The 115,343-nt window shown below is 64.1% G+C and carries 93 protein-coding genes, 1 tRNA gene and 4 pseudogenes; 52 read left to right on the plus strand and 46 right to left on the minus strand.

The genetic code is table 11. The features are described 5' to 3' along the window. Positions 1 to 3: 3 nt before the first annotated feature. Entirely contained in the window at positions 4 to 954 is a 951-nt protein-coding gene (locus tag CCR82_RS13190) for an IS1595 family transposase (RefSeq protein ID WP_201246267.1), read from the minus strand. Between the two features lie 784 nt (positions 955 to 1,738). Between CCR82_RS13190 and CCR82_RS13195 the strand changes: the two genes are divergently transcribed. The 3 genes from CCR82_RS13195 to CCR82_RS18775 form a co-directional block, all read left to right on the plus strand. Further along, a partial coding sequence (locus CCR82_RS13195; protein ID WP_242513480.1) for a group II intron reverse transcriptase/maturase occupies positions 1,739 to 2,289 on the plus strand: 551 nt, incomplete at its 3' end. Positions 2,290 to 2,843: 554 nt separating this feature from the next. After that, on the plus strand, positions 2,844 to 4,085 hold the full coding sequence (gene ltrA, locus CCR82_RS13200; protein ID WP_201246268.1) for a group II intron reverse transcriptase/maturase: 1,242 nt from the start codon (positions 2,844 to 2,846) through the stop codon (positions 4,083 to 4,085). A 117-nt stretch (positions 4,086 to 4,202) separates the two neighbouring features. Beyond that, positions 4,203 to 4,706 (plus strand): RNA-dependent RNA polymerase family protein, encoded by a 504-nt coding sequence (locus CCR82_RS18775; protein WP_338073168.1) that lies wholly within the window; start codon positions 4,203 to 4,205, stop codon positions 4,704 to 4,706. Between the two features lie 105 nt (positions 4,707 to 4,811). Here CCR82_RS18775 and CCR82_RS13210 read toward each other — a convergent pair whose 3' ends face one another. The 7 genes from CCR82_RS13210 to CCR82_RS13240 form a co-directional block, all read right to left on the minus strand. Further along, positions 4,812 to 6,161, minus strand: coding sequence for an IS701 family transposase (locus tag CCR82_RS13210; protein ID WP_201246269.1), 1,350 nt, complete (start codon positions 6,159 to 6,161; stop codon positions 4,812 to 4,814). A 228-nt stretch (positions 6,162 to 6,389) separates the two neighbouring features. Next, positions 6,390 to 8,795 carry an endopeptidase La gene (lon, locus tag CCR82_RS13215; protein WP_201246270.1) on the minus strand — a complete coding sequence of 802 codons (2,406 nt, stop codon included), beginning with the start codon at positions 8,793 to 8,795 and terminating at the stop codon, positions 6,390 to 6,392. Positions 8,796 to 8,862: 67 nt separating this feature from the next. Next, positions 8,863 to 9,666 (minus strand): 16S rRNA (adenine(1518)-N(6)/adenine(1519)-N(6))-dimethyltransferase RsmA, encoded by an 804-nt coding sequence (gene rsmA / locus CCR82_RS13220; RefSeq protein WP_201246271.1) that lies wholly within the window; start codon positions 9,664 to 9,666, stop codon positions 8,863 to 8,865. Between the two features lie 161 nt (positions 9,667 to 9,827). Continuing rightward, positions 9,828 to 11,246, minus strand: a complete 1,419-nt coding sequence (gene radA, locus CCR82_RS13225; RefSeq protein ID WP_201246272.1) for a DNA repair protein RadA — start codon at positions 11,244 to 11,246, stop codon at positions 9,828 to 9,830. Next, positions 11,243 to 12,400, minus strand: coding sequence for an alanine racemase (gene alr / locus CCR82_RS13230; RefSeq protein ID WP_207191002.1), 1,158 nt, complete (start codon positions 12,398 to 12,400; stop codon positions 11,243 to 11,245). Before alr ends, radA begins: the two co-directional genes overlap by 4 nt. After that, the gene (gene dnaB, locus CCR82_RS13235; protein ID WP_338073169.1) at positions 12,397 to 15,024 is read right to left on the minus strand and encodes a replicative DNA helicase; all 2,628 of its coding nucleotides are present in this window, start codon (positions 15,022 to 15,024) and stop codon (positions 12,397 to 12,399) included. Before dnaB ends, alr begins: the two co-directional genes overlap by 4 nt. 145 nt (positions 15,025 to 15,169) lie before the next feature. After that, on the minus strand, positions 15,170 to 15,670 hold the full coding sequence (locus CCR82_RS13240) for a glutathione peroxidase (RefSeq protein ID WP_242513471.1): 501 nt from the start codon (positions 15,668 to 15,670) through the stop codon (positions 15,170 to 15,172). A 227-nt stretch (positions 15,671 to 15,897) separates the two neighbouring features. Here CCR82_RS13240 and CCR82_RS13245 point away from each other — a divergent pair, with 227 nt between their 5' ends. The 3 genes from CCR82_RS13245 to CCR82_RS13255 all read left to right on the plus strand — a co-directional run bounded on the left by CCR82_RS13245 (position 15,898) and on the right by CCR82_RS13255 (position 18,212). Further along, the gene (locus tag CCR82_RS13245; protein WP_201246274.1) at positions 15,898 to 16,641 is read left to right on the plus strand and encodes a ferredoxin--NADP reductase; all 744 of its coding nucleotides are present in this window, start codon (positions 15,898 to 15,900) and stop codon (positions 16,639 to 16,641) included. Positions 16,642 to 16,965: 324 nt separating this feature from the next. Beyond that, positions 16,966 to 17,643, plus strand: coding sequence for a c-type cytochrome (locus tag CCR82_RS13250; protein WP_201246275.1), 678 nt, complete (start codon positions 16,966 to 16,968; stop codon positions 17,641 to 17,643). A 47-nt stretch (positions 17,644 to 17,690) separates the two neighbouring features. Continuing rightward, positions 17,691 to 18,212, plus strand: a complete 522-nt coding sequence (locus tag CCR82_RS13255) for a DUF302 domain-containing protein (protein ID WP_201246276.1) — start codon at positions 17,691 to 17,693, stop codon at positions 18,210 to 18,212. A 72-nt stretch (positions 18,213 to 18,284) separates the two neighbouring features. Here CCR82_RS13255 and CCR82_RS13260 read toward each other — a convergent pair whose 3' ends face one another. The 5 genes from CCR82_RS13260 to CCR82_RS13280 all read right to left on the minus strand — a co-directional run bounded on the left by CCR82_RS13260 (position 18,285) and on the right by CCR82_RS13280 (position 22,281). Then, positions 18,285 to 18,794 carry a GlcG/HbpS family heme-binding protein gene (locus CCR82_RS13260; protein WP_201246277.1) on the minus strand — a complete coding sequence of 170 codons (510 nt, stop codon included), beginning with the start codon at positions 18,792 to 18,794 and terminating at the stop codon, positions 18,285 to 18,287. Between the two features lie 103 nt (positions 18,795 to 18,897). Next, positions 18,898 to 20,127 (minus strand): flavodoxin-dependent (E)-4-hydroxy-3-methylbut-2-enyl-diphosphate synthase, encoded by a 1,230-nt coding sequence (gene ispG, locus CCR82_RS13265; protein WP_201246278.1) that lies wholly within the window; start codon positions 20,125 to 20,127, stop codon positions 18,898 to 18,900. A 66-nt stretch (positions 20,128 to 20,193) separates the two neighbouring features. Continuing rightward, positions 20,194 to 21,048, minus strand: a complete 855-nt coding sequence (locus CCR82_RS13270; RefSeq protein WP_201246279.1) for a DUF4743 domain-containing protein — start codon at positions 21,046 to 21,048, stop codon at positions 20,194 to 20,196. Positions 21,049 to 21,050: 2 nt separating this feature from the next. Beyond that, complete coding sequence (gene mazG, locus CCR82_RS13275) at positions 21,051 to 21,878, minus strand: nucleoside triphosphate pyrophosphohydrolase (protein ID WP_201246280.1); 828 nt, start codon at positions 21,876 to 21,878, stop codon at positions 21,051 to 21,053. Between the two features lie 46 nt (positions 21,879 to 21,924). After that, a complete protein-coding gene (locus tag CCR82_RS13280; RefSeq protein ID WP_201246281.1) occupies positions 21,925 to 22,281 on the minus strand; it encodes a hypothetical protein in 357 nt (118 codons plus the stop codon). Positions 22,282 to 22,483: 202 nt separating this feature from the next. On the opposite strand from CCR82_RS13280, the gene CCR82_RS13285 reads away from it, so the two are divergent. After that, positions 22,484 to 22,560 (plus strand) — tRNA-Arg (locus tag CCR82_RS13285). A gap of 94 nt (positions 22,561 to 22,654) precedes the next feature. Here the strand turns inward: CCR82_RS13285 and CCR82_RS13290 are convergent. Continuing rightward, positions 22,655 to 22,915 (minus strand): hypothetical protein, encoded by a 261-nt coding sequence (locus CCR82_RS13290; RefSeq protein ID WP_201246282.1) that lies wholly within the window; start codon positions 22,913 to 22,915, stop codon positions 22,655 to 22,657. Positions 22,916 to 23,115: 200 nt separating this feature from the next. Then, a complete protein-coding gene (locus tag CCR82_RS13295) occupies positions 23,116 to 24,477 on the minus strand; it encodes a glycosyltransferase family 39 protein (protein WP_201246283.1) in 1,362 nt (453 codons plus the stop codon). 483 nt (positions 24,478 to 24,960) lie between these two features. Here CCR82_RS13295 and CCR82_RS13300 point away from each other — a divergent pair, with 483 nt between their 5' ends. After that, positions 24,961 to 25,344: a cell wall hydrolase gene (locus tag CCR82_RS13300; RefSeq protein ID WP_242513472.1), complete on the plus strand. Its 384-nt coding sequence runs from the start codon at positions 24,961 to 24,963 to the stop codon at positions 25,342 to 25,344. 52 nt (positions 25,345 to 25,396) lie between these two features. On the opposite strand, the gene CCR82_RS13305 is transcribed toward CCR82_RS13300, so the two are convergent. Further along, on the minus strand, positions 25,397 to 27,196 hold the full coding sequence (locus CCR82_RS13305) for a FapA family protein (protein ID WP_201246284.1): 1,800 nt from the start codon (positions 27,194 to 27,196) through the stop codon (positions 25,397 to 25,399). 312 nt (positions 27,197 to 27,508) lie between these two features. Here CCR82_RS13305 and CCR82_RS13310 point away from each other — a divergent pair, with 312 nt between their 5' ends. The 6 genes from CCR82_RS13310 to CCR82_RS13335 all read left to right on the plus strand — a co-directional run bounded on the left by CCR82_RS13310 (position 27,509) and on the right by CCR82_RS13335 (position 34,518). Next, positions 27,509 to 28,381, plus strand: a complete 873-nt coding sequence (locus CCR82_RS13310) for an ABC transporter substrate-binding protein (protein WP_242513473.1) — start codon at positions 27,509 to 27,511, stop codon at positions 28,379 to 28,381. A gap of 93 nt (positions 28,382 to 28,474) precedes the next feature. Next, positions 28,475 to 29,449 carry a FecCD family ABC transporter permease gene (locus CCR82_RS13315; protein ID WP_338073170.1) on the plus strand — a complete coding sequence of 325 codons (975 nt, stop codon included), beginning with the start codon at positions 28,475 to 28,477 and terminating at the stop codon, positions 29,447 to 29,449. Next, positions 29,446 to 30,339, plus strand: coding sequence for an ATP-binding cassette domain-containing protein (locus CCR82_RS13320; RefSeq protein ID WP_201246286.1), 894 nt, complete (start codon positions 29,446 to 29,448; stop codon positions 30,337 to 30,339). Before CCR82_RS13315 ends, CCR82_RS13320 begins: the two co-directional genes overlap by 4 nt. A 276-nt stretch (positions 30,340 to 30,615) precedes the next feature. Beyond that, entirely contained in the window at positions 30,616 to 32,355 is a 1,740-nt protein-coding gene (gene bchE, locus CCR82_RS13325; protein WP_201246287.1) for a magnesium-protoporphyrin IX monomethyl ester anaerobic oxidative cyclase, read from the plus strand. Between the two features lie 76 nt (positions 32,356 to 32,431). Continuing rightward, the gene (locus CCR82_RS13330; RefSeq protein WP_201246288.1) at positions 32,432 to 32,899 is read left to right on the plus strand and encodes a DUF29 domain-containing protein; all 468 of its coding nucleotides are present in this window, start codon (positions 32,432 to 32,434) and stop codon (positions 32,897 to 32,899) included. Between the two features lie 23 nt (positions 32,900 to 32,922). Then, entirely contained in the window at positions 32,923 to 34,518 is a 1,596-nt protein-coding gene (locus CCR82_RS13335) for a cobyric acid synthase (RefSeq protein ID WP_201246289.1), read from the plus strand. 48 nt (positions 34,519 to 34,566) lie between these two features. Here the strand turns inward: CCR82_RS13335 and CCR82_RS13340 are convergent, their stop codons facing one another. The 6 genes from CCR82_RS13340 to CCR82_RS13365 all read right to left on the minus strand — a co-directional run bounded on the left by CCR82_RS13340 (position 34,567) and on the right by CCR82_RS13365 (position 43,910). Then, positions 34,567 to 35,514: a lysylphosphatidylglycerol synthase transmembrane domain-containing protein gene (locus tag CCR82_RS13340; RefSeq protein ID WP_201246290.1), complete on the minus strand. Its 948-nt coding sequence runs from the start codon at positions 35,512 to 35,514 to the stop codon at positions 34,567 to 34,569. After that, the gene (locus CCR82_RS13345; RefSeq protein WP_201246291.1) at positions 35,514 to 36,437 is read right to left on the minus strand and encodes an LpxL/LpxP family acyltransferase; all 924 of its coding nucleotides are present in this window, start codon (positions 36,435 to 36,437) and stop codon (positions 35,514 to 35,516) included. The genes CCR82_RS13340 and CCR82_RS13345 overlap by 1 nt, the downstream gene beginning before the upstream one ends. Before the next feature lie 14 nt (positions 36,438 to 36,451). After that, complete coding sequence (locus CCR82_RS19145) at positions 36,452 to 40,399, minus strand: translocation/assembly module TamB domain-containing protein (protein ID WP_201246292.1); 3,948 nt, start codon at positions 40,397 to 40,399, stop codon at positions 36,452 to 36,454. Next, on the minus strand, positions 40,396 to 42,165 hold the full coding sequence (locus tag CCR82_RS13355) for an autotransporter assembly complex protein TamA (protein WP_201246293.1): 1,770 nt from the start codon (positions 42,163 to 42,165) through the stop codon (positions 40,396 to 40,398). The genes CCR82_RS19145 and CCR82_RS13355 overlap by 4 nt, the downstream gene beginning before the upstream one ends. A gap of 9 nt (positions 42,166 to 42,174) precedes the next feature. Continuing rightward, a complete protein-coding gene (gene glk / locus CCR82_RS13360) occupies positions 42,175 to 43,158 on the minus strand; it encodes a glucokinase (protein ID WP_201246294.1) in 984 nt (327 codons plus the stop codon). A 203-nt stretch (positions 43,159 to 43,361) separates the two neighbouring features. Then, positions 43,362 to 43,910: a hypothetical protein gene (locus tag CCR82_RS13365; protein ID WP_201246295.1), complete on the minus strand. Its 549-nt coding sequence runs from the start codon at positions 43,908 to 43,910 to the stop codon at positions 43,362 to 43,364. 1,042 nt (positions 43,911 to 44,952) lie between these two features. Here CCR82_RS13365 and CCR82_RS13370 point away from each other — a divergent pair. Continuing rightward, positions 44,953 to 46,542, plus strand: a complete 1,590-nt coding sequence (locus CCR82_RS13370) for a sodium:solute symporter family transporter (RefSeq protein WP_201246296.1) — start codon at positions 44,953 to 44,955, stop codon at positions 46,540 to 46,542. On the opposite strand, the gene CCR82_RS13375 is transcribed toward CCR82_RS13370, so the two are convergent. From CCR82_RS13375 to CCR82_RS13390, 4 genes are all read right to left on the minus strand, one after another. Next, complete coding sequence (locus CCR82_RS13375) at positions 46,485 to 46,877, minus strand: efflux RND transporter permease subunit (RefSeq protein WP_338073171.1); 393 nt, start codon at positions 46,875 to 46,877, stop codon at positions 46,485 to 46,487. The two genes, CCR82_RS13370 and CCR82_RS13375, sit on opposite strands and share 58 nt — an antisense overlap. A gap of 137 nt (positions 46,878 to 47,014) precedes the next feature. Next, the gene (cfa, locus tag CCR82_RS13380) at positions 47,015 to 48,226 is read right to left on the minus strand and encodes a cyclopropane fatty acyl phospholipid synthase (protein WP_201246297.1); all 1,212 of its coding nucleotides are present in this window, start codon (positions 48,224 to 48,226) and stop codon (positions 47,015 to 47,017) included. Positions 48,227 to 48,577: 351 nt separating this feature from the next. Continuing rightward, the gene (locus CCR82_RS13385; protein ID WP_201246298.1) at positions 48,578 to 48,889 is read right to left on the minus strand and encodes a hypothetical protein; all 312 of its coding nucleotides are present in this window, start codon (positions 48,887 to 48,889) and stop codon (positions 48,578 to 48,580) included. A gap of 196 nt (positions 48,890 to 49,085) precedes the next feature. Next, entirely contained in the window at positions 49,086 to 49,763 is a 678-nt protein-coding gene (locus tag CCR82_RS13390) for a hypothetical protein (protein WP_201246299.1), read from the minus strand. 306 nt (positions 49,764 to 50,069) lie between these two features. Between CCR82_RS13390 and CCR82_RS13395 the strand changes: the two genes are divergently transcribed. Both CCR82_RS13395 and CCR82_RS13400 read left to right on the plus strand, forming a co-directional pair. Next, a complete protein-coding gene (locus CCR82_RS13395) occupies positions 50,070 to 51,584 on the plus strand; it encodes an NfeD family protein (protein WP_201246300.1) in 1,515 nt (504 codons plus the stop codon). A 47-nt stretch (positions 51,585 to 51,631) separates the two neighbouring features. Then, positions 51,632 to 52,438: a slipin family protein gene (locus CCR82_RS13400; RefSeq protein WP_201246301.1), complete on the plus strand. Its 807-nt coding sequence runs from the start codon at positions 51,632 to 51,634 to the stop codon at positions 52,436 to 52,438. 124 nt (positions 52,439 to 52,562) lie between these two features. Here the strand turns inward: CCR82_RS13400 and CCR82_RS13405 are convergent, their stop codons facing one another. Continuing rightward, positions 52,563 to 53,012 carry a TusE/DsrC/DsvC family sulfur relay protein gene (locus CCR82_RS13405; protein ID WP_201246302.1) on the minus strand — a complete coding sequence of 150 codons (450 nt, stop codon included), beginning with the start codon at positions 53,010 to 53,012 and terminating at the stop codon, positions 52,563 to 52,565. A 216-nt stretch (positions 53,013 to 53,228) separates the two neighbouring features. Here CCR82_RS13405 and CCR82_RS13410 point away from each other — a divergent pair, with 216 nt between their 5' ends. Both CCR82_RS13410 and CCR82_RS13415 read left to right on the plus strand, forming a co-directional pair. Further along, positions 53,229 to 53,537, plus strand: a complete 309-nt coding sequence (locus tag CCR82_RS13410) for a ferredoxin reductase domain-containing protein (RefSeq protein ID WP_201246303.1) — start codon at positions 53,229 to 53,231, stop codon at positions 53,535 to 53,537. A gap of 44 nt (positions 53,538 to 53,581) precedes the next feature. Then, the gene (locus CCR82_RS13415; protein ID WP_201246304.1) at positions 53,582 to 53,773 is read left to right on the plus strand and encodes a ferredoxin reductase domain-containing protein; all 192 of its coding nucleotides are present in this window, start codon (positions 53,582 to 53,584) and stop codon (positions 53,771 to 53,773) included. Between the two features lie 82 nt (positions 53,774 to 53,855). Here the strand turns inward: CCR82_RS13415 and CCR82_RS13420 are convergent, their stop codons facing one another. After that, positions 53,856 to 54,011 (minus strand): response regulator, encoded by a 156-nt coding sequence (locus tag CCR82_RS13420; RefSeq protein WP_201246305.1) that lies wholly within the window; start codon positions 54,009 to 54,011, stop codon positions 53,856 to 53,858. Between the two features lie 62 nt (positions 54,012 to 54,073). Further along, entirely contained in the window at positions 54,074 to 54,502 is a 429-nt protein-coding gene (locus tag CCR82_RS13425; protein ID WP_201246306.1) for a CBS domain-containing protein, read from the minus strand. A gap of 341 nt (positions 54,503 to 54,843) precedes the next feature. On the opposite strand from CCR82_RS13425, the gene CCR82_RS13430 reads away from it, so the two are divergent. From CCR82_RS13430 to CCR82_RS13445, 4 genes are all read left to right on the plus strand, one after another. Further along, positions 54,844 to 55,944: an efflux RND transporter periplasmic adaptor subunit gene (locus CCR82_RS13430; protein ID WP_201246307.1), complete on the plus strand. Its 1,101-nt coding sequence runs from the start codon at positions 54,844 to 54,846 to the stop codon at positions 55,942 to 55,944. Then, positions 55,941 to 59,072 carry an efflux RND transporter permease subunit gene (locus CCR82_RS13435; RefSeq protein WP_201246308.1) on the plus strand — a complete coding sequence of 1,044 codons (3,132 nt, stop codon included), beginning with the start codon at positions 55,941 to 55,943 and terminating at the stop codon, positions 59,070 to 59,072. Before CCR82_RS13430 ends, CCR82_RS13435 begins: the two co-directional genes overlap by 4 nt. A 331-nt stretch (positions 59,073 to 59,403) precedes the next feature. Continuing rightward, positions 59,404 to 59,505 (plus strand): EF-hand domain-containing protein, encoded by a 102-nt coding sequence (locus CCR82_RS18785; protein WP_242513475.1) that lies wholly within the window; start codon positions 59,404 to 59,406, stop codon positions 59,503 to 59,505. 15 nt (positions 59,506 to 59,520) lie between these two features. Continuing rightward, the gene (locus tag CCR82_RS13445; protein ID WP_201246310.1) at positions 59,521 to 62,238 is read left to right on the plus strand and encodes a glycoside hydrolase family 31 protein; all 2,718 of its coding nucleotides are present in this window, start codon (positions 59,521 to 59,523) and stop codon (positions 62,236 to 62,238) included. A 228-nt stretch (positions 62,239 to 62,466) separates the two neighbouring features. On the opposite strand, the gene treS is transcribed toward CCR82_RS13445, so the two are convergent. Then, a complete protein-coding gene (gene treS / locus CCR82_RS13450) occupies positions 62,467 to 66,060 on the minus strand; it encodes a maltose alpha-D-glucosyltransferase (RefSeq protein ID WP_201246311.1) in 3,594 nt (1,197 codons plus the stop codon). A gap of 592 nt (positions 66,061 to 66,652) precedes the next feature. Between treS and treZ the strand changes: the two genes are divergently transcribed. The 4 genes from treZ to CCR82_RS13470 all read left to right on the plus strand — a co-directional run bounded on the left by treZ (position 66,653) and on the right by CCR82_RS13470 (position 77,078). Then, entirely contained in the window at positions 66,653 to 68,617 is a 1,965-nt protein-coding gene (treZ, locus tag CCR82_RS13455; protein ID WP_201246312.1) for a malto-oligosyltrehalose trehalohydrolase, read from the plus strand. Then, entirely contained in the window at positions 68,614 to 74,313 is a 5,700-nt protein-coding gene (gene treY / locus CCR82_RS13460) for a malto-oligosyltrehalose synthase (RefSeq protein WP_201246313.1), read from the plus strand. The genes treZ and treY overlap by 4 nt, the downstream gene beginning before the upstream one ends. Before the next feature lie 30 nt (positions 74,314 to 74,343). Further along, positions 74,344 to 75,720, plus strand: a complete 1,377-nt coding sequence (locus CCR82_RS13465; RefSeq protein WP_201246314.1) for an alpha-amylase family glycosyl hydrolase — start codon at positions 74,344 to 74,346, stop codon at positions 75,718 to 75,720. 137 nt (positions 75,721 to 75,857) lie between these two features. Further along, entirely contained in the window at positions 75,858 to 77,078 is a 1,221-nt protein-coding gene (locus CCR82_RS13470) for a 2,3-bisphosphoglycerate-independent phosphoglycerate mutase (RefSeq protein ID WP_201246315.1), read from the plus strand. A gap of 59 nt (positions 77,079 to 77,137) precedes the next feature. Here the strand turns inward: CCR82_RS13470 and CCR82_RS13475 are convergent, their stop codons facing one another. Then, positions 77,138 to 79,900: a chemotaxis protein CheB gene (locus CCR82_RS13475; protein ID WP_201246316.1), complete on the minus strand. Its 2,763-nt coding sequence runs from the start codon at positions 79,898 to 79,900 to the stop codon at positions 77,138 to 77,140. Positions 79,901 to 80,283: 383 nt separating this feature from the next. Between CCR82_RS13475 and CCR82_RS13480 the strand changes: the two genes are divergently transcribed. Then, positions 80,284 to 80,565 carry a type II toxin-antitoxin system RelE/ParE family toxin gene (locus tag CCR82_RS13480; protein ID WP_201246360.1) on the plus strand — a complete coding sequence of 94 codons (282 nt, stop codon included), beginning with the start codon at positions 80,284 to 80,286 and terminating at the stop codon, positions 80,563 to 80,565. Beyond that, entirely contained in the window at positions 80,540 to 80,872 is a 333-nt protein-coding gene (locus CCR82_RS13485; protein WP_201246317.1) for a HigA family addiction module antitoxin, read from the plus strand. Before CCR82_RS13480 ends, CCR82_RS13485 begins: the two co-directional genes overlap by 26 nt. 234 nt (positions 80,873 to 81,106) lie before the next feature. Here CCR82_RS13485 and CCR82_RS13490 read toward each other — a convergent pair whose 3' ends face one another. From CCR82_RS13490 to CCR82_RS13500, 3 genes are all read right to left on the minus strand, one after another. Further along, the gene (locus tag CCR82_RS13490; protein ID WP_201246318.1) at positions 81,107 to 81,415 is read right to left on the minus strand and encodes an addiction module antidote protein; all 309 of its coding nucleotides are present in this window, start codon (positions 81,413 to 81,415) and stop codon (positions 81,107 to 81,109) included. A gap of 108 nt (positions 81,416 to 81,523) precedes the next feature. Then, positions 81,524 to 82,159 carry a response regulator transcription factor gene (locus CCR82_RS13495; RefSeq protein WP_201246319.1) on the minus strand — a complete coding sequence of 212 codons (636 nt, stop codon included), beginning with the start codon at positions 82,157 to 82,159 and terminating at the stop codon, positions 81,524 to 81,526. Beyond that, positions 82,159 to 84,036: a PAS domain-containing sensor histidine kinase gene (locus CCR82_RS13500; RefSeq protein ID WP_201246320.1), complete on the minus strand. Its 1,878-nt coding sequence runs from the start codon at positions 84,034 to 84,036 to the stop codon at positions 82,159 to 82,161. Before CCR82_RS13500 ends, CCR82_RS13495 begins: the two co-directional genes overlap by 1 nt. 320 nt (positions 84,037 to 84,356) lie before the next feature. Here CCR82_RS13500 and CCR82_RS13505 point away from each other — a divergent pair, with 320 nt between their 5' ends. Both CCR82_RS13505 and CCR82_RS13510 read left to right on the plus strand, forming a co-directional pair. Next, the gene (locus CCR82_RS13505; RefSeq protein WP_201246321.1) at positions 84,357 to 84,755 is read left to right on the plus strand and encodes a DUF2267 domain-containing protein; all 399 of its coding nucleotides are present in this window, start codon (positions 84,357 to 84,359) and stop codon (positions 84,753 to 84,755) included. 204 nt (positions 84,756 to 84,959) lie between these two features. Then, entirely contained in the window at positions 84,960 to 85,304 is a 345-nt protein-coding gene (locus CCR82_RS13510) for a c-type cytochrome (RefSeq protein ID WP_201246322.1), read from the plus strand. 151 nt (positions 85,305 to 85,455) lie between these two features. Here the strand turns inward: CCR82_RS13510 and polX are convergent, their stop codons facing one another. From polX to CCR82_RS13525, 3 genes and pseudogenes are all read right to left on the minus strand, one after another. Then, positions 85,456 to 87,177 carry a DNA polymerase/3'-5' exonuclease PolX gene (gene polX, locus CCR82_RS13515; RefSeq protein WP_201246323.1) on the minus strand — a complete coding sequence of 574 codons (1,722 nt, stop codon included), beginning with the start codon at positions 87,175 to 87,177 and terminating at the stop codon, positions 85,456 to 85,458. 109 nt (positions 87,178 to 87,286) lie between these two features. Further along, positions 87,287 to 87,433, minus strand: a pseudogene (locus CCR82_RS18970) (sugar phosphate nucleotidyltransferase); the annotation flags it as partial. Positions 87,434 to 87,867: 434 nt separating this feature from the next. Next, positions 87,868 to 88,518: a dienelactone hydrolase family protein gene (locus CCR82_RS13525; RefSeq protein WP_420827334.1), complete on the minus strand. Its 651-nt coding sequence runs from the start codon at positions 88,516 to 88,518 to the stop codon at positions 87,868 to 87,870. Positions 88,519 to 88,997: 479 nt separating this feature from the next. Between CCR82_RS13525 and CCR82_RS13530 the strand changes: the two genes are divergently transcribed. The 13 genes and pseudogenes from CCR82_RS13530 to CCR82_RS13585 all read left to right on the plus strand — a co-directional run bounded on the left by CCR82_RS13530 (position 88,998) and on the right by CCR82_RS13585 (position 100,133). Continuing rightward, entirely contained in the window at positions 88,998 to 91,430 is a 2,433-nt protein-coding gene (locus CCR82_RS13530) for a glycoside hydrolase family 65 protein (RefSeq protein ID WP_201246325.1), read from the plus strand. Positions 91,431 to 91,482: 52 nt separating this feature from the next. Further along, positions 91,483 to 92,868 (plus strand): F0F1 ATP synthase subunit beta, encoded by a 1,386-nt coding sequence (atpD, locus tag CCR82_RS13535; protein WP_201246326.1) that lies wholly within the window; start codon positions 91,483 to 91,485, stop codon positions 92,866 to 92,868. After that, positions 92,861 to 93,334 carry a F0F1 ATP synthase subunit epsilon gene (locus CCR82_RS13540; protein ID WP_201246327.1) on the plus strand — a complete coding sequence of 158 codons (474 nt, stop codon included), beginning with the start codon at positions 92,861 to 92,863 and terminating at the stop codon, positions 93,332 to 93,334. Before atpD ends, CCR82_RS13540 begins: the two co-directional genes overlap by 8 nt. Continuing rightward, the gene (locus tag CCR82_RS13545; protein ID WP_201246361.1) at positions 93,334 to 93,648 is read left to right on the plus strand and encodes an AtpZ/AtpI family protein; all 315 of its coding nucleotides are present in this window, start codon (positions 93,334 to 93,336) and stop codon (positions 93,646 to 93,648) included. Before CCR82_RS13540 ends, CCR82_RS13545 begins: the two co-directional genes overlap by 1 nt. 9 nt (positions 93,649 to 93,657) lie before the next feature. Further along, complete coding sequence (locus CCR82_RS13550; protein ID WP_201246328.1) at positions 93,658 to 94,014, plus strand: ATP synthase subunit I; 357 nt, start codon at positions 93,658 to 93,660, stop codon at positions 94,012 to 94,014. 136 nt (positions 94,015 to 94,150) lie between these two features. After that, entirely contained in the window at positions 94,151 to 94,960 is an 810-nt protein-coding gene (locus CCR82_RS13555; protein ID WP_201246329.1) for a F0F1 ATP synthase subunit A, read from the plus strand. A gap of 29 nt (positions 94,961 to 94,989) precedes the next feature. Further along, entirely contained in the window at positions 94,990 to 95,262 is a 273-nt protein-coding gene (locus CCR82_RS13560) for a F0F1 ATP synthase subunit C (protein WP_200244505.1), read from the plus strand. Positions 95,263 to 95,266: 4 nt separating this feature from the next. Further along, positions 95,267 to 96,025 carry a F0F1 ATP synthase subunit delta gene (locus tag CCR82_RS13565; RefSeq protein WP_201246330.1) on the plus strand — a complete coding sequence of 253 codons (759 nt, stop codon included), beginning with the start codon at positions 95,267 to 95,269 and terminating at the stop codon, positions 96,023 to 96,025. A gap of 90 nt (positions 96,026 to 96,115) precedes the next feature. Continuing rightward, complete coding sequence (locus CCR82_RS13570; RefSeq protein WP_201246331.1) at positions 96,116 to 97,633, plus strand: alternate F1F0 ATPase, F1 subunit alpha; 1,518 nt, start codon at positions 96,116 to 96,118, stop codon at positions 97,631 to 97,633. A 4-nt stretch (positions 97,634 to 97,637) separates the two neighbouring features. After that, a complete protein-coding gene (locus CCR82_RS13575; protein ID WP_201246332.1) occupies positions 97,638 to 98,543 on the plus strand; it encodes a F0F1 ATP synthase subunit gamma in 906 nt (301 codons plus the stop codon). A 414-nt stretch (positions 98,544 to 98,957) separates the two neighbouring features. After that, positions 98,958 to 99,268: pseudogene (locus tag CCR82_RS19400) on the plus strand (erythromycin esterase family protein); the annotation flags it as partial. Positions 99,269 to 99,301: 33 nt separating this feature from the next. Beyond that, positions 99,302 to 99,775 (plus strand): erythromycin esterase family protein, encoded by a 474-nt coding sequence (locus CCR82_RS19405; RefSeq protein ID WP_420827335.1) that lies wholly within the window; start codon positions 99,302 to 99,304, stop codon positions 99,773 to 99,775. Continuing rightward, positions 99,657 to 100,133 carry a DUF72 domain-containing protein gene (locus CCR82_RS13585; protein ID WP_420827336.1) on the plus strand — a complete coding sequence of 159 codons (477 nt, stop codon included), beginning with the start codon at positions 99,657 to 99,659 and terminating at the stop codon, positions 100,131 to 100,133. The genes CCR82_RS19405 and CCR82_RS13585 overlap by 119 nt, the downstream gene beginning before the upstream one ends. 30 nt (positions 100,134 to 100,163) lie before the next feature. Here the strand turns inward: CCR82_RS13585 and CCR82_RS13590 are convergent, their stop codons facing one another. Both CCR82_RS13590 and CCR82_RS13595 read right to left on the minus strand, forming a co-directional pair. Beyond that, positions 100,164 to 100,364 (minus strand): DUF2283 domain-containing protein, encoded by a 201-nt coding sequence (locus tag CCR82_RS13590; RefSeq protein ID WP_201246335.1) that lies wholly within the window; start codon positions 100,362 to 100,364, stop codon positions 100,164 to 100,166. After that, on the minus strand, positions 100,361 to 100,633 hold the full coding sequence (locus tag CCR82_RS13595; RefSeq protein ID WP_201246336.1) for a DUF4258 domain-containing protein: 273 nt from the start codon (positions 100,631 to 100,633) through the stop codon (positions 100,361 to 100,363). Before CCR82_RS13595 ends, CCR82_RS13590 begins: the two co-directional genes overlap by 4 nt. On the opposite strand from CCR82_RS13595, the pseudogene CCR82_RS19410 reads away from it, so the two are divergent. Both CCR82_RS19410 and CCR82_RS13605 read left to right on the plus strand, forming a co-directional pair. Continuing rightward, positions 100,610 to 100,900 (plus strand): annotated as a pseudogene (locus tag CCR82_RS19410) (hypothetical protein); the annotation flags it as partial. The gene CCR82_RS13595 and the pseudogene CCR82_RS19410 overlap by 24 nt on opposite strands. Positions 100,901 to 101,015: 115 nt before the next feature. Beyond that, positions 101,016 to 101,303, plus strand: a pseudogene (locus CCR82_RS13605) (lysophospholipid acyltransferase family protein); the annotation flags it as partial. A gap of 33 nt (positions 101,304 to 101,336) precedes the next feature. Here the strand turns inward: CCR82_RS13605 and CCR82_RS13610 are convergent. The 3 genes from CCR82_RS13610 to CCR82_RS13620 all read right to left on the minus strand — a co-directional run bounded on the left by CCR82_RS13610 (position 101,337) and on the right by CCR82_RS13620 (position 102,525). Then, the gene (locus tag CCR82_RS13610) at positions 101,337 to 101,735 is read right to left on the minus strand and encodes an Hsp20/alpha crystallin family protein (RefSeq protein ID WP_242513477.1); all 399 of its coding nucleotides are present in this window, start codon (positions 101,733 to 101,735) and stop codon (positions 101,337 to 101,339) included. A 99-nt stretch (positions 101,736 to 101,834) separates the two neighbouring features. Then, a complete protein-coding gene (locus CCR82_RS13615; RefSeq protein WP_201246339.1) occupies positions 101,835 to 102,275 on the minus strand; it encodes an Hsp20/alpha crystallin family protein in 441 nt (146 codons plus the stop codon). A gap of 49 nt (positions 102,276 to 102,324) precedes the next feature. Next, a complete protein-coding gene (locus CCR82_RS13620; RefSeq protein WP_201246340.1) occupies positions 102,325 to 102,525 on the minus strand; it encodes a dodecin family protein in 201 nt (66 codons plus the stop codon). A gap of 540 nt (positions 102,526 to 103,065) precedes the next feature. Here CCR82_RS13620 and CCR82_RS13625 point away from each other — a divergent pair. After that, a complete protein-coding gene (locus CCR82_RS13625; RefSeq protein ID WP_201246341.1) occupies positions 103,066 to 103,848 on the plus strand; it encodes a VIT1/CCC1 transporter family protein in 783 nt (260 codons plus the stop codon). 63 nt (positions 103,849 to 103,911) lie between these two features. On the opposite strand, the gene CCR82_RS13630 is transcribed toward CCR82_RS13625, so the two are convergent. The 3 genes from CCR82_RS13630 to CCR82_RS13640 all read right to left on the minus strand — a co-directional run bounded on the left by CCR82_RS13630 (position 103,912) and on the right by CCR82_RS13640 (position 106,450). Then, positions 103,912 to 104,592: a phosphoribosyltransferase gene (locus CCR82_RS13630; protein ID WP_242513478.1), complete on the minus strand. Its 681-nt coding sequence runs from the start codon at positions 104,590 to 104,592 to the stop codon at positions 103,912 to 103,914. A 122-nt stretch (positions 104,593 to 104,714) separates the two neighbouring features. After that, positions 104,715 to 105,362, minus strand: coding sequence for an ATP-binding protein (locus CCR82_RS13635; protein WP_201246342.1), 648 nt, complete (start codon positions 105,360 to 105,362; stop codon positions 104,715 to 104,717). Next, complete coding sequence (locus CCR82_RS13640) at positions 105,293 to 106,450, minus strand: ATPase domain-containing protein (RefSeq protein WP_201246343.1); 1,158 nt, start codon at positions 106,448 to 106,450, stop codon at positions 105,293 to 105,295. The genes CCR82_RS13635 and CCR82_RS13640 overlap by 70 nt, the downstream gene beginning before the upstream one ends. A gap of 354 nt (positions 106,451 to 106,804) precedes the next feature. On the opposite strand from CCR82_RS13640, the gene CCR82_RS13645 reads away from it, so the two are divergent. The 4 genes from CCR82_RS13645 to CCR82_RS13660 all read left to right on the plus strand — a co-directional run bounded on the left by CCR82_RS13645 (position 106,805) and on the right by CCR82_RS13660 (position 113,699). Continuing rightward, entirely contained in the window at positions 106,805 to 107,242 is a 438-nt protein-coding gene (locus CCR82_RS13645) for a YbhB/YbcL family Raf kinase inhibitor-like protein (protein WP_201246344.1), read from the plus strand. A gap of 389 nt (positions 107,243 to 107,631) precedes the next feature. Further along, a complete protein-coding gene (gene ppsA, locus CCR82_RS13650; protein WP_201246345.1) occupies positions 107,632 to 110,067 on the plus strand; it encodes a phosphoenolpyruvate synthase in 2,436 nt (811 codons plus the stop codon). Between the two features lie 133 nt (positions 110,068 to 110,200). Continuing rightward, a complete protein-coding gene (locus tag CCR82_RS13655) occupies positions 110,201 to 111,478 on the plus strand; it encodes an ATP-grasp domain-containing protein (RefSeq protein ID WP_201246346.1) in 1,278 nt (425 codons plus the stop codon). 172 nt (positions 111,479 to 111,650) lie between these two features. Next, positions 111,651 to 113,699, plus strand: coding sequence for a CocE/NonD family hydrolase (locus tag CCR82_RS13660; RefSeq protein WP_201246364.1), 2,049 nt, complete (start codon positions 111,651 to 111,653; stop codon positions 113,697 to 113,699). A 32-nt stretch (positions 113,700 to 113,731) separates the two neighbouring features. On the opposite strand, the gene zupT is transcribed toward CCR82_RS13660, so the two are convergent. After that, positions 113,732 to 114,625 (minus strand): zinc transporter ZupT, encoded by an 894-nt coding sequence (zupT, locus tag CCR82_RS13665; protein WP_201246347.1) that lies wholly within the window; start codon positions 114,623 to 114,625, stop codon positions 113,732 to 113,734. A 94-nt stretch (positions 114,626 to 114,719) separates the two neighbouring features. On the opposite strand from zupT, the gene CCR82_RS13670 reads away from it, so the two are divergent. Next, the gene (locus CCR82_RS13670) at positions 114,720 to 115,241 is read left to right on the plus strand and encodes a type 1 glutamine amidotransferase domain-containing protein (protein ID WP_201246348.1); all 522 of its coding nucleotides are present in this window, start codon (positions 114,720 to 114,722) and stop codon (positions 115,239 to 115,241) included. Positions 115,242 to 115,343: the final 102 nt, after the last annotated feature.

The raw sequence follows: 115,343 nt of genomic DNA on the forward strand, positions 1-115,343 counted from the left end.
GGCTCATTGTGGGTTTTGAGGACATGCTTCCGGCTGTAATAATGTCCCGAGGAGTGCCCCCAGCAAGGCTCGTCCCCGTTGTCTGACGTTGTGCACGAATTCGAAGAACCCGAGGTACAGAGGGAATTTTTCCTGTGAGAGGCCACGATGCGGACGCAGCCAGGAGCGCAGCAGCGACCAAAACCCTTCCATGGTGTTGACATGGACCTCGTGAAAGCCGTCGCCGTCCTCGTCGCGAGCATATTCACCGCGACCATGACAAACGCTTTTGCGCGGGTAGCCCCAAGCGGGCAAGGCGTCGTCGATCACGTATTCATCGGTGTTGATCAGGGTGCCAGGCTCAATGGTCTCTGCGATGAGGGGACGAATCGTGCGCTGCTTGACATCCGCCAACATGACAATGCGCACCTCCCCGCCACGCTCGATCATGCCGACGATGGGTGGCTTGTCCTTCGCCAAGGTGCCTCGTCCGGGAGCCCCCTTGAGCCGCCGTCGACGTGGTGGACGTCCCACGATCCGATCCGCTCGACCCTTGTGTCCGGCCACGATGTACACCTCATCGCACTCCACCTTGCCGCTCAGGCGCACCGTGCGACGGCGTTTGACGATCCCCTCGCGCAGTTGCTCGGCCATCCACTGACCGTCGCTTTCATTCAGACCGAGCTCTTCGGCGATCTGCAGGTTCGACTGGTTCAAGCCCATCAAGTACAGATAGGAGAACCACACCGACAGCGGCTGGTGGCGTCCCATGAAGATTGTCCCTGTCAGATCATCGAAGCGTTTCTCGCAGTTTCGACAGGTGTAGCGGCGACAGGCCCTGTGTCGGTGGTTGCGGCCACGCTTGACGACCTTGTTGGAACCACAGCGTGGACAATCAACGACGTACGGCCAACGTATCCGTCGGACTTCGTCGTAGCATTTCTCTTCGTCGAGCAAGTCGTTGAGACGGCACATCGGAACAGCACGTGTTGAGTCAGACGCCTGACCTTAGCATGTCCTCAAAACCCACAAAGAGCCTCGAATCTTTGGTTGCGCCAGGCAAAGCCTGGAAGAGGAGGAAGAACGCCACATGATTTGAGCAATCGGAAACCTCTTACAGTGACCCGACGGATGCAAGTCCCGAACCGGCAAGGATTGGTCATCCACCGGAACCGAGTGTTGCGTGGTGTGGGAGCGATCCCCGCTGCGAAGCGTACACAGGGGGCGTGCAGGCTGTGTGATTGAGCCCCGAAATGAGCCTTGCGGAGCCGACGTTATCCAAAGAGCGGAAGGCAACAGCGTGTCGACTCAGTGGGCCTGGTCGAAATGCTCCGCCGGGGTCGAAGAGCAGGGCATGGTCGCAAGGGTCACCCAGGAACCTGGGAGGGCTCAATCGTTCCTCGTTGGCAGACGCGGTGCGGGCGCCGCAGTAGAAGCCGCCCAGATCACCGTTGGCACAGGTCCGGCCGACGGTCGCGAACAGGACCGACGACGAGGTAGCGCCAAGCGAAGGCGACGAAGTGCGGCGCGATGGCGATTGAGCAATCGGAGCCAGCTGATAGTACCGCTGAGCGCGGGGAACGCACCCCAGCGGACCCGTTCGAGGGAAGCGGCCGGCCGGTCTAAACTGCTTCTGGAGGGCAAGATGACGCGAACATCGGAGCGCGAGATCATCTCCACGAAACAACAGAAGATCGCGAACTTGGCGAGCGAGGCACCCGAGAGGGTGCTGACCACGCTGGCACACCACATCGACCTGATGTGGCTGGAAGAAGCGTACCGGCGTACGCGCAAAGACGGCGCGGTTGGGGTGGATGGCGTCACCGCCGAAGCGTACGAAGCCGATCTGCAGGCGAACCTGAGCGACCTGCTCGAACGGTTCAAGAGCGGACGCTACCGGGCGCCACCGGTCAGACGTGTCCACATCCCCAAGGACGGCACCAAGAAGACCCGCCCCATTGGCATCACCACCCTGGAAGACAAAGTGCTCCAGCGCGCGGTGCTGATGGTACTGGAGCCGGTCTACGAGCAGGACTTTCTGGACTGCTCCTATGGCTTCCGGCCCGGACGTCATGCCCACCAAGCGCTCGACGCGCTCTGGAAAGGACTCATGGACATCGGCGGCGGCTGGGTGATCGATCTCGACATCCAGGACTTTTTCGGCAGCATGGAAAGAACCCCTCTCAACGCCTTTCTCGACCAACGGGTGCGTGACGGCGTGATCCGCCGCGTACTGGGCAAGTGGATGCAGGCCGGGGTCATGGACGAAGGGGTGATTCGCTATCCCGAGCGGGGCAGCCCGCAGGGGGCNGATGATGGTGTGCCACGAAGGCACACGCCGGGACGCAGTCCCGCGTGCAGCCATGCTGCACATGTGATGAGGGCAGGCCCCTCGAAGCCGCCGTACAGGCGGAGGCTTCAAACCACCCACTGCTGCTGCGTTTAAGAGGCGTGGTGGTGAGCGAGTTGGGAAAAGGCCGGGCACGACCTGGTCAGGTACGAATCGTGGAGTCGAACGCAAGTGAACCGCTGATGAAGTGTCGAAAGCGTAGGGACGACGTCAAAGCCGAGGGGGAGTCGTTATCTCGGGAAGAGTCTGGGAGGCACCTGTCTACTGCCCAGGCGGCGTCCGGCATAGAGGCGGCGAGAACACGATTCAGGCGCATGTGTGGAACGTGGGAACCTGTCACTGCGATGTTAAGGGAGTCAGTCAAGGGGAAGCCCCCCAAGTCTGTGAGTACCGAAGCGCAGTACAGGGGCGGAGCAACCCGTAGTAGTGAGGAAGGCTCTGTAATGGGGCCGGAGCGAAGGGGTTGCCCTATCCAGCCTGGACTCGGTCGGCAACCGGCAACGGGAGGACCGACATGAGCGAGGCAAAGCCATTTCCCATCACCAAACGTCAGGTGTGGGAAGCCTACAAACGTGTGAACGCGAACCAAGGAGGGGCGGGCGTTGATGGACAGAGTCTCGCCGAGTTTGCCGAGGATCTGGAAAACAACCTCTACAAGCTCTGGAACCGGCTCGCCTCCGGGAGCTACATGCCCCCGCCGGTCATGCGCGTTGAGATTCCCAAAGCCGGCGGCGTGCGCCCGCTCGGGATTCCCACCGTGGCTGATCGCATCGCCCAAACCGTTCTCAAGCAGGCCCTGGAGCCGGAGCTGGAGAAACATTTCCATCCCGACTCGTACGGCTATCGGCCCGACAAGAGTGCCCATCAGGCCATCGCAGCGGCCCGCCAGCGCTGCTGGCGCAATGACTGGGTGGTCGACCTCGACATCAAAGGGTTCTTCGACGCGATCGATCATGACCTGCTGATGCGCGCAGTGCGCCACCACACCTCGGAGCCGTGGGTGCTGCTCTACACTGAGCGGTGGTTGAAGGCGCCGGTGCAATTACCGGATGGACGCGTGCAGTCTCGAGAGAGCGGCACCCCGCAAGGCGGAGTCGCGAGCCCGTTGTTGGCGAACCTCTTCCTGCACGACGCCTTTGATGCCTGGATGCAACGCCACTACCCGCACATTCCCTTCGAGCGCTATGCTGATGATGGGCTGTGCCACTGTCGGAGCCTGGACGAGGCCGAAGACCTCAAGGCGGCGCTGCAACGGCGCTTTGCTGAATGCCAGCTGGAGCTTCACCCGGAGAAGACCAAGATCGTCTACTGCAAAGATGACGATCGCCGTGGTGAGTACCCCCGCACGTCCTTCGACTTCCTCGGGTATACCTTTCGCCCGCGACGCTCGAAGAACCGTTGGGGCAAGTACTTTATCAACTTCAGCCCGGCGATCAGCAACGGTGCCGCCAAGGCGATTCGCCGCGAGATCCGACGCTGGAAGCTGCCTCTGCGCAGCGACAAGGACCTTGAGGACCTGGCACGGATGTTCCGCGCGAGGATTCAGGGGTGGATCAACTACTACGGGGCCTTCTACAAGTCGGCCCTGTATCCGATCCTGCAGCACCTTGATCGCAAACTTGCCCTCTGGGCGACACGCAAGTTCAAGCGTCTGCGCCGTCATCGACGACGGGCTGAGCAGTGGCTGCGTCGAATCGCGCAGCGTCAGCCCGGCTTGTTCCCGCATGGGCGCTTGATCCATCGGCTGGCTGGATAGGAAGAGCCGGATGAGCGGAGACGTTCACGTCCGGTTCCGTGAGCACCTCGGGGGGCGGTTCCCCGGGGTGACTCGACCGACCTTGGCCTTCGAGCGGGAAGACGACGCGCGACGGGTGTGGAGGTCCTGCCCAAGCGCCTGGCGCGCTTTGGGTTGACCCTGCACCCCGAGAAGACCCGATTGGTGGACTTTCGCAGTCCACCAAGGGCAGACCAGGAGCCTCGCTCACAGCCTGAGCGTAGCTTCGACCTGCTTGGCTTTACCCACTATTGGGGGCGCTCCCGGAAGGGGCGCTGGGTGGTGCAACGCAAGACAGCCAAGACCCGCTTCAGCCGCACCCTGCGGCAGATCGGGCAGTGGTGCCGACGCAACCGTCACCGACCGGTGGCAGAGCAACAGCAGGTGCTGAGTCGCAAGCTCAAAGGCCATGATGCCTACTATGGCATCACCGGCAATGCCAAGGCGCTCTCGCGACTGCGGTTCGAGGTTCAACGGCGTTGGCACAAGTGGCTCAATCGTCGCTCACATGCGACGCGCCTTGACTGGTCGGCCTTTAACCGTCTGTTGCGGCGCTACCCGCTCCCGCCCGCGCAGGTAGTGCACAGCATCTATGCCACGTAGCGAACGTCTAGGCCGAGGAGCCGGATGCGGGAGTTCCGCATGTCCGGATCTGTGGGAACCGCGGGTGAGTGATCACCCGCGGTCACCCGGCCACTTTTCCGCCCCTCAGGCCGTCGCGGCAAGCTGATCGAGCAAGCGCTCCAGGCGCTGGGGTGATATTTGGACAGGGTCTTGCGCGCTGGCTGAGCTGTCGAAATAGGTTTCGCCCCAAATCCGGCGCCGGACCAAGGCCAAGCAATCGGAGAACGTCGCCTCCGGCTTGAGGGTCCAGGCGCTCGAGCGCGCCAGTGTTGGCCAGTGCTCACGCCAGCGATGTACCATCAGACAGACCAGCGAGAACAGGGCCATGAGCACCGGCGTGGTGCGGGCGATGGCCAGATCGCTCCACTGGCGCTGGGTCTCCACGCCGAGGTGACGACGGGTCTCCTCGAAGGTCACCTCCAGCGACCAGCGCCAGACGAACAACTCGATGACCCGTGCCGGAGTCATCGTGAGCGCGGTGGTGAAGAAGGCCTGCGCCGGCAGGCGTCCCTCGGGATCGACCACCAAGACCCAACGAATCGGCAGCGGGGTGATGCCGGGCGTGTGCCAGAGCGCGATGGCGCTGAGCACGCGCAGCGTCTTGCGCTGGCCGCGGTACCAGGAGACGGTCACCGCCTCGCCCTGGGTGCGCGCTTCCTCCACGCGGTTGGCCAGCTTGGCCAGGCGCGCGCCTTTCTGAGGCTTGCGCCCGCGCCGCCCCGGCGGCACCGGTTGCGCTTTGGCAAACAGGCGCGCATCCAGGCGCAGACGACTGATCAGCGTGGCTTGATTGACCAGGCACTCCCAGCCCAACTGGATGCAGGCATAGCGCCCATCGCCGATCAAGATCCATGGCCGTCGTCCCAGCCAGCGCGCGACCAGACGTACCATCACGACGCTCCACTCCACGGTCGTGCGACGCCGGCGCCCGGCCTCGCTGTCGGCCTGCTTGGAGGGTATCAGCAGGGTCAGAAAGGGCAGTGCCCACATCCGCTGACTCCAGGGCACAGGCACCATCAGCGCCATCACTCGCCATTCCACGCCCAGACAGGTCACCACCTTGCCGCGGCTGGAGCGCACCGCATCCCGATACACCCCTTTGGCGCGGATGCGCGGCCCGAAGCGCCGCTCCAGGGTCTCGTCGATCACCATGACAATCGGTAGGCTGGGCGGCAGCAGGGCCAGCAACAGCCCCAGTAGGATCTGCGCGCCGCGCAGCCCCGACCAGCGCGCGCGGTTGAGCACCCGATGGTAACGCTCGAAGCGTCGCTCGCCGGAGAGGCCCATCGCGCGCAGCGCCGCTGTCACCGTGCGTGGCCCCTGCGCGAGCAGGGTGCCGATCACCAATACCTGCGCGTGCGCCCAGGTCGGTCGCGTGAACAGCACGGCAAACGGTTCTAAAACGGCGACAATCGTCAACGGCAGAGCGAGCATGGGCGGTTCGGTTTGGCGTTTTGGTCGACATCAGACGATACCGCCCATCTCGCGCCGGGTTAGCCGCTGGAGCGGTGAGTTGGGGCTACACCCATGAGCAAGCGCTCAGGGCGCGCACGCCAGATGTCCTTTTCCATCAAATAGCCGAGATTCCGGCCTTGCTGCTCTCACCGACGCAAAGAAGAGATTTGCAACCGCTTGGCACACTCGAGTGGTAGACGCCGCGATCTAGCCGGCCTTGCCCGCGAACAAGAGCGCGACAACACCCTCAAAACGGCTGACAAAGTGCACCGTCAACCCTTTCCTGATGTGCTCGGGCACTTCGTCGAACTCGCCACGATTGTCCTCCGGCAGCAGGATCTCCTTGATACCGGCGCGGCGCGAGGCGATTAGCTTTTCGCGCACGCCACCGATCGGGAACACCTCGCCGGTCAGCGTCAGCTCACCGGTCATCGCGATGCGGCGTACCGGCTTGTTGCGTGCAAGCGAGAGCAGCGCCGAGGCCATAGTGATGCCGGCCGAGGGGCCATCCTTCGGTGTCGCGCCCGCCGGCACATGCAGATGGATGAAGGCCTTCTCGAAGAACGCCGGATCGGCGCCGAATGTGTGCGCATGACTGACGATATAGCCGTAGGCGATATCGGCCGATTCCTTCATGACATCGCCAAGCTGCCCAGTGAGCTTGAAACCGCGCGTGTATTCATGAGTGCGAAGCGCCTCGATGCTCAGCGTCGCGCCGCCCATCGCGGTCCAAGCCAGGCCGGTAACGACACCGGGGCCGGAGAGCTTACGTTCATCGCGAAACACCGGGCTGCCGAGGTACTCCTGGAGCTGATCCGGGCCGACGTCGACTGGGGTCTCGACGCCCTCAAGCATCTTCACCGCGACCTTGCGCACGATCTTACCGATTTGCTTCTCGAGCCGACGCACGCCGGCATCGCGCGCGTACCCCTCGATCAGCCCTCGCAGGGTCTTGGTCTTGAGCTTGACGGTGTTCTTCGGCAGACCAGCGCGCTCGATCTGCCGTGGCAGCAGATATTTCTTGGCGATAGCCAACTTCTCGTCGGCGATGTAGCCGGAGAGCTGGATCACCTCCATACGGTCGAGCAGCGGGCCGGGGATGGAGTCGGTCTGGTTGGCGGTGCAGACGAACAGCACCTTCGACAGATCGAACCGTAGATCCAGATAGTGGTCGAGGAAATCGACGTTCTGCTCCGGGTCGAGCACCTCGAGCAGCGCCGAGGCCGGGTCGCCGTGGTAGCTGGCGCCGATCTTGTCGATCTCATCGAGCATGATCACCGGGTTGGCGGTGCCGGCATCCTTGATCGCCTGCAGGAACTTGCCGGGCATCGCGCCGATATAGGTGCGCCGATGACCCTTGATTTCGGCCTCGTCGCGGATACCGCCGACTGAGAAGCGATAGAAGCGCCGCCCAAGGGTGTCGGCGATCGAGCGTCCGATTGAGGTTTTTCCTACGCCGGGCGGGCCAACGAGCAGGATGATCGAGCCGGCGATCTCGCTCTTGTGGATGCCGACGGCGAGGAACTCGAGGATGCGATCCTTGACGTCGGCGAGACCGTAATGGTCGCGGTCCAGCACGCGACGCGCGCGCTTGAGGTCGAGTTTGTCCTTGGAATGCTGGCCCCAGGGGAGCAGGGTGATCCAGTCCAAATAGTTGCGCGTGACTGAATACTCGGGCGAGCCGGTCTCGAGCATCGCCAACTTATCCATCTCCTCGTCGACGCGCTTTTGGGTTTCGTCGGTCAGCGTCAGCTTCTCGAGGCGCTGCTTGAACTTGTCCACCTCAGCGGTGCGATCATCCTTGGCGATGCCGAGTTCTTTCTGGATGACCTTGAGCTGTTCCTTGAGGAAGAACTCGCGCTGCTGCTTCTGCATGCGCTCCTCGACCGATTGGCGGATCGAGTGCTGCGCCTTAGCCAGCTCGAGTTCGTTGTTGAGCAGTACCAGCACCTTCTCCATGCGCTTCATCAGCGGCACGGACTCGAGCACCTCCTGTAGCTGCTCCTTGCTCGAGGTGGTGAGGCTAGCGGCAAAGTCGGCAAGGTGCGATGGGTCATCCGGGCCAAAGCGATCGAGGAACATGCGCAGTTCCTCAACATAGAGCGGATTCAGCGGCAGCAGCTCCTTGATGGTGTTGATCACGGCCATCGCATAGGCTTTGACCTGATCCTCGGGCTCCGGCGCCGGCTCTGGTATGTAATCGACGCGCGCCGAGAATGGACGCTTACGACTGACGAAGCGCTCGATGCGGAAACGCTGCAGGCATTCAACCAGCACCTGCAACTTGCCTTCCTCGGAATGGACGCGATGCACGCGACAGGCGGTGCCAACCTGCTTGAAATCGGCGCTGCGCGCCTGCTCGGAGGTGTCGCTGTCGACCAACACCACGCCGAGGATCTTGTGTTCGGTCTCGCCGACGGCCTTCATGGTCGGTAGCCAGTGCTCCGAATCCATCAGCAGTGGCACGGCCTGACCCGGAAAAAACGGCCGCGAGGCCACCGGTAGCAGATGGATCAGCGACGGCAGCAGATCACGGGCGCGAGCCAGCTTGACCTCATCCTGTTCATGGCTTTGGTCTTCTGGCTGCTCGGTGTCGTAAACCTCATTGCTCATCAGCTGCTCCTCTCTCGACGCATCTCGGCGGCTCAATACAAAACGCTGCTCAATGTCAGGGTATTTGCTAATCAATGCAAGCGTTCGAGGCGTTGGCAAGTGTTGCAAAATCGGCGATCGAGAGGGTTTCGGCGCGAGCGGCGGGATCGATTCCAAGCGCGATCATCTGTTCGGGCGAGACCAGTCCGGCGAGGCTGTTGCGCAGAGTCTTGCGGCGTTGGGCAAAGGCAGCCGCGACGAGGCGGGCATGCCAGGGCCGATCGACAAGCGGGTAGGGTAGCGGACGATGCGGGCGCAATCGAACCACCGCCGAGCTGACTTTCGGCGCCGGTCGAAAGGCACCGGCCGAGACCAGGAACAAACGCTGGGCCGAGCAGACGGTCTGCACCATGACCGAGAGCCGTCCATAGACCTTGCTGCCGGGCGCGGCGATGATGCGGTCCACGACTTCCTTCTGCAACATCAGATGCAGATCCTCGATGCAGTCGGCCTGCTCGAGGAAGCGAAACAGCAACGGTGTTGAGATATTGTAGGGCAGGTTACCGATTAGGCGCAGTCTGTGGGTCGAGGGCGAGAGCAATGCGCAAAGATCGAAGGTCAGGGCGTCGGCCTGGTGAATGCGTAGCCGGGGATCGCCGAAGCGCTCGGCGAGCGGCTTGATCAGATCACGATCGAGTTCGATGACATCAACCGCCTCGGCTATTTCCAGCAAGCCAGCGGTGAGCGCGCCCTGGCCGGGGCCGATCTCGACCAGATGCTGGACCAGCGGCTGCTGGCCCGGCATCGGCGCGAACGCATTCAGAATGCGCTGAATGACACCGGGGTCGTGCAGAAAGTTCTGTCCGAAGCGCTTGCGGGGATGATGTTGCATTCGTGCAGTTTACCGGTGGAGAAGTGTCGAAGCTGGTCGAGCAGTCTGCGACTGGTCAGACGTTCAACGCAAAGCGTCTAAACGGCGGCAACGTTTACTTTACATAATATACATTATGCGTAATCCAAGAGGCAGAACCCGGAGCAGGTCGCGGGGCTAGATCAAACCGCGTCGATCGCTTCGCGCAGAGTCAGCACGGGCAGCGTCTTCAGGCCCTCCACGCCTCCTTTGGGCACGTTGCCCTTAGGCACGATCGCTTGCTTGAAGCCATGCTTGGCGGCCTCGCGCAGCCGATCCGGGCCGTTGGGCACCGGGCGGATCTCGCCGGCCAAGCCGACCTCGCCAAAGACCGCCAGATCCACCGGCAAGGCCCGGTCGCGAAAGCTCGAGAGCACCGCCAGCAACACCGCGAGATCGGCGGCGGTCTCGGTCACCCGCACGCCACCGACGACATTGGCGAACACGTCCTGGTCGAACATGCCGATACCGCCGTGGCGATGCAGCACCGCCAGCAACATCGCCAACCGGTTCTGCTCCAGCCCGACCGCGAGCCGGCGCGGATTGGCCAGCGGACTCTGGTCGACCAGCGCCTGTACCTCGACCAGCATCGGTCGCGTGCCCTCGCGCGTGACCAGTACCACCGAGCCCGGTGCCGGCTCGGCGTGGCGCGAGAGGAAGATCGCCGAGGGGTTCGAGACCTGCCGCAGCCCACGGTCGGTCATCGCGAAGACACCCAGCTCGTTGACAGCGCCAAAGCGATTCTTGACCGCGCGCACCAACCGATGAGCGCTGCCGGATTCGCCCTCGAAATAGAGCACGGTGTCGACCATGTGTTCGAGCACGCGCGGCCCGGCCAAGGCGCCCTCCTTGGTGACATGGCCGACCAAAAACACCGTGGTTTCGGTGAGCTTGGCATGGCGGACCAACTGGGCGGCGGTCTCGCGCACCTGCGAGACCGAGCCTGGCGCCGAGGTCAGCGCCTCGGTGAACAGGGTTTGGATCGAGTCGATCACCAGCACGCGCGGTGCCTCGGCGGCGGCGGTGGCCAGGATCTGCTCGATGCAGGTCTCGGCGAGCAGGTTGAGCCCGCCTGGCGCGAGCCCGAGCCGCTGCGCGCGCAGGCTGACCTGCTGCGGTGATTCCTCGCCGGTCACATAGAGCACCGAGCTTTTGCTCGCGGCGAAGGCGGGATTGGCATCGATCGCAGCGCTGGCCTGCAGCAGCAGCGTCGATTTGCCGATCCCCGGATCGCCGCCGATCAGCACCACCGAGCCCTGCACCAGCCCACCGCCGAGCACGCGGTCGAGTTCGGCGATGCCGCTTGGGCGGCGCACCTCCTGTTCGGGCGCGATCTCGGCGAGGCGGTGGATGGCGCTGAGGTCTGCGCGCGCAGCTTGTCCTGCGGCGGCGCCAGCATAGCCGCCAGCGCCGGGTCGCGTCGTGGCCTTGGGCGGCAACGTGACCTGCTCGATGCTGTTCCAGGCGCCACAGTCGGCGCAGCGCCCGCTCCATTTCGGCGACTGGGCGCCGCAATTGTTGCAGACGTAGGCGCTGCGGTTCTTGGTGGTCGTGGGGCTCAAGGCCGCCTCCCATCATGCATCCGTTGCACCCGGTTGGAGAGCCGGCACAACAGCTCGTAGTTGATCGTACCGACCTGCTCGGCGACCTCCTCCACCGGCAGTCCCTGCCCCCAGAGTGTCACCGGATCGCCAACCGTTGCCTGTGGTATCTGGCGAAGATCGATGCTGATCATGTCCATCGAGACGCGCCCGAGCACTGCTGAGCGCCGACCACGAATCAGCACCGGCGTACCACTCGGCGCATGGCGCGGATAACCATCGCCGTAGCCAATGGCGACCACCCCGACGCGCATCGGCTGCGGGCAGTGATAGGTGCTGCCATAGCCGATCGGTGCGCCGGCTGCCAAGTCGCGCACCGCGATCAGCGGGCTCGTGAGCGTCATCACCGGACGCAGACCCAGTGCCGCTGCTGTCTGGCCCAGCAGCGGCGAGCCACCGTAAAGCATGATCCCAGGCCGAACCCAATCTGTCCGCGCGGCCGGATGCGCGAGGATGCCAGCGGAGTTGCCGATCGACAGCGGCAGACCAAAATGCTCGGCAAGCGCCCTCGCCTGCTCGCATTGCGCGGCGGTCATCGGGTGTGACGGATCATCGGCGTTGGCCAGGTGCGTCATGAGCCCGGCGAGTTCTAAGGGTGGTGTCTGCATTGCGCCCGACGCCGTCGTTTGCTGGATGGAGCCCGATGCCAATGAACCTGTTGGTGAGCGTAGACGCTCGATCAGCGCGACGGCCTCAGCCTGTTGCAGCCCCAGCCGGCCCATGCCGGTATCGAGCTTGAGCCAAATGCGCTGCGGCCTCGGCTGCAGATGAGCCTGGCGCTGGCTCAGGATCAGCTCGAGCTGCTGGCTTGAATGCACCGTCAGCTCGACCTGCATCGACAGCACCGCAGTGAGTTCGGTCTCGCTCGCCGCACCTTCCAACACCAGCAGCGGCTTGCTGATGCCCATCGCGCGCAGCCCGAGTGCCTCCTGGACGCGCGCCACCGCGAAGCCGTCCGCCGCCTCCAGGGCCGCCGCACACGGCCCCATGCCATGCCCATAGGCATCGGCCTTGATCACGGCCCAGAGGCGACTGCTCGGCGCCGCCCCACGACAGACCGCAAGATTATGGCGCAGCGCGTCGAGATCGATCTGTGCGATGGGTCCAGTGATCATTGGTAGCCCAAATCGCCGTAGAGGTCCTCGGCCAGATTCTCGAACTTGGTGAATTGCCCCAAAAACGCGAGCTTCACAGTACCGATAGGCCCATTACGCTGCTTGCCGATGATAATCTCGGCAACGCCCTTATCCGGGCTATCTTCGTTGTAGACCTCATCGCGATAAATAAAGACGATGAGGTCTGCATCCTGTTCTATGGCACCACTTTCCCTCAAATCGGACATCACTGGTCGCTTATTCGGGCGCTGCTCCAGGCTGCGATTCAGCTGTGAGAGCGCCACAACCGGGACATGAAGCTCCTTGGCGAGCGACTTGAGCGCGCGTGAGATCGCCGAGATCTCGGTCGCGCGGTTTTCACCATCGCTCGGGGCCTGCATCAGCTGCAGGTAGTCGACGACGATCATCCCAAGCTCCTTCTCTTCGCGCTTCAGATCGCGTTGGAGCCGGCGCACCCGCGCACGGAGATCGGTTGGTGATAGCGCTGGCGTATCGTCGATGTACATCGGAGCCTGCGACAGCATAGTCACTGCGGACGTGAGCCGTGGCCAGTCTTCTTCGTTGAGCTTGCCTGTGCGTACCCGATGCTGGTCAATCTGACCCAGCGAGGACATCATGCGCATCGCTAGCGCATCGCCAGGCATCTCCATGCTGAACACAGCGACGCCCTTCCCGGTCTTGATGGCGACGTTTTCCGCAACGTTCATCGCGAAGCTGGTGTTGTGCACGCAGATGTCATTGGCGACAAAATTGTGTGTCTCAGGGATACTCAGATCGTAGACTTGGCGCAAACCCATCGGTTCGATCGACACGATGGGGTCCCAATAGAGCGCGCTGGGAGCAAGATCGTTCAGCGCCTGGTTATCAAGCTTGGTCTGCAATCGCTGTCCCTCGAACGTTTTCATGACCCGAGCGAGCGCGGACTCTTTCGAGTAGATACCGATCGTGGTGGCAAAGGTCCGTATCGAGTCGGCATCCGTCAGCTCCAACTGCCAGACGTGGTGGTCGCTGAGTTCGCGTCGAATGTGACGGTAGCGGAGCTTGGCGATGACCCCGAAGCGCAGCAGTAGGTGTTGGACCTGCCGGGCCAGACGTTCACTCACTGAGGCATAACCGATCTGACACTGACCGCTCGCGAGTCGGGTTGCCCATCCATCGGTGGCGAATAGTCGATTCAGAAACAGTGCGAGTTGAGCCTTTGGCAATTCGAATACCGGCTCCGGAATGAACTTGTGATGCGTGGCAAGAGCGAGTTGGCCTTGCGAGCAGCTGGAGACGTCGAGGGCCTCGCGTAACGCTGAGCTGAACGCCTTCCGGCGCGTTCGCCCTTCGGCGCGATCCGCCACCACGCAGACATCGGCAGGGCGTCCAAACGCATGAGCCGCAGCGGTAAAATCATTCTGGAGCTTGGGGGGGGTATTGGTGAGCTTAGGCGTTGGGCCGATGAGGCAACCGTCTCCGATCAGGTAGCCGAGTAGCTTTACCTCGCAATCGCGCATCGGCTTTTGCCCGAAGATAGGGAGGCATCTAGGCACGGCGATGCAATCACCGACGGCAAGCTCGCCGAGCGCTTGCCAGCCATCCATGGTCAGGAATGGATGCGTGACCGTCGTGTCGACGACGCGCCCGAGTCTGGTCGTGACCCGAAATACCGGTTTATGTCCGTCATCAATAAACTCGTTAGGCTGAGTCGTTCTAAAGCTTAGGCGCTCATCCAATGTCAACAACGATGCCTGGCGCTCCTGGACGATTGCTTCGATGGTCGTGATCCGGCCATCCGCGAGCAGGATCTCGCTGCCAGCCTCCAGGCACTTGCCCATCGACGGCCGTCCCGCGCAGATGATCAGATCAGCGGGCTGCAGGCCGGAGGTCTTCATGTCGAAGTCGATGAAGCCGGTCGGTATGCCAGTGATGGGCTCGTCGCGATGGTAAAGCTCGTCGATCTTGTTGACCGCGATGGTCAAGAGGTCTTCGATCGATTTGAAGCCACCACCGCGGGTAAGCTGTTCGGCGATTTCGAAGACCTTGGCCTCGGCGGCGTCGAGGATCTCGGCCTCGCTGCGCCCCTTGGTATCAAAGGCCAGATCGGCGATACCGGTGCCGGCTCGGATCAGCTGGCGCAGCACCGAGTTGAAACGGACGATGCGCGCGTAATGCGCGGCGTTGACGGCTGAGCCGGTATTGCGGTCAATCTCGGCCAGGTAAGCTAGGCCGCCCATGTCATCGAGCAGCTTGCGCTTGTCGAGCGCCTCGGCCAATGTGATGACATCGAATGGGTGATCCTGCTCAGCCAGGATGTGGATGGCGCGGAAGATCAGTTGGTGTTCTTGGCGGTAGAAGTCGGTCTCGCGCACCCGATCTGCGACCTGCTCCCAGACGCTGTTTTCAAGCATCAGAGCGCCGAGCAACGATTGTTCGGCCTGCAGGTTATGCGGCGGAACGCGCATCCCCGGCATCGCTTCGGCCATCTCGGACAGCGCATCGGTTGGCGAGCCGGTTGGTTCAATCCCGAAATCCTCCGGCAGTGCCGGTGGTGGGTCTTCCATGGCCCCCTGATCGATCGTCTCCTGCGTCGAGTCTTCAGGGGGAGATGGACGTTTGGTCAAAGCGGCAGCCTCATGCATCAACGGCCCAGCCGTCGTTCTCGCCGCTCATTCTCGGGGCTTGTGTCCCGTCGAGCAATCCGGGATTCTTCCGCTGGGCACAGACCCAGGCTGCTAATCCTGTTTAGGGCGGCAGAGCCGCCGTGCCCGCGGAGGTCCCCTCGAGTCAAAGGAGTTTTTCGATCGCGTTCAACAACTTCTTGCTCTCCGGTGAGGTGATACTAGAGAAATAGTCAACAACCTTGCCTTCACGGTCAATCAGATACTTATAGAAATTCCATTTTGGGTAGACACCGGTTTGCGCCGCAAGATATTGATAAATTGGGTTCGCCTTCCCCTTCTTAACGTGGATTTTCTCGAACATTGGAAACGCTACCGAGTAGGTTAGTCGACAGAACTGCTGGATCTGCTCCTCGCTGCCTGGCTCTTGGTGACCGAAATCGTTCGACGGGAAGCCCAGCACCACCAGACCACGATCCTTATACTGATCGTACAGTGCTTCGAGACCTTCATACTGGCCGGTAAAACCGCACTTGCTGGCGGTATTGACCATCAGCACCACCTGGCCCTGGTAGGCATCGCAGAGCTTGACGGTTTCGTCGCCAGCGAGGCGGCGCAGCTCGAAATCAAGCGCGGGTCCGCAGTTTGCAGCGGCATGAGTCGTCATGGTCAGTCCTCCAAGAAACATGATCAAGGTTAGGAATCGCATAAGCAGTTCTCGTCTTTGGTTCTACAAAGTCTCGACAATTTCAAGATGGGAGACGATGCCGCAAACACAACAAAGACAACATGGCTTGAAACAGTCAGACGAACCTTCGCTGTACAAGGTTTGAAAAGGTGGTTCCGGGACCACCTAGAGGCTATATCACAACAGGAGCAACGAGGTAGCTATCGATGGTTGATTGGATTGAAGGTCGCATCATGGGTAAGCGGCACTGGTCGCAAGCGCTCTACAGCCTGCAAATTGATGCTCCGTTAGAGTCCTTCCAGGCCGGGCAGTACATCAAGGTCGCGCTCGACCTAGACGGTGAGCGCGTCGGACGTCCCTACTCGCTGGTGAACGCGCCAGGGGAGCAACCGCTCGAGATCTATTTCAACGAGATCCCGGAAGGCCCGCTGACGCCGAAGCTCTCCGATCTCGAGATCGGCGACCGCATCTGGATCTCGGCGAAGGCCAATGGCGTCTTCACGATGGACAATGTGGTCTCGCGCCGGCACCTGTGGATGTTGGCGACGGGCACCGCGCTCGGCGTGTTCCTCTCGATCCTGAAGACGGCCGAGCCTTGGGAGCGCTTCGAGCGAATCATTCTGGTGCATGGAGCGCGCAACACCGGCGAACTAGCCTATGGTGAGACCATCGCCGCACTGCAGGCCCAGCATGAGGAAGCCTTCACCTTCATCACCGCGCTGACGCGCGATTCCAGCGAGACCGCCCTGCAGGGCCGCATCACCAACCTGCTCGAGAACGGTGTGCTCGAGGAGACCGCAGGCGCCAAGATCAGCGCCGATGACAGCCATTTGATGCTTTGTGGCAACTCGGAAATGATCAAGGATGCGCGCGCGTGGCTCGAGGCGCATGGGTTGCATCGGCACAAGCGTCATGAGCCCGGCCACTACACCACCGAGCAATATCACTGACGTTGGCGAGCCGCTCAGCCGAAAATATCTGGTCTTGCGCGGGCTGGACCTGACTCAGGAGCCCTCGCGCAAGCTCGACAGTTATTGGAGACCCGATTGAACACGGATGTCATCATCAAGGGTCTAATGACCATGCTGATGCCATCCACCTCTCGGCCTAACCGGACAAATTGACCGGCTATTCACGCGGTTGCAGCGCCTCGGGCAATCGCCTATGTTAGTTGCGCTGAACACAACGATGAGGGCTTGTCATCCTGTGCCGAGACCCTCTCATGCTTCGCGCTAGCGTGAAGATTCATCATAGAGAAAACGGAGCAAGTTTCGATGTCGCTGACGCGTTCGCTTCTCGCCGCGCTGGTTGCGGTTGCACTCGGCTTGATCATCACTATTCCGTCGGCCTTGGCTAGAGATGATTACGAGGCCCGAAACGAGGCGCTGGATGATTACGAGCCAAACCTCGCCGAGGGCGAGGTGATGTTTCGCCAATGCGCGCTCTGCCACGGCCAACGCGGCCAAGGCATCCTTGGGGGCAAGTACCCGCGCATTGCCGGGCTGCCCGAGTACTACCTGATGAACGCGCTGCGCGATTACCAAAGCGGCGCGCGTGGCTACGATGCCATGCTGGTTGTCGGTGGGCTCAAAACCTACGATGACCGTGATCTGATGGACTTGGCCGGATATATCTCGGAACTCGATATTGAGCTGGATGTGCCCGGGCCGGAAGATGGCAGTGCGCGCTCGGGCCGGCGGCTCTATAAATACGATTGCAAGACCTGCCACGGTCGTCAAGCGCAAGGCAAATCGCGCAAGGATTCGCCGCCGCTGCGCGGCCAATATCACGAGTACTTGATGCGGCAAATCGTGCTGTTCAAGAACGATGAGCGCATCCACGGCGATGATCCCGAGGACGAGACCTTCGACGTCTATGAAGAAGACGAACTCCTCGACATCCTAGCCTTTGTTGCGGCGCTCGATGACGCAGACGACGATAACGACGATTGACGCGAGCGGCTAAAGTGCTTGCCGATGCCCACCAAGGAGCTTTTCCCATGCTCAAACGCACCCTTACAACCGCCGCAATACTGTGCCTGTTGCCCGTATCGGTACCGATCGCGTCGGCAATCGACAGCGCGAACGCACCCGATGTCAACATGTACGAGATCGGCCAGACAGTGCTGAAGATCGGTCTCATCGATGGCGTCAGCCCCGACGACGCGATCGACGCCATGAATTCCAAGGCGGTCGAGCTGAATATGAAGCTCGTCGGCCACCAAGACGTCAGCGGCGAGCTCGAAGCGCGCGGGCTCGAGTCACCCAGGCTTGAGATCTTTCAGTTCTGTCGACCGGAAGATGCCGTCAAGATGGTGCGTTTTAATACCATCTATGCCGCTTATATGCCCTGCGCGATCTCGTTGGTCGAAGACAATGACGGTCGCTTCTGGCTCGAGATGCTCAACTTGGACATGATCATCAATGCCTACGAGCTACCACAGGAGCTGCAGGCGATCGCCATCACCATCAATGGTGAGATGCTCTCCATCATCACTGCGGGCGCGACCGGTAACTTCTAGCGGGTGGCGGCGTGTCGATTGGGCCTCGCCTCTGGACGACCTACCCAATCGATACACCGATCTCCTGGATGCTTACATGGCCATATCGAGGTCGTCCTGGACGGCGTCGATGCCGGCTTGAGCACAGGCCTCATCGGTCTCGCCCGCCGGAGCGCCACTGACGCCCACCCCACCGACCAAGGCACCACCGACCTGGATCGGCAGACCACCAGCCGACATCACCAGGAAGTCCTGTCGACCGACGGCGGTATCCGCACGCGGCTCCAGCGCAGAGGTCGCCGCGTTGAAGTTGGCTGCAGTATAGGCCTTCTTGGCGCTGATCGGAATCGTGATCGGGGCGGCAATGGTGTCACGCAACTGGGTCTGGACGACGCCGTCGCGGTCGACGACGGTGACGCCGATCTGAATCCCTTTCTCGCGGCAGGCGTCGACGGTGGCCTGAGCGATGCGCTGCGAGGTCTCGAGGGACAAGCGTTTCACCGAGACCATCATCGGCTCCTCGGCCGCACTCGCGACACCGCTCGATAAGGTGCCAGCGAGCGCCAGCGCAAAGGTTGAAGAGCAGCGTTTCTTTGTTGTCATGCGTGCGTTCTCCGCAGTTGGGTTGGTGCTGAAATACCATTGGCGAGCAGCGTGCGGTTCGGGAGCGACACCTGGAAGCAACCCCCAGGGTTGGCCATCACATTCAGTGGCCGCCAAAGCGCTCGACAATGTACTCATCGACCATCGTCTTGAAGCGCGCGGCGATCTCCGGTCCTTTCAACGTCGTGACCTTCTCGCCGTCGATATAGACCGGGGCCGACGGTTGTTCGCCGGTGCCGGGCAGGCTGATGCCGATGTTGGCGTGCTTGCTCTCGCCCGGGCCGTTGACGACACAGCCCATCACGGCCACCTGCAGCGTCTCGACCCCCGGATAGGTCTCGCGCCAGAGCGGCATCTGATCGCGCAGATAGCCCTGGATATCCTCGGCCAGTTCCTGGAAGACGGTGCTGGTGGTGCGACCACAGCCGGGGCAAGCCGTGACCATGGGGGCAAACGAGCGCATGCCCATGGTCTGCAGGATCTCTTGGGCGACGATCACCTCGCGGGTGCGCGATTCACCCGGCGCCGGCGTCAGCGAGACGCGGATGGTGTCGCCGATGCCCTCTTGCAGCAACACCGAGAGCGCGGCGGTCGAGGCGACGATGCCCTTCGAGCCCATCCCGGCCTCGGTCAGGCCCAGGTGCAGCGCATGATCGCTGCGCGCGGCGAGCAGCCGATAGACCGCGATCAAGTCCTGCACCCCGCTCATTTTGCAGGAGAGGATGATATGGTCGCGCCCGAGCCCCAGCTCTTCGGCGCGCAGCGCACTGCCGAGCGCCGATTCGACCATCGCCTCGCGCATGATCTCATCGGCCGGCCGGGGGCTGCTCGAGCGGGCGTTCTCATCCATCATGCGCACCACCAGCTCCGGGTCGAGGCTGCCCCAGTTGACGCCGATGCGCACCGGGCGGTCGTAGCGGCAGGCGATCTCGATCATGGTCGCGAACTGGCTGTCGCGCTTCTCGCCGCGACCGACGTTGCCGGGGTTGATCCGATACTTGGCCAGCGCCTCGGCGCAGGCGGGATAGTCGCTGAGCAGGCGATGACCGTTGAAGTGGAAATCGCCGATCAACGGCACCGCTGCATCCATCGCCTCGAGGCGCTCGCGGATGCGCGGCACGGCAGCGGCCGCCGTCTCGTTATTGACCGTGATGCGGACGAACTCGGAGCCGGCGCGGGCCAGCTCGGCGCATTGGGTCACGGTCGAGTCGATATCGGCGGTATCGGTGTTGGTCATCGATTGCACGCGCACTGGTGCATCGCCGCCGACCGGCAGCCCGTCGATCATGACCTGGGCCGATTGACGCCGTTGAATACCAAACTGATTGCTCATGTTGCCCTCGATAGAGTGGTGCCGGAGAGAGACCGAATGAGGCCCGCCGTTCGGATCGGACGCGCATCAGGCGAGCGAGCGCAGGCGCTGGACGATCTCCAGATAATCGGGATGGTCGGGGGTGAGCACGCCATGCCTGACCAGGAAGTCGATGATCACCAGGTTACAGTTGAGCTTGAATTCATCCGTCTCGCGCACGCGTTCGGCGACCTGCTCGATCGGCATCAGCTCGAAACCGGCGACCTCGCTATCCTGACACTGCGGCTCGAAATCCGCCGGCAGCTCCAGATCGTAGCAGTACATCACATCCGGCTTCAGCCCGCGCTTGGAGGCGCGACAATAGCTGATGGCGCCGACCGAGACCGCGCGATCGGCCAGCGTCGCCGGCATGCCCGCTTCTTCCGCGCACTCCTTGCGGAGGTTCTCGCGCAAGCTGAGGCCCCAGGGTAAGCCCCCCGCGACCATGTTATCGAGCCGGTTCGGATATACACGTCGATCCGCCGCGCGGCGCGCGATCCACATGCGCAGGCCATCATCAGCGCGCACGAACCCATTGATGTGCTGGCCGAAGGCGCGTATTCCAAAGTAAGGCGCGCAGGCGCGATCGATCAGGAAACGCGCATCCTCGCGCCGGCCGCTCGTCACCGGGTAGTCCTCGCCGTGGCGGTAGCGGATGAGTCCGCGCGCGATCAGCATCTCGCATAGCTGTGCCATGGCCTCGGTGCGCAACGCGAATCCATTCGGTGCGCTCGTCCAATGCAGGCCCTCGTCGGCGCGCGCGAAGCGTGTGCCCAACAGCCCACACAGGGCGTCGGCGAACTCCCGGCGCACCATGCCAAGTCGTTCACCGGCGACGAGGAAGGGCGTGAAATCCCCAGTGGCCCAGCGATTGCACTCGTCGATACGCTCGAGGAAGCTCATGCTCAGTGCTGCTCTTGCTTGACGATCTCCCACAGCCGATCCATCTCGGCGCGTTGGGAGCGCGCCGGCACCTGCCCGGCGGCACGCAGACAGACCTCGATGCGCTGGAAGCGGCGCTCGAAACGGTGATTGGCCGCGCGCAGTGCCTGCTCGGCATCGACCCCAAGATGCCGCGCGAGGTTGACGCAGGAGAACAGCAGATCGCCCAGCTCGTGTACGCGCTCAGTGGAATCGGCATGCGCGGCGAAGGTCTCCTCGCACTCGCGCAACTCTTCTTGGATCTTCTCGACGGCATGGCTCAGGTCATCGAGATCGAAGCCGACATTGGCGGCGCGCTTCTGCAGCTTTTCAGCCCGCACCAGCGCCGGCAAGGCCTGGGCGACCCCATCCAGGACGCTGATATGCGGGCGCTCGTGCTTGGCCTCGCGCTCGTCGGCCTTCATGCGCTCCCAGTTCGCGCGCACCTCGGCCTCGGACTCGACCCGCACATCGCCGAACACATGCGGATGGCGACGGATCATCTTGTCGCAGATCGCCTCGATCACGTCCTCGAAGCTGAAGGCCTCCTGCTCCTCGGCCATGCGCGCGTAGATCGCGACCTGGAACAGCAGATCGCCGAGTTCCTCGCGCAACTCGGGCATGTCGTCGTTCTCGATCGCCTCGGCGACCTCGTAGGCCTCCTCGAGCGTGAACGGCAAGATGCTGCGCATGGTCTGCTTCAGATCCCAGGGGCAGCCGCGCTGTGGATCGCGCAGGCGCGCGACGATCTGCAGTAGCGCCTCGATCCGGCGCAGATCCTCTGGGGGCTGGTTGCTCGGCGAGTTAGTCATGAAAAGCGGGTATCACAGAGATGAACGGTGGCAAAGAGTGATCGAATCAAGGGCGCAAAAAAACCTGGAACAAAACGCCCAGGAGCACGGCAGCCAGGCCACCCCAAGTCCAGTAGCCGCGCGGGATGCCGACCACTTCGCCGGGTTTGATCCGGCCCGGGTCCTGGAGGATGCTCCACAGGTGGGGACCGGCCAGGAACCAGGGGATGAAACCAAAGAAGATCGGGACCGAGACCCAAAGCGGCACCGGCTGATTGATATACATCAGCACCAGCATCGCCGGCCAGATCACCAGATAGGCGGCGCTCAGCTTGGCATCGAGCGGCTTTTCGCGCGTGCGCAGGAAGGCCACCAAGGCGCCAATCGCCCACAAGCCAGCGAGCGCGATCAAGACTAGGCGCACGCGTCACCCTCCCTACCTAAACACACACCAGACTGAGCCATTGAACCCGACATGAACGCCTTCAAACAGTACCCGATATCGACGCAGGATACAGTATGCGGTACTGACCTGCCGCACGAGCACGAGCCATTGAGCGGATCATCTCGACATATCGCAAGTGCTTGACAGCATCCGATAGCCAATAGATAATTAGCTGCTCGACGCGCCAGTAGCTCAGCTGGATAGAGTACCTGGCTACGAACCAGGTGGTCGGAGGTTCGAATCCTTCCTGGCGCGCCATATAAACCAAATCGCCGCTAAGCCAAACGTCGCCGGCAAAGCCTAGCGTTCGTGTTGTGGTTCAGCTATTGATGAGTCGCTGCTCCTCAGAGATTCAGCTGGCGATCAAGCATTCTAGTGCTTCAGCATCGAGCTGACGCAGTCCGATCAGAGCACCGATCTCGTTGCCAAGCTCAAGATCTCCGCTCATCAGCAGCAACGCCGAGAGCGAGGCGATGAACGCTTGGGCACACCCAGCTTCGGTCGATTCGCGCTTAGCCTCGGCGAACGCCTGACGGATGAGCTTCAGATCGATCACCTCGAGCGTCTCAACCGGCCCATTCAACACTGCGTAGTCTGCCGGATCGTAGGTCATACTCTCGCCTCCTGAAGGCCGCCAATGGCTCGGCCGCATCCGACCGGTGTGGATCGTTCGCGGCGCTGCTTCCCAATCATCCTGACCTTGGCCGACCTGAGCGTGTTGCCGAAATGCGCGAAGACGTTAAACCTTTTTAGAATGAATTGCTGCTAGTCGGGCACCTCGTTCGAGGTGCCCGAGGAAGCATGATGAGCTTATCAGGTGGCGTCGGTTTCTAGTTGCGGCTCACTCTCTGGCTCCTGCGCGGTTTTCGGCGCGGCAGCTTCAAGGCGAGGCGAGGTGATGACATACAGCGGCGTTAGCGCCATCACGAAGAGCAGCGGCAGCAGTGGCGCCGCATCATGCGACTGAGCCACCCCGAAGAGATGGGTAAGGGTCGCGTAGATCAACACCAGGCTGATGCTGCGCAGACCGATACGCTGGCTGGGCGTTAAGCGGCGTCCGGCGAAGGGTAGCCAGACGAGGATCACGCCGATGGCGCCAATCAGCAACAGCGGCCCATGCAAGATCCGCATAAACTCCTCGCTCGTTAGGAAGAGAGGATTTTCGGCATAGGGTGTCTCAGAGACCGGGTAGACAAGGCTTTGCTCAGCGCTAGCCGGCTGTCCAACCGACCAGAGCGTCTGCGGCTTCTCGACAAAGTACCAGCGCGGATCATTGATCAGCGCGCCCCCGAGACGGCCTAGCGCGGCCAGCAGACTCGGCGTTTCAGTGTCCTGCCCGCTCGCCGTCTCATCGGCGTCAGCCGAGGGCATCCCCTGCTGGATGCTGGCGGCAATCGGCGCCGCAGCGATCGGTGCATCGATGACGTTCTGATTGCGCGCCATCCAGGGTCCGAAGATCAGCGCGAAGCCAAGCACGGCGGCGACTGGAATCAGGATCTTCGACGCGCCCTTGCGGACGGTAAAGAACAGCACGAGCAGCCAAGGCAAGACCAGGAACTGGTAGGTCGGATCGACCAGCGCCACCACGCCAAGTAAGGCGGCGGCGAGAAAGGCGCGTATCAGGGCGCCGCGCTCACCGAGCCTGGTCGTGCTGATCAGATAGAGCAACAGGGTCACCAGAAGCAGCGTTGCGCCGATCAGATACAGGCTGACATTCACGAGAAATGGGCTGACGGCGGTCAAGAATGCAGTGATCAGCCCCCAGTGCGGGTCCATCAGACGCGTCGCGAGGATAAACACCAGTAGGATCGCCAAGGCTCCCAAGACCATTTGGGTGATCACCACTGCATTCAGACTGCTCGCGGTGGCCTCGGGCGTTGCGAACAGCGAGAGAAAGAGCGGGTAGCCAAGGCTGCCGAAGACTTCGCTAGCGGCGACTTCCTCGCTGCTGTTGTCAAAGGGGGCCGCCAAGACCTGATAAGCACCTTGGCTACCGAGTGTCTGCGCAAGCGCATAGGACTCGGCGGCCTCGGCTTGTAGCGGCTCGACCACCTCGGTACTCAGGAAGGCCTGGCCGCGAAGGAAGACGCCGACGGCGATGATCACCGCCAGCATGAACAAGACTGTTAGGGAGACGGACGAACCGCCACGCCACTTCGATTTAACTGGGCTCACAAGGAAACTCTCCTAGCTTTGACGTCCGGCCGGTGGCCAGCGCCGGTAAGACGAAATACAGCTTGATAAATGCTGTATTAGCATACCCTAAACCTTTTCCTGGTGGCGAGCCTTCACTTCTTCAGTGCTCCTGAGCACCCAAAGTAAGAGATTAGGGATTTCCCTTATTGCGGTGTTTCGAATATCATAAATCGCTGATCTTAACTTGCCGCAGATCACAACAGGCAGGAGCTTATGCATACCATATCCGTTACGGCGTTTGCCGCCACCTTTTTCCCCTCGGTGCTTTTATCACCGGTCATGGAGCCACGCGAGTCGTTCCGGCTTGCACCAACCGAGTTGCGACTCGAGCCAATCTCGCCGGTTGCACCAGTCGAAACTGTCCAAGCGACTGCGAGCAGCCCCGCCATCGCCCCAAAGAGTTCGGGGGCTCCTACCAGCGACACGGCAGCTCATACCAACGAAGACTTGCAGTGCTTGGCGTTGAATATCTACCACGAGGCGCGTTCCGAACCCCTATCAGGCCAGATCGCCGTCGCCCAGGTCACCTTGAACCGGGTCGCTTCCAAGGCTTTTCCGCAGTCGGTGTGTGGAGTTGTCAAACAAGGAGGTCAAAAGCGCAACAGTTGCCAGTTCTCTTGGTGGTGCGACGGCAAGTCCGATCAGCCCACCGAGCAGCAGGCATGGCGCCGATCCTTGGCTCTGGGACGCCGCGTTTTAGCCGATCAGGCGCCTGACCCGACGAATGGTGCCCTCTACTACCATGCCGATTACGTTGCCCCCAAGTGGTCACGCTCCTTCCAGCGCACGGCCCAGATCGGTCGTCATTTGTTCTACCGGCCCGCCCAGAGCGCCACTCAAAGCTGACCTTTTGGCCCCGTTGATCCAACCCCCAGTCGGCCCAAACCGGTCGCGGGTCTCAGCGCATCAGTATGTCGCCATCATGCAGGACAAAGGTGACATTTCCCAAGTCCTTGCGCGGGGAAAATTCATGGCCACCGAGCCTAACCAGGGTGCCGGGATAGCATGTAAACCGAACTTGGATGCGTGCTGACTGGCACTGCTGGAAGGCGGCTTTCAGTTCCGCAAGCTCTTCATAGAGGACATGTTCTTTCTGGTGGAGACTCTCACGCGCCTCGAGGAATTTCTGCTTTTTCTCGCTCGTGATCGGTTTATGCTGTTTGACAAATTGTTCGACAATCGCCATCAGTTGCTGGCGCTGACTGGCGATCTGTTTGAGTTCATCGTTCACGGCGACGATGCGCGTCTTGATGCCCTCGGTCTCGCCTGCGATCAATGTGGTCGCCACGTTCGCCATGGCACCGGAAACACCAACATCGATGATCTCCTTGGCGCGTGCAACGCCACCCACGATAGCCCCCCGCCCCGGCAGCAGGATGCGGGTGCCGGCTGTGACCTGTGAGTGAAAAATCTGCTTCTGAACAATGATCTCTTGGCCGGATTCGAGCGTCGCGTCTTGCACGAAGCGGGCTTTGATTTGGGTCCCTGCTTTCAGGTACGCATCATTGATCGGCCCCTCAACCTTGTCTTCCTTCCGAGCCCCTGAGCCCCGAACTCCGGGCCTCGGGGTTCCATGATGGTGCTCTTCCTGGAATTGTCGACGACCGATGACACCACCGCCGATGTCTATAGCGCCTCCCGCGAGGATATGCGCGGCCTCCACCAAGCCACCCACTTTGACATCGCCCAGGACATCGATTTTCATTCCCGGCTCGACATTACCCTTTATCTGGACGCTACCATCGAAGCGGATATGCCCGGTTTCCAGCCCAACCTGCTCGAAACGCAAGACTTTTTCGACGTAGGCACCTTTGCTGAAGACCACGGGCATGCCGTTGGTAGCAGCGACTAAGAGATTGTCATCCCCCGGGGCAAGCTTGACGCTGTCATTCTTGGGTTTAAGAACGATGTTCTTACCGTTGCGCCCCTTGATGATACGGCCGGTCACCGTCCATCCTGCTTTACCTTCGGTCGCTGGATGACGTTTCACCAGCGCCTCGCCGGCCTCGACATGCGGAAAATCGCCAAGCTCGAGAAAATTGACATTGCCGGATTCATCGACCTGGGGTCGACGATCGACGATCGTCTCGATCAGCGGCTCGAGCCAGGCATCGGTGCCGTCCCTGGCCGGCTCACCATAAGCGACGATCATGCCGATCGGAACCTGCGTCTCGCGCAGCTGTTGGCGTAACTCATCGCCGGTTAACGCCTCGAGACTGTCTTTGAGGAATCCGCGGACGATGTTGGCACCCTTGAGCGCCTGATCGAGTGCCTCCTGTGTCAGATCCTTACCCCTCCCCCGAGGTGGATCAACAACCACGCCGGCCAGCATCTGATTGGCGCTGGTAAAGGCCTCGACGCGAGCATCGACGGGCCCACCAAGACGCAGATCACAGGCTTCGCCCTTGCGTATGGTCTTGAGCAGCGTCGAAACAGCCGCGGACTCCACGAGGTAATCACTGGACTTGAAGCCAGCCACCTCCATGATGTGTGGGAAATGTTCCGGATCGAGCGGCGGCGGCGTTTCTGGTGGCTCATAGTGGACCCAGAAATCGCCTGTTTCCGCTTCTTCTCGAAAACTGAGCCCCAGCGCTTCCGCCGTGGGTAAAGACTGTCCGAGACCGTCGTCTGTGCCTGTTTCCAAGAACTTTTCCTCCTGCGGCCTGCTTGCTTGGTTCTCGCCATGATGCTTGGTCACGCATAGGAAGTCCAAGCGCGCCAGCAAACTCAGGGCTGCCTAGCATGCGAGCGTAGTGAGGGTCGGAGGGACGGTCAAGGCGCAAGCAGGGGGTTAGCGAATCCTGCGCGCAGGGCGGACATTCGCATGCCGTGAGTATGGTCATTGTGGCTGTATCCATGCAATCCTGTTGCAATGCTATCCCAAACGACCCCAGCCCATCGACGTCATCACTGCCGTGGCGTCTGCGGACCGCTCGCGTTGCTGTTACTTGTGAGCACGTTGCTGCTTTGCCACGGGCCCACGACCCATGATGTCTTAGCCTCTGAGCCGATGCCTGCCGAGTGGCTGATCAGCGAGCGTGCGGCCTCCATGCCACTGCCGTCAGTGGCCAGCACCAACCTCTGCGCCGACCTCCTGTTGTTGCGACTCGGTGATCCGGATCAGATCCTCTCGGTCTCGCGCCAGGCACAATCACCGGCCCAGTCGCCGGTGGCCAAGCGCGCGGCGCGCTACCCAGCCAATCGTGGAGCGGTCGAGGAGCTGCTGTATTACCAGCCCGAGATCGCCTTGACCTATCTCGGTTGGTCCGGACGCCCACATGCCGAGCTGTTGGCTGAACAGGGCATTCGGGTGGTGTCCCTGCCCTATCCGCGCGAGCTGGAAGACGCGCTGTCGATGACCCTGGAAATCGCGCGCACGATTGGTCGCAAGGCTGCTGGCGAGCGGGCCGTTGCCCAAGCGCGGGCGCGCATTGCCACCTTGTCCGCCCGCGCGGCGGCCGCCGCAAAGCATCCAACGCGAGCACTCTATCTACGCCCCAATGGTGGGACCGCTGGCAGCGAAACCTATGTTGATGCGATGTTCGAGCTACTCGGCCTCAGCAATCTCGCCGCTGAACAAGGTATCCGCGGCTGGGGTAGCTTGCCCTTGGAGCGACTCATCGCCGAGCCGCCCGATCTCTTCCTGCTGGGCTACTTCGATCGGACCCAGCCGCCGTCCAAAGCGCGCTATGGTCGCCATCCGTTGCTGGCAAAGCTGCTGGAGCAGGTGCCGAGCATCCGCCTGCCGAGCAGCAGCGCCTGGGGTTGCGGCGGGCTCGAGCTGATCGATGCCGCCGAGTGGATTGCCGCGCGGCTCGACGCCTTCGAGCCAGCATCGCAACAGACACCCGCTTCGGCCTCCGAGCACCCGCCCATTGAATGAACAGCTCGCACGCGCGACAGCAACCGGCTAGACACCCATCCGTCCATGCAAGCTAACGGCAATCCCATCCGGCTTCGCCTCGGGTCTCCAGCCTTGAATGCCTCCCTCATGGTGCTGCTGCTCGGGCTCAGCCTGCTGTCACTGCGCTTCGGCGCCGCGCCGCTGTCGCTGAGCGAGGTCGTCGCCGGTCTGGTCGGCAGCGGCCCTGAGCCGCATCAGCTGATCGTGCAACAGATTCGGCTACCACGGGTCTTGCTCGCCTGGCTGGTTGGCCTGGCGCTGGGCATGTCCGGCGCCGCGCTGCAGGGGCTGCTGCGCAATCCGCTGGCCGAACCGGGTCTGCTCGGGATTTCCTCGAGCGCCGGTCTGGGCGCGGTCCTGACCCTCTACTTCGGCCTCAGCGCGTTCAACGCCTGGACACTGCCGGCGGCGGCGATGCTGTGCGCCTTGCTCGCCACGTTCTTTCTCTATGCGCTGGCGCGCGCGGGGGCCTCGAATCTGACCCTGATCCTCGCCGGGGTGGCGGTCTCGGCGCTGGCCTCGGCGCTGACCTCGCTGGCGCTGAACCTGGCGCCGAATCCCGCCGATGTGCAAGACATCGTGCTCTGGCTGCTCGGCTCGATCAGCGATCGCAGCTTTGCCGATGTACGACTGGTGCTGCCGTTCGTGTTGCTCGGCGTGCTGCTGCTGCTCGCCGCCGCGCCGGCGCTGGAGGTGCTCGCCCTGGGTGAGGCCGAGGCCAGCAGTCTGGGCGTGAATCTACCGCGTCTGCGGGTCTTGATCATCCTCGGCACGGCGCTGAGCGTCGGTGCCTGTGTCGCGGTCACCGGCGCCATCGGCTTCGTCGGGCTGGTGGTGCCGCACATGCTGCGCCGCTTCGTCCACTACCGTCCGGGCCGGCTACTGCTGCCGAGCGCGCTGGGCGGGGCGATCCTGGTGCTCGCGGCCGATATCAGCCTGCGTCTGATCGCGACCCCGAAGGAGCTACAGCTCGGCGTGGTCACCGCGCTGGTCGGCGCGCCCTTCTTCCTGGCGCTGGTGCTGCGCTCGCGGAGGGACATGCTGTGAGTCTGCTGCAGGTCGAAGCGCTGTCGGTCCGCCTCGGCGGCCGGCTGCTGCTCAAGGACATCGCGCTCGAGATCGAGCGCGGCGAGTTGTTCGGGCTGATCGGCCCGAACGGGGCCGGCAAGAGCACGCTGGTCAAGGCGCTGATGCAACTGCTGCCGTACAGCGGACGCGTGTGTCTCGAGGGTCAGCCGCTGGCGCGCATGTCGGCGCGCGCGCGCGCCCAACAGCTCGCCTACCTGAGCCAGGATGATCGCCTCCAGTGGCCGATCAGTGTGCGCGATCTGGTCGCGCTCGGGCGCCATCCCTACCGCGGCAGTTGGTGGCGCGGCGGGCTGCCAGGGGGCCCGGGCGCTGATGCCGAGGCCGATCGGTGCGCCATCGAGCAGGCGCTGCAGGCCACCGACATCGACTCGCTGCGCGAGCGCCGGGCCGATGAGCTCTCCGGCGGCGAGCGCGCCCGTGCCCGTCTGGCGCGCGTGCTCGCCGTCGAGGCCGCTGTGCTGCTCGCCGACGAGCCGGTCGCCGCGCTCGACCCGATGCACCAACTGCGCGTCATGGAACTGCTGCGCGCCCGCTGTCAGACCGGACAGACGGTGGTCGTGGTGCTGCATGATCTCACCCTCGCCAGCCGCTTCTGTGATCGTCTGCTGCTGCTCGATCAGGGCTCAGCGGTGGCCAGCGGCGCCGTCGAGCGCGTGCTCAGCCCCGAGCATCTAAGCGGCGTCTATGGCGTCCAGGCGATCATCGGCGAGCATGAGGAGGGCGGCCAGGTGCAGCGCTACATCGTTCCCTGGAGTTGCGAGCCATCCGCAGCGTGCGGCGCCAACGAGCGCGCCAGCGAGGACCAGGGGGATGGCTCGTTCCAGCGTGGCAAAGACCCAAGCGCTTGATTCAGGGCAACTCGGTGGCGGCGCGACAAGACCCGTATACTCCGCTGCGTGATAATCTCCGAGTGTCACGCTGGCACGACGGTCAGAGGCTGTCAGGTGGTCACGACCACGGTGCCCAGCAACCACAACACGAGCCGAAGAAACCACCACTCTGAGCCACGAGAACCGAATCCGGGCTGAAGCAGCCGCGGCCCAGGCTGCGATCGACCTGGGCCCAGTGCCCCTTCACTGCTGGTCCGCGCTCGCGTGCGACGGCAAGATCCATCGGAGCTGACAATGCGAATCCTTTTCGTCCACCCCAACTATAGCGCCGGTGCCGCCGATATCGCCGGCAACTGGTCACCGGCCTGGGTCGCCTATCTGGCCGGCTATCTCAAACAGGGCGGCTATACCGACTACCACTTCGTCGACGCCTTGGTGGACGACCTCGATGAGGAGCAACTGCGCGTCGCCATCCGCGAGGCCAAGGCCGACATCGTTGCGACCACGGCGATGACGCCGATGATCTACACCGCGCAACGGCTGTTGCAGATCGCCAAGGAGGAATGCCCCAGCGCCATCACCGTGCTCGGCGGCATCCACCCGACCTTCATGTATCAGCAGGTGTTCGGCGAGGCGCCCTGGATCGACGTCATCGTGCGCGGCGAGGGCGAGGCGGTGACGCTGAACCTGGTGCGCGCCATCGATGAGGGGCGCTGGCCAAGCGAGCGCGAGCAGATCAAGGGGATTGCCTACCTGGATGAGAGCGACAAGGTCGTCGCCACGCCGGTCGAGCCCTCGATCAAGGATGTGGATTCGATCTGGCCCGATTGGGGCATCCTCGAGTGGAAGAAGTACATCTACATCCCGCTCGGCGTGCCGGTCGCGACCCCGAACATGGCGCGCGGCTGCCCGTTCACCTGCAGCTTCTGCTCGCAGTGGAAGTTCTGGCGCGATTACCGCGTGCGCGAACCGAAACAGATGGTTGACGAGATCGAGGAGCTGGTGAAGGTCCACGGCGTCGGTTTCTTCATCCTCGCCGACGAAGAGCCGCAGATCAATCGCAACAAGTTCATCGAGTTCTGTCAGGAGCTGATCGACCGCGATCTCGGTATCCATTGGGGCATCAACACCCGCGTCACCGATGTGATGCGCGACGAGGAGCTGTTGCCCTTCTACCGCAAGGCCGGGCTGGTGCACGTCTCGCTCGGCACCGAAGCGGCCGCGCAGCTCAACCTGGATCGTTTCGTCAAGGAGACCACGATCGAGCAGAACAAGCGCGCGGTGCAGTTGCTCCAAGAGAACGGCATCGTCACCGAGGCGCAGTTCATCGTCGGCCTCGAGAACGAGACCCGCGAGACGCTGGAAGAGACCTATCAGATGGTCATGGACTGGGGCGCCGACATGGCCAACTGGTCGATGTACACGCCTTGGCCGTTTGCCGACATGTTCGCCGAGATGGGCGACAAGGTCGAGGTGTTCGACTACTCGAAGTACAACTTCGTGCAACCGATCATGAAGCCGGACACGATCGACCGCGCCGAGCTGCTCGACGGCGTCATGGCCAACTACCGGCGCTTCTACATGAAGCGGATGCTGTTCCAGTATCCCTGGGTCAAGGATCCCTTCCGGCGCAAGTATCTGATCGGCTGCATCAAGGCCTTCTTCAAGAGTGCCTATGAGCGCAAGTTCTACCAGCTTGGCAAGCAGAACTACTGGGGGCCAATGTTCAAGAAGCTGATCAAGTTCGACTACGACAAGAGCAAGTCGAAGATCGTCGAGCCCGATCACAACGCCTGGAAGCAGGCACCGGCGGCCAAGCGTCCGGCCACGGCGGGTGTCTCGGGTGCCGTGCCCAAGGCCTGCGGCGGCGGCAACCAGCAGATGGAAGACCTGGAGATCGGCGGCGAAGCTTCGCCGAAGTGCCAGCCCGGCGGCTGTGGTGGTGGTATCAAGCCAACGTCGTCCTCCGCCAATGTCGCGATGCCCGAGCTGCAGACGAGCAAGCAGCGTGAGGCGGTGGCTGAGGAGGCCTAGTCGTCAGCGTCCATCTTGGCCTCGCCACACGCGAGTGGGGCGAGGATTGGGAAGCCGCTTTTTGAGAGGATTCGCTATGACTGAACTCGCTTCTCTCTATCAGACCGACTACTCCCAATGGACGCAACGCAACGCCGAATTATTACGCGCCGGTCGCTTCGAGGAACTGGATATCGAACACTTATTGGAAGAGTTGAGCGACATGAGCAAAAGCGATCGGCGCGAATTGCATAGCCGTTTTTTGATCCTGATCGCACATCTCCTCAAGTGGCAATTCCAATACCAAACGCTTAGCGAACGCTGGCGCGAATTCAAGGGCGATAGCTGGCGTTCGACGATCATCGAACAGCGCCAGCAGATCAGTGTCCTGCTGCGCAAATCGCCCGGCCTAAAGTCGGTCTTAGAAGAAACCAGCATTGATGCCTATGCCGATGCTGTTGAACTTGCGCATAAAGAAACCCGCCTAGTGCGGACAACCTTCCCGAGAGCTTGCCCCTATTCCATCAAGCAACTGCTGGATGATGAGTTTTATCCCGATCGGTGATAGGGGTGAGTAGGCGACCATCAATGCCAGACACCGCACCGACGATCGACCTTCAGCTCCCCCCGCTGCTTGATCACGGCCCACGCCGCGCGCGCACACTGATGATCCAGGGCACGGCCTCCGACGTCGGCAAGAGCCTGCTGGTGGCTGGACTCTGTCGCGCCTACGCCCGGCGCGGGCTCGCCGTGCGTCCATTCAAGGCGCAGAACATGAGCAACAATGCCGCCGTCACCGCCGATAGCGATGCCTCGCCCGGCACCGAGGGCGAACAGCCGCGCGGCGAGATCGGTCGCGCACAGGCGCTGCAAGCGCGCGCCTGCGGGGTCGCGCCCTCGATCCACATGAATCCCGTGCTGCTCAAACCGCAGACCAACGTCGGCTCGCAAGTCGTGCTACGCGGGCGCTCGCTCGGCAACTGCCCGGCGCGCGTCTATCACCAGATGCGCCAGGGCATGATGCCGGCCATCCTCGACAGCTTCGAGCGCACCTGCGCCGAGGCCGACCTGGTCCTGGTCGAGGGCGCCGGCAGCGGCGCCGAGATCTACCTGCGCGACTGCGATATCACCAATATGTACTTTGCCGAGCAGGCCAAGGTGCCGGTGATCGTGCTAGGTGATCTCGACAAGGGCGGCACTATGGCCTCGCTGGTCGGCACCTGGATGCTGCTCGATCAGGCCGACCGCGAGCGCGTCGTCGGCTACCTGGTGAACAAGTTCCGCGGCGATTTCTCATTATTCGCACCCGCCTGCGAGACCATCACCGAGATCACCCACTGGCCCTTCCTCGGTGTGCTGCGTTGGTTCGAAGGCGCCTCGCAGCTACCGGCCGAGGATTCGCTCGCCCTCGAACGTCCGGCCGAGGACGCTTGGGCCAACGGCGGCGACAGCATCAACATCGCCATCCCACGCCTGTCGCGCGTCGCCAACTTCGACGACCTCGACCCGCTCGCCGCCGAGCCGGCGGTGAATCTGCGCTGGATCAAACCCGGACAGCCGATTCCGGCCGAGACCGACGTCATCATCCTGCCCGGCTCCAAGGCCACGCGCGTCGATCTCGAGGTACTGCGCCGCGAGGGCTGGGACATCGACATCCTCGCCCACGTGCGTCGCGGTGGCCGCGTGCTCGGCCTGTGCGCCGGTTTCCAGATGCTCGGCCGCGTGGTGCGCGACCCCGACGGCATCGAAGGCGAGCCCGGCGAAACCCCCGGCCTCGGGCTGCTCGACATCGAAACGACCATCAGCGGCGACAAGCGTTTGCTCGACTTGGATCTGACCGACCAGCGCAGTGGTTGCCGCGTCACCGGCTACGAGATGCACATGGGTCGCACCAGCGGCGCGGGGCTCGAGCGACCCTGGCTATTGCTTGAGGAAGGGCTTGAAGCAGGAGGACAGGACGGTGCCCGTCCGGAGGGCGCCCTCTCGGCGGACGGCCTTGTCATGGGCGGCTACGTCCACGGCCTCTTCGGCAGCGATGCCTTCCGCGCGCATTGGCTCGAGCAAGTCGGCGCCAAGGCCGCCGCCCTCGACTTCGAGCGGCGTATCGAGGCCGCCCTCGACGCCCTCGCCGATCACTGCGAGGCCAACCTGGACATGGATGCCTTGCTCGCCCTCGCGCGCTAGCCCTCCCCTCGGATCCACAGGCTGGCTTCGCGTCCACGAACAGTAACATCAGTCATGTTGCATGCGCACTGGAATCAGCAGCGCGCTAACCCCGAGCACCAAGCTGCTTCCAAGCAGGAACAGGTGCAGATTCACCGCGCCGGCCAAGGCCTGCGCCGGTGCCACGCCCAAGGGCACCATCGCCGCCACCGCCGCCAGCTCGAACGAACCACTGCCGGCAATGCCATGAAACGGCAGCACCGTCGACAGCTCCGCGCCCATCACCCCAAGCACCACCTGCCACAGCGCGACCGGCACGAAATGTCCAAGGATCAGCGCAAAGCCCACGAACTTCAGACTCCAAGACAGCGCCGTCCACAGATACAGCCACAAGACGCGCGTCGGCTCCCGAGGCGCTGCCGCCGCGACAGCCGCGACAATCGCCAGTAAACGCCGCAAGCGCTGCCCGTGCCCAACAACTTCACCACGCGCCTTCGACTCTAGGCGAGAGACGAGCCAAAATAGCGGCAGCACCCCCAGCCACCCCAAGACCAGCAAGCCCCACCAAGGACTCGGCGCCCGCATCCAGAGCACCACGACGCCGATCATCCCCAAGAAGTGCAGATCCAACAACCGAATCCAGATCAACGACGCGCCAGCCGCCCAAAACCCATGCCCAAAATAGCAGCGCATCAGCCAAGGGAACACCATCTCCCCAGCACGCATCGGCAACAGATTATTCGCGGTGTTGTGCAGCACCGAGAGCCGTAACACCGCCAGAAATCGGCCAGACAATGCGGTTTGAAAATAGACCCGCACCCGAACAGCCCGCAGCAAATAACTCATCGCCGTCAGTAAAAAAGCCACGGCCAGCACCCCAGGCGGCAATAGCGCCCAAGGCTCCAGCACGGCCGACCATCCGATCATGGTCTCGACCAAGCCCACGACCACAGTCAGCAATACGGCCCCGACAAGCCAATCCCGCAGCCGCCCAAGCCCTAGCTTCCGTGACCACATCAACGCCGCCGCCGCACAGGATAGATCGGCGCCGCCCCCTCGGGTCGCGTCTTGAACCGCCGATGCACCCAAAAATACTGCGCCGGCATCGTCCGCAACCGCGCCTCGATCACCTGATTCATCCGCGCCGTATCCCGCTCGACATCTCCGCTTGGAAACTCCGCGATCGGCGGATCGAAACAAAGCTCCAACCCCTCACCCCGAGGCAAAAACCGCGCAAAGGTCGGAATCACCACCGCATTCGCCAACCGCGCGATGCGCCCCAAGGTCGGCACCGTCGCTGCCGGTACCCCGCAAAACGGCACGAACAGACCACGCCGCCGGCCAGGGTCCTGATCCGGCAAATAAAACAACGGCACCCCCGACTTCAACGTCCGAATCAATCCGCGCAGATCATCCTGACGCTCGACCGGAATCGCCCCGAAGCGCGTGCGCGCCTGGCGCACCTGGGCATCGATCACCGGATTGCGGATGCGCTGGTACATATACATGCCGGGATGCACCAAGGCCGTGAACGCCGTTCCACCCAGCTCGAGCCCGACGAAATGCGGCACCAGTACGATCACCGGCCGCCCGGCTTCCAGCAAGGCATCGATGCGCTCGCGATGGCGCAACCGCAGGATGCGCGACAAGCGCTGCGGCGACGCCGACCAGCTCAGCCCCTGACAGACCGCCGCGACGCCCAGCCAGCCGAAATGCTCGCGCACCAGTCGCTCGCGCGCTTTTGAATCAGCGTCTGGCAGGCACAGTGACAGATTGACACGCGCCACCCGGCGGCGGCCCCAAGCCAGCCGATAGCCCATCGCGCCCAAGCCACACCCAAGCGCGACCTGCAGTCGAAACGGCAACCGCGCCAAGAGCTTGAACAGGCCCACGACGAACCAGCTCGGCCAGTGCCTTGGCCCCCAGAAATGCTTATTCACGTCGCACGTCGACCTCAATGCTCGAACTTGTAAAAGAGATCCACGCCTTGTCCGTCACCCGTCTCACTCTGCAGTTGGATACGATTCGTCAGGTCGTAACGCATCTTGATGCGATCCGATGTGTCGCCGAGACTACTGTCGTATTCCATGTAGAGCTTCGGAGCGATATAGGTCCCGACCGAAAGTGAACGATCATCGGTCTCGCCGTTGCGGCGCGGAGGAATGCCCGTCACCAGATAACGGGTGATCTCGGACTGCGACAGATTCGGGTCGGACTCCGAGAAGAACGCCAGCTTGGGATTGCGCAGCGTTCCCAGCACCTGCACGCCAGCGCTCATATCGCCCCCTTCACGCTGCGCATTGAGGATAATCCCCGGATTGTCGAGCGGGGTGCTGGCAAACAGGACGATCCCTTTCTTGATCACCAGCGGCGGGCCGACCGAGGTCAAGAGACCCAGTCCCGGCAGAGACACGCGGTACGTCCCATCGATCACCTGCAGCTCACCGCTGCCGACCAACGCTCGGTCTGGTTGTTGCGTGACCCGCAGCTGGCCCTGGAGCAGACCACGCAGCCCGAAGGCCTCGATGAGGACCGCATCGCCGAGTTTGGCGAGGACATCGATGCTGAGCGGCAGTCCAGCGTTGTCAGCATCTTCATCGAGCACCACATCCGGCGACGGTTGGACGGCGCCCGCCGGAAGCGAGCGCGGCATGATGGTCGCTTCAGGTACGCTCAGCTCACCGCGCACCGTGCCACCGTCAGGGCCGAAGCCCGCCTCCAGATCCAAGGACACCAGCGCCATGTATTCCTTGCTGTCGGCGACCTTGAGGTCTTGCCCCTTGAGACTGAGCGCGATGTTCGGCTCCCCGCCCCCGAGGCCAGTGGCCGTGCCATCGACATTGAGCTGACCACCGCCCACCCAGGCACCGCCATCGAGCCGCATCGCCTCCCGGCCCTCACTGGCCGCAGTCAGATTGAGATCCTTGACCCGCAGCCCAATCGAGGCAACGCTGAACGCGATATCGCGCGCCGCCAAGTGGCCGCCCATCCGAGGTTGCAGCAACCGACCGCCGAGTTCGATCTCGCCATTGATCGTTCCCTCGGTGCCGCTCACCTCGGGCGCCAGCGTCGCGAACCGATCCAGCCCATCGAGCGCGATGCGCAGACGCCCCTTCAGCGCCTGATTCTCGAGACCACTGAGTCGGAATCCAGGCAGGCCCAGCTCGGCGTCGACCTGTCCGACCTCCGCGATGGGCAGCGCGAAACGCGCGTCCACACCGGAGGCACCGGCGCGCACATCGAGCCGGGTGCCGGTGAACACCAAGGTCTCGCTCACCCTGGGGAGCACGATCTCGACCCCGCCCTCGGGCACCCGCAGTTCGGCGCTGCCGGTAAGCAGATCGCCTTGGCCCTCGACATCCGCCTGCGCGGTGAGATAGCCGTTGATCGCGGTGGTCTCGGTGGTGAGCGCATCGAGCAGGTCGAAGTCGAGCCGTTGTAAATCGAGCGAGGCCGAGAAGCGCCCCGCCTCGGGCTGTCGGAAGGTGACACAGCCACTGGATGAGCCGCTGTTGCCGACACAGAGCGGACCCACCTCCAACGCGCCGGCGGCCAGGCTAAACGGAGCAGCCCTCCCCAGATCCCAGTCGTCATACTCCCCGGTCTCCAGCGCCAGCCGCGTCAGACGGCCCCGATAGGCGTTGGTAGCGTCGAGGTTCCCGTCGAGCGCCAGGCTGAGGCGCAGTGGCTCGCCGTCGATCTCGGCGCTGAGCTGATGCGAGCCGGTGCTGCCCTGCCCCCTTACCTGCAAGCGCTCGAAGCGCTGGCTGCCGAGGATCAGATCGCGACCATCGATCGCCAGTTGGAAGGGGCTCTCCTGGTCGAGGCCAACATCGGCCGTGGCGTCGATGCGCTCAACCCCCTGATCGTTCATCTCGATCCCTCGGCCAGCGAGCGCCAGCGTTGCGCGCGGCTGCTCGAGCGTTCCGGCGAGCCCGCCCTCGGCCTCGAGGCGGCCCTGGAGATCCGGCAGCAGGGCGGCCAAGTTTGGCGAGTTGAGGGTATAGCGCAGATCGATGCGTTCACCGAGCTGTCCATCTGCGGCGAATCGCGTCTCGCCGGAGACCGCTTCCAGCGTGCGAATGCTGAGGGTTTCCCCTTGCATGCCGAGATCGGCCTGCACGGTCACCGGATAGCCGCGCAGCGTGCCGCCAAAATCGCTGAGACGGGCGCTGAGATCGAGACCGTCCTCCGCCAGCTCGCCCTGACTCTGGAGACGACCACCGAGGGTGCCGGGCCAATCGGCGAGCAGTTGCCCTGGGTCCAGTTCAGCCAAGCTCAGATCAGCATCCCAGCGCAGTTTAGGTGCCCAGCTCAGAGCGCCGGTGCCAGCGATGCGCCCGCCGATGACCTCGATCGCGAGCGTTTCGATGGTTGCCGCAGAGGCCGTCCCAGTGCCAGCCAGATCGACGCGGGTCGGTGGATAATCGGCGAGCGCCGCATCTGCGTTGAGCCTGAAGTCGAACCCCTTCTCGAGACCACCGACGGTCTCGGCCGTCAGCCGGATCCGGCCATCCAGCCCCGCATAATGGCGGCCAGGATCGATGTTGCTCGCGGTCAGCGCCAGCTCCCAGGTCAGCTCGGGCGACCAGTCCAGCCTGCCCTGACCACGGATGAGACCGTCCAGCGTGTTGAGCTTGAGTTCAAGGATCTCCGTGTGTTGCTGATCGCCCGTTCCCGCCAGCGCGAGTTCGGTCTCTGGGATCTGCGGGCCATGGGCCTGGGCGTCGAGGCTGTAGGTATAACCATCGAGCGCACCCTCGGCACTCAGCGAGCCCTGTGGCGATTGCGCCATCGGCACACCAGCCAAGGGCCAGCGCAGGTGTTCCCACAGGGCTTGAACACTGAAGGTCGGCACCGTCGGGTTGGTGTCGAGCTGCCCGGTGACCTTGATGCGAGCACCCTCAGGCGCGCCCGCGGCCGAAGCGACATCCTTGCCGCTCGATTCGGTCAGGCGCAACGTTTTGATGGTCAGCACCCGAGCTGCCCATTCGACATCCAGATCCGCCGTGATCCGACTCATCTCGGCGACAGCGGGAGCCGTGCCGTTCAGAGTTCCGGTGAGCCTGGCCTGCTCGAGATCCCCCGTCACCTTTCCTTCGCCGGTGAGTGAGAGCGCCGGTGCCTGCTCAAAGTGCCAGTCCAGCGCCAACTCGATCGGGTACGCCTCGTCGAGCCGCACCTGCCCGTCCATGCGCACGCGGGCAACGGGCTGCGACAGTTCGGCCTGCAACCGCTCGAGCTCGACGAGATCGCCGTTGGCGGTGGCCGACAGTTCGGCGCGCGTGAGTTCGATGGCCGTTTCCGGCGGCGCGCCGGCTTCCCGGTAGCTGAGCCGCTCGATCAGCGCCTGCTCGATCCGCACAGCGATCGGCAGCTTGATCGAGGGTAACTCGAATGGCTCTGCTGGTGTCTCGTCCGCGGACGGCTCGGTGACCACGGCCATATCGCTGGCCCTCAGCTCCCGCACATGGAGTGTTCCGGTGAACAAGGCGCCTGGGCGCCAGTCGAGCCTCAGGGTGCCAATCGACACCTCCAGGCCAGGCAGCCGCAGGGCGAGGTCATCGAGTTCCAGTCGCCCGAGGATGCGCCCCTCGACTCGGCTGGCCTGGATCAGCCCCGGCGCGAGATCATCGCTCACGGCCATCAGGGTGCGCAGCCCGGTCTGGGTGCCGAGCACGAATCCCACCGCCAGCAGGCTCAGGATCAGGACAACGCCGATCAGGCTGCCGATCCAGCGCAACGGTCGCAAGAGGCGACGCGCGCGCCGTGGTCGCGATGCATCTGGTGCATCAGCGGTATCAGCGGTATCAGCGGTATCAGGCCCTTCGGCCTCCTTGGAGGCGCCGCCGGAGCCAGCAACGCCGGCGTGGTCGGGGGGGCTCGTCTCGGTGGTGCTCACAGATCAGGCCCGAGTGCAAAATGCAGCCGAAATCCCGCAGGATCCTTGGTCAATGCATAGGCCAGATCAACCCTGACCGGCCCGATGGGCGTCTTGTAGCGGATGCCAACCCCGACGCTCTGTTCCCATTCCTGGTCGACATCCGAATCGAAGGCATTGCCGATATCGGTAAAGATCGCCCCTGCCCAAGGACCGACCAGCCGATGCTCCAACTCGAGGCTGCCAACCGCGAGATAGCGGCCGCCAATCGTTTTGTTGGTGACCGGATCATTGGGGCCAAGCACATCGAAGCCCCAACCACGGAGGCTATTGTCGCCACCGGCAAAGAAGCGCTGACTCGCCGGCACATCCTTCACACTGCTCGCCCAGATCGCGCCGAGTTCGGTGCGACCGATGACGCGCAGCTTGTCGCCCAGCGACTTGATCAGCTTGTAATTGAGCTGACCACTGAGCCAATTGCTGGTCGCCAGCAGGCCCTCGGAGGTACCGTGAAGAGAGGCGTTGATCCTGTAGCCATCACGGGTATTGAGAGGGTCATCGGCCTTGACCTTGGACCAAGAGAGATAGGGCACGAGACCGTTGAAGGTGTCGGTATCGTTGGTCGCAACGGAGGAATCCTCGTAGCGATAATCGACGCCGATGTTGCGTCGCCATCCGCCCTCGGTCAGCACCGATTGGGCGATGCCGAGCTTGAACAGATCGCCCTCGCGGGTCTCGCTATCGAAGGCCTGGAACTCAGGCCGAATCAGCATGAAATCCTGGACCGGATCGCGAATGGGAATCCGATATTCGGCCAGGGCCGATTGCTCGACCTGCGAGATCTCGATCTCAGCCCTCAGGTTGTGGCCCCGACGCCCGATATAACGGCGCCGATAGTCGAGACTGAAGCGCGGCCCGACATCGGTCGCAAAGCCGGCGCCAACGCGGTAGACATTGGCCTTGTTGCGGGTCGCGAGCAGACGGATGGGCACCTCGCGATCGGGTCCGGCCTGGTCCTCGAGCGGGCGCACCTCGATGTTGTCGAAATACTCGGTCCCGATCAAACGCCCTTGCAGCTCCAGCAACAGCGCCGGATCGTAGATCACGCCCGGCTCGAAATTGACGAATTTCTCCAGAAAGGCCTCAGCCAGCAGGTCCTGCTCGAACTCGACCTCGCCGAGATAGAACTGCTCGCCGGTCGCGAGATGGAATTCGATGATGGCCTCATAGGCGACTGGATCGATCAGCACCAGATGCCGCTGCAGATCGGCCTCGATATAGCCTTCATCCGAAGCGATATTGAGAATACGGGACTTCGCTTTCTCATAATCTGCATGGATCAGCGCATCCCCGACCTGCATCGGGAATTGTTTCGGAAACAGCGGATTCTCGGCACCCGGGCCGGTGATGCGGTAATCGACACGACCAATCTTGACCGGCTCACCGGGGTCGATCGTGAAGGTTGCCATCCAGGTTCCCGCGTCGGTGCTGGGCTCGGTCAGCGTGGACGCGATCTTGACCCAATAGAGACCGAATGGGGCCAAGGCCTCCCGAATCTGCTCCGGTGCCCGCTGATATAGCACGCGCAGCCGCGGTACCGACATCTCCACGTCACCGCGCTCCTGATACAGCCCGAGCAGCGCGAGGACGTTGCGCTCCAACCGACCCTCGAGCCCAGTGACCTTCACCTCGAGGTTGAGCGCGGCAACGCCACCCGGTAGCAGCATGAGCAGCGACGCCCAGAGTGACAGGCGCCGAATCACCACTGAGCTGCGCGATGATGCCATGCCGAGGCCTCAGCCGATCTGGGCGACCATATAGCGCGCAGCCCCATAGAGCGGCGTGCGCGAATCCAGGATGACCCGCACCGGAATCCGCTCCATCAAGCCGCGCATGCGGCCCTTGTCCAGGAAGCCCTCGATGAAACCCGCGCCCTGGAGCAAGGCCAGATTCTTCGGCGCGATGCCACCGCCGAGATAGACCCCACCCATGGCCATGTGCTTGAGCGCGGTGTTGCCGGCCTCGCGCCCATAGAGCACCGCGAAGAGTTCCAGCGCCTCCTGACTGATGCTATGACCATTGTGCGCGGCCTCGGCCACCGCTGCGGCGATGTCGCCATCACTGCGCAGCGCCTCGGCGACCGCCGGCGGATGCGTCGCCTTGTGCCACTGGGCGAGGAACTCATAGACGGTGCCGATCCCCATGCCGGAGACCACCCGCTCCCAGCTCACGCGCCCGACGCGCTTTTGCAGATAATTCAGCAGCGCGAATTCGCGATCGTCGGTCGGTGCGAAATCGGTATGCCCGCCCTCGGTGGCGAATGGCCGATAATGCGCGCCATCCCAGAACAGGCCCGCCTCGCCAAGCCCGGTGCCGGCGGCGACCACACAGGCATTGCCGACGGCATCGGGTGCGCCGTGCTGGATCACGGCCAACTCGTTGGCGCTCAGCGCGGGCACGCCCCAGGCGACGGCCTCGAGATCATTGAGCAGCCCCACGCGCTCGAACCCGAGGCTCTTCTGCAGCGCTGCGGCATCGATCTGCCAGGGCAGATTGGTGGTCTTGCTGCGCCCGGCGACGACCGGCCCGGCGACGGCAAAGGCCGCCGCCGAGCAGCCACAGCCGGTCTCGTCGAGAAAGGCGGTGACGATCTCGCCGAGCGAGACCGACTTTCGGCTCGGATAGCGACGGTGCAGCTCCAGCGTGACGCTCTCATCCTCAACCTCGGCGATGCCGAGTCCCGTCTTGGTACCGCCGATATCGCCGACCAGAACACGCATGATGGTTTGTCTCCAAGGCTGGGACGCCCGCTCGCGGCCCGCAGGCATGCGGAGCGCAGGCGCGCGGATGTCTGAGCGTGATGATAGCAGCGCCGTGGCGCTTCGGTGGCGCGCATCGCGTCGTCGCCGTGGTGCCGTGCCGACTTGCCGGCGTGACCTGCCGGCCTGCGGCTTGGCCGTCGCGCAACCGCCCAGGCTCAGCGTCAGTTGGGACGCTGGCTCACGAAGCGGAAAGGTGCGGCACGCGAGCCGCCTGGATAGTGCAGGAGCACCTGAGCCTCCCAGGTCATGCGCGCGCGCACGCACACCGGCAGCATCCCTTGCCCGTGCCAGTGTTCGATGTTGGCATCGGCATCAGCGTCGGCACTTGCACTGGCAGCTGCACCAGAATCGGCGCCCGCCCCCACGCTAACAGGCTGCAGGCGCGCGCGATTGAAGCCCATGTTCATGTCGACGCCCTGGAAATCGATCTCGACCTGCTCGGGCGTGGGCAGATGCATAAGCCTGACCTCGAGCTGCAGCGGGCGCACCGCCGGGATGCCCCGTGGCTCGATCGCCAGACGAACCTCGCCGCCATCGGCGAAACGCACCCGACAGGCCTCATGCAGCAGATCGCAGTCAGGATTCAGCGGCGCGCGCTCGCCGAGCGGCGGATGCAGGAGCGGCCCGGCCTTGATCAGCACCACGACGACCACGGCGAGGCCGAGCCCGGCCGCCAGAGCCCAGAGAGGACGCGCGTTCTGGTCGTTCATTGCCTGATGACACCTTTGCTAAACTCCGCTCATGCGCCATCCTATCGCCACAAGATCGACTGCGAGCGGCAAGGGGACGCTAACGCGGCCCCACGGATTGTGGACCGCCTAAAGGCGGCCGGTCAGCTCCAAAACTGGAGCTGGTCGAGGCGTTGATCCTCTTTCTCTACTCTTGTGGTGGCGAATGTACGCGCGGATGACAGCTTCGTCTCGTCCGCTGCGCGCCAAGGAGAGCGAAGCGAAGGCGCGTAGTCGGGTAGCCGGGTGACGTTACCGTCACCCGGCCCCCTAAGAACCCAGCGTGCGAGTTTCCCCGCACCGGGCTCAAGCCTTGATAAGGTGCCGTGAAGCACCCGACGATCAACGGGGACGTGACGGCGGCGCATCACCGAAGAGCCATTTGGGTGCGCTTTTCGGCGCCTCTTGCCTGTGACGCGTGCGTCGTGCGGCGAAGTAGCTCGCCTGCGCGGAGTCATAGGGGTTGGCTGCGGCGCGAATGCGCACATGGCGGCGGATCGGTTCGCACTGTGATCGGAAAAGCGGCCGCATTGCGGCTGATGTCTTCGACCGAATGGACCACGGCATGTGATGAGGGATGAGCAGGCGGCGCGGAGTCATCGACGCCGAAATCGAGCGATCAACCGTACTCGGTCTGAGCGGCACGCATGAGCTCGAAGCCTGCGCGTAGGAACAGATATTGGCACAATACAGGGCGTCGTGGATAGCCTCCAGCAATGCCTCTCGAATCAGAGAGGGCCCAAAGCTCGCCAACCCTCGGTCACCGGTCTAGGACGCAACTTGTGGGCCAGCAAGACCTGGCCTTGCCAGGGCAAAGGGTGAGCTTTGGCGGTATCGGCGCTCGATAGTGGGCACGTCGTTTGCAATCACTGAAGCCCGGCTGCTGCAGGACATCGCCCGTGACTTCTCGACCGCAAGGCTGGAGGCTATCCGCTTCGGATCGTATGCGCGCCGAGCTCGATGACAAGGGCCATCTCCGAGCAGCCATCTCTGACGAGTAGCCTTCCTCTGAGTGGAGAGCGTCATGCCAAACGTTCAGATCAGCCCCTGGGACCTGGCGGTCGTCGCCGTCTATGTGATCGGCACGCGCATCCTGTTCGGTTGGTGGGCGGCTCGCACCGCGCGCAAAGGCGCCGAAGGCTACTTCCTTGGTGGCCGGGCGCTGCGTTGGCCCATCATCGGTCTGTCCTTCTATGTCGCCAACATGAGCGGCGGCAGCTTCGTCGGCCTGCCCGGCAGCGGCTACAACGACGGCATCGCCGTCTACCACTACGAATGGCTGCCGGCGGTGATCCTGGTGCTGTTCGTGCTGTTCCTGCTGCCGCTCTACCTGCGCGCGCGCATCTACACGGCCCCGCAGTTCCTGGAGTCCCGCTTCGGCCGCGAGCCACGGCTGGCGTTCTCGGGCTTCTTGCTGGTTGCCGTGACGCTGATCGATGCCCCGGCGTCGCTTTACGCCGGCGCCATGGTCGGCCAAGCCCTGTTCCCGTCGGCGCCGATGTGGCCACTGCTCGCGGCCGGGGCGCTGATCGCCGGGGTCTATATCTTCTTCGGCGGTCTCGGCGCCGTCGTCATCAACGATGCGCTGCAGGCCGCCATGATCATGATCGGCGGCACACTGGTGCTGGTGCTGGCCTGGCAGGCGGTGCCGTCCTGGGATGCCGTCATGCAGGCGGCGCCACCCGATGCGCTGCATCTGATCCGACCCGCTGACGACGAGCTCCTGCCCTGGCCTGGCATCTTCACCGGCGTGCTCGTTATCGGCGTCTACTTCTGGTGCACCAATCAGTTCGTCGTGCAGCGCGCACTGGGCGCCCACAACCTCGATCACGGCCGCTGGGGCGCGCTGTTCGCCGGGCTGCTGAAGCTGCCGAACCTGTTCATCCTGGTCATGCCCGGGGTGCTGGCGGTCGCCCTCTACCCAGACCTCGAGCGCCCGGATCTGGTGTTTCCGACCTTGGTTGTGGATCTGCTGCCGGTGGGTCTGCGCGGCCTGCTGCTGGCTGCCTTCGTCGCCGCGATCCTGTCCAGCCTGGAGGCGATCTTCAACTCCTCGGCGACCCTGTTCACGATGGACTTCGTGCGCACCTTCCGCCCGCAGACCAGTGACCAAGGGCTGACCCGCTGGGGCCGGTGGTCAACGGTCGGTTTCATGATCGCGGCGATCCTGTGGTCCCCGATCGTGCTGCAGTTTCCGACCCTCTGGCAGTATCTGCAGTCGTTCATGTCCTATATCACGCCGCCGGTGACGGCCGTGTTCATCATCGGCATCTTCTGGCCGCGGGCGAACACTGCCGGTGCCTTGGCGACGCTGGTGATCGGCGTGCCCCTGGGTATCCTCGGTTGGGCCGCCAACGAGCTGCTCGACTGGCTGCCGCTCCAGTACCTCTATGCGGCCGGGATCATGTTCGCGCTGAGCGCGTTGATCCTGGTTACCGTGAGTCTGGCGACCGCGCCGCCGGACCCGGACAAGGTGCAGCAATGCACCTGGCGCCCGGCACTGTGGCGGCAAGAGACCCGGGACCTGGCTGATACGCCCTGGTATGCGAACTATCGTTATATGGCGCTCGGGTTGACCCTGCTGGCAGCGGCGATGGTGCTCTGGTGGTGGTGAGCAGTCTCGACGATCGCTGATATCGCCGTGACTGCGGTGAGCAGGATCGGCCGGAAACGCACCGCCCCGGCCTCGATCACCGCCTCGCGCACCGATGTTCCCCCAGCCCGGCGCGCCTCGATGACCTCGATCAGCAGCACCGAGTTGCGCACGACGATGCCGGCCAGGGCGATGAAGCCGATCATCGAGGTCGCCGTGAACTTGGCGCCGATGGCCCAGTGCCCGAGCACGATGCCGAGCAGGGTCAGCGGCACCGGCAGCATGATCACCAATGGCAGCTTCAGCCGACCGAAGTGGCCGACCACCAGCGCATAGATCAGCAGGAACCTGATCACGCTAGGTCGCCTTCTTCTGACGCAGGCAGTTGAGCGCCGTTCCGCTATTCAGATGGGTGGACCCGTCTCCCGGGGAGCCAATGCTCCGCCGGAAGATACCTGGCCGGTGCAGGTCGGTCATGCCGGCCAGGTCGGGCTCAACGCGGCGCTCGATAGGTTTCGCTGCGCCCGCCCGGATGGCTCAGCACGAGCTGCCAGAGATGACCAGTGCGCGAGCGGAATAAGGCTGCGGAGCCATGCAGATAGTACTTCCACATGCGCCGGAAGCGCTCGTCGTAGCCAGCCTCCGCGAGCGCCGGCCAGGCCTGCTCCACGTTCGCCCACCAGGCCATCAGGGTCCGGTCATAGTCCGGTCCTAACGCATGCCAATCCTCGAGCACGAAGCGCGGTCGCAGCGCCTGGGCGAGTCGCTCGGCGTTGGGCAGCTCGCCATTGGGGAAGATGTAGCGGTCGATCCAGGGATCATTGACTGGATTGGCGGCGCTGGTGCCAATGGTATGGAGCAAGAACAGCCCGTCCTCCTTCAGCAGCTGCGCCGCGCTGTCAAAGAAGGCAGCGTCGTTCTTACGGCCAACGTGCTCGAACATGCCCACCGAGACGATCTTATCGAAGCGCCCGTCCAGCTCCCGGTAATCCTGGAGCCGGATATCGACCGGCAGCCCGGCGCAGCGCTGCCGTGCCAACTGCGCCTGCTCGCGCGAGACGGTCAGCCCGACCACCTGCACGTCATAATGACGTGCAATGTATTCGGCCAAGCCACCCCAGCCACAGCCGATGTCGAGTACTCGCTCGCCGGGCTCCAGCTCAAGCTTTCGGCAGATCAGATCCAGCTTCGCGCGCTGGGCGCTTTCCAGATCCTCGGCCTTGGCCCAATAGCCGCAGCTATAGCTCATGGTCGGGTCGAGCATGGCCTCGTAGAGGTCATTGCCGACATCGTAGTGCTGCTCGCCGACCTGGAAGGCCCGCTTCTGGCTCTGCAGATTCAATAGCCGAGCACGCAGCACGAGCAGCGCGATCCGCAGCCGCAGCCCGAGCCCAGCGGCCCCGTACAGCCTGTCTTCGATGCCGCTTCCTAGCAACCGGGTGAAGGCCTCATCGAGCGCCGGTGCATCCCATTGCTGATCCATGTAGGACTCGCCGAGACCCAGCGACCCGGCGCTCAACACCCGGTCGTAGAATGCCGGATCATGCACGCGGATGTCCCAGGGTCGATGGCCGTCCAATCTCACATCCGCCTGCGCGGCCAATTCCTTCAGCAATTGCGGACCGCCTCGACCGAGACCGCGGATGCTATCCAGCAAGCTGCGCTCGGGCTGCGACTGCCAGGTTTGATTCGGTAACGTGCTCATGGGTTGCGGCTCCTCGTCTTGACTGCAGATTGCTAGCGAACTGCCTGCGCTCAGGCGCCTTCTGACAGACGCCGTTGCCAAAACGAATAACCGCAAGATCAGTGCCAGATAGCAACAGCCGGTAAAGCGGCTGGCAACCCTAGGTTGACCGGGGGATAGCGACCAGTAAGAGTGCAAAAGACCCGCTCTCCGAGGGGCCTTCCAGGCTCCCCGGTGATCCCAACTGCATCAGAGGACCAGACAGCCGAGTAAGAAACGGTCCATCAACCGCTTCCCGATTTGAGAGCCCCTGTTGGGCGATCATCGGGAAGCGGTAACAACCGCAACGGATCGGCCCGTGGGCAGGGCTGGCTAATCCGCTTCCGCTTGGCAGGCGACCCGCCCGGACTCCTCGCCGAGCTTCTCTAGCGAGAAGAACGGGCTCATCTCACGCGCCCAGTCGGCGGCGAGCTTGCTCGATGCCTTGGCCTGCTCGGCAGCATCAAACAGGCTCACGGTCACGATACCCGGCAGTCCGTCGCCACCGAGCCCAGTGACGATGACGGAGTAGTTGATGAAACCGTCGAGGGTCTTGATGCGCGGCATGAAGGTGGTCTCCACCTTGTCGCGTACAATATCCGGTGTTCCCTTGACGAGCTGGTAGCGGCGAATCGAGCAGTACAAGTCTGGGCGCTCCTGGGCAATGTTCTGAGGACACCCAGACAAAGATAGCCGATTCCTCGCTGACCACAAGGCAGCCGGCAGCCGGAGAGGCTACTCCCCAGCCCAGCCCCGGGTTCGCAAAAGCGAGCAACGCATAGTGATCGGGTGCCCGAACATCGGCGCCTTCGTGCGAAGACGCCGATCGATCGGCAGCTGCTTAGGAGGCAGTCTCGCCGCCGTTCTCTTCTAGGATCACGATCGAATCAGCTGCGAACTCGAGTCCGCCGAAGAAGGCTGCATCAATGTTGCCGGTCACGCTGACGCGATCGCCAACCTCAACCTTCTGGTAGCCCTCGTCGTCGAGCGGATCATAGCCGAGCCCCTCAGTCTGGACGACGAGCTTATCGGCACCGGTGTCGACGGTGAATTGATCGTCGCCCACCGAATCGACAGTACCCTGTACGAGCGTCTCGGAGATGACCACCGGTGTTGTAACCGAAATCCTGACATCGTCCTCGTCCATCGCGCTGGCATAGAAGGTGGTTCCCAACTTCTCGACATAGACGCTGCTCGCCTCAATGGTGGTCATCTCAAACAGGTCATCGTCGACCATGCCGACCACATTAACCTTATCGCCTGGGATCAGCTTATAGGCATCGGCATCCCGATCGCCATCATCCATCTCAACGGTGACGCTGCCGTCGCCGTAGTCGAGGCTGAAGGTATCCGCGGACACTGATTCGACCACGCCGTCGATACTGATCCAGGAATCATCAGGTGCTGTATAAGGATTGGCCTGCCCAAAGGCAGCCCCGGCAGCAAGTAAACCGGCAGCAACGACAGTCAATTTCTTTAATGACATGGATTTCTCTCCTCTTCGAGAATAAAGACGCAACCCATGTCAAAGCAGCCATCGTGCCAAGCCAGGATAACGCACCGCGACGCCAGCCAAAGGCTCCGCGATGCCCTCACAGACAGCCGAAACGCCGGGAGCGAGGCCGAAGGGGCTTCCGCATCCCGGTTATCGATATCGCCGCGGGTGCATTGAACCAGCGGCGGTCGAAATGCCCCACCCGGCCAGCGAGCACTGGACCCGACGGCTCATCGAATGCCACCCGCCTGCCAGCAGGAAACTCGTTCGGCACGAAACTTGCTTTAGTCGAGGCTCCAGCCGAGATCTGTAGTCAAGACAGCATTCCGAATGACATTACCTTCAATCTTGGGAACGCCGATTCGCTCGCTCATCGCCTTGCTGATGCTGTTCGCGACCGGCCCTCTGACAAGCTCAGCAGCCGAGGCGCGCGAGGCGCTGGTCATCCCGATCGACGGCGCCATCGGTGCCGCCACCGGCGAGCTGGTGGTCACCGGGCTGGAGCAGGCCGCGCAGACTGATGCCGAGATCGTCGTCCTGCGCATGGACACCCCGGGTGGCCTGGATCAGGCGATGCGCCGCATCATCAAAGCGATCCTCGCCTCGCCAGTGCCGGTGGCCAGCTTTGTCGCCCCACCGGGCGCCCGAGCGGCGAGCGCCGGCACCTACATCCTCTACGCCAGCCAGATCGCCGCCATGGCGCCAGCAACCAATCTAGGCGCAGCAACACCAATCCAGGTCGGTGGAGGCGATCTGCCCGGGCTTGGCGAGCGTCTCCTGACCCGCGAAGACCGTAGCGACAGCAGTAGGGATGGCGAGGTGGATAGGGACGAGGATGCCGCCGGCGACCCCAGCGGTCAGCGGCTCGACGCTGAGGTCGAGCCCGCCCCCGCAGAAGCAGCTCCCACCGTCGCCGCCAACGCCAAGGAGCGCAAGCTAGTCAACGACGCCGTCGCCTACATCCGCGGGCTGGCCGAGCTGCGCGGGCGCAATGCCGACTGGGCCGAGGAGGCGGTGCGCGCCTCGGTCAGCCTGGCATCCGGCGCCGCCGCCGAGCGCGATGTGATCGACCTGGTCGCGGGTGACATCCCGACCCTGCTCAAGCGCATCGACGGGCGTCGCGTGCAGACCGCAACCGGCGAGCAGGTGCTCGAGACCGCTGGCCTCGAGCTGCGCGAGCTCGAGCCCGACTGGCGGATCGAGCTGCTGTCCGTGATCGCCAACCCGAATGTCGCCTACATCCTGCTGCTGATCGGCATCTACGGGATCATCTTCGAGCTCTCGAATCCGGGCGCCCTGTTTCCGGGGATTGTCGGTGCGATCAGCCTGCTGCTCGCGCTCTATGCACTGCAGGTGCTACCAGTCAATTACGCCGGCGTTGGCCTAATCCTGCTTGGGGTGCTGCTGATGATCGGCGAGGCCCTGGCGCCGAGCTTCGGGGCCCTCGGCGTCGGTGGCTTTGCCGCCTTCTTGTTCGGCTCGGTGATCCTGATGGATGACGAAGGGGCCGCCGTCTCCTGGCCGGTGATCAGCATCACCGCTGGCTTGAGCGCCGCCCTGTCGATCTGGGTCATCGGTCGCTTCATCGGCCTACGCGGCAAGCCATCGGCGGTCGGTGCCGAGCAGTTGGTCGGAAAGACGGCCGAAGCGCGCGCGAACTTCGGCGGGGCGTCGAACAACGCGGGCCAAGTCCATCTCGAGGGCGAGCTGTGGCAGGCCAGCAGCCCGTCACCGGTTCGACGCGGCGAGGCGGTGCGCGTGCTCGCCGTCAACGGCCTCAAGCTTGAGGTGGCGCCCGCCTCCTCCGCGCTCGAACGATCATCACCTGATCGCTCATCGACCTAATCACTGCTCAACTTAATCACTTACCTGTCCACTCGACGGAGTCACCCATGGCCTATAGCGCATTCCTGACCTACCTCCTCCCCCTGGGCCTGATCATCCTGTTCCTGGGCGCGGCGATCCGCATCCTGCCCGAGTATCAGCGTGGCGTGGTCTTCTTCCTCGGCCGCTTCCAGGCGGTCAAGGGTCCTGGGCTCATCATCATCGTTCCCGGTATCCAACAGGTGGTGCGGGTCGACCTGCGGGTGGTCACCATGGACATCCCGGAGCAGGACCTGATCACCAAGGACAATGTCACCGTGCGCGTCAACGCGGTGCTCTATTTCAAGGTGGTCGAGTCCGACAAGGCGGTGATCCAAGTCGAGGATTTCCGCATGGCCACCAGCCAGTTGGCGCAGACGACACTGCGCTCGGTGCTCGGCCAGCACGACCTCGACGAGCTGCTCTCCGAGCGCGAGCGGCTCAATCGCGACATCCAGACCATCCTCGACGATCAGACCGACGCCTGGGGCATCAAGGTGGTCAATGTCGAGATCAAGCATGTGGATCTGAACGAGAACATGATCCGCGCGATCGCCCGCCAGGCCGAGGCCGAGCGTAACCGCCGCGCCAAGGTGATCAATGCCGAGGGCGAGATGCAGGCCTCTGAGCGCCTGCGCGGCGCGGCGGAGGTCATCTCCACGCAGCCGCAGGCGTTGCAACTGCGCTACCTGCAGACCCTCGCCGACATGTCCAGCGATCGCGCCACCACCGTCGTCTTCCCGCTGCCGATGGAATGGCTCAGCGCCCTCACCGGCGCTCCCGGTACGACGCATGCCTCAAAGCAAGAGGACGATTCCGAGGCGCCTGCTCACTGATCCGTCACTGTTCCGTCAATGAGGCCCGCCGGCGAGCAGCCGGCGGGCCGTCCACTGCATCCCTCCTGATCAACCAGCCTCTCAACCCACCAGAGGCTGCTTCAGCACCGGACCTGAGGCTGCCTCAACGCGGCACCTGAGGCGTTCCCTGCCCTTCGGGCGCCTCTTGATTCTCCATATAGGTGCGGGCCTCCTCGCCGGGATTCGGCAGGCCAGCGAGCCGCCAGACGTCGATCGGGCCGCCGAAGAGCCTCAGGATGCAATCAGGGTCCAGCTGAAGCTCGTGACAGAGCGTCGGTTGCACCGGCAGCATGCCGCTGTCGAGGTAATCCGAGCGCACCTGATCGATGACAAGCCAGTGCGTCTCGCTCAGCTCACCGATGTCCATCTCAGCGGCGAGTCTCAGCGCTAGATCGCGGGTCCACAGGTCGGGGTCCTTGAAGAACCCGTATTCGTCGAGCACGTCTGCATGGAGACGTCCGTCTAGACCTTCATTTAGACGCTCATCTAGACGCTCATCGTCGCGCACCAGAGCGTCCGGGTGCTGCTGTTGACTGGGCTTCTGATTGGCCATCGCTTTCCTCCGACTCATCGCAATGCATCGCCGCACCGCAGCAAGTCTCGGACAAGCGCCGGTGCGGGCTCTTGATCAATTGAAGCAAACCCTGCACCAGCGCGGACGGCAAGTCTGGTCTGGGTCGAGGTCTATGCGCCTGCCCTTGTGCGCCTGGCGGAACCCTCCAGGCTGGCTCTGTGGAGGGGGCTTCGAGAGTGCGACGAGCATCCGAGCTTGCACGCCAAGCTGGTGGATTGCCACCAAGAAGGGGTCAGGTGCACCGCAGGACCCTGTCGCCGCACTGAAGGTGTCGAGGTTCATATCGACAATGATGAATGGCGCGATGAAGGCCGACCCTTCACACCGACCTCGCTGCCCGATGACCGGCTCTTGGAATTCACGACCAAGCGCTATCCCGACGGCGACGGCATGACCATGGCACTGCATGCCCTGCAGCCAGGCGCCCAGCTCAAGCTCAGCGATGCCTTCGGTAGCATCACTTACAAAGGCCCAGGCACCTTCATTGCTGCCGGTACCGCCTGACACCCTTCCTTGGGATCTTGCGCTAGCTCGCCGCCGATGATGCCTTGGGCGGCCACAAGCTGTTGCTGACCAACAAAACCGAGCGCGACCTGATCTGCGAGAAAGAGCTGAAGTCCCATCTCTCGACCTTCGATGGGATGTTCTATGTCTGCGGACCCGATGCGTTTGTCGAAGCGATCAACGATCAGCTGCAAAACCTGGGCGTGCAGCTGGAGCAGCTCGTCTACGAGCAATAGCAGGATCGACAGATCTTCTGCGCGCGCAGGGTCTCCATCAGATCGAGCGCATTGCCATCCGGCAGACTCATGTCGGCCAGGATCACCACAAGGGCTGGAGTCGTTGGCTGGTCAGGATATCCCGGGCGCTCGACAACCGTCCAGCGACTTCGACATCCCAGCCCTTGCCGGAAAAATGGCGTTCGAGCTCCTGTGCGAGGGCGTCCTCGTCTTCAAGGATGAGCAGGGAATCGGCCATCAGTGAATCCTTTGCATGCTGCGCTTTTGCCATTGTGCTTGGTCGCCATTGCGAATCATCGATCAAGTCCCACCGCGCACGCGCCGATTCCATTCCAACTCGGGACCGGCACTGGACGCGGCTTCAGCGGCTTCGAGCAGCCCGATCAGGTCGATGACACCGACCAGTCGTGGCCCCGACTCGATCACAAAGAGCGTGTTCACGCGCTCGGACAGCATCAAACGCCGCGCCTCGTCGAGCCGGGTCTCGGGGCCACAGCTGACCGGCTCGCCGCGCATTAAGTGACGCACGAGTGCGCGTGTCGGATCAAGCTCCCCGTTGACGGCCCGTGCAGCGACATCCAGCGAGTCGAGGACACCGATCAAGCGACCTTGGTCAACCACCGCCAAGCTACAGTATCCCGTCTCGCCGAATCGGCTCGCCGCCGCGGCCAGTGTGCATTCCGGGTCGACCACCGGAAAGTCAGTGTGCATGGCGTTGATCAGTGTCATCAAGGAGCTCCCAGTCGATGCAGATGTCGCTGTCGATACCCGCAACTTCGATGCCGTACTCGCGCACTGGGCAACAGCGCCACGCAGAGCGCGATGGGCGCCCATCCTGTCTGCACAATCGGCTGATAGCAACCATCAGCTGGTTGAAAAGACCCATCGTGGTTCGAGCCCTGGGTACCTGATCGAGCACATCGGTCGCTCGCCGATGCGCGGCAGAGGCACCCCAGCCGGTTGTGCATGCGTTTGCCGTGCTGCAGCCGGAAACCAAGAGCAGACAGGCACGCAAGTTGCGTCGGCAAGGGCTGCGATCTATCGACGAATTGCTGGCAGAGGATACTGAGGTGCCAAATTTTAAAGGGGGCTTGCTCATCCTGCTGGGCCTATTACTCGCAGTCATCCTAGCCCTTGGATGGTGGAACCGAGCGGCCCTCCTCGCGTTGATCGAGTCGCCTGCGTCAACACAGACAGCGCGGCAGCAACCCGCGCCAGTGGTCGAGGTCGCTGCCGTTGAGCAAGCCGAGATCGAAGCGCGCATCCAGGCAACCGGCACGCTTAAAGCGACCGAGACGCTGACCATCACCGCCCGCTCACGCGGGCGCGTCGAGGCGGTGCGTTTTGAAGAAGGCAGCGAGGTCAGCGCGCATCAGGCGCTGGTCCTGCTCGAGCGCAAGCGCGCCCAGGCGGCGGTGCGCGAGGCCGCCGCCCGCGTCGCACAGACGACGCGGCAGTTGGAGCGGCTTGAAACGCTCGACGCCGACGCCTTCGTCTCCGAGACCGAGCTTGAGCAGGCCCGAGCGACCGCTAGCGAGGCGCGCGCGGCATTGCAAGTCAGCCGCGAAGACCTCGCCGACCGGATCATCGAGGCCCCGTTCGACGGGCTGATCGGTCGCAGACGCATCAGCCTCGGCGCGCTGCTCGAGCCCGGCATGGCCATCGCATCGCTTAGCCGCATCGCGCCCTTGGACCTGTTGCTCGACGTGCCCGGCAAGGAGCTGGCGACGATCGAGACCGGACAGCAGGTTGTCGCCACCACGCCTGCCTACCCGCAGCAGCGCTTCGAGGGCCGAGTCACCTTCGTCGCGCCCGAGGTCGCTGAGGACACCCGAACCCTGACACTCGAGGCCACCTTCGACAACGCCGATCATCAGCTCAAGCCGGGCCTGTTCATGACCGCCGAGCTGGTCACCGACCGCCGCGAGATCCTGCAGGTGCCGGAGGCCGCGGTGATCGCGCAGGGACCGACGAACCACCTGTTTGTCGTCGACACCAAGGACGCCGCCAGCCAGGCGCGTGTCCGCCGGCAGCCGGTGCAGACCGGCATCCGCCGAGACGGCTGGGTCGAGATCACCCGCGGCGTCAGCGCCGATGAGCGGGTGGTCGTCTCGGGCCTGCAGCGTCTGCGTGATGGCATTGCCGTTCAAATCAATGGTGACAGCCCGTGAAGCTCACCACCCTCGCCGTCACCCGGCCGGTGGTCGCCACCGTCGTCTCGCTGCTGGTCATCGTCATCGGGCTCGCCGCCGTGCTCAATCTGCCGGTGCGTGAATACCCGGACGTCGATGACCCCACCATCACCGCGACCGTGATCTACCCTGGCGCTGCCGCCGAGGTGGTCGAGCGCGAGATCACCGAGCCGATCGAGGAGGCGGTGAGCGGCATCGACGGCGTGCGCCAGATCCGCGCCAACTCGCGCGACGGGCGCGCACGCATCGAGGTCGAGTTCTCGCTCAATCGCGATCTGGATCTTGCCGCCGCCGACGTGCGCGATCGCATCTCGACCGTGCGCAACGCGCTGCCGGATGAGGCCGAGGACCCCGAGATCAGCCAGCAATCGCTGCAGGCCCAGGTGGTGATGTGGGTCACGCTCACCAGTGACGAGCTGGACCGGCTCGCACTCTCCGATCTCGCCGACCGGGTGTTGGTCGATCAGCTCTCGACCGTGCCCGGCGTCGCCCAAGTCCTGTTCGGTGGCGAACGCCGCTATGCGATGCGCATCCATCTGGATCTGCAGCGCTTGGCGGCGCATCGGCTCACGGTGCTGGATGTCGAGCAGGCCTTGCGCGCGCGTAACCTCGAGCTGCCGGCCGGGCGGTTGATCAGCGACACCCGCGAGCTGACGCTGCGCACCATGACCGAGCTGGAGCGCCCACAGGCCTACCGCGAGCTGATCATTGCCGAGCGCGACGGTGCCGAGATCCGCCTCGCCGAGGTCGCCGAGATCGAGTTCGGCCCGGAGAGCTACCGCACCGCGGTGCGGCTCAACGGCGAGGATGCGATCGGCCTGGGCGTCGTGCGCCAGTCGGGCTCCAATCTGGTCGCCATCTCGGCCGACGTCCGTGCCAAGCTCGAGGCCCTCTCCGCGCGCATTCCCGACAGCGTCTCGGTCAACATCCCCTACGATGCCGCCACCTTCGTCGAGGCCTCGATCCGTCAGATCCTGATGACGCTGTTGCTGACCATCGCCCTGGTCATCCTGGTGGTCTTCGTCGCGCTCGGCTCCTGGCGGGCGACGCTGGTGCCGGCAGCGACCATCCCGGCCTCGGTCATCGGCGCCTTCATCCTGCTCTGGGCACTGGGCTACTCGATCAATGTGCTGACGCTGCTGGCGTTGATCCTGGCCATCGGCATGCTGGTCGATGATGCGATCGTCGTCGGCGAGAACGTGTTTCGCTTCTCGGAGCAAGGCAAGCCGCGGCTATTGGCGGCCGACCTCGGCGCCGGCGAGGTCGCCTTCGCGGTCATCGCCACGACGGTGGTGCTGCTTGCGGTGATCACCCCACTGGCCTTCCTCACCGGCGATTCGGGTCGCCTGTTCAGTGAGTTTGCGGCCGGGCTCGGCGGCGCGCTCGGCCTCTCGAGCCTGATCGCGCTGACCATCGGGGTGACGGTGGCCTCGAAGCTGATCGACGCCGAGCGCATCGAGGCCAGCCCCCTGCGCCGGCGCGTCGGTGGCCTGTTCGAGTCCCTGAGTCGAGGCTATCTGCGCCTGCTCAAGGGCGTGCTCGCGGCGCGTTGGTTGGTGGTGATCCTAGCGCTGCTGCTGCTCGCTGCCACCGTCTGGCTCTATCGCGAGCTGCCGCGTGAGCTCTCGCCTCGCGAGGATCGCGGCGCCGTGTTCATCCCGGTGGCGGCCCCGGAGGGCACGACGCTCGACGCCATGGTCGCGATCCTCGAGCAGATCGAAGCGGTGCTGCAGCCATTGACCGAGGAAGACGGCCCCGCCGAGCATGTGATCTCTCTGGTCGCGCCGCGCAGTGCTGGCCAGGGCCCGGTCAACAGCGGCATCGTTATCCTCAAGCTTAAGCACTGGAGCCAACGTGAGCAGAGTCAGTTTGCCGTGACGCGCCAACTGCTGCCCAAGCTTGCCGGGATCAGCGGCGCTCAGGCGTTTGCGGTCAATCCGCCCAGCCTGGGGGGCGAAGGCTTCCAGCAGCCGGTGCAGATGGCCATTACGGGTCCCAACCTCGACGAAGCGCATCGCTTGGCGCAGGCGGTCTTGAAAGAGGCGCGCCAGGTTCCGGGCATTGCCCAGGCGCGCCTCGACTTCCAGCCCACCAATCCGCAGCTGCGCATCCAGGTCGACCGCGACCGCGCCGCGGCACTCGGCATCTCGCCAGCCGATATCGGGCGCACGCTGCAGATCCTGATGGGCGGTGAGGACATCACCGACTTCTCGATCGCCGCCGAGACCTACGAGGTCATGGTGCGCGCGCGGCGCGCGGAGCGGATGTCGCCGCACGACCTCGGCGAGGTCTATGTGCGTGCCGAGGATGGCTCGCTGGTGGCCTTGTCCGGGCTCATCGAGACCGAGCTGGTCGGCCGCGCGGCCGAGCGCCTGCGAGTCGATCGGCTGCCGGCTGTCACGCTCAAAGGCTCCCTCGCTGGCGGCTCCGCACTCGGCGACGTGCTCGACGCGCTCGCAGAGCGTGCCCGCCCCCTGCTGCCCGATGATGTCCAGATCAAATGGCTCGGCGTGAGTCAGGACTATCAACGCTCGGGGCGCGCCTTTCAGCTCGCCTTCCTACTCGCGCTGACCATCGTGTTCTTGGTGCTGGCGGCGCAGTTCGAGAGCTTCATCCAGCCAATCGTGCTGCTTGCCGGTGTGCCGCTCGCGTTATTCGGGGCCTTGCTGGCCCTGCTCATCGCCGGCGGCTCGATCAACCTCTATAGCCAGATCGGCTTCATCCTGGTGGTCGGCATCATGGCCAAGAACGCAATCCTGCTGGTCGAGTTCATCAATCAGCTGCGCGATCGCGGAGAAGACCTGCGCCCCGCGCTCGAAGGCGCCGCGCGCATCCGCTTCCGGCCGATCCTGATGACCTCGATCGCGACCCTGTTCGGCGCCCTGCCCCTGGCGCTGGCCTTCGGCCCCGGCGCCGAGACGCGGCGCATCATCGGGCTGGCGATCCTCGGCGGTGTGCTGGCCGCCACCCTGCTGACCCTGTTCCTGGTGCCGGTGCTCTATCTTCTGCTCGCCAAACGGACCTCTGCCCGCTCTGCACTCGCTGATGAGCTTGCCAAGCAGCATGCTGAGGCGAAGACCGGGCCAGCAACCTCAACGACGAGCTGAGACGCGCGCGTGGCAGATCACCCGGGAGCTGGGTCAGCATGAGTGAACGGGTCAAGACGGCAATGGCTCAGACGGACGATGGCTCACACTGAGCCAGTCAGCGCGGCAACCGCAGCCGGTCAGCCTCAACCCAACCAACGATGGAGACAGCCATGAGATTCACCACAGCCACCACACTCAGCTTGACCTTGACCTCAGCGCTGAGCCTGTCTGCGCTCGCCCCAGTGCTTGCTCAGGACAGCGCGCCGCCGGCATGCGCGGTGGCGGACAGGGACGCGGGATGGGACCAGGAAGGGGGATGGGGCCTGGCATGGGCCGGATGGGTGGACAGATGCCGACGTTCGCGTCCTTCGATGCCGATGGCGACGGCCAGATCGACAAGGAGGAGTTCGAGAGCGCCCAAATGCAGCACCGCAACATGATGCAGCCCTAACGCCCGATCGCTGAGATGCCTAACCATGCCGAGCTGACACCTGGTCGCGTCTGCCATTGGCAGGCGGGGCGAGGGTTCATCATCGCCGAGCACGCGCAGGCGCTGATCCGCATCGATGCCGTCGCGGACGATATCCTGCGCATCCGCGTTGCGCCCGCTGGTCGGCTTGCGCCAAGCCACAGCTGGCAGGACGAGTCTCGATCGCTTGCCGGTGGCCGCCTCTCGATTGAGGAGCGAGCGCATGCCCTGCATCTCGAGACCGGTGCGATGCGGGCCAGGCTCGATCTCGACACGGGCGCCCTCTCGCTCGGCAACGCCGACGGAGCCGTCTATGCCAGCGATCTCGCCCCGGTGCGCTGGCGTCACGTTGAGCGCCACGAGATCCCGACCCTGGCCCCAGCGCTCGCTCCAGCTGTCGCATCGACCGTCGCACCAGTTGCCGCCCCGAGCGTCGCGTCAGCTGCTGCATCGACCGTCGCGCCCGCCGCTACCCCGAGCGTCTCATCAGCCGCCGCACCGACCACCAGCCAGCAACCCGTCAGCGGCTGGCCGACCGGCCCCGCCACCACCGGCCTCTGGCTGCAGAAGGCGCTGGACCCGCAAGAAGGTCTGTTCGGCTGCGGCCAGCGTTTTGGGGCGCTGAACCGACGCGGCCAACGGCTGGCGCATTGGACCACCGACATCAACTCGCCCGGTCTGGGCGTGGTGGACGGCTGCCTGTACCAATCGCACCCGGTCCTGCTCGCGCTGAGGCCCGGCCTCGCCTGGGGCCTGATGCTCGGCTCGAGCGGGTACAGCCACTTCGATCTGGGCGCCGAGCAGTCCGACACGCTCGGTCTGTTCAGCCTGGGCGGCGAGCTCGACTATTATCTCTTCGCCGGCCCGACCCCGGCCGCCGTCGTCGAGCAGCTCACCAGGCTGACCGGACGGCCAGCCTTGCCGCCGCTCTGGGCGCTCGGCTATCACCAGTCGCGCTGGGGCTACCGCAGCGATGCCGAGATCCGCGCGATCGCCAACGAATTCCGCCGCCGGCGCATCCCGATCGACGCGATCCATCTCGATATCGACTACATGGACGGCTTTCGCGTCTTCAGCTGGGACCGCGAGCGCTTCCCGAGCCCGCGCACCACCGTCGAGGCCCTGCATCAACAGGACATCCACGCAGTCACCATCATCGACCCGGGGGTGAAACGCATCGGCTCCAGTGACCCGGTTTTGGAGACCGGACTGCGCGGCGACCATTTCGTCCGCCGTCCGGATGGCGAGCACTTCACCGGCTACGTGTGGCCCGGCGAATCCCTGTTTCCGGACTTCTGCCGTACAGCGACGCGCCGCTGGTGGGGCGATTTGCACGCCGGTCTGCTCGACGCCGGCGTCGACGGCATCTGGTGCGACATGAACGAGCCAGCGATCGTCGATCGCCCCTTCGAGGTGCCAGGTGCCACCGCGCTGGCGATCCCACTGGATGCCAAACAAGGCGACGACGCCGAGACCTGCCACGCCGAGGCCCACAACCGCTATGGAACCCTGATGGCACGGGCCACCTATGAGGGCTTGCAGCGGCTGCGTCCAAAACGCCGACCTTGGGTGCTGACGCGATCGGCCAGCATGGGCGCTCAACGCTGGGCCGTTAGCTGGATGGGCGATAACGCCTCCAGCTGGGAGGATCTGCGCACCAGCCTGCCGCAGCTCGCGAGCATGGGCCTGAGCGGCTCGCCACACGTTGGTGTCGACATCGGCGGCTTCTACGGCGCTTGCAATGGCGAACTCTTCGCCCGCTGGATCGAGCTGGGCGCTTTCTACCCGTTCATGCGCGCCCATGCCTATTACGGCAGCCCGCCGCAGGAGCCCTGGGCATTCGGCGATGCGATCGAGGCCGTCGCACGAACCGCGATCGAGCGCCGTTACCAGTTCTTGCCCTATCTCTACACCCTGGCGCACCGCACCCATCGCACTGGCGAGCCGATCCTGCGGCCCCTGCTCTACGACTTCCCGCAAGCGACCGAGCTGCATGGGATCGAAGACCAGTTGATGGTTGGTCCGCAGCTAATGATCGCACCGGTCTGCGAGCCCGGCGTCAGCGAGCGGGAGGTTCTCCTGCCACCTGGCGCATGGTACGACTTTCATACCGGTAGGCGGATCGACGATGGTTCGCATGAAACACGCGTTGCCGATGCCAATGCCCGAGATGCCGTTGCCAGCGCCAGCATCAATGCCAGTGCGAGTGCCGGCGGTAATGCAAGCATCGACGTCAAAGCCGGTGCTAGCGCCAGTGCCATGAATCGACGCTGCCTATTGCCGGCACCGCCGGGTCGCATGCCGATCCTGGTCCGCGGCGGCAGCTGCTTGACGCTGGGGCCAACACGACAATCGACGCGCGAGCCGCTGACCGAGCTGATCCTGGATGCCTATCCAGACGAGGGACAGAGTGGCTCTTGGACGCTGATTGAAGACGCCGGCGATGGCGAAGACGATGGCAATGACCCGCAAGCCGAAACCGCGTTAACGGTGACAACCGAACACGCGGGGCCGACGCTCATGATTGGACCGCGCCAGAGCGGCTGGCAGCCGCATCCCCGCCAGCTCGTGCTGCGATTACACTTGGCTCAACAGCCCGAGCAGGTACTGCTCGACGCTGTCCCCCAAGTCGACTGGCGGTGGGATCAAGCAGATCACGCTGCGGTGGTGTCACTCGACGACGATGGCGACGCGCACCAGCTGAGCCTGGAATGAGCAACGCCGAGCGCCAATGACGTTCACGACAGCCGCGGTCGAAGCGCAGAAGCCTAGGCCAGCTGATCGATGCATCTATCGCTGAAAAACGCATAAACCTAAATCGAGGTACACCTGCCGCGCAACCGGCGCTTGGTGGTGAACGAGGAGCCACGTGGACTCATCGTGCGGCTCTTCCCCGATCAAGGTTACGGCTTCCTGCGCACGCCCTATGGCGAAGGCCGGCTGTTACCAGTCCTCCTGCTCCGCGAGGCTGGAGAGCACGCGGATTGCTGTGTCGAGCTCGGCAGACAGGCCAGATGTGAACGTCGGCTCCCGATCCCGCTCCAGAGCCCGATACAGCTCCAGCCCATTCCGCAGCCGTGTTGCGGCTCCGTGCAGTGCTAACAAGCGAGTGACTGCAGCCGGCAATGCCGTGCAGCTCAGTGCCCCGCCCGCCGTCGCCAGCGCTTCACGGTACGCGCTTAGGAAGCGATGGCAGATCCGGCCACGCCAGTCGATGATCGCATCAACAACAGGCCTGCGCTGGACAGTGCTCGAGGGATCGATACAGACCGCCTGAATCGCCTCGTCGGCGACCTCGTGAAGGGACCGCAGGACTCGGGCCACATCGGTCAGCGGGCTCTGCTTCTCGGGTGTCGCGTCCGCTGTGCGCTTCCAGTCACCAACAAAGTCGATGAAGAAGACGTCATTTTCGACCACGAGCACCCGGTTCAGCACCAGATCGCCATGGACCCGGATGCGCAGTGCAGCGCAGCCACCGCCCTCGGCATCCGCATCCGTATCGCCATTGTCATCGGACATTGGCCGCAGCACCTCGGCGCGCTGTGACAACAGTGCCGTTGCCAACGGTCGAACACCATCGGGCAGCACCTCCTGTGAGTGCTCGAGCTGCGCCAGGGTCCGCTCCAGGTCTTCGGCGATTGATGCAGCCCAAGTGGCCTGATCCTCTGCGTCGACGCGCTCCGGTGCGAAGGCAGCTCCGGCGTCTTTTCGAGCCAACGCCTGATGGAGCTCGGCCAGCCGACGGCCGAGGTTGTCGATCAGGGTCTCGAAGCTCAGATGGGCCGCATCGGCCTCCCAGGCGTCGAGGCGCTCGCCATAGGCATCGCAGAGTCGGGAGAGCAGCTCGAGGGTGAATGTCCGCAGGTTGCCCTGGTTGTGGATGTACTCTTCGAGGATGGCCAAGGTGCAGCCGCCCTGCTGATCGCCCTGATCGCGCTGATAGCTGAGCCAGCCGGCCAGCGCGGGGGTATTGGCGAAGCCGGCAACCTCTTGCAGAGAGTGCCTAATCTCGATGTTGGGGTCGAGCCTGTGCTCGACCGCGCTTGCGTCCTCGTCCGTCGGCATATTCCCTGATAACTCGGTTGCAACCCTGGCTGACGCCTCGCTAGATGCCTTGCTTGACGCCTCGGTCGCTGCCTTCTCGGCTGATGCCTCGCTGGATACCCTGGCGGACGCTCTGGTTGAAATCCTGGTCGCGCAGGGCAACAACTTGAGCATCAGTTGGTCGCCGAGCGCGGCACTGTGGCCGCGGTCCTCGGGCGGGATGCGCACCTGCGCCCCGGCACAATCAGCGGTCAAGCGCTCGAACGCATGGGTCGGCTGCGCTGACAGCACCCCGTCACCCAAGGCCGTCTGCGATCCATCGCCGATCAGCTCGATCAACGCATGCACGAATCGCGAGTCCGCGAGCGCATCGCAGAGCTGGCCAGGGGTTGCATGGCGGCGCGCTCGCGCAAGCGTGGTCGCCGCCGGTGGCGCTGCGTTCAGCTCGACGCCGTCCTCCTGCCACAGCAGCCAGAGCGGCAGCAGCAACTGCGCCCGGGTACCGTCGGCAAGATCGACGCTGATCAGCGTCAGCAGCCAGTCGCGCCAGGCATCGATGGCGCTGAGCCGCACCGCTGACAGCGGCGCATCGCCAGGCGCGCCGCCCGGCACGCCCTGGAAACGGTTGGCCAGATAACCGGGCAGCACCCGCTCCTCCAGCAGCTGCAGCGCCCGCCGCGCCGGCCCCGGCCGCTTGGCCAGATCCGGACGCAGACTCTTCCACCCTTCCGGCAGCACCAGCGTCGCCAGCCGCGGCGCTGGCAGCCGTTCGTCATGCCAGTACGGCGCGGCGTCTTCCTCGGACAGCAAGAACCAGTAGAAGCCATGACCCGCGAGGGTGAGCAGATAGGGCAGCTCGCCGATCGGCGGGAACGCCGTGCGCCCGAGCAGCTCGATCGGCACCCGCCCTTGAAACCGCGCAAGATCCAGCTCGACCGGCTGGGCACCGCGGCCAAGATTGACCACACAGAGCAGGATCTCATGCTTATCCTTGGCGTCGCCCGGAATCGGGTCTGTGTCGGTCGATTCGCGCACATAGGCCAGCACCTTGCGGTTGCCCGGATGCAGGAACTCGATACTGCCGCGCCCGAACACCCGATGCGCCTTGCGCACCTCGATGATGCGCCGCATCCAACTCAGCAAGGAGGAGGCCGAGCGCGACTGGGCCTCGGCATTGACCGACTGATAGCCGTAGACCGCATCCATGATCGGCGGCAGATAGAGCCGCTCCGGGTCGGCGCGGGAGAAGCCAGCGTTGCGGTCGGGCGTCCACTGCATCGGGGTGCGCACCGCATTGCGGTCGCCCAGATAGATGTTGTCGCCCATGCCGATCTCGTCGCCGTAGTAGAGGATTGGCGAGCCCGGCATCGACAGCAGCAGGCTGACCATCAGCCGGATCTTGTTCGGATTGTTGTCCAGCAGTGGCGCCAGCCGCCGGCGAATGCCGACATTGACCCGCATGCGCGGATCGGTGGCATAGGTCTGGTACATGTAATCGCGCTCGCGATCGCTGACCATCTCCAGGGTCAGCTCATCATGATTGCGCAGGAACAGCGCCCACTGACAATCGGCCGGGATCTCGGGGGTCTGCTCCATGATCTCGACCACCGGGTGCCGGTCCTCCTGCGCCAAGGCCATGTACATCCGTGGCATCAGCGGGAAGTGATAGCAGACGTGGCATTCATCGCTGTCGCCGAAGTAGTCGCGCACATCCTCGGGCCATTGATTGGCCTCGGCCAGGAACATCCGATTCTCATAATGGGCGTCGACCACCGCGCGCATCTGCTTGAGGACGGCATGGGTCTCGGGCAGGTTCTCGTTGCTGGTGCCCTCGCGCACGCAGAGGTAGGGGATCGCATCCAGCCGCAGGCCGTCGACGCCCATGTCGAGCCAGGCGCGCATCACCCGGATCACCGCCTTCACCACCTGCGGATTGTTGTGGTTCAGATCCGGCTGATGCGAGAAGAACCGGTGCCAATAGTACTGCTCGGCCACCGGGTCCCAAGTCCAGTTCGAGGCCTCGCTGTCGGTGAAGATGATCCGGGTTTCGGAGAAGCGGCTGTCGTCGTCGCTCCAGACATAGAAGTTGCGCTTGCTCGAGCCCTTCGGCGCCCGGCGAGCGGCCTGAAACCAGGGATGCTGATCGGACGTGTGATTGATGATCAGCTCGACGATGACCCGGATACCCCGCCGGTGCGCGGCGCTGATGAAGCGGCGAACGTCGCGCTTGCTGCCATAGGCCGGATGGACGTTGCGGTAGTCGGTGATGTCGTAGCCGTCGTCGCGCATCGGCGATGGATAGAACGGCAGCAGCCAAATCGTGTTGACCCCGAGCGCCTGGACATAATCGAGCTTCTGGGTCAGACCGCGAAAATCCCCCGTGCCATCACCGTCGGTATCGAAGAAGGCCTTGACATGCGTCTGGTAGATGATCGCGTCTTTGTACCAGAGCGGATCAGCGGCAACGGTCTCGAGATCAGGAAGGTCAGGCATAGGGATGCGGGTCAGCCTCTGCGTCGACCCTGCGTTTTGGTCGCAGGCGTCGGCGGAGGACTCGAAGGACTTGGATCAGGGGTGTACCAGTAGCTTGCGCAATGGTTGGACCAACCAAGCACACGCTTGCTCCCTGTTGCCGAGATCGGACCACGACCACCCCATCCGCCAGCATTCGACTGCCGCCCATAGACCCATTGGTGCACCCCGCCCGCTATGACGCTCAGTGCCACCGCAACCCGAGTCGTCACGGCAGCCCATCGCAGCCGTCTCGCCTGGTTCATGGCAACCAGGAAGCGGGTCAAATCAACCGCATCAGCGCTCAGCGGAGCGATGCTGGCCATCGCCGGATAGCACGCCCACCAAGCCACCCCTCGGCGGCAGCGCCAAGACGGGTTCCAGTCACGGCAGCTGATAACAGCAACTGAGCGCCGACCAAAAGCCACTGCGGCTAGCGTCAGCTGTGACCGCAGCAGATCGACATCCGCCTGCTCAAGCGAATGCCTTCGGCCTGGTATAGCGCATGCATTCTGCGGCAGTGCGCCTTCAGCGAACCTTCAGCAAAACCCCAAAGCCAAACCGGGAGCCTTCTATGTCGACCTCGAAACACCGGATGCCCTTTGGCGCGGAATGCCAAACCGACGGCAGCGTCCGCTTTCGCCTTTGGGCACCGGCCGCCGATCAGGTCGTGCTCCGGCTCTTCGACGGCAATGACGGCGATGGCGAGCAAGACATCGGCATGAACAGCACCAGCGACGGCTGGTTCGAGCTGACGACGGCGAACGCCCGGCCGGGGATGCGCTACGCCTTCCGCATCGCCGGCGAGCGTGTCGACGGCCAGCAGACCGTGCCCGACCCCGCCTCCCGTTTCCAACCGGCCGATGTCCACGGCCCGAGCGAGATCATCGATCCGAACGACTTCCTCTGGCCCGATGGCGAGCCCTGGCGCGGACGGCCCTGGGAAGAAGCGGCCTGCTACGAGCTGCACCTGGGCACCTTCTCACCAGAAGGCACCTTCGCCGGCGCCGCCAAGCGACTGGACCAGCTCGCCGACCTCGGCATCACGGCGGTCGAGCTGATGCCGGTGGCGGCGTTTCCGGGCCAGCGCAACTGGGGCTACGACGGCGTGCTGCCGTTCGCACCCGATGCCAGCTATGGCCGCCCCGAGGACCTCAAGGCCCTGGTGCAGACGGCCCATGACCGCGGCCTGATGATCCTGCTCGACGTGGTCTACAACCATTTCGGGCCCGAGGGTAATTATCTGCACTTCTACGCCCCGCAGTTCTTCAATGAGCGCCACCAAACCCCCTGGGGTGCGGCGATCAACTTCGATGGCCCTGACAGCCGGGCTGTGCGCGACTTCTTCATCCACAACGCGCTCTACTGGCTCGAGGAATACCGCTTCGACGGCCTGCGCCTGGATGCCGTACATGCCATTGCCGACGACTCCGAGCCGGACATCCTGACCGAGCTGGCCGAGACGGTCCAGGATCAGCTCGGGCACCGACGGCTGGTGCATCTGGTGCTCGAGAACGATGGCAATGAATCACGCTATCTCACCCGGCGCCCGAACGGTATGGCCCAGTGGTACCAGGCGCAGTGGAATGATGACTTTCATCACGCCGCCCATGTGCTGATGACCGGCGAGCAAGATGGCTATTACGCCGATTACACCGAGGAGCCGGCGCGTCTCCTCGCCCGCTGTCTCGCCGAGGGCTTTGCCTACCAGGGTGATCCGTCGCCCTTCCGCGATGGGGCCCGGCGTGGAGAGTCCAGCACTGGGTTTCCCCCAAGCGCCTTCATCAACCTGCTGCAGAATCACGACCAGATCGGCAATCGCGCCTTCGGCGAGCGCATCGCCTCGCTAGCGTTTCCGGAGGCGGTGCGCGCGCTCAGCGCCCTGATGCTGCTGGCGCCATCACCGCCCTTGCTGTTCATGGGGCAGGAAACCATGACCGAGACCCCATTCCTGTTCTTCTGCGACTTCGGCGACGACCTCGCCGACTCGGTCACCGAAGGGCGCCGGCGCGAATTCCAGCGCTTCGAGCGCTTTGCTGATCCACAGGCGCGAGAGACCATCCCAGACCCAAACGATCCGGACACCTTCGAGCGCTGCCGGCTCGACTGGGAGGCGCTCGAGACCGACAGCCGCCACCGCGAATGGTGGCACTTCCATCAGGAGCTGCTGCGGCTGCGCCAGCGCGAGATCGTGCCGCGCCTGGCCGGGATGGACCCGGGGCAGAGCCGTTTCGAGGCCTTCGCAACCAACGCCATCCAAGTGCAATGGCGCCTCGGTGATGGCGCTGCCCTGACGCTGACAGCCAATCTCAGCGATGCCGAGCGCCGCTGGGACGCACTGCCGCTGCGATTGGCTAGCGAGGCCCTGTACCTGGAGCCGGCCGGTCTCGGCGACGCGATCGCCGACCGGTATCTGCCACCCTGGGCAGTCGCTTGGCACCTCGCATCCACGCAACAGCGACAGGAATCGCAGCCGCCGCCGGGCCATCCCCAACAGGCCGGTGTTGACAGTCAGCATCAGGAGGAGGCCGAGCTATGACGGTAAACGCCGACCTCGAGCGTCTCTGTGCCCACTATGGGATCGCCGCGACCTATGAGGATGTCGAGGGCCATCGGCATCATGCCGAGGACCGCACGCGGCGAGCATTGCTGCAAGCGCTCGGCGTCGCTGCGGGTGACCCGGCGACAGAGGCGCGCAGCCTGACCCAAGCGATTGATCGGGAATGGCAGCGCGTGCTCGCGCCGGTGATCGTGCATCGGCAGGGTGCCGAGGCGCCGAGGCTGACACTGAGCCTGCCCGATGAGCAGGAGCTGATGAAGGTGCGGCTGGTCCTGACCGAGGAATCGGGCGCCACCGCCGACGCCGAGCTGGATCTGAGTCGACTGCCGATCGACGAAGAGTGCGACATCGATGACCGCCGCTGGCAGCGCCGCCGCATCGCCATCCCCGCTCCCTCCGAGATCGGTTATCACGAGCTGACGCTCGATGCCGCTGCTGGCAAGCGCCTGGCGCAGACGCGCTTGATCGTCGCCCCGCATCGCTGCTGGCAGCCCGAGGCGGAGGACCGCCGTGAGCAGGGGACGGGCAACGGGACGCGCGACTGGGGACTGGTCACCCAGCTGCATGCGCTGCGCTCGACCCGCAACTGGGGTATCGGTGACTTCACCGACCTGACCCGATTGGTCGAGACCGCGGCTGAAGCCGGTGCCGGTGCCGTCGGGCTCAGCCCGCTGCACGCGCTCTTCCCGAGCCAGCCCGAGCGCTGTAACCCCTATGGTCCAGCGAGCCGCCGGTTTCTCAATCCGCTGCATCTCGATGTCGAAGCGATCGCCGAGCTGGCCGACTGCGAGGCCGCGCGAGAGCTGATCGACAGTGACGCGCTCAAGGCGCAGCTGCGGGCGCTGCGCAATGCGCCGTTGGTCGATCAGGCCGCGGTCACCGACGCCAAGCTGCAGGTGCTAGAACAGCTGTTCCGCTGCTTCCGTCAGCATCACCCCGACGTCAAGGGGCCGCGTGCCGCCGCCTTCCAGGCCTTCTGCGACGAGCAGGGTGAGTCGCTGCAGCGCTTCGCGATCTACCAGGCGCTGAGCGAGCACTTCGCCGCCGCCGAGCAGGATCAGCGCGCCGATGAGCAGTGGCCCGCCGCCTATCAGGACCCAAGGTCGGACGAGGTGGCCGCCTTCGCGAACGAGCACGCCGAGCGGGTCGACTTCTTCGCCTGGCTGCAGTGGCTCGCCCAGATGCAGCTCGAGGCGGCCGGCAACCGCTGCCAGGAGCTCGGCATGGCACAGGGGCTGCTGTTGGATCTCGCCGTCGGCGCCGCACCAGACGGCGCTGATCATTGGGTCTTGCCCGGCCTCTATATCCAGGGCGCGCACGTCGGTGCGCCGCCGGACGATTTCAGCCCCAAAGGCCAAAACTGGGATGTCCTCGCCTGGCACCCAGAGGCGCTGCGCGAGGCCGGCTACGCGCCCTTCGCGGCCGAGCTGCGCGCCAACATGCGCGCCGCCGGTGGCCTGCGCATCGACCATGTGATGGGCCTGATGCGGTTGTTCCTGATCCCGGACGGCGCGCCGCCGACGGCAGGCACCTATCTCAGCTACCCGCTCGAGGAGCTGCTCGGCGTGGTCGCGCTCGAGAGCGTGCGTCACCGCTGCCTGATCATCGGCGAGGACCTGGGCACGGTGCCGGCGCTGATCCGCAAGGTGATCCCGGACTGGGGCATCCTCTCGACCCGCGTGCTCTACTTCGAGCGCGCCGACGACGGTGGTTTTCTCGAGCCGCCGGCCTTCGAGCCGAACGCGATGGTCACGGCCGGCACCCACGATCTCCCGCCATTGGCCGGATTCTGGCAAGGCGTCGACCTCGAGCAGAGACGAGAGCTGGAGCTGTTCCCGAGCCAGCACGACTATGACAAGCGCTTGCTGCAGCGCACTCAGGACCGTACCGAGCTGTTCCTGGCGTTGAAGCACCAGGGCCTGTTGCCCGACCACGAGGGCGCGGACCCGGTGGACGTGCCCAGTCTCGGCCCCGAGCACTTGCGGGCGATCCATGTCTATCTGGCACGCACGCCCTCGCGGCTGTTACTGATCCAAACCGCGGACCTGCTCGCCGAGACCGAGCAGATCAACCTGCCGGGCAGCGGCGATCGCTATCCAAACTGGCGCCGCCGCCAACCGCTGCAGCTCGAGCACTGGCTGGAGCAGCCTGAGATCCAAGGCCTGCTCGCGGCGGTGCGTGCCGAGCGCGGCAGCTCAGCAGCCCACTTCAGCGCCACGGAACAGCCGCAGATCAATTCCCAAGCCGACGCCGCATCAGGCTCCGCTCAGAACGACAACGGCCAGACCCGCTCTGGCCAGAATGAATCTGGCCGGACCAACGCTGGCCAGAACGGCTTTGGTCAGAATAGCTTTGGTCAGAACGGCTTTGGCCAGAACCCTGGCCAGACCCCTGCGGCTCAGACCAAGCTTGGGCGATCCAACACTGGACGGTCGTCCAACGAGCAAGCCAGCGGCAAGTCGAGCAGCGAGGCACCGCTGCAAGCGCCAATCCCACGCGCCACCTATCGTCTTCAGCTGCACAAAGACTTTGGCTTCGCCGCCGCCACCGAGCTGGTGCCCTATCTCGCTGACCTCGGCATCAGCCACTGCTACTGCTCGCCCTACCTCAAGGCCAGGCCCGGCAGCACCCATGGCTATGACGTCGTCGACCATCGCCAGCTCAACCCCGAGCTCGGCAGCCAGGCGGACTATGATCGCCTGTGCGAGACCTTGGCCGCACACGGCATGGGCCAGATCCTCGACCTGGTGCCCAATCATGTCGGCATCATGGGCAGCGAGAACCCCTGGTGGCTCGACGTGCTCGAGAACGGCCCGGCGTCGGCCCATGCCGATTTCTTCGACATCGACTGGCGTCCGCTCAAACAGGAGCTGCACGACAAGGTCTTGGTGCCGGTGCTCGGCGATCACTACGGCGACCTGCTCGACCAAGGCGAGCTGACGCTGGTCTACGCCGACGGCGCCTTCCGGGTCGAGTACTACGAGCACCATTTTCCGATCGATCCGCGCGAGTATCCGCGCATCCTGGCACCCGGCCTGGCGGCTTTGCGGGAACGGCTCAAAGCCGATGAACCGGCTGTTGATCCGAACCTAGGCTCAAGAGAGGTAGGCTCGAGAGAGGTCGGTTCAACAGCAGTCAGCGCAGAAAAAGCGGGCTCAGACCCGGCCTCGGAACTGGCCAATTTTGAGAGCCTCATCACCGCCTTCGGCAACCTGCCACCGCGCAGCGCGCTGGACGAGACCTCGGTCATCGAGCGCTATCGCGACAAGGAGCTGCACAAACAGCGCCTCGCCGCGCTGTGTCAGGCCAATGCCGACCTGCAACGCTATGTCCAGGATTGTCTGCATGCCTATAACGGCGCCGATAACTACCCGGCAGACAGCGGCCGGCTGCATGCCCTGCTGGAGGCGCAGGCCTATCGTCTCGCGCACTGGCGCGTGGCCGCCGACGAGATCAACTATCGGCGCTTCTTCGATATCAATGATCTCGCGGCGCTGCGGATGGAGAACCCAGAGGCCTTCGAGGCCACCCATGAGCGGGTGCTGCAGCTGATCGCCGAGGGCCGCGTGCAGGGACTGCGAATCGACCACCCAGACGGGCTCTTCGATCCAGCCGCCTACTTTCGCCGCCTGCAACGGCGCGCGGCGGAGGTCCTGCAGCCCCAGCGCGTCCCGCTCGACGCCGATCGCCCGCTGTATCTGGCGGCCGAGAAGATCCTGGTCGGCGACGAGCAGCTGCGCGACGACTGGCCCGTGCACGGGACCACCGGCTACGACTTCGCGACGCTCTGCGATGCCCTCTTCGTCGATAGCGATGGCGAGGCCGAGCTTGATCGCTGCTACCAAGCGTTCATCGATGCCAGCTCGGGCTCGGGCTCAGGCTCGGGCTCGAGCCCTGGCTCCGACTCAGGCACTGGCTCCGCTTCAGCCACGGGCTCCGCTTCAGCCAGAGGCTATGCCGACGAGGTCTATGCCGCCAAGCGGCTGGTGATGAAGAACCTGCTCTCCAGCGAGCTGCACGTGCTCGCGAGTGAGGCCACCCGCATCGCCGAGATGGACCCGCATACCCGCGATTACACCCTCGATGCGCTGCGCAGTGCGCTGATGGAGGTCGTCGCCTGCTTTCCGGTCTACCGAACCTACATCACCGATCAGGGCGTCTCCACCGCTGATCGCAATCAGGTGCTGAAGGCGGTCGCGGAGGCCCGACGGCGCAGCCGGATGCCGGATCAGTCGGTGTTCGAGTTCGTCCGCGATCTGCTGTTGACCGACATCGCGGCCGGCAAGCCGGAGCCGTACCGCGAACGCGTGCTGCGCCTGGCGATGAAGTTCCAGCAGTACAGCAGTCCAGTCACCGCCAAGGGCGTCGAAGACACCGCCTTCTATCGCTGGCACCGACTCAGCTCGCTGAACGAGGTCGGCGGCAATCCCGAGCGTTTCGGCCTCTCGATCGAGCACTTCCACCGCGCCAACGCGCGGCGCCAAGCTCAATGGCCGCAGGCGATGCTGGCGGGATCGACGCATGACAGCAAGCGCTCGGAGGATGTGCGGGCACGTTTGCATGTCCTCTCCGAACTGCCGCACGCCTGGCGCGAGCACGTCGAGCGCTGGGCACGGCTGAATCGACGCTTCCGGCGCAGCGGCGAAGACCGAGACCCGCTCGATGCCGATGCCCTGACCTGGCCCGATGCCAACACCGAGTATCTGTTCTACCAGACCCTGCTCGGTGTCTGGCCATTGCAGACACCGCAGGACGACGAAGACTGGGAAGCACTCAAGCAGCGCATCCAGGCCTACATGAGCAAGGCGGTCAAGGAGGCCAAGGTGCATACCGCCTGGACCAACGCCGACGCCGATTACGAGGCGATGCTGGAGGCCTTCATCGATGCCGTGCTCGATCGCGAGCGCAGCCGCGCCTTCTTCGAGGATTTCATCCCCTTCCAGCAGCGCGTCGCCCAGCTTGGGCTGCTCAACAGCCTCTCTCAGACCCTGCTGCGGCTGACCTCGCCCGGGCTGCCGGACCTCTATCAGGGCTGCGAGCTGTGGGACTTCAGCCTGGTCGACCCCGACAATCGTCGTCCGGTCGATTTCGAGCATCGCCGCCAATGGCTCAGTGAGATTGATCGGCTTGCTGCCATCGATGATGCCAGCGAGACAACGGAAGGACTCCACCAGCCATTGCGCTCACAGGCGTTGAGCGCGCAGGAGCTGGACCCACAGGCGCTGAGCAACAACCTCAGCGACGGCCGCGCCAAGCTGTATCTGATCCGCCGCGCGCTGCTGCTGCGCGAGCAGATGCCTGATCTCTTCGCCCACGGCGAGTACTCCCCTCTCACCGTTGAAGGGCCGCATGCGCACCGCCTCTGCGCCTTCAGTCGCAGCCATCAGGGACAGTCGGTGGTGGTCATTGCGCCGCGCCTGCTCGCCGGACTGAGCGAGCTGGCCGTCACCGACGACGGCGACATCGATCCATTGCAGGACCCCGGGTGGGACGAGACCTGGATCTCGATCCCCGCCGCGCGGCTCGACGATGTCCTAGGCGGCACGGAGCGCAGCACAAACGCGGAACCAAGCCGGCAGCTGGAGACCGAGCAGCACCAAGGCCGTCAGGCCCTTCGCGCCAGCACGGTCTTGCGCCGGTTCCCGGTCGGGCTGCTGAAGACCAGTGCGCTCTGATATCTCACAAGCTATTCAGGACACGCCAAGATGCCATCAAATCAACCGTCTTTTCCCCAGGGCCCAAGGATCTACAACCTGTTTCCGACTCTGCTCGGTCCGATCGAGCGCTGGACCGAACGGTTGCCGGAGATCGCTCAGATGGGCTTCGACTGGATCTTCGTCAACCCGTTTCACTTGCCAGGCCAGTCGGGAAGTCTCTATGCGGTCAAGGACTACTACCGTCTGCACCCCGCGTTGAGCGGCGACAGCGATCTCAGCGACGATGGCGACGACGATGAGCGACTTAGGGCCTTCACCAAGGCCGCTAGCGATGCCGGAATCGCGGTGATGATGGATCTGGTCGTCAACCACACCGCCCTCGACTCGGACCTGGTCACCGAGCATCCAGACTGGTACGTCCATGACGACGACGGCTCGGTGCACTCGCCCTCGGCCACCGATCTGGACGACCCTGAGATCGTCACCGTCTGGGAGGACTTGGCCCAGCTCGACTACAGCGAGCGCCCCGAGCGTGAGGCGATGATCGACTTCTTCAGCGAGGTCATTCGCCACTACACCGCGCTCGGCTTCAGCGGCTTTCGCTGCGACGCCGCCTATCAGCTGCCCGGCAAGGTCTGGCAGGTGCTCATCGAGCGCGCCCGCGAGGCCGCACCGGAGACCCGTTTCTTCGCCGAGACCCTCGGCGCGCCGCCCGATGACATCGAGCAGTTGCGCCCGGCCGGCTTCGACTATCTGTTCAACAGCGCCAAATGGTGGGACTTCCGCGCCGACTGGCTGCTCGATCAGTATCAGCGCTTCCGCGATCTGGCGCCATCCATCGCCTTCCCGGAAAGCCACGACACCACCCGACTGGCCGAGGAGTCCGATAGCGACAGCCGCGAGTCCCGCTTCTGGTACCTGTTCGCGGCGGTCTTCTCCACCGGCCTGATGATGCCCATCGGCTACGAGCTCGGTTTCCGACGCGGTCTGCACGTGGTCGAGACCCGACCCCAGCACTGGGAGGAGCCAAGCTTCTATATCCGGGATTTCATCGCTCAGGTCAACGCCATAAAGGCCGAGACCCCGGTACTGAACGAAGAGGGTGCACAGGAGCGTTTCACCGCGGCCGACGAGCCGATGGTTGGACTGCTGCGACGCTCGCACCGGCAGGCGCAGCGCAGTGCTGTGCTGATCAACCCGGACACCGAGGAAGCACAGGAGTACAGCCGCGATCGACTGACCGATGTCCTCGACTGCGCGGCTGATCAGCTGCAGGAGATCACGCCGGCCTCCAACGACGGGGCCAACGGCGAGGCAGGCAAGCCGAACGCTGAAAAGACCGGCGAGGGTACCGCGAACGACAGCCCGGCATCCGCGATCCATCTGCCGCCGCGAAGTCTCCGTATCTTCATCGCCAACCACTGACGCGAGACGCCAGCCAGCAGCGCAACCTTGGCTAGGAAGCGATCGCTTATTGCAGCGCCCAGAGCTGGACACCGATCAAGCACGCAAGCACGGCGGCCCTGGCCGCCGAACAGATCCACCATCGACGGAGGACCCTCATGGATATCACCGACACCTGGCAAGAGCTGATCATTCCCGGCGGCAAGATCGTCTACCTGGTCATGGACGGTCTCGGTGGGCTGGGCAGCGAGGAGACCGGACGCACCGCGCTGGATACCGCCGAGACGCCAAATCTCGACGCACTCGCCCATGATTCCTCCTGCGGCTTGCTCGAGATGGTCGGCCCCGGCATCACGCCGGGCAGCGGCCCCGGGCATCTGGCGCTGTTCGGCTATGATCCGCTGCGCTGGCGCATCGGCCGTGGGGTGCTCTCGGCGCTCGGCATCGACTTCCCCCTGCAGCCGGGTGATCTGGCCGCGCGGGTCAACTTTGCCAGCATCAACAGCGCCGGCGAGATCACCGATCGCCGCGCCGGGCGCATTCCGACGGAGCTGAACCAGCGACTCTGCGCCAAGATCCAAGACGCCCTCGACCTGGACTTCGATGGCGAGGCCTTCCTCAAGACCGAGTCCCAGCATCGCGCCGTGCTGGTGCTGCGCAGCCCGGATGCCGATGCGCTCAGTGACGACCTGCCCGAGACCGATCCCCAGACCACCGGCCGGCCGCCGATTCCAATGGAGCCCCAGTCGGATCAGGCCAAGGTCGCGGCCGAGGTGGTCGCGCAGTTCCTTGAGCAGGCGGATGCGGCCATCGCCGATGAGCAGCCCGCCAACGCCCTGCTGCTGCGCGGGTTCCAGCGCCACGAGGTGCTACCGGGACTGCAAGAGCGCTTCGGCCTGAAAGGACTCTGCATCGCCGAGTATCCGATGTACCGCGGACTCTCAAGGCTGCTCGGGATGGACGTCGCCGAGCCACCGACCGGCATGGATGCCCTGTTCGAGTCGTTCGAGCAACAGGTCGGCGACGATCATGATTTCTACTTCCTCCATGTCAAGGGCACCGACAGCACCGGTGAGGATGGCAATGTCACCGAGAAGGGGGCAGTGATCGAAGAGGTCGACCGGCGCATCCCTTGGCTGTTGGAGCAGCAACCGGACGTGCTCGTCGTCACCGGCGATCATTCGACGCCGGCGATGATGTCGGCGCACAGCTGGCACCCGGTTCCGGTGCTCTTGCATGCCCAGCATGCCCGTCGCGACGCTGCCCAGCGTTTCGATGAAACCAGCTGCCTGAAGGGCGCACTCGGGCTGCGCCCGGGCTTCCACCTGCTCGGTCTCGCCCTCGGCCACGCCGGCCGCATGAAGAAATTTGGCGCCTAACGATCAACCGGAGGCGCCGGTGGACTTCAAGCATCACCCCAGCACTGACTTTTGTCCGGTCAAGGCGTTGGCTGGTCACGATCGAAAAGGGTGATCACCACCCCATCGATGCGTTGATCGTGCGTTCGGTAGGGACGCAAGGTGACATCCTGGGTTTTTCCATTCTCGCTTTCGGTCTCGAACCGTTTGACGGCCATGCTCTCCATCACCTCATGCGCGAGCCTCTCGAGCCTTGGTAAGTCGATATTGGGCCGGAGGTTGCCGATCGGCCGGCCAACATCGCCCTCGATCAGATTGAACAGCCGCTTGGCGCGCGGGGTGAACTGACGCACCCGCAGATCGCGATCGAGCATCAGGATCGGCAGGTTGACACTGCTCAGGAGGTTGCGGAGGTCGTTGTTGGTGGACGTCAGCTCGGCATTGCGATGCTCGAGCTCGTCATTGACCGTCGCAAGCTCTTCGTTGGTGCTCTGCAGCTCCTCTTTCGCGGTCTCCAGCTCCTCGTTGGTGCTCTGCAGCTCCTCATTGGTCGATTGCACCTCCTCGTTGGCGGACTGCAGCTCCTCATTGGTGCTCTCTTGATCCTCGATGATCGACTGCATGTACTCGCGGGTCTCCTCCAGCTCCTTTTCCAGCTTGGCGATCCTTGCCTGATCCGCATCACTGTCCCGTTCTTTGCTGTCCCGTTCTTTGTCTTCTTGCGCGCCATGGCTCGCCGAGGCGGGCGCGCTCCCGGACTCAACGCCATGGACCGGATGTTCCTCGAACAGGATCAGATAGAAGCGTTCTGGGGCGTCCTTTGCCAGCGGTATCACGCGCAGACTCAGCTCGCTTCTAGGGCCATCCACCTTGAGCTCAATCCCGGTCTTGAGGACCGGCTCATCACTCTTGAGCGCGCGTTTGAACAGGTTGCGCAGATCGACCAGGATCTCCTGGCGAATCAGCTTGACCAAATCCAGACTCGCCGTGCCTGGCAAGGGCTCAAGGTAGCGCCCGGTCTTACCGCGGAAACTCATGACGGTCAGATCGCGGGTAACGATGACACCCGGCGGGCTAAACAGCGTGAGCACGGCGCGGTCGGCCTCCTTTCTGATCTCGGACTCGGATCGCCCGCTGGGCTCATGCGGGTCGCCCTGAGGCTCGCGATCAGTCTCGCGCCGGGCAGGGGCAAGCTCATAGGTTGGCGTCGAGCTTGTCGATTGCTTGGCGTAGCTCTTGGCTTCCTTATCCTCGAGCCGGAACAGATCGGAGCTGCTGCCAATACCCTCCGAGGCGCCGAGCAGCAGAAAGCCGCCAGGCTTCAGCGCGTAGTGGAAGATCTGCAGCACCCGCCGCTGGAGCGTACTGCCGAGATAGATCATCAGGTTGCGGCAACAGATGAGATCGAGCCGCGAGAAGGGCGGATCACTGGCCACATTGTGCGGCGCGAAGACACAGAGGCCGCGAACCGACTTGTTGATCTGCCAGCCAGCCGAGACCTCATGGAAGAAGCGATTCAACCGCCCTTGCGAGATCTCGCCGCTGATTCGGCTTGGATAGATGCCACTGCGGGCACGCTCGATGGCCTGCTCGTCGATATCGGTGCCAAAGATCTGGACCGGAATGCTCGGCTGCGATCCGAGCGCTTCGAGCAGCACCATGGCCAGTGAGTAGGGCTCCTCGCCGGTCGAACAGCCTGGCACCCAGATGCGCAGCGTCTCATTCGCCGAGCGTCTTTTGAGCAGCGTCGGCAGCACCGAATCACGCAACGCATCGAAGGTCTTCTGCTCACGGAAGAAGCCGGTGACATTGATCGTGATGTCGTGAAAGAGCGCGTCGACTTCATTGGGCTCGCTGCGCAGATACTCCAGATAGTCGCGGAATCGGTCCAGCTTGCTGAGCAGCATCCGGCGTTTGAGCCGTCGCTTGATGGTGGCATGCTTGTAGTAGCTGAAATCGTGTCCGGTCCGGGCGCGCAGGAGTCGAAACACCTGTGTCATCTGGTCCGTGCTCGCCCCCGGGTCCTCTTCTCCCTCGGTCCGGCCGCCGCGATCGAGCAGATACGGATGACGTGCAATCCGGCCCAGCTCCCGTGCGATCTCGGCCGGTGGCAGCACGAAATCCACGGCGCCACTGGCGATGGCGTTACCGGGCATGCCGAAATACTGCGCGCTGTCCTCGTCCTGCGCAAAGGTCATCCCGCCAGCGGCCTTGATCGCCTTGAGCCCCAGGGTGCCGTCGGAGGCCGTGCCCGAAAGCACGACGCCGACGGCAGCCGGCCCGGCCTCCTCGGCCAGCGAGCGCAGCATGAAATCGATTGGCAGCTCGCCGTGCTCACTGCCGGCGTGCTCGCGACTGCTGCCCTGTGTCAGCTGCAGTCTCCCGGCGCGCACCGCGAGGCTGTGATCGGGGGGCGCCACATAGATATGGTTCGGCGCGATCCAGGCACCGTCTTCGGCCTCCCGCACCGGCAGATTGGTCTCGCGCGCCATGATCTCACTCAGCAGGCTCTCGCGGGTCGGCGCCAGATGCTGCACCAGCAAGAACGCCATGCCAGTATCCTCTGGCAGCGCCTGCAGCAGGGCCTTGAACGCCTCCAGGCCGCCCGCCGAGGCGCCGATGCCAACCACCGGCGCCGAGGGGGTTTCATGTGCATCGTTATCCGCTGCTGTCGTCGTCGGCTCCTCCGCGTTATCCGCAAGGCTGGCCTGCGCCTCCGCATTATCCGCAGGGCTAGCCGGCGCCTCCGCGCTATCCGCAGGGCTGGCCGGCGCCTCTGCGTTATCCGCAGGGCTGGCCGGCGCCTCTGCGTCACCTGCGGTGCTGTCTTCTTTGCTCGCCACTCGCCTCGAACCTCCGCACAGGATCAAGCGGCGAGCCTAACATCCTGCGTGCTGAGGTGCCCGCGAAGCGGTCAGCGCCGACGCGATCGAGCTGATGTGGAAGACGGCACCGCCGAGGATGCCTATTGGCCATTGACAGCGCTTGCCAACAGCATCAGTGCGGATGCGATTCAGGCGCCGAGGTCAACTGCATCCTGAGCCCGAGCGCATGCGTGATCTTCAATGCTGCCTATTAGACGCGCGAGGTGCAATCGTCAGCAGCTGTCAATCCGGTAGTTCGCTGGACGCTTACGGTTCGGGCGAAGGCGAGGTTCACATCGAGCCGGATGATCGCTGCGTTGCCTTCGCTTGCGAACACTAACGCGGCGCGTTACTATTCTTCGATGATCAAGAGCTTTCGATGTCGGGAGACAGAGAGTCTGTTCAATGGCCGGTTCTCGCGCAGGTTGCCGCAAGACATCCAACGCGCTGCTGCGAGAAAGCTTGAGATGCTCGCCGCTGCGACGATTCTGGACTCACTGCGGATTCCTCCCGCGAATCGGCTCGAAGCGCTGAAAGGGGAACGAGCGGGTCAACATAGTATCCGCATCAACGACCAATGGCGCATTTGCTTCCGCTGGCATGAGGGCGACGCATACGATGTCGAGATCACCGATTACCACTGATCGTCGGAAGGCTGAGCGCGACTTTGGGGCCATTCATCCAGGCGAGATTCTTTTGTACGACTTCCTTGAGCCGATGGGTATCTCTCAGTACCGTTTGGCCAAGGACATCAGTGTCCCGCAGCGACGAATCAGCGAGATTGTTCAGGGCAAGCGTTCTGTATCCGCGGATACCGCTCTGCGTCTCGGTCGCTTTTTTGGCATGGAGGCCCAGTTCTGGATCAATCTGCAAAGTCGCTACGATCTTATCCAGGCGCAGGATTCGCTAAGGGAAAGGCTCGATCAAGAGGTCCGTCCCCACGCGGCCTAAAGGAGGTTCAGGGGAAGTAGGAAAATGGATAGCTGCTTAGCAGAGCTTGCTGGAGTCCACCAACAGTATGCCGCGCCGGCAAGGAGCCGCAGTGTCCAGCTCCAAGCGGCAGAGAAGCATATCGCCGCGCTTGTGAACCAAGCCTACGGACTCAGCGCCGACGAGATCGAGCTGATGTGGAAGACGGCACCGCCGAGGATGCCTATTGGCCATTGACAGTGCTTGACAACAGCATCAGTTCGGATGCGATTCAGGCATCGAGGTCAACTGCATAGTGAGCCCGAGCGCATGCGTGATCTTCACCATCAACGCAAATGATGGGTTGCCCTCTACCGAGAGCGCCTTGCGTAATCCTTCCCGGCTCACGCCGACATCACGCGCCAATTCGCTGAAATTCCGGGCGCGGGCGACATCCCCCAATGCCAGCCGAATCAAAGAGCCATCGCCCGGATCATCTTCGACGCAGGCTTCTAGGTAAAGCTGGATGTCTTCATCGGTGTTCAGGTAATCGGCTGCGTCCCAACGGCTAAGCTGCTCAGTCATGGCCTGTCTTCCAAATCACTCGCTAACGCCTTGGCCAGCGCGATGTCTTGTCGCTGTAGTGTCAGCTACAGTGGACCATTTGGCAACTGTAGTTGGCAATATAGGCGCTCAGCTCGCGCCAGCGGCCTCTCCCTCACCAGGCGGACAGAGGGCGACCATATTGCACAGCATCGCCAGGCTGTCGGCCTCCATCTTCTCCATCACCTTTGCGCGGTGGGTCTCGACCGTGCGCGGGCTGATCTCCAGCTCGCGCGCGATGTCCTTGTTCGATAGGCCTTGGGTCGCCAAGGTCATCACCTGCTGCTCGCGTGGAGTCAAGGTCGCGTAGCGCGTGCGCACGGCCTCTACCGCGCTCGCATCGTCACGGCGTCGGCGGTCGATCTCGAAGGCGCGCTCGATGCGCTCGGTCAGCTTGCTCTTGCTGACCGGCTTCTCGAGGAAATCCACCGCGCCCAACTGGACCGCGCGCATCGTGGTCGGCACATCGCCGAATCCGGACAGGAAGATGATCGGCAGGTCATAGCCGCGTTGACGCAGCGCCTGCTGCAGCTCCAGGCCGGTCATCTCCGGCATGCGCATGTCGAGCACCAGGCAGCCGCAGTCGTCGTCCGCGCAGGAGCCGAGAAACGCCTTGGCACTGGCGAAGCCCTGCACCCGATAGCCGAGCATCTCCAGCAGCAGCTGCATCGATTCGCGCATGGCGTCGTCGTCATCGACGATGTAGACACATTGATCCTCATCCATCATTGGTCTCCTGAATGGGCCAGCGGCAGCATGAAATGGAACCTGGCGCCTCTGCTCGAGCTCGGATCGGCCCAGAGCTTGCCGCCATGGGCCTCCACGATATCGCGACTGATTGGAAGCCCCATGCCGAGCCCTGAGCTACGGCGCGAGGCGAATAGATCGAATAGGGCATGCTCATTCTCCACATCCAGTCCAGGGCCGGTGTCGCTCACCGTGACCTGAACCATCGGCGAGCCCGCGTCGGTCTGGCCGTCGGTCGGACCCATGGGGCTGATCTCCGAAGTACAAGAACCGGTGGCAATGGTCACCTGCCGCACCGGCATCTCGGCCTCATGGATGGCCTGCACCGCATTGCAGATCAGGTTGACCATGACCTGCTCGAGCTGAACCGGGTCACCGAGCAGCCAGAGACCGGACGAGCCCGAGGCAAACTCCAGCTCGACCTGGCGTTGGCCCGCAAACCAACCGATCAATTCCAGCGTGTGCTCGATCAGGGGGTCGAGCTCAACCGGCTGCATCCGGACCTCCTTATGACGCAAGAAATCACGCAGCCGCTCGACAATGGCACCGGCGCGCTCGAGCTGGGCATCGGCCTTGGCGATCATCGGCTCCAGCATCGCCGCATCCGTGGGGCGCTGCGTCGCATCGGCGCCTTGCAGCTGCTCGAGCGCGGCGCGCCCGAAGAAGGCCGCGGCGTTCAGCGGCTGCGCCAGCTCGTGCACCAGTGAGGTGGCGAGCACCCCCACCGCATTGACGCGCGCCGCATGGGCCGCGGCCTCCCGCGCGATCCGCGTATTCTGCTCGGCGCGCTTGCGGTCGGTGACGTCGATCTGCACGATCACCGCCCCCTGCCCTGTCTCCTCTCCCTTAGCCGCATCTCCCTCGGCGTCGAGCGGGGCGGCAGTCAACGCCAGCCAGTGCTCGCCATCCCGGCGCTCACAGGCAAATTCGGCGACGAACCGCTGGCGACGTCGCTCGAGGACGGCCGCCACGCCGTCGGCAATGGCAGCGGTCTCGGCCTTTGACGCCGGGCGCTCAGCCTCTGCTCGGGAGGCCTGATCGCGACAGGCCGCGAGATAATCCCATCCGACATCGGCCCGTTGCGCTGACGACCCTGAGGTCGAGTGCTTCGGGCAGTTGGCAAAGCGCTGCCAGGCGTCGTTGGCGAAGACGACCCTGCCCTTCGCATCCAGCACCAGCACCTCGGCTGGCAGGGCATCGAGGATGGCGTGGGCGCGGTGCTCAGTCGCCCGCTTGCCGCGCTCGAGCCGACGCTCGGCGGTGATATCGACCAGTGCACTGAAGCACTCAGGGCCGTCGTCGCCATCGCGTCGTGACGACACCAACCGCAAGGCCTGGGGCGCCGGCTCGGGACGTGGACGGCGCGATTCCAGATCGACCTCCAGTGGCTCGATCTGTGTCTCCTCGGCGCCGCCGACCACCGCAGAGACATGGTCGAGGAACCGCCGCATCTCTCCGCCCGCCAACAGGACCGGGAACGGCGTGTCACTGAGCCGCAGGCGATCGCGACCGAGCATCCGCGCGGCGGTGAGATTGATCTCGCGGATGCGCCCGCGCCGATCGAAGACCGCAAAGCCAACCGGCGCCAGATCGAACAAGCGCGCGTAGTGGTCGCGCGAGACCTCCAGGATGTGGCGCGCCTCGGCCAGCTCGCGCCCCTGCAGCTCAAGCTCCACCTGGTGCGTTTGCAGCTCGAGCAGCAGATCGCGGGTCGCGTCGTTGGCGCGTCCACTGTCCAGTAATTCACTGATCAGCTGGTCGAGCCGACGCGCCAGCTCGGGCTTGCTCAGCACGTTTAGACCGGGAGCCCTGTCATGATCGAGGTGATCATCGAGCGCCCTTGTATCATCTGTCATGCCTACCTCATCGATCGCTGCCCCGCGGTCTCGCTCAGTGCTTAGGATGGATCAATCTCTTGTTCACGCATAGCACAGCAAATTCGGCGCCAGCCCTGTCGCAGCGCCCGCGCAATGGCGACACAGACTGGGCGCGAGCACCCAAGTGGTTGCTTTAGACAGCCCTTCGGTTCCAATGACCCGATCCTGGCCGGCAGGTCAGTGACTGGAGCGTCGCGCCATGGACGGCGAGAGACGATCACGAGAACGGCATGCTCATTGCAAAAGGCTCCTTGAAATCAATCCCTCTTGATCATCGATAACCCATGGAGACATGAGCCATGCAACTGCAAGAGTTTCTCGGACAGGTCCAACATCAGGCTCGGATGAGCTCGATCGATGAAGCGCTGAGCGCCACCCGGGCAACGCTCGAAACGCTCAGCGAGCGTCTGCGGGGCGGCGAGCCCGAGAATCTTGGGGCGCAATTACCGGGCGAGCTCAAGCTCATGCTCGACAGCCATCGCGACAAGACCGAGACCTTCTCCTCGGACGACTTCCTGCAACGCATCAGCGAGCGCGAGGGCGTCGACCTGCCGGCGAGTGTGTTCCATACCCGGGCCGTGCTCAATGTCCTGAAGGATGCGGTGACACCGGGCGCCATCGACCATGTGCGCGATCAGCTTCCGGCCGACTATCAACGGCTGTTCGATGCCGGCAGCGAAGGCAAGATGTCGCATTGAGCCGACCGCATTGAGCTAGCCGCATTGAGCCGACCGCATTGAGCTAGCCGCATTGATCCGGTCGCATTGAGCCGGCCCCGTTATCCGGCCACAGCCACCGTGATCACGTTCGAACACCAGGGTTGGGCCTGTCGCATCGCGACCATGGCCCGACTGGAATCATCATCGAGCAAACCCACGTCGAGCAAACCCGGTACTCACGACATGTCAGCATACAGCCGCACCTTGACGCTGTCTTCAGCAGCTACCTTCCTTGGTCTGTCCCTGCTTGCCCTCTGGGCGCCTCAGGCTGTTGCCGAGCCTGGCAACGCGCAGTCTCAGGCCGAGCAAGGCGAAAAGATCGCCGAGCAGATCTGCACCACCTGCCATCGTGTCCCCGATGAAGGGGGCGCGCCGGTCGGTCCGGAATTCAGCACACTCGCGGAGCGTCGCGATTGGACCGCGCGGCAATTGCAGCAGATCCTAGATAACGAGCAGCACGAGGAGGCGGTTCCGGCGAGCAAGCTCCAGCTTGAAGCCGTGGCCAGCTATCTCAACCAGCTTCAGTAGCACAGCGCTAGCTCCGCTGCTTACGCCGGCCTGCTGCCCGCCCGGCCTGCTGCCAGCTCGGCCTGCTGCCAGCTCGACCTGCTGCCAGCTCGGCCTGCTGATAGCCCCGGTCGACAACAGGCGCGCCGGGCGCCGGGCGCAGGCCTCAGCATCAACGCTTAAGCAGCGTGCGCAGCGCCTCAAGCGAGCGAGTGTTGATCACGTCATCGGCCTCGAGCCAGCCGCGACGCGCCTGATCGACACCGAAGCGGATGTAGTCCAGATTGGTGCTGCTATGGGCGTCGGTCGAGATCGCCACCTTGACGCCCATCTCCTTGGCGAGTCGGCAATCGGCATCGCTGAGGTCGAGCCGCTTCGGTTGCGCATTGACCTCAAGGAAACAGCCCCGCTCGGCCGCCCCCGCGAGCACCCGCTCCAGGTCCAGATCGTAGGGATCGCGCTTGCCGATCAGACGTCCGCGCGGATGGCCAAGGATGGAGAAATTCGGATTGTCCATCGCCCGCAGCACCCGCTCGGTCTGCTGCTCGCGCGAGCGATCGAGCTTGTCGTGGATCGAGCAGACACAGAGGTCGAGCTGCTCGAGGATGGAATCCGGGAGGTCGAGCGAGCCGTCCGCCAGGATGTCGACTTCCGCGGACTTGAGCACTGTGATCCGACCGCCAAGCTCATCGTTCAGGCGATCGATGCGCTCGATCTGCTCGCGTAGCCGAGCCTCGTCGAGGCCGCCGGCGACGGTCAGGTTCTGGGTGTGATCGGTGATCGCCAGGTACGCATAACCGCGCTCGGCGCCGGCCTCGGCCATCGCCCGCGGGCTCTCGTGCCCATCGCTGGCCCGGGTATGGCAATGCAGATCGCCGCGGATCGCGTCGAGCTCGATGAGCTGCGGCAGCCGATCCTGCTGCGCGGCCTCGATCTCGCCCTGATGCTCGCGCAGCACCGGCTCGATATAGGGCAGATCGACGCTGGCATAGACCTCCTCTTCGGTACGCCCGGCGATGCGCTCGTCGTCGCGGAAGACGCCGTACTCGTTGATCTTGAGGCCGCGCTCGACCCCCATTCGGCGCACGGCAATGTTGTGCGCCTTGGAGCCGGTGAAATAGTGCAGCGCGGCGCCGTAGGCGGCCTCTGGCATCAGCCGCAGGTCCACCTGCAGACCCGAGCGCAGCACCACCGTCGAGCGGGTCTCGCCCTGAGAGACGATCTCACGGACCTCTTCATGGCCGGTGAATCGCTCCATCACCGCTGACCCTTCCTCGGCGGTGACCAGGATGTCGAGATCGCCGACCGTCTCCTTGCGGCGGCGGAAGCTGCCGGCGACGGTGAGCTGCTGGACTCCCTCGATCCCGTCCAGATCCCTGGCGAGCGTGTCGGCGACCTCCTCGGCCTCCATCAAGCGCGTGCGCGTCTCCTGGCCCTGGCGCCGGGCCAGATGCTCGGCAATGGTCTCCTCGGTCTTGCGGCCAAAGCCCTCGAGCTGGCGCACCCGCTGCTGATCGACGGCCTGCTTGAGATCATCGAGATTGTCAATTCCCAGGTCCTGATGCAGCGCCTTGACCCGCTTCGGCCCCAGCCCGGAGAGCTGCATCAGCTCGCTCAATTGGGCCGGCAGGGTCTCCTCGAGCTCGTCGAGCTGGGGTAGCTCGCCGGTCCGAGCGATGGTCGCGATCTTCTCGGCCATATTCTGGCCGATATCGGGCAGCTCGTTCAGGTCGGCGCCGTTCTCGACCTGATCGGCCAGGCTTTGTGCCAGCCCGGAGACGGTCTGGGCGGCTTGGCGATAGGCACGTACCCGGAAGGCATCGCTGCCACCGATCTCGAGCAGATCGGCGGCGCGCTCGAGCCGATCAGCGATTTCTTGGTTATGGATGGTCATGATGTCTGATGAGCTGCTTTAGTCGGAATACCCGCCACCGCCTCCACGCGGCCTGCGGGCGAAGAGGGAGGTCCGGCCGCGTGGCACCACCACGATGCCGGAGTCGGTCATCGGCAGGGCGGTAGCGCGAGCCAAACGGGACCGCCGGCTTCGAGCGCTTATCGGTGAGCGGGCGCAGTCGAGATCCCTGCCCTCCAGCCATCACCATGGCCATGATGCTGTTGCGATTGCCAGCATGTGATTGGGTTGGTTGCATCGATTAGGCTCCTGTCCCCTGTGTCGGGGAGTGACGGCTCAAAAACACCGCCGGTCGTTGATTTGCCCCATCTGAAGCAGGCCAGGAGGTGCTTCGGCTGCAGCTTCGGCTCCAGGGGCGATTCGACGACGGCCTCCGGATCGGAGCGCGGATCGAAGGGCTTGGCGTCCTGTCAGCAGCGCTGCATAGATCGAGATCATGGAGCCTCCATCGCGACGGGTGGTTGTATCCATTTCAGGGCTCAAGCAATCGGGGGGCCAGAACGCCTTGACCACATTTCTGCGCGGCACAGTCGTTGCCAAGTCTTTGCTATCAAGCACTGTGCCGAACAAGGCGGTTGCCGAGCGCCTCGCTTTAAAGCCTCACCAGCCGAGGCCTGAGGCTTCACGAGCCGAGCGGCCTCGTGCTGCCGCCCAAACCGGGCAGCTGGGCAGTCAAAAATGTTCCAAGAACCAGTCCCGAGCGAGCAACGCGGCGACCTCGAGCTTACCGGCCTCCTCGAACAGGTGACTGGCGCCCGAAACGATCTCCAGCTTGGGCTCGACACGCATCTTGCGCGCGGCGCTGCGGTTCATCTCGAGCACCTGCTGGTCGAGGCTGCCGACGATCAGCAGGGTTGGCTGCTCAACCTCAGGCAGCGCCTCGCCGCCGAGGTCCGGCCGTCCACCGCGTGAGACGACGGCGCGAACAGCCTGCGGCCGCTGTGCCGCAGCCCCGAGCGCGGCGGCCGCGCCCGTGCTGGCGCCGAAGAGTCCGATCGGCAGCTGCGATGTGCGTTGATCAACAGCGGCCCAATCGACCGCGCGCACGAGGCGCTCGACCAGCAGCGGGATATCGAAGCGCAGCTCCGCCGTAAACTGGTCGATCTCATGCTCTCCGGGAGTGAGCAGATCGAACAAGAGCGTGGCGATGCCCCCTCGATAGAGCAGATCGGCCACGGCCTGGTTGCGTCGGCTGAAGCGGCTACTGCCACTGCCGTGGGCGAACAGCACCAAGCCACTCGCCTGCTGGGGAAGATCGAGAAAGCCGGGCAGCTCGCCGCCTTCGATCGGCACCCCAACCTCGATCGTTTCGCGTGGTGAAATCATCGATGACCTCTTGTGGACGAAATCTAGTAGACGACATCTAGGACGCCGCAATCGAGCTCAGCATGCGGGGATTCCCGCCAAGCGGCTCGAGCTCAATAGTGAGCTGTGCAGAATCCATTCCGGGTTGGCAAGTCCGCTGCTCAGCGCGCGCCCTTCAGCGTCCGCCCTGTTGCCCTCCAGCGCCACCCTGAGGGCCAGCGCCAACGCGCTTGGATACTGGTTCAAAATCACCAGCGGTCGTTGATTTGACCCACCGCCCTGGGCTGACTCCGCATTGGGGCATGGCGGACGCTCAACTGAGGGCGTCGATGCGCCGCCCTGCAGGCAGTCGATACGCCGGGCGTTGATCACAGCGGCACGCGTGTTGCATCAGCGAGCCTTGTATTCGGACCCGTCCGCACTGCCTGCGATGGCCTGGCCTGCAAAGGCCCCAGACATCGAAGCACTGCTCGGTCCTCTCGTGGAGATTGAACGCAATGCATGATTGGGAGTGGAGCTACCATGACTATCGCCCCGAGCAGGAACGGCTGCGCGAGGCGTTGTGCACAGTGGGTAACGGCTATTTCGCGAGCCGCGGCGCTGCCCCGGAGTCGGTAGCCGACACACATCACTATCCTGGCACCTATCTAGCGGGCGGCTATGACCGAGCCAAGACCGAGATCCAGGGACGCATGGTCGAGAACGAAGACCTGGTCAATCTGCCCAACTGGCTCCCGCTGCGACTGCGCTTCGCCGATGGCGACTGGTTCAATCCCGATCAGGTGGAGCTGCTCGACTACCGGCAGACGCTCGATCTGCGCAACGCGGTGCTGGAGCGCCTGATCCGATTCCGCGAGCCCGGCGGCCGCGAGACTCAGCTGCGCCAACGCCGGCTGGTGCACATGGAGCACCAGCACCTTGCCGGTCTCGAAACAGAGCTAACGCCCTGTAACTGGTCTGGCAGCGTCGAGGTGCTGAGCGCGCTCGACGGGCGCGTGACCAACGACGGCGTCGAACGCTATCGCGGTCTCGAGGGGGACCACCTCGAGTGCCTCGAGACCCAGGCGGTCGACGTCGACGGCCTCTATTTGAAGGCGCGCACACGGCAGTCGCGCCTCGAGATCGCGATGAGCGCCCGCACCCGGGCTTACCGCGGGGAGCAGCCGATCGACCTCGATGCGCGGGTCGAGACCGAGGCGGATCAGGCCAAACAACGTTTCCAGCTGCACCTTGACGCCGGCCAGACGGTCAGCATCGAGAAGCTGATCGCGCTCTATACCTCGCGCGATGCGGCGATCAGCGAATATGGTCTGGAAGCCCGCTCGGCAATCGCATCGCTGCCGCGTTTCGCCGCACTGCAGGAGAGCAACGCCTTGATCTGGCAGCAGCTGTGGCGGCGCTTCGACCTCGAGCTTGGCCTGCGCGACGACGACGACGGCCGCACGGCCGCCATTCTGCGACTGCATCTGTTCCATCTGTTGGTCACCGCCTCGCCCAGGGTCATGGACCTCGACGCCGGTGTGCCAGCGCGCGGGCTCCACGGCGAGGCCTATCGCGGCCACATCTTCTGGGACGAGCTGTTCATCTTCCCGACACTCAATCTGCGGCTGCCGGAGATCACCCGCTCGCTGCTGATGTACCGCTATCGGCGACTCGGCGCTGCCCGCCAGGCCGCTCGCGAGGCAGGACTGCGCGGGGCGATGTATCCCTGGCAAAGCGGCAGCAACGGTCGCGAGGAGAGCCAGACGCTGCACCTGAACCCCCGCTCCGGACACTGGACCCCGGACGAGTCGCGGCTGCAGCGGCATGTGAGCTCAGCTATCGCCTACAACCTCTGGCAGTACTACGAGACCAGCGGCGACCAAGAATTCCTCTCCTTCTATGGCGCCGAGATGCTGCTCGAGATCGCTCGCTTCTGGGCCAGCATCGCCACCTACAACCAGGCGCTCGAGCGCTATGAGATCCACGGCGTGATCGGCCCCGACGAATTCCATACCGGCTACCCAGACCGCGAGGAGCCGGGGCTGAGCAACCACGCCTACACCAATGTCATGGCCTGCTGGGTGTTATGCCGAGCGCTTGATCTGCCCGAGCACCTGCCCAACGAGCGCTGGGATGAGCTGCGCGAGCAGCTCGGCATTCAGCGCGATGAGCTCGAGCAGTGGGATCGGATCAGCCGCAGGCTGCGCCTGTGCTTCCACGACCAGGACGTGATCAGCCAGTTCGAGGGCTTCGATCAGCTCAAAGAGCTCGATTGGCAGAGCTATCGCGAGCGCTACGGCGACATCCAGCGGCTCGACCGCATCCTTGAGGCCGAGGGCGACTCGCCGAACCGCTATCAGGCCACCAAGCAGGCCGATGTGCTGATGCTCTTCTATCTGTTCTCGACCGAGGAGCTGGAGCGACTGCTCACCCGTCTGGGCTATCCCTTTCACCCCGAGATGATCCCGCGCAACGTGGATTATTACGGCAGCCGCACCAGCCATGGCTCGACGCTGAGCCGCGTGGTGGATGCCTGGGTCCTGGCACGTCGCGACCGACAGCGCTCCTGGTCGCTGTTCACCGAAGCGCTCGAGAGCGACGTTGCCGACATTCAAGGCGGCACGACCTCGGAGGGCATTCATCTTGGTGCCATGGCCGGCACCGTCGATCTGATTCAACGCTGCTATGCCGGCATCGAGGTGCGCGATCAGCGGCTCTGGCTCAACCCGGCGCTGCCTGAGGAGCTGCAACGGCTGCGCATCCGGTTGCGATTCCGTGGCCAGACCCTGGAGCTCGACGTCAGCCACGAGCGGGTGCGCGTCCGCGCGATCTCGCCCGAGACGGAGACGATTCGGCTGTGGGTGGGGTCGCAGGCATGCGCGCTCCGCGCCGGTGAAACCCACGAGTTCGAGCGCAAAGACAAGCCAGCGTTCGTGGAGGCGCCCTAATGCCAAAGCGCTTGCTAAATCGCTTGCCAAAGCGCTTGCAGGAGGGTGGCTCATGAGCGAGCAGGCCAAACAGGGGCCAGCGACGGGCAACGGCCAGGTGGTGTCGGTGCGCGGCAGCGTCGTCGACGTGCGCTTCCCGCCGCCGCTGCCGACGCGCTTTCAGGCCCTGCGCGCGGGCGCCCAGGATCAAGTCGTGCTGGAGGTTCATAGCCTGCTCGATCGCGACCGGGTGCGCTGCATCGCGCTGACGCCGACCCTGCAGCTCGCGCGCGGAATGCCGGTGCGCGACACTGGCGCAACGCTGACCGTGCCGGTCGGCAAGGCGTTGCTGGGGCGCGTGCTCAACGTCTTCGGTGACAGCATCGACAATGGCGAGCCGCTGCGGGACGTCGAGCGCTGGCCGATCCATCGCCCACCACTGCCGCTCAGCGAGCGCATCACCCGCACCGAGATCTTCGAGACCGGGATCAAGGCGCTGGATCTCCTCTCGCCCTTGGAGTCTGGGGGCAAGGCCGGGTTGTTCGGCGGCGCCGGTGTTGGCAAAACGGTGCTGATCACCGAGCTGATCCACAACATGGTCGGTCACTATCAAGGCATCAGCCTGTTCTGTGGCATCGGCGAGCGCACGCGCGAGGCCGAAGAGCTCTATCGCGATATGCGCGACGCCGGGGTGCTTGACCACACCCTGATGCTGTTCGGCCAGATGAACGAGCCGCCCGGGGCGCGCTTCCGGGTCGGACACGCCGCCCTCAGCATCGCCGAGTATTTCCGCGATCAGGAGCGTCGCAACGTCCTGCTGCTGATCGATAACATCTTTCGCTATGTGCAATCCGGCACCGAGGTCTCGGGGCTGATGGGGCGTATCCCCTCGCGCGTGGGCTATCAGCCGACCCTGGCCAGCGAGCTTGCGGAGCTCGAAGAGCGCATCTGCAATTCGGCCAGCGCCGCGATCACCTCGGTGCAGGCGGTGTATGTGCCCGCCGATGACCTGACTGACCCGGCCGCCGCGCACATCTTTGGCCACCTCTCGGCGTCGATCGTGCTTTCGCGTAAGCGCGCCAGCCAAGGCTTATATCCGGCGGTTGACCCGTTGCAGTCTCAATCGAAGATGCTGACCCCGCAGATCGTCGGCGAGCGCCATTACCAGGTCGCGCAGCAGGTGCGCTCGACCTTGGCAGAGTACGAGGAGCTGAAGGACATCATCGCCATGCTCGGCGAGGAAGAGCTCTCGCGTCAGGACCGCGAAACGGTCAGCAAGGCGCGCCGGCTTGAGCGCTTCCTGACCCAGCCGTTCTTCACCACCGAGCAGTTCACGGGTCATTCGGGCAAGCTCGTGAGCCGTGAGCAGACCATCGAGGGCTGCGAGCGCATCCTCGATGGTGCCTTTGCCGACGTCGACGAGCAGGCGCTCTACATGAAGGGGGCGATCGATGAGTGACGCCGACACGCTTGCAACGGCAACTGAAGCGAGCCGGGCGACGAGGCTGCGACTGCAGGTCTTCGCGCCCACCCAGACCCTCGTCGACGAGCCGGTGCGCAAGATCATCGCCGAGGCGGCCAACGGCTCCTTCTGTCTGCTTCCTCGGCACATCGATTGCGTAGCTGAGCTGGTGCCAGGAATCCTGTCGTTCCTGGATACCAACGCGGTCGAGCGCTTCGTCGCCGTTGATGTCGGCACCCTGGTCAAGGCGGATGATCGGGTCCGGATCGCAACCTTGAACGCGGTGGTCGACGACGACCTCGAACGGCTCAGCGACACCGTGACCGAGTCGTTCTTGACGCTCGAGCAACACGAACAAGAGGCGCGCTCGGCCCTAGGCCGGCTTGAGGCGGGCACGCTGCGCGGCTTTGCCGAAACCCGATTTGCCGAAACCCGCTTTGCCAATACACAAGAGACGCGATGATGGCTCAGCACAAACAATCGCCCGAGGAGCGGTTCCGTGACCAGGTCGAGCGCAAGGCCGCGCGAAAACGGCGCGCCCGCGGCGGGCGCGATCGTAACGTCTGGTTCTGGCTCGGGATGTTCGGCCTGGTCGGTTGGGCGGTTGCCGTGCCCACCGTGATCGGCGTCGCCATCGGTGTGTGGCTCGACCGCCTCTGGCCGGCCGAGCAGGCCTCCTGGACCCTGAGCTTTCTCCTCATTGGCGTCGCACTCGGTTGTGTGAACGCCTGGTATTGGATCAAACGCGAGAGTCGGCATGACGGCAACGAGCAGTGAGGCGCCCGCATGAATGCATCCTGGTGGTTAGCCCCCTGGTCATGGGATCTGAGCCTGTCGGTCATCGCCCTGCTCGGCGGCCTCGCCGTCGGCTGGGCCTTCTTCTATGGCCTGCTGCGCACGGTTCGGATGCTTCCAGGCAGCGAACACCCTGCGCGGCTGCTCGCGCTGAGCCTGGTGATGCGCCTCGCGCTGCTCGCTGGCGCCGGCTGGCTGCTGCTGCAGGTCGGCGGCGGCTGGGTCCAGATCCTGCTGGCGCTGGCCGGCGTGATGCTGATGCGCCTGCTGATCCTGCGTCGCTCGCTGCCGTCAACGAGCCCACCCGCACAACCGGTCTCACGGCCGGTTCGATCCACTCGCGGCTGACCGCGAGCCGCGAGCCGACAGCACATCGCCAAACAGCCATAGCGCCGCACAGCCAAACAGCTACATCGCCATACTGCTTCACAGCTAAACCGCCATACATCCATACAGCCACGTTTAAGCACATGCCACTGCAGCCATGACCATCAGTCCCGACCAAATCGTCCTCTGGGCATGGGGACCGCTCCATCTCAACGCCACGGTGGCCTGGACCTGGGCGATCATGGCACTGATCACCCTGGTTTGCTGGGGCGTCAGCCGGCGCCTGGCCAGCGGCCCTGAGCTATCGCGCTGGCAGAATGCGCTGGAGGTGCTGGTGACCGGTTTGCGCGATCAGATCCGCGACGTCAGCCAGCAGGAGCCCGGCCAGTACCTGCCCTTCGTCGGCACGCTATTCGTGTTCATCGCGGTCTCGAATCTGCTGACGCTGGTGCCCTTCTACCTGCCACCGACCGGCTCGCTCTCGACCACCACCGCGCTCGCCCTGTGCGTGCTCATCGCCGTACCGCTGTACGGGATCATCCATCGCGGCCCGCTCGGCTATCTGCGTCATTACATCGAGCCGACGCCGCTGATGCTGCCGTTCAATCTCATCGGCGAGCTCTCGCGGACGCTCGCGCTCGCGGTCCGCCTGTACGGCAACATCATGAGCGGCACGGTCATCGTTGGCATCCTGCTCAGTCTGACGCCGTTCTTCTTCCCGATCGTGATGCAGCTGCTCGGGCTGCTCACCGGCATGATCCAAGCCTACATCTTCGCCGTGCTGGCGATGGTCTACATCGCCTCGGCGAGCAGCGCCAACCGGGCAGCCGACCAGGGCTCCGATCAGCAAGGCAAGCAGCAAAGCGACCAGCAAGGCAAGCAGCAAGACGATCAGCAAAGCGATCAGCAAGACCATCAGCAAAGCGATCAGGCACCCGAACAGACCGACCGCTCGACACAGGCTTGACCCCCACAGGTTCATCATCAGGAGGCCTTATGGACAGTATCGCCCTCATTGGCATGGTTTCGGCGCTCAGCGCCGGACTCACGATTGGCATCGGCGCGATCGGCCCGGCGCTCGGCGAAGGCCGCGCAGTGGCCCAAGCCCTGAGCGCCATGGCTCAGCAGCCCGATGAATCGGCCAACATCACGCGCACGCTCTTCGTCGGTCTGGCGATGATCGAGTCGACCGCGATCTATTGCTTCGTGGTGTCGATGATCCTGATCTTCGCCAACCCGTTCTGGGACCACGTCATCGCCGGAGGCTGAGACCATGCAGATCGACTGGCTCACGGTCGCCGCGCAAGTTGTCAATTTCCTGATCCTGGTCTACTTGCTGAAGCGTTTTCTCTACCAACCGGTCACCGCCGCGATGGCGCGCCGCGAGCAGCGGGTTGAGGATCGGCTGCAACAGAGCCGCGAGCGTGAGGCGCAGGCCGAGCACGAGCGCGAACGCCTGCATCAGCGCCTCGAACAGCTCGAGCAGCAGCGCGACAAGCTCATGCAAGAGGCGCGCGAGCAGGCCGAGCAGGAGCGTCAACAGCTGCTGGATGAGGCCCGCGACGAGCGCGAGGCCAGCCGCCAGCGTTGGCAACAGCAAGCCGAGGATGAGAAGGACCGGTTTCTCGAGGGTCTGCGGCGTGAGACCGCAGCAGGCTTCGAGCAGCTGGCGCGCAAGGCCCTGACCGACTTGGCCGATGTCGAGCTGGAGGCGCAGATGGTGCATCAGCTCATCGCCAGGTTGGACGCGCTGGACGAGGACATGCGTCAGCAGTTGGCGGGTGCCTCGGCGAGCGAGCAGGTCCAGATCAACACCCGTTTTGCACTGGCCGAGTCGCAGCGACGACAGCTCACCGAGACGATCCAGCAACAGCTCGGCGAACAGCGCGAAGTCGCTTATCAGGAGTCATCGCAGCTGCTGTGCGGGATCGAGCTCCGCGTCGGTGGCCAACGGCTTGGCTGGACCCTCGCCGACTATCTCGACCGCTTTGAAGAACGCCTCGACAACGCCATCGGCGCGACACCCGCTTAGCGCTTAGCGCCTAGCGCCTAGCGCTCAATCGTCGACGACGCAGCGGGGATGACGCCGCTGAAAACGCTTTCAGGCTGCAGAGACCACTTTATGCTCCAACGCACGCTGGACACGAGCTTCGACCAGGTCCACACAGCGATCGACTCGCTCGAGCTCCAACCCGAGCTCAGCGAGATCGGCACCCTGCTCGAGGTCGGCGGCGGCATCGCCCGGGTGCGCGGACTGCCGACGCTGGGCGCCGAAGCACTGGTGCGCTTCCCCGACGGCGTGCTCGGCCTGGCCGTCAACCTCGACGAGCACGAGCTCGGCATCGTCCTACTCGATCACGGTGATCGCCTCACGCCTGGTGCTCAGGTGCAGGCGACCGGACGCCAGGCCGACACACCCGTCGGCGAGGCCTTGATCGGGCGCGTCATCGATGCCACCGGCCGTCCCCTGGATGACGGCGGGCCGCTGTCGATCAATGAGCGCCAGCCAGTGGAACGACCGGCACCGGCGATCATGGAGCGCGCGCCGGTCTCCACCCCACTCGAGAGCGGGATCAAGGCCGTCGACGCGATGATTCCGATCGGCCGCGGCCAACGCGAGCTGATCGTCGGCGACCGCCAGAGCGGCAAGACCACCGTCGCCATCGACACCATCATCAACCAGCGCGACAAGGATGTGCTCTGCATCTACTGCGCGATCGGCCAACGCGGCACCGCGGTGGCCCGCGCGGTCGACGCGCTGCGCAGCAGCGGCGCGCTCGCGCATAGCATCGTGGTCAGTGCCTCCGGTGAGGATGCGCCTGGGCTGCAGTACATCACGCCCTACGCGGCGACGGCGATGGGCGAATACTTCATGCAACAGGGCCGCGATGTGCTGATCGTCTACGACGATCTGACCCGCCACGCCCGCGCCTATCGAGAGCTGTCGCTGTTGCTGCGCCGCCCACCAGGGCGTGAGGCCTACCCGGGCGACATCTTCTACATCCACTCGCGGCTGCTCGAGCGCGCCACGCACCTGCGCGAGGAGCTCGGCGGCGGCTCGCTCACCGCACTGCCGATCGTCGAGACCCAGGCCCAGGACATCTCCGCCTACATCCCCACCAACCTGATCTCGATCACCGATGGCCAGATCTATCTCTCGCCGACCCTCTTTCGCAAGGGGCTGCTGCCGGCCATCGATGTCGGGCGCTCGGTCTCGCGCGTCGGCGGCAAGACCCAGTATCCGACCTTTCGCCAAGTCGCTGGCGATCTGCGCCTCGCCTATACCCAGTTTGAGGAGCTCGAGACCTTCGCGCGCTTTGCGACCCGGCTCGACGAGCGCACCCGACAACGCATCGAGCGTGGACGGCGCGTCCGGCAGATCCTGCGTCAGCCAGCTGGGCAGCCCTTGCGCGCGAGCGAGCAGGTCGCGGTGCTGCTTGCGACCAATGCGGGTCACCTCGATGCGGTGCCAACCGAGCGCGTCGTCGATGCCGAGCAACGCATCCGCGAGCATGTGCGCTCCTCGCTGCCTGAGATCTGCGCGCGGATCGATGCTGGTGAAGATCTGGACGAGTCGGACTGGGAACAGCTCGACACGGCCGCCGCTGACGCTGTCAGCGGGCTGACCGAGGACGATTGACCGCATGGAATCTCCCCAAGCCCTGCAGCAACGGATTCAAAGCCTTGGCGATCTGCAGCAGATCGTTCGCACCATGAAGGCACTCTCGGCGGTCAGCATTCGTCAGTATGAGCGTGCAGCCGACACCTTGGCCGATTCCGAGCACTGTATTCAGCTCGGCTTGCAGGTCGCGCTCCGCGACGGCCTTCAGGCCTTGCCCGATCGCAGCACCAGCGGGACCGGGGCGGCAGCCGTCATCGTCTTCGGCACCGATCATGGACTCTGCGGCCGCTTCAATGAAGTCATTGCCGAGCAGGCGTTGGAACATGTGTCGGAGCAAGCATCGGAACAATCACCCGGCGAGCAGGGCCGCGGCGAGCAGGCCCCCAAGGCGATGCACTGGCTCGCCGTCGGCGAGCGCCTACTGCCGCTGCTGGATCAGCAGAGCCAACTGGAATGGATGCAGGTGCCGAGCTCGGCGGCCGGGATCACGGCCGTGGTGCAACGGGTGCTCTTGCGCGTCGATGACTGGCGGGCACAGGGCGTCGACCGGGTCGAGCTGTTCCAGAACCGCCCAAGCGGTCGCAGCGGCTATGAGCCGACGCGGCAGCAGCTGTTCCCATTCGACCGAGAACGCTTTCAGCGCTTCGCTCAGCACCCCTGGCCATCAAGGCAGCTCCCGCAAGCGATGATGCCGCAGCCTGCTCTGCTGCGGCATCTGCTGCGCCAGCACTACTTCTTCATGCTGTTTCGCGCCCTGGCCGAGTCGCTTGCCGCCGAGCACGGCGGTCGCCTGGCAGCGATGCAGGCCGCTGAGAAGAACATCGACGAACGGCTTGAAGAGGTCACCGGTCGCTTCCGCCGCGTGCGCCAAGAACAGATTACCAGCGAGCTGCTCGATGTGGTGTCCGGCTTCGAGGCGGTGTCCTGACAGGCGTGATCTTCCGTTGTCGGCGGCCACTTGCTGAGGTGCGGTGGCGCATTTGCCCCGCCGACGGGGAATATCCCCCGATGACTCCCGTGATCCCTAGCGTTGTCGCGCTGATCGCAACTGCTGGTGCTCGGTTTCTGCGCGGTCTCTCATCTCAATCTCTGCTCTTCATACTGCCATTGGCCAGAAACTTGCTGGCTTGCTCTGGTGCAGAGAAACGCAAACAGATCACCGCAACGCAGACGAATAGGAGCCGAGCCAATGGCCCTCCCGATCCCCGAGATCCTGACCCAAGCCGCCGAGCCCTTCGAGGACTCGGACAGCGCGCCGATCGACGCCCTGCTGCAACGCATCGGCAGCGCACGCGTGGTGCTACTCGGTGAGGCCACCCATGGCAGCTCGGAGTTCTATCGCATGCGGGCACGCATCACCCGCGAGCTCATCGAACACCATGGCTTCGACTTCATCGCTGTCGAAGCGGATTGGCCCGATGCCCAGCGCATCGACACCTATGTGCGCCATCTCGATATTCAACCGCCGGATTGGCGGGCCTTCGCTCGGTTTCCCACCTGGATGTGGCGCAACACCGAGGTCCACGAGTTCGTTCAATGGCTGCGTGGCTATAACACCACTCGAGCCGACACCTCCCAGCGTGTTGGCTTCCACGGGCTGGACCTGTACAGCATGTTCTCGTCGATCGGCGCCGTGCTGGACTATCTCGAGGGTGTCGACCCGGAGACTGCCGCGCTCGCGCGCGAGTGCTATGGCTGCCTCAGCCCCTGGCCCACGGCGAGACCAATGTCGGTGAGCTTTGCCGCCGTGAGTTTGGCGACGACGCCGCGCTGGTCGGCTTTGGCACCGATCACGGCACCGTCGCCGCCGCCGATGACTGGGATGGGCCGATGCGCGTCAAGCAGGTTCGTCCAGCGATCAATGGCAGCTATGAGCGTCTCTGCCACGAGACCGGGCTCAGCGCGTTCACGCTGCCCTTGCGCGGCCGCAACGGCTTCAACGGTGATGCCGCCCAGCTTGGCGCCCTGCGCAGCGCGCTGATCAAGCCTCAGCTTGAGCGCGCGATCGGCGTGATCTACCGTCCGCGGACCGATGCACATCCTGGGGCCCAAACGCGGCCCGCTACTGTTTCAGCTGCCGCCGAAATGGCGGTTCAATCCCGAGCGCTTGGAGCAGTTCCTCGAAGCACTCAAAGGCGCCGGCGAGGATGCCGGCCATGATGCCGGCGGGGATAAAGGGCGCTGGGCCTTCGAGTTTCGCGATCAGCGCTGGATCAACGACGATAGCTTGGCGCTGCTCGAACGCTTCAATGCCGCCTTCTGCATCTATGACCTCGACGGCTACGAGACAGAGCGCCATCTGACCGCCGACTTCGTCTATCTGCGCCTGCACGGACCCAACGGCCCCTATCGCGGCCGCTACTCCGATCAGGCGCTCGAGCGATGGGCCGAGACCTTGCAAGGCTGGGCCGACCGTGGCCTGGACACCTACTGCTGGTTCGACAATGACGAAGCCGGCCACGCGCCACGCAATGCCCAGACCCTGGCTCAGCTTCTCGGCTCGAATGGGTCTGCTTGACTTGGACTGGAGATGGGGAAGCGATGCGAATTAGGCTGCCTCGGAGACAACCCGCTCGATCTGCAACGGATACATTCCAATCTTCCGCGCATCGAGGATCGTGATCTCGCCAATGCCTTCAGTGGTGTAGCCTATATTCACGTTCCAGCTGACCGATTCATCTCGCACAATCGGACCCTTCGACATCTCGACGAACAAGATGTCATCTTCTTCATAATAAATGATCTTCATCTGCTCTCCCGAAGGGTCCAGTCGACCATGATGGTTTTGACAATAATAGCTTGTTCTGTCACGACAGCCGCACAAACGAGATTATCTGAACGCGATTCGAAGTGACGGAAGATCCAGCCATCGGCTTGACTCTTGGCTCGATACTCTCCTTCTTCAATGAGTTGTTTGACTTCCAGGAGCGTTATAGAACGTTTGGCCATTGATTCAATGGCATGGTTGGTCAGCCATACTTTCCGGCTAAACCGATGGCTTTCAAAGCATTCACTCATTGCAAGCAGGCTCCTCGGCAAGCAGGCTCCTCGTGCGAACGCTGTAGTGTGTCGAAAAACAGAACAAGACAACAGCCTATCGAGCGACGAATTTCATTGGCCGGCGGCGAGAACATCGACCCCGAGCGCATCGAGGCGCGTCTCGAGCACTGCCCGTCGGTGCGCGAGGTCGGCGTGCTCGGCCACGAAGGCCGACTCGCGGCCGTCGTCGTACCAAAGGCTGAGGCCACGCGCGATCAGGATCAAGACCGTCTGCGACAGCAGATCAGCGACGAGATCACCGCGGCATCGCGTGATTTAGCGAGCACCCAGCAGATCGACAGCCTGCGACTCGACCGCTCGCCACTGCCGCGCACCCGGCTCGGCAAGCTGCGTCCCCGAGGGTCAACGCTCACCGAACGGGGAGCTGCAGACATTTCGCTCCGGTATCGGCTCGCTGGCCCTCGCCAGCAAGGTGCCCATCTTGCCGGTGCATGTCAGTGGCACCCGCGAGGCACTGCCACCTGGCTCGCTGCGGCTCCGCCCACGCCCGGTCGAGCTGCGCATCGGCGCCCCGGTCGACGCCGAGACGCTCGCGCGGGAAGGTCAGGGAGAGGGCGATGCCGAGCGCATCGCCCATGCGCTTCAGGCGCGGGTCCGCGCCCTGGGTGCCGGCTCTGACGACGCCTAAAGACCCAGCAAAGATCCTGCTCCCTGCTCGGCGCTAATGCGCCTTGACCTCGATCCTGCGCGGCTGCAGCTCGGCGCGCTTGGGAATCTTCAGACTGAGCACGCCGTTGCCCAGATTGGCGTCGACATTCTCGGTATCGAGCTCCGGGCTGAGGCTAAAGCTGCGGCGGTAGCGGGTTCCGCGTACATCGGCGTACAGGGGCTTGACGTTCTCGGACACCTCGACCGCGACCTCGCCTTCGATCGTCAGGTTGTTGTGGTCGATTTGGATATCGAGCCGATCCTTGGAAACGCCCGGCAGGTCCGCCTCGAGGGTGATGCCTGCATCGTTCTCGTAGATATCGACCGCCGGTAACAGCTCGATCTCACCGTCGCCCTGTCTGGGCAGTGTGCGACCGCGCTCGGCGGTGGTCATGTCGGTCTTCTCGTTCATGATCATTGGCTCCGCTGTTTGCGTTGGATACTGTGTGCGTTGGACCTGGGTGATTGGAACAGGGCCAGGTATGTTGGGAGACTCAGCCTGTCGGCGGACTCACTGCGGGCGGATCTGCCGCGGCTTGCCCTGCTCCGATCGCTGCATCCGGATGTGCAGCACACCATCGCGATAATTGGCCTCGACCTTGTCTGGATCGACATCGTCGGGGAGCGACATGACCCGGCGGAAGGTCCCGCTCATGCGCTCGTTGAGGTAATACTCGGCCTCAGGCTGACGCTCGAGCTTGCGCTCGCCGGCGACGGTGAGGACATTGCGCTGCACCGAGATATCGAGACTTGAGGTATCGATCCCCGGGGCGAAGGCGTAGACCTCGACCTCATCGTCCGAGGCGCCGATATTGATGGCCGGAAAGGTGCCGCGCGCGGCGGCGCGGATACTCGCGGGCATGCCCCAGGCGCCATAGGGACCGCCCAGGTCGCGGCTCAGGCGGGCAAGTTCATTGAAGAGACTGTCGACACTGGTGGGATAGCTGAACATCGGTTTTCCTCCGTTTTTCAGGGTTGGCGTTGAAGCGGCGAAGAGCTGCTCACTCCATGATGAAGGTCACCTTCATGTCGACGCGAAAGCCGGTGACCTTGCCATCGTTGACCACGACCTTTTGCTCCTTGACCCAGGCCCCTTCGATGTTCTTGAGGCGCTTGCTCGCCTCTTCGATGCCGGTGCGAATCGCGCGCTCGAAGCTTTCGGTCGACTCGGCGGTGATCTCAATGATCTTGGCGACAGACATGGCTGGCTCCTTAACTCGCTTTGAAAGGTTGCGGGATGTGCCGAGACGGCCGTAACGGGTATCTCGGCACGCTCGCTCTAAGCACGGCGCGTGCCAGCGTTCATCTACCGCGCGCAATCCGTTGATCCGGAAGCGCTCGACGCCGAGCCGACCGATTTGGACTCGCGGAATCCGTCATGGGCTAGCCGCGGGCTGAGTGGCGATGGCGGCTGGCTAGCGGAGCACACGGGGCAAAGGCGGTTGTTTTGACAACCCCATGGCTCATAGCAACCAGCCAGCGCAGGCACGGCCGCTGTCAGACGCGGCTCAGGCCTCGTCGGTCGCTCAAGCTCTCGAAGCTCGTCGTAAAACTCATCGCACAACTCGTTGCACAAGACGACTACGAGACGACGACAGCTCACCGGCCATTGACACAAGAAACCGAAGAGAAAGCACTATTGATGGCATGAAAATTGCTTAATTACAAGCTAGACCCACCGAGGGCGCAGCCGTATCTGGCCCCGGCCCAAACCATCAAACACGATCCAGCAGAGCGCTAATATGCCCGCAAAACAGCCTCGACAACGCTCACCCTGGCACCTGGCCCGCGCACACCATGCGGACGAGGTTCGCGCGCGACTCGCATCTGAGGGCGGTGGCGGGCACCTCGGCGATGCGGTGCTGGGCGCGATCGACGGTGGCATCACCAGCTTCGCGGTCGTCGCTGGCGCCGTCGGCGGTGGCTTCTCGAGCCTGGTGGTCATCATCCTCGGCGTCGCCAGCCTGCTCGCCGATGGCTTCAGCATGGCGGTCAGCAACTATCTCAGCACCAAGAGCGATGCCCAGGCCGCCGATCAGGCCCATCGCGAGGAGCTGCGGCATATCGAGGAGATCCCCGAGCATCAATGCCTGGAGCTGCGCGAGGTCTTCTCCGCCAAAGGCTTCGAGGGCGAGACGCTGGATCGCATCGTCAAGACCATCGCCGAAGACCCCGAGCTTTGGGCCAAGACCATCACCCAAGAGGAGTTCGGTCTGCAGCCGGGCGATACCGGCCAGCCGTTGCAGTCGGGTGCGGCGACCTTTGCCGCGTTCGTGCTGGTCGGTGCGATCCCGCTGATCCCGTTCGCGATACCCGTCCTCAGCCTCGATCAGGCCTTCATCGCCAGTATCGCTGCGACCTCGCTGGCGTTCCTGGGCGTCGGCATCACCAAAGGTTGGGTGTTGGATCAATCGCGGTTCCGCTCCGGTCTCGAGACCCTACTCACCGGCGGCGGCGCCGCGCTGCTCGCCTACGGAGCCGGCACCCTGCTGCGGACCTGGCTCGGAACGGGCGCGGTTGCCTGAGCCGGCACGATCCTCGCGGGCCCGGCCCGTGGTCATCGCGGGCCGGCTCGCCCGCTTGAGTGGCTAGCTCGAGTGGTGGTCTTCGCGTTGCCAGGCCTCGTCGAGCAGGGCACGAACCTCGTCGTCGGTGGTCTGGGAGAAGCGGTCGTACCAGGCGCCGACGCCCATGAACGGCTCCGGTGTCGCGAGTTCGACCACCCGATCGGCCTGCTCGGCGACCAGGTCGACGGCTTCCGTCGACGCCACCGGCACCGCCACCACGAGTTCGGCTGGCCCATGAGCCGCCGCCGCTTGGACGGCGACCCGCATCGTGGCTCCGGTCGCTAGTCCGTCATCGACCAGGATCACGCAGCGTCCAGCGAGCGCGGGTGGCAACCGCGTGCCGCGGTAGGCGGTCTCCCGACGCTCCAGCTCACGCTGTTCCGATTCGGTGACACGCTCGATCGCCGGCCGTGAAATCCCCAAGGCGCGAATGATATCGGGGTTGAGCACCTGCGCGCCGCCGCTGGCGATGGCGCCCATCGCCAGCTCCGGCTGGCCCGGCACGCCGAGCTTGCGCACCAGCATCAGGTCCAGCGGCGCCGCCAGCGCGCGCGCCACCTCGGCGGCGACGGGGACCCCGCCGCGGGGCAGCGCCAGGACCAGGAGGTCCATGCGTCCAAGATAATCCGGGAGCGCCTCGGCCAGCAGGCGGCCAGCCTCGGTACGATCGGCAAGGGGAAGCTGTATGGCAGTCATCATCATCAGTCTTTCTGTTGACGGATGTTGATCGGGAAGCAAACCGCGCGCCAACACGGCCGCCAACGGTTTGGCGCTCCCCAGGACGGCCGAGGTGACCATCGCGGCCGCTGAACCCTCGAGACGGTTCAGCGCCCGGCGATGGCGGCTTCGAGCTCCGGCATCGCGACCAGCGAGCGCGCCAGCGTGAGGCCGACCCCCAACCCGGAGCGCGAGGTCTGCGGCTCGCCGTCGCGCTGCTGGGCCTGAAAGAAGGGCTCGAAGATGCGTGCCTGGGTCTCGGCGCTCATGCCGATGCCCTGATCGCGGATGCCGACCTCAGCCAAGCCATCGTGCGAACTGGCACTGAGCCGAATCTCGCTGTCGGCCGGCGAATAGCGGCTGGCGTTGACCAGCAGGTTGGCGAAGATCTGACGCAGCCGGGTGGCGTCGGCCAGCAGCGGCATGGGCTCATCGCTGATGTCGAGCGCGAGGCGTTGGTTGTTGGCCTCGAGCGTCGATTGGACCTGGACTACGACGTCCTGCAGCGTGGTGCTCAAATCCAGCGGCTCGCACTGCAGGCTGAGCTTGCGGCGAGCGATGCGCGAGATATCGGAGAGATCGTCGAGCAGGCGCTTGATCTGTGCCGACTGCGTCGAGATGACGCTCAGGCAACGCGCGGCGGCTGGTGCCTCGAGCTGCAGCGAGTCCAAGACCTCGCCACAGGTCATGATCGCCGCGAGCGGGTTGCGCAGCTCGTGGCCCAGCGTTGCCAAGAACTCGTCGCGCTGGGCCACATGCTCGGCGCGCTCGTTGAGATGATCTGGGTCTTGTGACAGTCGACCTCACCGGCAAGCTCACGCGCAAGCTCCCCCGGCGCGACCTGGCCAGGGTCGATCTGGCGCAGCGTCAGCAGATCCGAGTCCAGCGCCGAGTCGATCGCGAGTCCCTGGCTGAGGGCACGCTTGCGAAAGGTGGTCAAGGACTCATCGAAGGCATAGAGCGCAACCCGCTCGCCGCGCTCCGCCGCTGCCATGGCGAAGCTGCTGACCAAGGTCGATTTGCCGCAGCCGGGCGGGCCGATGATGCCGACGCTGGTGCCGCGCTCGAGTCCACCGCCGAGCAGTGCATCAAGGGGTTCGCTGCCGCTCGAGATGAGTCCGTCGCGTGCTGGCGCCGACGGTCGATCCGGCTCAAGCCGCGGAAAGACGCTCAGCCCACCGGTCTCGATCCGCAGATCATGAAAGCCACCGACATAGGGCTGGCCGCGCAGCTTCGGCAGCCAGAGCCAGCGCCGTCCGGTTCCGTAGTCATTGAGCCGCTGCTCCATGCGGATGATGCCCCAGGCCAGACTGCGCGGGTGCCGCTCCACGGGTCCGCTCGCCTCATCGGTGACCAGCAGCGTGGTACCAAGCTCGACGGCCTTGCTGCGGAAGAGCTCGATATGGCGGCGGAAATTCGAGGACTGATCACTGTAGACACGCAAGGCGGCCAGGGTGTCGAGGACGAGGCGCTGAGGCTTCAGGCCATCCATCTCCGCGAGCGCCGCCTGAACCCGGTCATCGAGCGCGATCTCAGAGAGATCGAACAGCGCCGTGCTGTGGATCTCGTCGGCGCTGACCAGGTCGCGCAGCTCGAGCCCCTCGATCGACCAACCATGCGAGTCCGCGATCACGCCAACCTCAGCCGGACTCTCGGCGAGGGTGATCAGCAGGCAACGCTCGCCGCGGCGCACACCCTCGAGCAAGAACTGGAGTCCGAAGGTGGTCTTGCCGGTGCCCGGACTGCCTTCAATGAAATACAGGTGGCCCGGTCGCAGGCCGCCCCGCAGGACATCATCCAGGCCAGGAATGCCAGAGGGGATCAACGCGGTCGACGTCGACATGGGTAGCGCTCCTTGACATGGCGAGTCAGCGTCTCTTCGCTGGCTGATTGACAGCTATGAGTGTTGCGGTGTAAGCGAAGAGGAGAGTGGCTCGCGGATCAACTCCACTCGAATTCCACCATTTGTCGCCAAAAAAAGCCACGGATTTTTCACTTGCGGGTCGCCCAGGCATCGCGTCGGGGTGGCTCGGGCCTTGCTGGTTTAGGATGGCTCGGGCCTTGCTTGAGAGTCGCTAAGTCCATCGGCTTGCGACAGGCTGGCAGCGGCACGGGTTGACCGCTTCGGCAGCTGCCGCCTCGGCAGACCAGGTGGCAACGAGCAAACAAACCATCGAGACGGAGATTTATGATGTCCATGCAGCTGTCATCGCCCGCGTTCACTAACGGCGAGCGCATCCCCGATCGCTACACCAAGAGCGGCGACAATGACCAGCCGGAGCTCATGATCAGCGATGTGCCCGAGAGCGCCCAGGAACTCGCGGTGATCTGCCACGATCCGGACGCGCCCATGCCCAACGGCTTCACCCACTGGCTACTCTACGGTATCCCAACCGGGACTAAGCAGATACCGATGAATGGCGAGAAGCAGTTTCGTCCGGCCGTCAACGATTTTGGCGATATCGGCTGGGGCGGGCCGCTGCCACCGGAAGGCCATGGACCGCATCATTACTACTTCTGGCTCTACGCGCTGAACACGCCCGTCTCCGGCATGCCGGACCGCGAGACCTTTCTGCGCGACTACGGGGCGCATGTGATCGATCAGAGCCGCATCATCGGCCTCTATGAGCGTTGAGATAAGCGATCAGGACACTGGTATCGACATAATGCATCAATACCGATCCTGTCTTGATCATCATAGCGGCTCGGCCCTCGCCTGCTGAGGTCGATATCCCCCGCGCGCGGTGTATTTCCACAACGCAATTAGTCGCTGTTTTAGCAGACCGACGCCGAAGGGACCAGCGACAGGTCTGTTGCCTGGCTTGCCTGTGGCCGCATCACCTTGGCATCGCACGGCTTAACAGTTGGCACAAGTGCTGCTTTCGATTGGCAAACCCTTGAGTCACCCCGTTCGTGCGCCCGTGACTGAAAACCGTAAAACCCTTAGAGCAGCCTCGTTGCGGTCTTTAAGGGTTGCGGTCTTGGGCGCGGACGATTGCTGCCACCTTCGGCTGGAGAAAACTGATGAACGATGGGACGCTGATTGCTTGGCTCAATGATCTTGGCAGTGACGATGTCGCCCAAGTCGGCGGTAAGAACGCCTCGCTCGGCGAGATGATCCGCCATCTCGGCGCCGAAGGCGTGCGCGTGCCGAGCGGCTTTGCGACGACCGCGCAGGCCTATCGGCAATTCCTGGCCGAGAACGCGCTGGAGCCGCGTATCCGCGAGCTGGCCCAAGCCTTTGAGCAGGGTGAGCGCCCACTCAACGAGGTCGGCGAGCAGATCCGCGCCCTCTTCCTCGACGCCGAGATCCCGGCGGCCTTGGCTGATGCCGTTCGCGACGCTTACCAGGCGCTGGCCGAGCAGACCGGGCGCGATGAGCCCGATGTCGCGGTGCGCTCGAGCGCGACCGCCGAGGATCTGCCTGAGGCCAGCTTCGCCGGTCAGCAGGAGACCTTCCTCAATATCCGCGGCGCCGACGCCCTGCTTGATGCCATCCGGCGCTGTTTCGCCTCGCTGTTCACCGATCGCGCCATCTCGTATCGCCAGGACAACGGCTTCGATCAGCTGCAGGTAGCGCTCTCGGTCGGGGTGCAGCAGATGGTGCGCGCCGACAGTGGCAGCTCCGGGGTGATGTTCAGCATCGACACCGACACCGGCTTCCCGCGCGCGGTGCTGATCAACGGCGCCTGGGGGCTCGGCGAGACGGTGGTCCAGGGCATCATCGACCCGGACGAATACCTGGTCTTCAAGCCGCTCTTGGATGATCTATCGCTGGCGCCAATCATCGCCCGCCAGCCGGGTGGCAAGGCGCAGAAGATGGTCTATGCCGACAGCCAGGCCAATACCCAGGCCGACAGCCAGACCGACCCCAGCGCTGAAGACCCGACCCGGCTCGTGGAGACCAGCGAGGACGAGCGCCGGGCACTGGTCCTGAGCGACGACGAGGTCCTGTCGCTGGCGCGCTGGGCGGTGACCATCGAGGACCACTACGGCAAACCCATGGACATGGAATGGGCCAAAGATGGCGAGACCGGCGAGCTGTTCATCGTCCAGGCGCGACCTGAGACCGTGCACTCGCAGCGCGCCGAAGGCCTGCTCAAGACCTATCGGCTCGAGGCTAGTCGCGACGAGACCGGCGAGCCGCTTGTCAGTGGCACAGCGATCGGCGACGCCATCGCCGCTGGCAAGGTGTTCCGACTTGACGACCCCGGCGAGAACGACCGCTTCGAGGACGGCGGCGTGCTGGTGACCGAGATGACCGATCCGGACTGGGTGCCGATCATGCGCCGCGCCGCCGCCATCGTCACCGACCACGGCGGGCGCACCTCACACGCTGCCATCGTCAGCCGCGAGCTGGGTTTGCCGGCGATCGTCGGCACCGGCCATGGTACTGAAGGGCTCGCCGACGGCGACGAGGTCACGGTGTCCTGCGCCAGCGGTGAGACCGGGCGTGTCTACGCCGGGCGGATGCCGTTCGAGGCCGAGGAGATCAGCCTCGACGAGATCCCGACGACGCGCGCCAAGATCATGCTGAACATGGCCAACCCAGCGGCCGCGCTGCGCTGGTGGCAGCTGCCAAGCGATGGTGTCGGCCTGGCCCGGATGGAGTTCATCGTCAATCAGCACATCAAGATCCACCCGATGGCGCTGATCCGCCCGGAGGCGGTGGAGGATGAGGACGCGAGCACGCAGATCGCCGCGCTGACCGCTGGCTGGGATGAACTAACCGAGTATTTCGTCGATCATCTGGCACGCGGTATTGCCCGAATCGCGGCGGGCAGCCATCCGCAGCCGGTCATCGTGCGCATGAGCGACTTCAAGACCAACGAGTATGCGGACCTGATCGGCGGCCGCGCCTTCGAGCCGGTCGAGGCCAATCCGATGCTCGGCTGGCGGGGCGCCAGTCGCTATTACAGCGATGAGTACCGGGAGGGCTTCGCCCTGGAATGCCGGGCGATCCGCAAGGCGCGCGAAGAGATCGGCTTCGACAACATCTTGGTGATGATCCCCTTCTGCCGCACGCCGCTGGAGGCCGACCGGGTGCTCGAGGTCATGGCCGAAGAGGGCTTGCAGCGCGGCGAGCGCGGGCTCGAGGTCACTGTGATGTGCGAGATCCCGGCGAACGTGATCCTGGCGCGCGACTTCGCCGCCCGCTTCGATGGCTTCTCGATCGGCAGCAATGACCTGACCCAGCTCGTGCTCGGCGTCGATCGCGACTCCGACCGGCTGGCGCATCTGTTCGACGAGCGCAACGATGCCGTGCGCCAGATGATCAGCTCGGTGATCGCCGACGCCCATGCGCGCGAGCGTAAGGTCGGACTCTGCGGCCAGGCGCCGAGCGATCATCCGGACTTCGCCGCCTTCCTGGTGCGCGCCGGGATCGATTCGATCTCAGTCAATCCGGACAGCTTCCTCTCGGTCAAACAGGCCGTCGCCGAGATCGAGCAAGCAGGCTGAGGCGGGCTAAGGCGAGCTGGGAATCCCAACCCGGGGCTCGCCTCGCCCTGGCTCACCAGAATGGCGAACAGGCCAGCCAATGTTGCCTGGATTTTCTGTGCATCATAAGAACCGCGACTGGGAGAGGATCACAATGGAGCGCAACCTGTTCGTGCTCGGCATCGACGACTTCAATCTGCGCCAGCTCCGCGCCATTCGCAATGCCGACAATTATCGCTTCCACCCGCTGATGACCGTCGACGAGGTCAAGTCGCACGGAACCTTCCCGTTCCAATCCGTCCTCGACCAGGCCCGAGACAAGCTCGAACGCTTCGATGGGCGGATCGATGCCATCATTGGCTACTGGGACTTTCCGGTCACATCGGCTGTGGCCGTACTCTGCCGCGAATTCGGCCTGCCCTCACCCACGGTCGAGAGCGTCGCCTGCTGCGAGCACAAATATTGGGGCCGGCTCGAGCAGCAGAGGCTGGTCCCAGAGATGGTGCCCCGCTTCACCGCGGTCGACCCCTTTGACGCCAAGGCAGCGGACCAGCTCGACCTCGACTTCCCGTTCTGGCTCAAGCCGGTCAAGAGCACCAATTCGCTGCTCAGCTTCCGCGTCCAGGATCGCCGCGAGCTCGAGGACGCGCTCAGTCAGATCCGGGAGGGCATCGGCCACATCGCCGAGGCCTTCGATGCCTTCTTGTCTCAGGTCGACCTGCCAAACGTGATGGCGCAGACCAGCGGGCGTTACTGTATCGCCGAAGCGCTCATCAAGGGGCGCCAGTGCACCGTCTCCGGTTATGTCTATCGCGGCAAGGCGCAGGTCTATGGCGTGGTCGACTCGATCAACTATCCCAATGGGATGTCCTTCCAGCGTTATCAGTACCCATCGCAGCTACCCAGCGCGGTGAAGACTCGGCTGCGAGAGGCCTCGGTCAAGGTGATGGATGGCATCGGCTATGACCAGGCGGCCTTCAACATCGAGTATTTCTACGACGAAGCCACCGATACACTCTCTCTGCTGGAGATCAATCCGCGCATCTCACAGTCACACGGGTATCTGTACGAGCAGGTCGATGGCCGACCCAATCACCAGGTGGGCGTCGAGCTCGCGCTCGGCGAGGAGCCCTGCGTGCTGCGCCGCCAGGGTCCGTTCGGCTGCGCGGCAAAGTTCCATCTGCGCGAGTTCGAGGACGCCCATGTCGAGCGCGTCCCGAGCGAGCCAGAGCTGCGTCAGATCGAGCGCGACCATCCAGGGACCTCGATCGACCTGATGGTCGACCAGGGCATGCAGCTCTCCGAGCTGTTCGAGCAGGACAGCTATAGCTACGACATCGCCCACATCTTCACCGCGGCAGAAGATCAACCCGCACTGCTCGAACACTACGAGCAGATCGTCGACGCCATGCCGCTCAAGCTCAGCCGATAGCCCAAGCTCAGCCGATAGCCTAAGCTCAGCCGATAGAACTCAGCTGATAGAGCTCAGCCGATAGAATCCGGCCGATAGAATCCAGCAGCCTAAACGCAGCGAGGAGGTTCCATTGCGAACGGTCACGGAGCTCCCCAACCCGATCATCGATCGCGAGCATGTGTGGATCGAGATGGCGGACGGTGTGCGTCTGTCCGCCCGCATTTGGATGCCCGAGGATGCCGAGCAACGCCCGGTGCCCGCGATCCTGGAGTACATCCCCTACCGCAAGCGCGATTCGATCCGGCTGCGCGACGAGACCTTGCATCCCTACTTCGCCGGACATGGCTACGCCGCGGTGCGTGTCGACCTGCGCGGCAGCGGTGACTCCGAGGGTTTGCTCCAAGACGAGTACCTGCAGCAGGAGCTCGACGACGGGCTCGAGGTGATCCACTGGATTGCGGCGCAGCGCTGGTGCGACGGCAATGTCGGGATGATCGGCATCTCCTGGGGCGGCTTCAATGGGCTGCAGCTCGCCGCGTTGCAGCCGCCGGCCCTGAAGGCCGTGATCAGCGTGGCCTCGAGCGACGACCGCTATGCCGACGACGTCCATCACATGGGCGGCTGCCTGCTCGGCGACAATCTGTCCTGGGCCTCGACCATGTTCGCCTACAACGCGCTGCCGCCCGACCCGGCGCTGGTCGGGCCGAGCTGGCGCGAGACCTGGCTGCAACGCCTGGAGCACAGCGGTCTGTGGCTGGAGCACTGGCTGCGCCATCAGCGTCGCGACGACTATTGGCGCCACGCGTCGATCTGCGAGGACTACAGCGCGCTTCGCTGCCCGGTGATGCTGGTCAGCGGTTGGGCCGACGGCTACAGCAATGCCGTCTTCCGGATGCTCGCGAAGCTCGAGGTGCCGCGCCTCGGCGTAGTCGGCCCCTGGTCGCACAAGTATCCCCATCTCGGCGTGCCCGGCCCGGCCATCGGCTTCCTGCAGGAGTCCCTGCGCTGGTGGGACCATTGGCTCAAGGGTCTCGACACCGGGGTGATGGAGGAGCCGATGTTGCGGGCCTGGCTGCAGGACAGCGTTCCCCCCACAACCCGATATCAACGCCGCCCAGGCCGCTGGGTCAGAGAACGGAGCTGGCCCTCAGCGCGCATCCAGCCGTTGAGGCTGCGGCTGGCCCCGCATCGACTGCTCACCGAGTCCGACGAGAGCCAGATTGAAGCCAACCCGGAAGGCGACCCGCCAACCACCCATCGGGAGTCCGAACGGGAGCCTGATCAGAAGGCCGATCCTAAGTCCCATGAGGCCTCGCAATACCTGCACTCACCGCTCGGGCTCGGACTCTTCGCCGGCAAATGGTGCTCCTATGCCGCATCGCCCGATCTCCCCCACGACCAGCGCCAGGAGGACGGCGGCGCCCTCGTCTACGATTCGGCACCGCTCGAGGAGCCGCTCGAGATCCTGGGGAGTCCGAGCCTCCTCCTTGAGCTGTCGGCGGAACGCCCGGTCGCCATGGTGGCGGTGCGCCTCTCCGACATCGCCCCCGACAACAAGGCAACGCGCGTCACCTTCGGTCTGCTCAACCTGACCCATCGCGATTCCAGCGATGCGCCGACACCGCTGGAGCCGTGCAAACGGTATCGCGTCCAGGTAGAGCTCAACGATGTCGGCTATGCGTTCCCGCCCGGCCACCGTGTGCGCATCGCGCTCTCGACCTCCTATTGGCCGATGGCCTGGCCGGCCCCGGAATCAGTCGGCCTGACAGTCTACCCGGGCAGCAGCACACTCACCCTTCCCGCCCGGCCACCGACCACCGAAGACGCGGAAATTGGTCACTTCGGTCCTGCCGAGGGTACGGCGCCATCGGCAAGCCAAATGCTGAGCCCCGGTCAACACAGTTGGCGGGTGATGCGCGATCTGGAGACCGATGTCTCAACACTGGAGGTCGTCAACGACAACGGCTGTCGCCATCTCTCGGGGCCGGATCTGACCGAAACGAAAAAGGCACTCGAGTGGTATAGCTCTCGTGGCGACGAGTACGATTCGCCCCGCGGAGAGGCCCTCTGGGAGCGCTCGCTGACGCGAGGCGACTGGAGTATCCACACGCGCACGCGCACCCTGCTCACCTCAGACAGCCGATTCTTCTACCTGAGCGCCGAGCTCGATGCCTGGGAGAATGACAAGCGGATCTATTCGCGCAACTGGGATCATCGCATCGAGCGCGACCTCCTTTAGGCGATTGCCGACGGATCAGGATCAGCCTGGGCTCAGAGCAGCAACAGACTGAGCGCCATCACCGCCATGCCAGCGACCAGCGCATACACCGTTGGATGGTGCTCACCATAGGTCTCGGCCGATGGCAGCAGCACGTCGAAGGAGATGAAGATCATGATTCCGGCGACAGCCGCCAGCGAGAGACCGAGCAGGGCCTGGGACCAAAAGCCCGACAACAACAGCAGGCCGAGCAGCGCGCCGATCGGCTCAGAAAGCCCCGACAGCGCAGACCAGCCGAACGCCTGCCAGCGGCTGCCGGTCGCGTAGTAGACCGGCACCGAGACCGCGATCCCTTCAGGAATATTGTGGATACCCACCGCAAGCGCGACCGGTATCCCGAGATCGATATCCTGCATCGAGGTCAGCAAGGTCGCCAACCCTTCGGGCAGGTTGTGCAGCGTGATGACCGCTGCGGTGAGCAGACCGACGTTCATCAGCGGCTCGGCGCCAACCGCCTCGTTTTCGCTGCTGCCGGTTTCCTTACTGCCGGAGGCCTCCGCGTTTACCCCGCTGCTAGAAGGGCCCTGCGTGCCTGGAGCGCTCCGCGTGCCGGGAGAGTCCAGCGTGTTGGGAGAGCGCATCTCATGCGGGTTGTAGCCGAGCGGAACCGAGCGGTCGATGACGGCAACCAACAGCATGCCGACGAACAAGGCGACAACGGCTATGGTTTGCGGTGCGCTGCTGATCTCCTCGAGCGCATCCACGCCGGACGGCAGCAGCTCGACGAAGGAGACGTAGATCATCACCCCCGCCGAGAACCCGAGCGCGACCCCGAGGAAGCGGATATTGGCACGAGGGGCAAAGAAGGCGATCACACTGCCAATCGCGGTGGCGAGGCCGGCAAGCAGCGTCAACAGCAATGCCGGCCCGATCGAAGTGGCATCCATAGAGAGTGGCTCCTTGGACTGGACTGATAAGGTCAGAGGGTTTGGCATCATCCGTGCATTTTTCTCGCCAAACTGACCCTTCACTGGAGGACGCATGGCAAACGAGCTTAACAATCGGACCATTGGGGTCCTGGTCGAGAATCTCTTCGAAGACCTGGAGCTGTGGTATCCGCTGATTCGGATGCGTGAGGCAGGTGCGCAGACCCGGCTCATCGGCACTGCGAAGACCACCTACCGGGGCAAGCATGGCCTGACCGCTGAGGCCGAAGAGACTACCGGCTCAGTCCGCGCGGACCAGCTCGATGCGCTGATCATCCCAGGCGGCTATGCGCCCGATCGGATGCGTCGCGACCAGCCGCTGCTTGAGCTGGTGCGAGGCGTCGCAGCCTTGGAGCGGCCCATCGCCTTCATCTGTCACGCCGGCTGGGTGCCGATCTCGGCGGAGATCGTGCGCGGCCGACGCGTCACCTCGGCACCGTCGATCAAGGATGATCTGCGCAACGCCGGTGCCGAGTGGGAGGACGCAGCGGTGGTCGTCGATGGCCCGCTGATCTCGAGCCGGCATCCTGGCGATCTGCCGATGTTCTGTCAGGCCCTGATCGCGCAGCTGAGCTGAGGGGTCCGCATGCCATCGGTTGCCGGGCAAATCACCCACCCGATGGTGGATAGCACCCAGCCTAATCCGTCCGGACCTGATCGATACCTGATCCATACCTGA

Source organism: Halochromatium salexigens (genome assembly GCF_016653295.1).
Lineage (GTDB): Bacteria > Pseudomonadota > Gammaproteobacteria > Chromatiales > Chromatiaceae > Lamprobacter > Lamprobacter salexigens.

Excerpts from the sequence above, each read along its gene's own strand:
- CCR82_RS13190 (WP_201246267.1), bottom strand. The coding sequence starts at position 954 with ATGTGCCGTCTCAACGACTTGCTCGACGAAGAGAAATGCTACGACGAA.
- ltrA (WP_201246268.1), top strand. The coding sequence starts at position 2,844 with ATGAGCGAGGCAAAGCCATTTCCCATCACCAAACGTCAGGTGTGGGAA.
- CCR82_RS13210 (WP_201246269.1), bottom strand. The coding sequence starts at position 6,161 with ATGCTCGCTCTGCCGTTGACGATTGTCGCCGTTTTAGAACCGTTTGCC.
- lon (WP_201246270.1), bottom strand. The coding sequence starts at position 8,795 with ATGAGCAATGAGGTTTACGACACCGAGCAGCCAGAAGACCAAAGCCAT.
- rsmA (WP_201246271.1), bottom strand. The coding sequence starts at position 9,666 with ATGCAACATCATCCCCGCAAGCGCTTCGGACAGAACTTTCTGCACGAC.
- alr (WP_207191002.1), bottom strand. The coding sequence starts at position 12,400 with ATGATCACTGGACCCATCGCACAGATCGATCTCGACGCGCTGCGCCAT.
- dnaB (WP_338073169.1), bottom strand. The coding sequence starts at position 15,024 with ATGCATGAGGCTGCCGCTTTGACCAAACGTCCATCTCCCCCTGAAGAC.
- CCR82_RS13240 (WP_242513471.1), bottom strand. The coding sequence starts at position 15,670 with ATGACGACTCATGCCGCTGCAAACTGCGGACCCGCGCTTGATTTCGAG.
- CCR82_RS13245 (WP_201246274.1), top strand. The coding sequence starts at position 15,898 with ATGGTTGATTGGATTGAAGGTCGCATCATGGGTAAGCGGCACTGGTCG.
- CCR82_RS13250 (WP_201246275.1), top strand. The coding sequence starts at position 16,966 with ATGTCGCTGACGCGTTCGCTTCTCGCCGCGCTGGTTGCGGTTGCACTC.
- CCR82_RS13255 (WP_201246276.1), top strand. The coding sequence starts at position 17,691 with ATGCTCAAACGCACCCTTACAACCGCCGCAATACTGTGCCTGTTGCCC.
- CCR82_RS13260 (WP_201246277.1), bottom strand. The coding sequence starts at position 18,794 with ATGACAACAAAGAAACGCTGCTCTTCAACCTTTGCGCTGGCGCTCGCT.
- ispG (WP_201246278.1), bottom strand. The coding sequence starts at position 20,127 with ATGAGCAATCAGTTTGGTATTCAACGGCGTCAATCGGCCCAGGTCATG.
- CCR82_RS13270 (WP_201246279.1), bottom strand. The coding sequence starts at position 21,048 with ATGAGCTTCCTCGAGCGTATCGACGAGTGCAATCGCTGGGCCACTGGG.
- mazG (WP_201246280.1), bottom strand. The coding sequence starts at position 21,878 with ATGACTAACTCGCCGAGCAACCAGCCCCCAGAGGATCTGCGCCGGATC.
- CCR82_RS13290 (WP_201246282.1), bottom strand. The coding sequence starts at position 22,915 with ATGACCTACGATCCGGCAGACTACGCAGTGTTGAATGGGCCGGTTGAG.
- CCR82_RS13310 (WP_242513473.1), top strand. The coding sequence starts at position 27,509 with ATGCCTGCCGAGTGGCTGATCAGCGAGCGTGCGGCCTCCATGCCACTG.
- bchE (WP_201246287.1), top strand. The coding sequence starts at position 30,616 with ATGCGAATCCTTTTCGTCCACCCCAACTATAGCGCCGGTGCCGCCGAT.
- CCR82_RS13330 (WP_201246288.1), top strand. The coding sequence starts at position 32,432 with ATGACTGAACTCGCTTCTCTCTATCAGACCGACTACTCCCAATGGACG.
- CCR82_RS13335 (WP_201246289.1), top strand. The coding sequence starts at position 32,923 with ATGCCAGACACCGCACCGACGATCGACCTTCAGCTCCCCCCGCTGCTT.
- CCR82_RS13340 (WP_201246290.1), bottom strand. The coding sequence starts at position 35,514 with ATGTGGTCACGGAAGCTAGGGCTTGGGCGGCTGCGGGATTGGCTTGTC.
- CCR82_RS13355 (WP_201246293.1), bottom strand. The coding sequence starts at position 42,165 with ATGGCATCATCGCGCAGCTCAGTGGTGATTCGGCGCCTGTCACTCTGG.
- glk (WP_201246294.1), bottom strand. The coding sequence starts at position 43,158 with ATGCGTGTTCTGGTCGGCGATATCGGCGGTACCAAGACGGGACTCGGC.
- CCR82_RS13365 (WP_201246295.1), bottom strand. The coding sequence starts at position 43,910 with ATGAACGACCAGAACGCGCGTCCTCTCTGGGCTCTGGCGGCCGGGCTC.
- CCR82_RS13370 (WP_201246296.1), top strand. The coding sequence starts at position 44,953 with ATGCCAAACGTTCAGATCAGCCCCTGGGACCTGGCGGTCGTCGCCGTC.
- cfa (WP_201246297.1), bottom strand. The coding sequence starts at position 48,226 with ATGAGCACGTTACCGAATCAAACCTGGCAGTCGCAGCCCGAGCGCAGC.
- CCR82_RS13395 (WP_201246300.1), top strand. The coding sequence starts at position 50,070 with ATGACATTACCTTCAATCTTGGGAACGCCGATTCGCTCGCTCATCGCC.
- CCR82_RS13400 (WP_201246301.1), top strand. The coding sequence starts at position 51,632 with ATGGCCTATAGCGCATTCCTGACCTACCTCCTCCCCCTGGGCCTGATC.
- CCR82_RS13405 (WP_201246302.1), bottom strand. The coding sequence starts at position 53,012 with ATGGCCAATCAGAAGCCCAGTCAACAGCAGCACCCGGACGCTCTGGTG.
- CCR82_RS13420 (WP_201246305.1), bottom strand. The coding sequence starts at position 54,011 with ATGGCCGATTCCCTGCTCATCCTTGAAGACGAGGACGCCCTCGCACAG.
- CCR82_RS13425 (WP_201246306.1), bottom strand. The coding sequence starts at position 54,502 with ATGACACTGATCAACGCCATGCACACTGACTTTCCGGTGGTCGACCCG.
- CCR82_RS18785 (WP_242513475.1), top strand. The coding sequence starts at position 59,404 with ATGCCGACGTTCGCGTCCTTCGATGCCGATGGCGACGGCCAGATCGAC.
- CCR82_RS13445 (WP_201246310.1), top strand. The coding sequence starts at position 59,521 with ATGCCTAACCATGCCGAGCTGACACCTGGTCGCGTCTGCCATTGGCAG.
- treS (WP_201246311.1), bottom strand. The coding sequence starts at position 66,060 with ATGCCTGACCTTCCTGATCTCGAGACCGTTGCCGCTGATCCGCTCTGG.
- treZ (WP_201246312.1), top strand. The coding sequence starts at position 66,653 with ATGTCGACCTCGAAACACCGGATGCCCTTTGGCGCGGAATGCCAAACC.
- treY (WP_201246313.1), top strand. The coding sequence starts at position 68,614 with ATGACGGTAAACGCCGACCTCGAGCGTCTCTGTGCCCACTATGGGATC.
- CCR82_RS13465 (WP_201246314.1), top strand. The coding sequence starts at position 74,344 with ATGCCATCAAATCAACCGTCTTTTCCCCAGGGCCCAAGGATCTACAAC.
- CCR82_RS13470 (WP_201246315.1), top strand. The coding sequence starts at position 75,858 with ATGGATATCACCGACACCTGGCAAGAGCTGATCATTCCCGGCGGCAAG.
- CCR82_RS13480 (WP_201246360.1), top strand. The coding sequence starts at position 80,284 with ATGATCAAGAGCTTTCGATGTCGGGAGACAGAGAGTCTGTTCAATGGC.
- CCR82_RS13485 (WP_201246317.1), top strand. The coding sequence starts at position 80,540 with ATGTCGAGATCACCGATTACCACTGATCGTCGGAAGGCTGAGCGCGAC.
- CCR82_RS13490 (WP_201246318.1), bottom strand. The coding sequence starts at position 81,415 with ATGACTGAGCAGCTTAGCCGTTGGGACGCAGCCGATTACCTGAACACC.
- CCR82_RS13495 (WP_201246319.1), bottom strand. The coding sequence starts at position 82,159 with ATGGATGAGGATCAATGTGTCTACATCGTCGATGACGACGACGCCATG.
- CCR82_RS13500 (WP_201246320.1), bottom strand. The coding sequence starts at position 84,036 with ATGACAGATGATACAAGGGCGCTCGATGATCACCTCGATCATGACAGG.
- CCR82_RS13505 (WP_201246321.1), top strand. The coding sequence starts at position 84,357 with ATGCAACTGCAAGAGTTTCTCGGACAGGTCCAACATCAGGCTCGGATG.
- CCR82_RS13510 (WP_201246322.1), top strand. The coding sequence starts at position 84,960 with ATGTCAGCATACAGCCGCACCTTGACGCTGTCTTCAGCAGCTACCTTC.
- polX (WP_201246323.1), bottom strand. The coding sequence starts at position 87,177 with ATGACCATCCATAACCAAGAAATCGCTGATCGGCTCGAGCGCGCCGCC.
- CCR82_RS13530 (WP_201246325.1), top strand. The coding sequence starts at position 88,998 with ATGCATGATTGGGAGTGGAGCTACCATGACTATCGCCCCGAGCAGGAA.
- atpD (WP_201246326.1), top strand. The coding sequence starts at position 91,483 with ATGAGCGAGCAGGCCAAACAGGGGCCAGCGACGGGCAACGGCCAGGTG.
- CCR82_RS13540 (WP_201246327.1), top strand. The coding sequence starts at position 92,861 with ATGAGTGACGCCGACACGCTTGCAACGGCAACTGAAGCGAGCCGGGCG.
- CCR82_RS13545 (WP_201246361.1), top strand. The coding sequence starts at position 93,334 with ATGGCTCAGCACAAACAATCGCCCGAGGAGCGGTTCCGTGACCAGGTC.
- CCR82_RS13550 (WP_201246328.1), top strand. The coding sequence starts at position 93,658 with ATGAATGCATCCTGGTGGTTAGCCCCCTGGTCATGGGATCTGAGCCTG.
- CCR82_RS13555 (WP_201246329.1), top strand. The coding sequence starts at position 94,151 with ATGACCATCAGTCCCGACCAAATCGTCCTCTGGGCATGGGGACCGCTC.
- CCR82_RS13560 (WP_200244505.1), top strand. The coding sequence starts at position 94,990 with ATGGACAGTATCGCCCTCATTGGCATGGTTTCGGCGCTCAGCGCCGGA.
- CCR82_RS13565 (WP_201246330.1), top strand. The coding sequence starts at position 95,267 with ATGCAGATCGACTGGCTCACGGTCGCCGCGCAAGTTGTCAATTTCCTG.
- CCR82_RS13570 (WP_201246331.1), top strand. The coding sequence starts at position 96,116 with ATGCTCCAACGCACGCTGGACACGAGCTTCGACCAGGTCCACACAGCG.
- CCR82_RS13575 (WP_201246332.1), top strand. The coding sequence starts at position 97,638 with ATGGAATCTCCCCAAGCCCTGCAGCAACGGATTCAAAGCCTTGGCGAT.
- CCR82_RS13590 (WP_201246335.1), bottom strand. The coding sequence starts at position 100,364 with ATGAAGATCATTTATTATGAAGAAGATGACATCTTGTTCGTCGAGATG.
- CCR82_RS13595 (WP_201246336.1), bottom strand. The coding sequence starts at position 100,633 with ATGAGTGAATGCTTTGAAAGCCATCGGTTTAGCCGGAAAGTATGGCTG.
- CCR82_RS13610 (WP_242513477.1), bottom strand. The coding sequence starts at position 101,735 with ATGAACGAGAAGACCGACATGACCACCGCCGAGCGCGGTCGCACACTG.
- CCR82_RS13615 (WP_201246339.1), bottom strand. The coding sequence starts at position 102,275 with ATGTTCAGCTATCCCACCAGTGTCGACAGTCTCTTCAATGAACTTGCC.
- CCR82_RS13620 (WP_201246340.1), bottom strand. The coding sequence starts at position 102,525 with ATGTCTGTCGCCAAGATCATTGAGATCACCGCCGAGTCGACCGAAAGC.
- CCR82_RS13625 (WP_201246341.1), top strand. The coding sequence starts at position 103,066 with ATGCCCGCAAAACAGCCTCGACAACGCTCACCCTGGCACCTGGCCCGC.
- CCR82_RS13630 (WP_242513478.1), bottom strand. The coding sequence starts at position 104,592 with ATGATGATGACTGCCATACAGCTTCCCCTTGCCGATCGTACCGAGGCT.
- CCR82_RS13640 (WP_201246343.1), bottom strand. The coding sequence starts at position 106,450 with ATGTCGACGTCGACCGCGTTGATCCCCTCTGGCATTCCTGGCCTGGAT.
- CCR82_RS13645 (WP_201246344.1), top strand. The coding sequence starts at position 106,805 with ATGCAGCTGTCATCGCCCGCGTTCACTAACGGCGAGCGCATCCCCGAT.
- ppsA (WP_201246345.1), top strand. The coding sequence starts at position 107,632 with ATGAACGATGGGACGCTGATTGCTTGGCTCAATGATCTTGGCAGTGAC.
- CCR82_RS13655 (WP_201246346.1), top strand. The coding sequence starts at position 110,201 with ATGGAGCGCAACCTGTTCGTGCTCGGCATCGACGACTTCAATCTGCGC.
- CCR82_RS13660 (WP_201246364.1), top strand. The coding sequence starts at position 111,651 with ATGGCGGACGGTGTGCGTCTGTCCGCCCGCATTTGGATGCCCGAGGAT.
- zupT (WP_201246347.1), bottom strand. The coding sequence starts at position 114,625 with ATGGATGCCACTTCGATCGGGCCGGCATTGCTGTTGACGCTGCTTGCC.
- CCR82_RS13670 (WP_201246348.1), top strand. The coding sequence starts at position 114,720 with ATGGCAAACGAGCTTAACAATCGGACCATTGGGGTCCTGGTCGAGAAT.